The sequence below is a fragment of the Enterococcus olivae genome, from assembly GCF_053760925.1.
Genome location: NZ_JBSMVT010000001.1, coordinates 285783 through 378144 on the forward strand (window position 1 = coordinate 285783; position 92362 = coordinate 378144).

At 39.3% G+C, this 92362-nt stretch carries 107 protein-coding genes, 2 pseudogenes, 1 CRISPR repeat array and 2 other annotated features (1 of these 112 running past the window's edge); of the genes and pseudogenes, 11 read left to right on the forward strand and 98 right to left on the reverse strand.

Features of this window, described 5'->3' with window-relative positions; all coding sequences use genetic code 11:
- From ACWODM_RS01570 to ACWODM_RS01610, 9 genes are all read right to left on the reverse strand, one after another.
- Positions 1 to 1079, reverse strand: the 5' portion of a protein-coding gene (locus tag ACWODM_RS01570; RefSeq protein WP_455319600.1) for a YfcC family protein. It extends 373 nt beyond the left edge of the window; only the first 1079 of its 1452 coding nucleotides appear in the window; the start codon lies at positions 1077 to 1079; the stop codon falls past the left edge of the window.
- Between the two features lie 30 nt (positions 1080 to 1109).
- The gene (locus ACWODM_RS01575) at positions 1110 to 1565 is read right to left on the reverse strand and encodes a Crp/Fnr family transcriptional regulator (protein ID WP_455319601.1); all 456 of its coding nucleotides are present in this window, start codon (positions 1563 to 1565) and stop codon (positions 1110 to 1112) included.
- A 110-nt stretch (positions 1566 to 1675) separates the two neighbouring features.
- Positions 1676 to 3367, reverse strand: coding sequence for an arginine--tRNA ligase (gene argS / locus ACWODM_RS01580; protein ID WP_455319602.1), 1692 nt, complete (start codon positions 3365 to 3367; stop codon positions 1676 to 1678).
- 68 nt (positions 3368 to 3435) lie between these two features.
- Positions 3436 to 3631 (reverse strand) — a binding site (T-box leader).
- Positions 3632 to 3687: 56 nt separating this feature from the next.
- Positions 3688 to 4695: an ornithine carbamoyltransferase gene (gene argF, locus ACWODM_RS01585; protein WP_455319603.1), complete on the reverse strand. Its 1008-nt coding sequence runs from the start codon at positions 4693 to 4695 to the stop codon at positions 3688 to 3690.
- A 16-nt stretch (positions 4696 to 4711) separates the two neighbouring features.
- A complete protein-coding gene (gene argB, locus ACWODM_RS01590) occupies positions 4712 to 5452 on the reverse strand; it encodes an acetylglutamate kinase (RefSeq protein ID WP_455319604.1) in 741 nt (246 codons plus the stop codon).
- A 12-nt stretch (positions 5453 to 5464) separates the two neighbouring features.
- Positions 5465 to 6661 carry a bifunctional ornithine acetyltransferase/N-acetylglutamate synthase gene (gene argJ / locus ACWODM_RS01595; protein WP_455319605.1) on the reverse strand — a complete coding sequence of 399 codons (1197 nt, stop codon included), beginning with the start codon at positions 6659 to 6661 and terminating at the stop codon, positions 5465 to 5467.
- Positions 6662 to 6673: 12 nt separating this feature from the next.
- The gene (argC, locus tag ACWODM_RS01600; RefSeq protein ID WP_455319606.1) at positions 6674 to 7699 is read right to left on the reverse strand and encodes an N-acetyl-gamma-glutamyl-phosphate reductase; all 1026 of its coding nucleotides are present in this window, start codon (positions 7697 to 7699) and stop codon (positions 6674 to 6676) included.
- Between the two features lie 149 nt (positions 7700 to 7848).
- Complete coding sequence (locus tag ACWODM_RS01605; protein WP_455319607.1) at positions 7849 to 8994, reverse strand: acetylornithine transaminase; 1146 nt, start codon at positions 8992 to 8994, stop codon at positions 7849 to 7851.
- A 51-nt stretch (positions 8995 to 9045) separates the two neighbouring features.
- Entirely contained in the window at positions 9046 to 9966 is a 921-nt protein-coding gene (locus tag ACWODM_RS01610; RefSeq protein ID WP_455319608.1) for a LysR family transcriptional regulator, read from the reverse strand.
- A 133-nt stretch (positions 9967 to 10099) separates the two neighbouring features.
- On the opposite strand from ACWODM_RS01610, the gene metE reads away from it, so the two are divergent.
- Positions 10100 to 12337: a 5-methyltetrahydropteroyltriglutamate--homocysteine S-methyltransferase gene (metE, locus tag ACWODM_RS01615; RefSeq protein ID WP_455319609.1), complete on the forward strand. Its 2238-nt coding sequence runs from the start codon at positions 10100 to 10102 to the stop codon at positions 12335 to 12337.
- A gap of 13 nt (positions 12338 to 12350) precedes the next feature.
- On the forward strand, positions 12351 to 13214 hold the full coding sequence (metF, locus tag ACWODM_RS01620; protein WP_455319711.1) for a methylenetetrahydrofolate reductase [NAD(P)H]: 864 nt from the start codon (positions 12351 to 12353) through the stop codon (positions 13212 to 13214).
- Positions 13215 to 13258: 44 nt separating this feature from the next.
- On the opposite strand, the gene tsaD is transcribed toward metF, so the two are convergent.
- The 8 genes from tsaD to ACWODM_RS01660 form a co-directional block, all read right to left on the reverse strand.
- Positions 13259 to 14275 (reverse strand): tRNA (adenosine(37)-N6)-threonylcarbamoyltransferase complex transferase subunit TsaD, encoded by a 1017-nt coding sequence (gene tsaD, locus ACWODM_RS01625; protein WP_455319610.1) that lies wholly within the window; start codon positions 14273 to 14275, stop codon positions 13259 to 13261.
- Positions 14272 to 14742 (reverse strand): ribosomal protein S18-alanine N-acetyltransferase, encoded by a 471-nt coding sequence (rimI, locus tag ACWODM_RS01630; protein ID WP_455319611.1) that lies wholly within the window; start codon positions 14740 to 14742, stop codon positions 14272 to 14274. The genes tsaD and rimI (ACWODM_RS01630) overlap by 4 nt, the downstream gene beginning before the upstream one ends.
- The gene (gene rimI / locus ACWODM_RS01635) at positions 14739 to 15275 is read right to left on the reverse strand and encodes a ribosomal protein S18-alanine N-acetyltransferase (protein WP_455319612.1); all 537 of its coding nucleotides are present in this window, start codon (positions 15273 to 15275) and stop codon (positions 14739 to 14741) included. Before rimI (ACWODM_RS01635) ends, rimI (ACWODM_RS01630) begins: the two co-directional genes overlap by 4 nt.
- Positions 15259 to 15975, reverse strand: coding sequence for a tRNA (adenosine(37)-N6)-threonylcarbamoyltransferase complex dimerization subunit type 1 TsaB (gene tsaB, locus ACWODM_RS01640; protein ID WP_455319613.1), 717 nt, complete (start codon positions 15973 to 15975; stop codon positions 15259 to 15261). The genes rimI (ACWODM_RS01635) and tsaB overlap by 17 nt, the downstream gene beginning before the upstream one ends.
- 77 nt (positions 15976 to 16052) lie before the next feature.
- Positions 16053 to 17048: a LacI family DNA-binding transcriptional regulator gene (locus tag ACWODM_RS01645; RefSeq protein WP_455319614.1), complete on the reverse strand. Its 996-nt coding sequence runs from the start codon at positions 17046 to 17048 to the stop codon at positions 16053 to 16055.
- A 15-nt stretch (positions 17049 to 17063) separates the two neighbouring features.
- Positions 17064 to 18542, reverse strand: a complete 1479-nt coding sequence (gene galT, locus ACWODM_RS01650; RefSeq protein WP_455319615.1) for a UDP-glucose--hexose-1-phosphate uridylyltransferase — start codon at positions 18540 to 18542, stop codon at positions 17064 to 17066.
- Between the two features lie 11 nt (positions 18543 to 18553).
- Positions 18554 to 19543, reverse strand: coding sequence for a UDP-glucose 4-epimerase GalE (gene galE / locus ACWODM_RS01655; protein WP_455319616.1), 990 nt, complete (start codon positions 19541 to 19543; stop codon positions 18554 to 18556).
- A gap of 38 nt (positions 19544 to 19581) precedes the next feature.
- Positions 19582 to 20739 (reverse strand): galactokinase, encoded by a 1158-nt coding sequence (locus tag ACWODM_RS01660; RefSeq protein ID WP_455319617.1) that lies wholly within the window; start codon positions 20737 to 20739, stop codon positions 19582 to 19584.
- 161 nt (positions 20740 to 20900) lie between these two features.
- On the opposite strand from ACWODM_RS01660, the gene ACWODM_RS01665 reads away from it, so the two are divergent.
- Complete coding sequence (locus ACWODM_RS01665) at positions 20901 to 21068, forward strand: DUF3042 family protein (RefSeq protein WP_455319618.1); 168 nt, start codon at positions 20901 to 20903, stop codon at positions 21066 to 21068.
- Between the two features lie 44 nt (positions 21069 to 21112).
- Here ACWODM_RS01665 and ACWODM_RS01670 read toward each other — a convergent pair whose 3' ends face one another.
- The 5 genes from ACWODM_RS01670 to ACWODM_RS01690 all read right to left on the reverse strand — a co-directional run bounded on the left by ACWODM_RS01670 (position 21113) and on the right by ACWODM_RS01690 (position 24224).
- On the reverse strand, positions 21113 to 21508 hold the full coding sequence (locus tag ACWODM_RS01670; RefSeq protein ID WP_455319619.1) for a rhodanese-like domain-containing protein: 396 nt from the start codon (positions 21506 to 21508) through the stop codon (positions 21113 to 21115).
- Between the two features lie 16 nt (positions 21509 to 21524).
- Entirely contained in the window at positions 21525 to 22493 is a 969-nt protein-coding gene (locus ACWODM_RS01675) for an ROK family glucokinase (RefSeq protein ID WP_455319620.1), read from the reverse strand.
- Positions 22494 to 22495: 2 nt separating this feature from the next.
- Positions 22496 to 22702 (reverse strand): YqgQ family protein, encoded by a 207-nt coding sequence (locus ACWODM_RS01680; protein WP_455319621.1) that lies wholly within the window; start codon positions 22700 to 22702, stop codon positions 22496 to 22498.
- A 276-nt stretch (positions 22703 to 22978) separates the two neighbouring features.
- The gene (locus ACWODM_RS01685) at positions 22979 to 23665 is read right to left on the reverse strand and encodes a rhomboid family intramembrane serine protease (RefSeq protein ID WP_455319622.1); all 687 of its coding nucleotides are present in this window, start codon (positions 23663 to 23665) and stop codon (positions 22979 to 22981) included.
- A complete protein-coding gene (locus tag ACWODM_RS01690; RefSeq protein WP_455319623.1) occupies positions 23658 to 24224 on the reverse strand; it encodes a 5-formyltetrahydrofolate cyclo-ligase in 567 nt (188 codons plus the stop codon). Before ACWODM_RS01690 ends, ACWODM_RS01685 begins: the two co-directional genes overlap by 8 nt.
- A gap of 239 nt (positions 24225 to 24463) precedes the next feature.
- Between ACWODM_RS01690 and rpmG the strand changes: the two genes are divergently transcribed.
- Positions 24464 to 24613 (forward strand): 50S ribosomal protein L33, encoded by a 150-nt coding sequence (gene rpmG, locus ACWODM_RS01695; protein ID WP_455319624.1) that lies wholly within the window; start codon positions 24464 to 24466, stop codon positions 24611 to 24613.
- A gap of 232 nt (positions 24614 to 24845) precedes the next feature.
- Here rpmG and ACWODM_RS01700 read toward each other — a convergent pair whose 3' ends face one another.
- From ACWODM_RS01700 to ACWODM_RS01915, 44 genes are all read right to left on the reverse strand, one after another.
- Positions 24846 to 25826: an N-acetylmuramoyl-L-alanine amidase gene (locus tag ACWODM_RS01700; protein ID WP_455319625.1), complete on the reverse strand. Its 981-nt coding sequence runs from the start codon at positions 25824 to 25826 to the stop codon at positions 24846 to 24848.
- 40 nt (positions 25827 to 25866) lie between these two features.
- Positions 25867 to 26271, reverse strand: coding sequence for a phage holin family protein (locus ACWODM_RS01705; RefSeq protein ID WP_455319626.1), 405 nt, complete (start codon positions 26269 to 26271; stop codon positions 25867 to 25869).
- Positions 26272 to 26363: 92 nt separating this feature from the next.
- Positions 26364 to 26633 (reverse strand): hypothetical protein, encoded by a 270-nt coding sequence (locus ACWODM_RS01710; RefSeq protein ID WP_455319627.1) that lies wholly within the window; start codon positions 26631 to 26633, stop codon positions 26364 to 26366.
- On the reverse strand, positions 26618 to 26893 hold the full coding sequence (locus tag ACWODM_RS01715; RefSeq protein WP_455319628.1) for a hypothetical protein: 276 nt from the start codon (positions 26891 to 26893) through the stop codon (positions 26618 to 26620). Before ACWODM_RS01715 ends, ACWODM_RS01710 begins: the two co-directional genes overlap by 16 nt.
- Entirely contained in the window at positions 26893 to 28836 is a 1944-nt protein-coding gene (locus ACWODM_RS01720) for a phage tail protein (RefSeq protein WP_455319629.1), read from the reverse strand. Before ACWODM_RS01720 ends, ACWODM_RS01715 begins: the two co-directional genes overlap by 1 nt.
- 135 nt (positions 28837 to 28971) lie before the next feature.
- Positions 28972 to 30996, reverse strand: coding sequence for a metallophosphoesterase family protein (locus tag ACWODM_RS01725; protein ID WP_455319630.1), 2025 nt, complete (start codon positions 30994 to 30996; stop codon positions 28972 to 28974).
- A 12-nt stretch (positions 30997 to 31008) separates the two neighbouring features.
- Positions 31009 to 31827, reverse strand: coding sequence for a phage distal tail protein (locus ACWODM_RS01730; RefSeq protein ID WP_455319631.1), 819 nt, complete (start codon positions 31825 to 31827; stop codon positions 31009 to 31011).
- A gap of 12 nt (positions 31828 to 31839) precedes the next feature.
- The gene (locus tag ACWODM_RS01735) at positions 31840 to 33639 is read right to left on the reverse strand and encodes a phage tail protein (protein WP_455319632.1); all 1800 of its coding nucleotides are present in this window, start codon (positions 33637 to 33639) and stop codon (positions 31840 to 31842) included.
- An 89-nt stretch (positions 33640 to 33728) separates the two neighbouring features.
- The gene (locus ACWODM_RS01740; protein WP_455319633.1) at positions 33729 to 34298 is read right to left on the reverse strand and encodes an NUMOD4 domain-containing protein; all 570 of its coding nucleotides are present in this window, start codon (positions 34296 to 34298) and stop codon (positions 33729 to 33731) included.
- Positions 34299 to 34557: 259 nt separating this feature from the next.
- Complete coding sequence (locus tag ACWODM_RS01745; RefSeq protein WP_455319634.1) at positions 34558 to 35001, reverse strand: hypothetical protein; 444 nt, start codon at positions 34999 to 35001, stop codon at positions 34558 to 34560.
- The gene (locus tag ACWODM_RS01750) at positions 34991 to 35200 is read right to left on the reverse strand and encodes a hypothetical protein (RefSeq protein WP_455319635.1); all 210 of its coding nucleotides are present in this window, start codon (positions 35198 to 35200) and stop codon (positions 34991 to 34993) included. Before ACWODM_RS01750 ends, ACWODM_RS01745 begins: the two co-directional genes overlap by 11 nt.
- Before the next feature lie 38 nt (positions 35201 to 35238).
- The gene (locus ACWODM_RS01755; RefSeq protein WP_455319636.1) at positions 35239 to 35793 is read right to left on the reverse strand and encodes a hypothetical protein; all 555 of its coding nucleotides are present in this window, start codon (positions 35791 to 35793) and stop codon (positions 35239 to 35241) included.
- Entirely contained in the window at positions 35793 to 36497 is a 705-nt protein-coding gene (locus tag ACWODM_RS01760; RefSeq protein ID WP_455319637.1) for a hypothetical protein, read from the reverse strand. Before ACWODM_RS01760 ends, ACWODM_RS01755 begins: the two co-directional genes overlap by 1 nt.
- A 1-nt stretch (position 36498) precedes the next feature.
- A complete protein-coding gene (locus tag ACWODM_RS01765) occupies positions 36499 to 36882 on the reverse strand; it encodes a hypothetical protein (RefSeq protein ID WP_455319638.1) in 384 nt (127 codons plus the stop codon).
- Between the two features lie 3 nt (positions 36883 to 36885).
- Complete coding sequence (locus ACWODM_RS01770) at positions 36886 to 37284, reverse strand: HK97-gp10 family putative phage morphogenesis protein (RefSeq protein WP_455319639.1); 399 nt, start codon at positions 37282 to 37284, stop codon at positions 36886 to 36888.
- Complete coding sequence (locus ACWODM_RS01775; RefSeq protein ID WP_455319640.1) at positions 37284 to 37601, reverse strand: phage head-tail adapter protein; 318 nt, start codon at positions 37599 to 37601, stop codon at positions 37284 to 37286. Before ACWODM_RS01775 ends, ACWODM_RS01770 begins: the two co-directional genes overlap by 1 nt.
- A 1-nt stretch (position 37602) precedes the next feature.
- Positions 37603 to 38136 carry a hypothetical protein gene (locus tag ACWODM_RS01780; protein ID WP_455319641.1) on the reverse strand — a complete coding sequence of 178 codons (534 nt, stop codon included), beginning with the start codon at positions 38134 to 38136 and terminating at the stop codon, positions 37603 to 37605.
- Between the two features lie 50 nt (positions 38137 to 38186).
- Entirely contained in the window at positions 38187 to 39059 is an 873-nt protein-coding gene (locus ACWODM_RS01785; protein ID WP_455319642.1) for a phage major capsid protein, read from the reverse strand.
- Entirely contained in the window at positions 39059 to 39673 is a 615-nt protein-coding gene (locus ACWODM_RS01790) for a phage scaffolding protein (RefSeq protein WP_455319643.1), read from the reverse strand. Before ACWODM_RS01790 ends, ACWODM_RS01785 begins: the two co-directional genes overlap by 1 nt.
- A gap of 171 nt (positions 39674 to 39844) precedes the next feature.
- The gene (locus ACWODM_RS01795) at positions 39845 to 40162 is read right to left on the reverse strand and encodes a hypothetical protein (RefSeq protein ID WP_455319644.1); all 318 of its coding nucleotides are present in this window, start codon (positions 40160 to 40162) and stop codon (positions 39845 to 39847) included.
- Between the two features lie 37 nt (positions 40163 to 40199).
- The gene (locus ACWODM_RS01800; protein ID WP_455319645.1) at positions 40200 to 40412 is read right to left on the reverse strand and encodes a hypothetical protein; all 213 of its coding nucleotides are present in this window, start codon (positions 40410 to 40412) and stop codon (positions 40200 to 40202) included.
- Positions 40413 to 40424: 12 nt separating this feature from the next.
- Positions 40425 to 40628 (reverse strand): hypothetical protein, encoded by a 204-nt coding sequence (locus tag ACWODM_RS01805; RefSeq protein WP_455319646.1) that lies wholly within the window; start codon positions 40626 to 40628, stop codon positions 40425 to 40427.
- Between the two features lie 55 nt (positions 40629 to 40683).
- Positions 40684 to 40908, reverse strand: a complete 225-nt coding sequence (locus ACWODM_RS01810) for a hypothetical protein (protein ID WP_455319647.1) — start codon at positions 40906 to 40908, stop codon at positions 40684 to 40686.
- On the reverse strand, positions 40905 to 42539 hold the full coding sequence (locus ACWODM_RS01815) for a phage minor head protein (protein WP_455319648.1): 1635 nt from the start codon (positions 42537 to 42539) through the stop codon (positions 40905 to 40907). The genes ACWODM_RS01810 and ACWODM_RS01815 overlap by 4 nt, the downstream gene beginning before the upstream one ends.
- Positions 42539 to 44002, reverse strand: a complete 1464-nt coding sequence (locus ACWODM_RS01820; RefSeq protein WP_455319649.1) for a phage portal protein — start codon at positions 44000 to 44002, stop codon at positions 42539 to 42541. The genes ACWODM_RS01815 and ACWODM_RS01820 overlap by 1 nt, the downstream gene beginning before the upstream one ends.
- A gap of 20 nt (positions 44003 to 44022) precedes the next feature.
- Positions 44023 to 45447: a phage terminase large subunit gene (terL, locus tag ACWODM_RS01825; protein WP_455319712.1), complete on the reverse strand. Its 1425-nt coding sequence runs from the start codon at positions 45445 to 45447 to the stop codon at positions 44023 to 44025.
- Positions 45434 to 45892 (reverse strand): terminase small subunit, encoded by a 459-nt coding sequence (locus ACWODM_RS01830; RefSeq protein WP_455319650.1) that lies wholly within the window; start codon positions 45890 to 45892, stop codon positions 45434 to 45436. Before ACWODM_RS01830 ends, terL begins: the two co-directional genes overlap by 14 nt.
- 210 nt (positions 45893 to 46102) lie before the next feature.
- Positions 46103 to 46549, reverse strand: coding sequence for a hypothetical protein (locus ACWODM_RS01835; RefSeq protein WP_455319651.1), 447 nt, complete (start codon positions 46547 to 46549; stop codon positions 46103 to 46105).
- 341 nt (positions 46550 to 46890) lie between these two features.
- The gene (locus ACWODM_RS01840) at positions 46891 to 47076 is read right to left on the reverse strand and encodes a hypothetical protein (RefSeq protein ID WP_455319652.1); all 186 of its coding nucleotides are present in this window, start codon (positions 47074 to 47076) and stop codon (positions 46891 to 46893) included.
- A complete protein-coding gene (locus ACWODM_RS01845; RefSeq protein WP_455319653.1) occupies positions 47069 to 48079 on the reverse strand; it encodes an N-6 DNA methylase in 1011 nt (336 codons plus the stop codon). The genes ACWODM_RS01840 and ACWODM_RS01845 overlap by 8 nt, the downstream gene beginning before the upstream one ends.
- Positions 48063 to 48584: an N-6 DNA methylase gene (locus ACWODM_RS01850; protein ID WP_455319654.1), complete on the reverse strand. Its 522-nt coding sequence runs from the start codon at positions 48582 to 48584 to the stop codon at positions 48063 to 48065. Before ACWODM_RS01850 ends, ACWODM_RS01845 begins: the two co-directional genes overlap by 17 nt.
- Before the next feature lie 8 nt (positions 48585 to 48592).
- Positions 48593 to 48796, reverse strand: a complete 204-nt coding sequence (locus tag ACWODM_RS01855) for a hypothetical protein (RefSeq protein ID WP_455319655.1) — start codon at positions 48794 to 48796, stop codon at positions 48593 to 48595.
- A complete protein-coding gene (locus tag ACWODM_RS01860) occupies positions 48775 to 48990 on the reverse strand; it encodes a hypothetical protein (RefSeq protein WP_455319656.1) in 216 nt (71 codons plus the stop codon). The genes ACWODM_RS01855 and ACWODM_RS01860 overlap by 22 nt, the downstream gene beginning before the upstream one ends.
- Positions 48991 to 48992: 2 nt before the next feature.
- The gene (locus ACWODM_RS01865; protein WP_455319657.1) at positions 48993 to 49271 is read right to left on the reverse strand and encodes a hypothetical protein; all 279 of its coding nucleotides are present in this window, start codon (positions 49269 to 49271) and stop codon (positions 48993 to 48995) included.
- 32 nt (positions 49272 to 49303) lie between these two features.
- A complete protein-coding gene (locus ACWODM_RS01870) occupies positions 49304 to 49993 on the reverse strand; it encodes a hypothetical protein (protein ID WP_455319658.1) in 690 nt (229 codons plus the stop codon).
- A gap of 12 nt (positions 49994 to 50005) precedes the next feature.
- Positions 50006 to 50476: a DUF1064 domain-containing protein gene (locus tag ACWODM_RS01875; protein WP_455319659.1), complete on the reverse strand. Its 471-nt coding sequence runs from the start codon at positions 50474 to 50476 to the stop codon at positions 50006 to 50008.
- Positions 50469 to 51359 carry a hypothetical protein gene (locus ACWODM_RS01880; protein ID WP_455319660.1) on the reverse strand — a complete coding sequence of 297 codons (891 nt, stop codon included), beginning with the start codon at positions 51357 to 51359 and terminating at the stop codon, positions 50469 to 50471. Before ACWODM_RS01880 ends, ACWODM_RS01875 begins: the two co-directional genes overlap by 8 nt.
- A 13-nt stretch (positions 51360 to 51372) precedes the next feature.
- Complete coding sequence (locus ACWODM_RS01885; RefSeq protein WP_455319661.1) at positions 51373 to 52104, reverse strand: MBL fold metallo-hydrolase; 732 nt, start codon at positions 52102 to 52104, stop codon at positions 51373 to 51375.
- A complete protein-coding gene (locus ACWODM_RS01890) occupies positions 52101 to 53183 on the reverse strand; it encodes a hypothetical protein (RefSeq protein WP_455319662.1) in 1083 nt (360 codons plus the stop codon). Before ACWODM_RS01890 ends, ACWODM_RS01885 begins: the two co-directional genes overlap by 4 nt.
- On the reverse strand, positions 53183 to 53374 hold the full coding sequence (locus tag ACWODM_RS01895) for a hypothetical protein (protein WP_455319663.1): 192 nt from the start codon (positions 53372 to 53374) through the stop codon (positions 53183 to 53185). The genes ACWODM_RS01890 and ACWODM_RS01895 overlap by 1 nt, the downstream gene beginning before the upstream one ends.
- A 3-nt stretch (positions 53375 to 53377) precedes the next feature.
- Complete coding sequence (locus ACWODM_RS01900) at positions 53378 to 55324, reverse strand: AAA family ATPase (RefSeq protein ID WP_455319664.1); 1947 nt, start codon at positions 55322 to 55324, stop codon at positions 53378 to 53380.
- A 33-nt stretch (positions 55325 to 55357) separates the two neighbouring features.
- On the reverse strand, positions 55358 to 55846 hold the full coding sequence (locus ACWODM_RS01905; protein WP_455319665.1) for a class I SAM-dependent methyltransferase: 489 nt from the start codon (positions 55844 to 55846) through the stop codon (positions 55358 to 55360).
- On the reverse strand, positions 55843 to 56076 hold the full coding sequence (locus ACWODM_RS01910) for a hypothetical protein (RefSeq protein WP_455319666.1): 234 nt from the start codon (positions 56074 to 56076) through the stop codon (positions 55843 to 55845). Before ACWODM_RS01910 ends, ACWODM_RS01905 begins: the two co-directional genes overlap by 4 nt.
- Positions 56069 to 56305, reverse strand: a complete 237-nt coding sequence (locus tag ACWODM_RS01915) for a helix-turn-helix domain-containing protein (RefSeq protein ID WP_455319667.1) — start codon at positions 56303 to 56305, stop codon at positions 56069 to 56071. The genes ACWODM_RS01910 and ACWODM_RS01915 overlap by 8 nt, the downstream gene beginning before the upstream one ends.
- Before the next feature lie 92 nt (positions 56306 to 56397).
- Between ACWODM_RS01915 and ACWODM_RS01920 the strand changes: the two genes are divergently transcribed.
- On the forward strand, positions 56398 to 56565 hold the full coding sequence (locus ACWODM_RS01920) for a hypothetical protein (RefSeq protein ID WP_455319668.1): 168 nt from the start codon (positions 56398 to 56400) through the stop codon (positions 56563 to 56565).
- Between the two features lie 154 nt (positions 56566 to 56719).
- Here ACWODM_RS01920 and ACWODM_RS01925 read toward each other — a convergent pair whose 3' ends face one another.
- The 6 genes from ACWODM_RS01925 to ACWODM_RS01950 all read right to left on the reverse strand — a co-directional run bounded on the left by ACWODM_RS01925 (position 56720) and on the right by ACWODM_RS01950 (position 58851).
- Positions 56720 to 56899 (reverse strand): hypothetical protein, encoded by a 180-nt coding sequence (locus ACWODM_RS01925; RefSeq protein ID WP_455319669.1) that lies wholly within the window; start codon positions 56897 to 56899, stop codon positions 56720 to 56722.
- Positions 56900 to 56903: 4 nt separating this feature from the next.
- Positions 56904 to 57053 (reverse strand): hypothetical protein, encoded by a 150-nt coding sequence (locus ACWODM_RS01930; RefSeq protein WP_455319670.1) that lies wholly within the window; start codon positions 57051 to 57053, stop codon positions 56904 to 56906.
- A gap of 10 nt (positions 57054 to 57063) precedes the next feature.
- A complete protein-coding gene (locus ACWODM_RS01935; RefSeq protein WP_455319671.1) occupies positions 57064 to 57333 on the reverse strand; it encodes a MerR family transcriptional regulator in 270 nt (89 codons plus the stop codon).
- A gap of 19 nt (positions 57334 to 57352) precedes the next feature.
- Positions 57353 to 58117: a Rha family transcriptional regulator gene (locus tag ACWODM_RS01940; RefSeq protein ID WP_455319672.1), complete on the reverse strand. Its 765-nt coding sequence runs from the start codon at positions 58115 to 58117 to the stop codon at positions 57353 to 57355.
- A 260-nt stretch (positions 58118 to 58377) separates the two neighbouring features.
- On the reverse strand, positions 58378 to 58656 hold the full coding sequence (locus ACWODM_RS01945; protein WP_455319673.1) for a hypothetical protein: 279 nt from the start codon (positions 58654 to 58656) through the stop codon (positions 58378 to 58380).
- Between the two features lie 12 nt (positions 58657 to 58668).
- On the reverse strand, positions 58669 to 58851 hold the full coding sequence (locus ACWODM_RS01950) for a helix-turn-helix domain-containing protein (protein ID WP_455319674.1): 183 nt from the start codon (positions 58849 to 58851) through the stop codon (positions 58669 to 58671).
- A 296-nt stretch (positions 58852 to 59147) separates the two neighbouring features.
- Here ACWODM_RS01950 and ACWODM_RS01955 point away from each other — a divergent pair, with 296 nt between their 5' ends.
- The 4 genes from ACWODM_RS01955 (at position 59148) to ACWODM_RS01970 (ending at position 61447) form a co-directional block, all read left to right on the forward strand.
- A complete protein-coding gene (locus ACWODM_RS01955; RefSeq protein ID WP_455319675.1) occupies positions 59148 to 59471 on the forward strand; it encodes a helix-turn-helix domain-containing protein in 324 nt (107 codons plus the stop codon).
- A gap of 11 nt (positions 59472 to 59482) precedes the next feature.
- Positions 59483 to 59830, forward strand: coding sequence for an ImmA/IrrE family metallo-endopeptidase (locus ACWODM_RS01960; RefSeq protein WP_455319676.1), 348 nt, complete (start codon positions 59483 to 59485; stop codon positions 59828 to 59830).
- 112 nt (positions 59831 to 59942) lie between these two features.
- Positions 59943 to 60149 (forward strand): DUF4177 domain-containing protein, encoded by a 207-nt coding sequence (locus ACWODM_RS01965; RefSeq protein ID WP_455319713.1) that lies wholly within the window; start codon positions 59943 to 59945, stop codon positions 60147 to 60149.
- A 116-nt stretch (positions 60150 to 60265) separates the two neighbouring features.
- Positions 60266 to 61447, forward strand: a complete 1182-nt coding sequence (locus tag ACWODM_RS01970; protein WP_455319677.1) for a tyrosine-type recombinase/integrase — start codon at positions 60266 to 60268, stop codon at positions 61445 to 61447.
- A 507-nt stretch (positions 61448 to 61954) separates the two neighbouring features.
- Here ACWODM_RS01970 and ACWODM_RS01975 read toward each other — a convergent pair.
- The 4 genes from ACWODM_RS01975 to ACWODM_RS01990 form a co-directional block, all read right to left on the reverse strand.
- Entirely contained in the window at positions 61955 to 62713 is a 759-nt protein-coding gene (locus tag ACWODM_RS01975; RefSeq protein ID WP_455319678.1) for a DNA/RNA non-specific endonuclease, read from the reverse strand.
- A gap of 65 nt (positions 62714 to 62778) precedes the next feature.
- The gene (locus tag ACWODM_RS01980; RefSeq protein ID WP_455319679.1) at positions 62779 to 63234 is read right to left on the reverse strand and encodes a hypothetical protein; all 456 of its coding nucleotides are present in this window, start codon (positions 63232 to 63234) and stop codon (positions 62779 to 62781) included.
- A 127-nt stretch (positions 63235 to 63361) separates the two neighbouring features.
- The gene (locus tag ACWODM_RS01985; RefSeq protein WP_455319680.1) at positions 63362 to 64573 is read right to left on the reverse strand and encodes a CCA tRNA nucleotidyltransferase; all 1212 of its coding nucleotides are present in this window, start codon (positions 64571 to 64573) and stop codon (positions 63362 to 63364) included.
- Between the two features lie 12 nt (positions 64574 to 64585).
- Positions 64586 to 64939 (reverse strand): nucleotide pyrophosphohydrolase, encoded by a 354-nt coding sequence (locus tag ACWODM_RS01990; protein WP_455319681.1) that lies wholly within the window; start codon positions 64937 to 64939, stop codon positions 64586 to 64588.
- Positions 64940 to 65073: 134 nt separating this feature from the next.
- Here ACWODM_RS01990 and ACWODM_RS01995 point away from each other — a divergent pair, with 134 nt between their 5' ends.
- Complete coding sequence (locus ACWODM_RS01995) at positions 65074 to 65970, forward strand: YitT family protein (protein ID WP_455319682.1); 897 nt, start codon at positions 65074 to 65076, stop codon at positions 65968 to 65970.
- A gap of 190 nt (positions 65971 to 66160) precedes the next feature.
- A CRISPR array of direct repeats spans positions 66161 to 67254; the repeat unit is 32 nt; unit sequence ATTTCAATCCATGCAGTCACGAGGACTGCAAC.
- 292 nt (positions 67255 to 67546) lie between these two features.
- Here ACWODM_RS01995 and ACWODM_RS02000 read toward each other — a convergent pair.
- From ACWODM_RS02000 to xerA, 19 genes and pseudogenes are all read right to left on the reverse strand, one after another.
- Entirely contained in the window at positions 67547 to 68104 is a 558-nt protein-coding gene (locus ACWODM_RS02000) for a YpiB family protein (protein WP_455319714.1), read from the reverse strand.
- Positions 68105 to 68109: 5 nt separating this feature from the next.
- Positions 68110 to 69369 carry a tetratricopeptide repeat protein gene (locus tag ACWODM_RS02005; protein ID WP_455319683.1) on the reverse strand — a complete coding sequence of 420 codons (1260 nt, stop codon included), beginning with the start codon at positions 69367 to 69369 and terminating at the stop codon, positions 68110 to 68112.
- Between the two features lie 8 nt (positions 69370 to 69377).
- Positions 69378 to 70409, reverse strand: coding sequence for a hypothetical protein (locus ACWODM_RS02010; RefSeq protein WP_455319684.1), 1032 nt, complete (start codon positions 70407 to 70409; stop codon positions 69378 to 69380).
- 89 nt (positions 70410 to 70498) lie between these two features.
- A complete protein-coding gene (gene ilvA / locus ACWODM_RS02015) occupies positions 70499 to 71755 on the reverse strand; it encodes a threonine ammonia-lyase IlvA (protein ID WP_455319685.1) in 1257 nt (418 codons plus the stop codon).
- 25 nt (positions 71756 to 71780) lie between these two features.
- Positions 71781 to 72776, reverse strand: coding sequence for a ketol-acid reductoisomerase (gene ilvC, locus ACWODM_RS02020; RefSeq protein ID WP_455319686.1), 996 nt, complete (start codon positions 72774 to 72776; stop codon positions 71781 to 71783).
- A gap of 59 nt (positions 72777 to 72835) precedes the next feature.
- Complete coding sequence (gene ilvN, locus ACWODM_RS02025; RefSeq protein ID WP_455319687.1) at positions 72836 to 73309, reverse strand: acetolactate synthase small subunit; 474 nt, start codon at positions 73307 to 73309, stop codon at positions 72836 to 72838.
- Between the two features lies 1 nt (position 73310).
- Positions 73311 to 75020, reverse strand: coding sequence for a biosynthetic-type acetolactate synthase large subunit (gene ilvB, locus ACWODM_RS02030; protein ID WP_455319688.1), 1710 nt, complete (start codon positions 75018 to 75020; stop codon positions 73311 to 73313).
- 94 nt (positions 75021 to 75114) lie between these two features.
- A complete protein-coding gene (ilvD, locus tag ACWODM_RS02035; protein ID WP_455319689.1) occupies positions 75115 to 76797 on the reverse strand; it encodes a dihydroxy-acid dehydratase in 1683 nt (560 codons plus the stop codon).
- 447 nt (positions 76798 to 77244) lie between these two features.
- Positions 77245 to 78009, reverse strand: a complete 765-nt coding sequence (trpA, locus tag ACWODM_RS02040) for a tryptophan synthase subunit alpha (protein ID WP_455319690.1) — start codon at positions 78007 to 78009, stop codon at positions 77245 to 77247.
- Entirely contained in the window at positions 78006 to 79193 is a 1188-nt protein-coding gene (gene trpB / locus ACWODM_RS02045; protein WP_455319691.1) for a tryptophan synthase subunit beta, read from the reverse strand. The genes trpA and trpB overlap by 4 nt, the downstream gene beginning before the upstream one ends.
- The gene (locus ACWODM_RS02050) at positions 79174 to 79782 is read right to left on the reverse strand and encodes a phosphoribosylanthranilate isomerase (protein ID WP_455319692.1); all 609 of its coding nucleotides are present in this window, start codon (positions 79780 to 79782) and stop codon (positions 79174 to 79176) included. Before ACWODM_RS02050 ends, trpB begins: the two co-directional genes overlap by 20 nt.
- The gene (gene trpC, locus ACWODM_RS02055; RefSeq protein WP_455319693.1) at positions 79775 to 80536 is read right to left on the reverse strand and encodes an indole-3-glycerol phosphate synthase TrpC; all 762 of its coding nucleotides are present in this window, start codon (positions 80534 to 80536) and stop codon (positions 79775 to 79777) included. The genes ACWODM_RS02050 and trpC overlap by 8 nt, the downstream gene beginning before the upstream one ends.
- Positions 80536 to 81549, reverse strand: coding sequence for an anthranilate phosphoribosyltransferase (gene trpD, locus ACWODM_RS02060; RefSeq protein ID WP_455319694.1), 1014 nt, complete (start codon positions 81547 to 81549; stop codon positions 80536 to 80538). Before trpD ends, trpC begins: the two co-directional genes overlap by 1 nt.
- Positions 81550 to 82110 (reverse strand): aminodeoxychorismate/anthranilate synthase component II, encoded by a 561-nt coding sequence (locus ACWODM_RS02065; RefSeq protein WP_455319695.1) that lies wholly within the window; start codon positions 82108 to 82110, stop codon positions 81550 to 81552.
- Positions 82107 to 83474 carry an anthranilate synthase component I gene (gene trpE, locus ACWODM_RS02070; protein WP_455319696.1) on the reverse strand — a complete coding sequence of 456 codons (1368 nt, stop codon included), beginning with the start codon at positions 83472 to 83474 and terminating at the stop codon, positions 82107 to 82109. The genes ACWODM_RS02065 and trpE overlap by 4 nt, the downstream gene beginning before the upstream one ends.
- A 72-nt stretch (positions 83475 to 83546) precedes the next feature.
- Positions 83547 to 83789 (reverse strand) — a binding site (T-box leader).
- Between the two features lie 62 nt (positions 83790 to 83851).
- A complete protein-coding gene (locus ACWODM_RS02075) occupies positions 83852 to 86947 on the reverse strand; it encodes a type I restriction endonuclease subunit R (RefSeq protein WP_455319697.1) in 3096 nt (1031 codons plus the stop codon).
- 133 nt (positions 86948 to 87080) lie between these two features.
- Complete coding sequence (locus ACWODM_RS02080; protein WP_455319715.1) at positions 87081 to 87698, reverse strand: restriction endonuclease subunit S; 618 nt, start codon at positions 87696 to 87698, stop codon at positions 87081 to 87083.
- Between the two features lie 18 nt (positions 87699 to 87716).
- Positions 87717 to 88244: pseudogene (locus ACWODM_RS02085) on the reverse strand (restriction endonuclease subunit S); the annotation flags it as partial.
- Positions 88245 to 88255: 11 nt separating this feature from the next.
- Positions 88256 to 89242 carry a site-specific tyrosine recombinase/integron integrase gene (gene xerA, locus ACWODM_RS02090; RefSeq protein ID WP_455319698.1) on the reverse strand — a complete coding sequence of 329 codons (987 nt, stop codon included), beginning with the start codon at positions 89240 to 89242 and terminating at the stop codon, positions 88256 to 88258.
- Positions 89243 to 89331: 89 nt separating this feature from the next.
- On the opposite strand from xerA, the gene ACWODM_RS02095 reads away from it, so the two are divergent.
- Positions 89332 to 89955 carry a restriction endonuclease subunit S gene (locus ACWODM_RS02095; RefSeq protein ID WP_455319699.1) on the forward strand — a complete coding sequence of 208 codons (624 nt, stop codon included), beginning with the start codon at positions 89332 to 89334 and terminating at the stop codon, positions 89953 to 89955.
- On the opposite strand, the gene ACWODM_RS02100 is transcribed toward ACWODM_RS02095, so the two are convergent.
- The 3 genes and pseudogenes from ACWODM_RS02100 to ACWODM_RS02110 all read right to left on the reverse strand — a co-directional run.
- Complete coding sequence (locus ACWODM_RS02100) at positions 89952 to 90458, reverse strand: restriction endonuclease subunit S (RefSeq protein ID WP_455319700.1); 507 nt, start codon at positions 90456 to 90458, stop codon at positions 89952 to 89954. The genes ACWODM_RS02095 and ACWODM_RS02100 overlap by 4 nt on opposite strands.
- Positions 90448 to 91953 carry an N-6 DNA methylase gene (locus ACWODM_RS02105; protein ID WP_455319701.1) on the reverse strand — a complete coding sequence of 502 codons (1506 nt, stop codon included), beginning with the start codon at positions 91951 to 91953 and terminating at the stop codon, positions 90448 to 90450. The genes ACWODM_RS02100 and ACWODM_RS02105 overlap by 11 nt, the downstream gene beginning before the upstream one ends.
- 207 nt (positions 91954 to 92160) lie before the next feature.
- A pseudogene (locus ACWODM_RS02110) lies at positions 92161 to 92362 on the reverse strand (IS4 family transposase); the annotation flags it as partial.

Below are 92362 nucleotides of genomic sequence, written 5' to 3' on the forward strand. Positions count from 1 at the left end.
AGGTCTAAATGAGTGACATTCATCAAGACTGATACACCGCGAGCAACGACAATAATCAAGACTACGGAAAGCATGTCTTTACAACCTTCAATAAAGGCATCAACGATTTGATTTTCAGCAAAGCGATTCACGATCCCTACGATCACTCCAACCATAAAGAACCACATCGCCAAATCACCAAAATACCAGTCTCCAAAGTTGTTCCCCGTCAAGAAGGAAGTCCAACCATCAAACACGTGAATGCCAAACTCGCCCCATGGAATCAACGATGTGATCATGATCACAAAACAGAAAGCAAACAAGATCAAAATAAATTTATGCTTTTGTGTGAATTCTAGTGTTTTTGAGCTGTCAGAAGAAAAATGTTTTTCCATATCTTCCTGTTCCTGCAGGGACAAAATCGTTGAACCTTTGTCTGCTTTGACTTTTTTTGCATACCGCATAACAACAAAAATCGAATACGCTGTACTTAGGAACCAAATGATAAAACCTATCAATAGGATTGTAGCGGTATTGGGTTGAATACCCACACTGCGCAAAGCATCCATGGCCACCCCTGTCGAAAATGGATTGACTGTTGAACCGATCACCCCAGCACCAGAACCCAATAAGACGGTCCCAACTGCTACCAGTGTGTCAAATCCGGCAGCCACCAGTGTTGCTGTCAATAAACTGTAAAAAGGAATCGTTTCTTCAGCCATACCATAAGTAGATCCACCGATCGAAAACAAAATCATCATAATCGGTATGATTACTAATTCATTCCCTTTTAACTTTCTTACTAAATGTTGAATTCCTGATTCTAAAGCGCCTGTTTGTGTAACAATATTCAAAAAACCGCCCAGAATCAGGATAAAGAAACTAATCTCAATTGCTTCACGGAAACCATTGAAGGGAGACATTACAATATCAGCTAGACTGGCCCCAGTGACATGACTGATCATCTCTCCGTCAATCTCTTGGGGAGTAAATGCTTGACCATCCAAAAACTTAGTAACGATTCCCAAAACAATCAAAATAATAAACAAAATACTAAATGAGGAGAGCTCTTTTCTTTTTTTCTTTTCTTTCTTCGCCATTTTACTTTTCCCTTCTTCGTAAATGGAGAATTAATCATTTAGGACACTATTGAAAAAATCAGTGTCTAAAAATGTTAAGTGCTTGTGCAGATAAGAAATCTTTTTTTGTTTGATCAATCTTTTGAGAATACTGCTCGTTGTTTCTCTTGTAGTCCCACTTGCTTTCGAGAGATCATTGATTGTAAGAGGATAGCTAATCGTAGATATCCCTTTCAATTCCTGATATTCCCCTAAACCTTTGTGTAATATCGCCAACGTCGTAATTACTCGCTGATTGGCATTATTTACCGAACCTTTTTGGATTTTTATGATATTCATTTCCATGATATCTGATTGAATTTCAATCCACTTCATCAATTGTTTAGGCGTTCGACTAATGATCTCTTCGAAAACTTTGACAGGAATAGAGACAATTTCTATATTGGTATAAGCAATTGCCGTAAAAGGATACACTGTATCTTTAAACAAACCATTACGAGGAAACAAGCACTTTTCTTTTATACATTCATAAATTAAGTGTCTGGCAAGCCTTTGGAGGCAAAAAAAAAAAGAAACCGTTTCGTCTGACGGTTTCTTTTTTATGAATCTATTCTTTCTTACATTTTATCTGGCGCATGTAAGCCTAGCAAACGCAAGTCTTCTTTTAAAAGAACTGTGACTGCATAAACCAAAGCTAAACGAGCTTCTTTTTGCTCATTGTCTTCTAAAATCTTAGTGTGAGCATAAAATTTATTAAAACCTTGGGCCAGCTTGATCGCATGTTTTGCGATGATCGAAGGTTCGTATTGGTCGGCTGCTTGCTGAACGATCTCCGGATAAGACTGAATCAGTTTGACTACTTCCCAGCTGCTTTCATCGGTTAGTGCGTATTTCTGATCGGCACTTGGAACAAATTCAGCTTTCTCTAGCAAACTAACGGCCCGAGCATGGGCATATTGGACATATGGTCCGGTCTCTCCTTCAAAACGAACTACTTCTTCCAAAGTGAAATCAAAGGTATTCAAACGATCATTTTTCAGATCATGGAAAATAACGGCTCCGACACCGACCTGTTTGGCCACTTCTTCTTTATTCTGTAACTCAGGATTTTTTTCAGCGATCTGTTCTTTGGCAGACTGAATCGCTTGATTTAGTACTTCTTCTAGTAACACGATTTTTCCTTTACGAGTGGAAAGTTTTTTCCCACCTTGAGTGATCAAACCAAAAGGAATATGATACATATCGTCCGACCAGTCATAGTCCATTTCTTTCAAGGTCGCTTTCAATTGCTTAAAGTGATAGCTTTGCTCATTCCCAACTACATACAATGATTTTGCAAAATCGTAGGTTCTCTTACGATAGATAGCTGCCGCCATATCACGAGTAATGTATAAGGTTGCCCCATCAGATTTGCGGATCAAGGCTGGGTTTAGGTCATATTTTGACAAATCTACAATCGATGCGCCACGATCTTCTTTGAGTAAGCCTTTTTCTTCCAATAGATCGATAACTTCATCCATTTTGTCATTATAGAAGGCTTCTCCATTCAATGAGTCGAAGGAAACTTCCAACATACCATAGATTTTGTTGAATTCTTTCAATGATTCATCACGGAACCATTGCCATAATTCTAGGGCTTCTTCATCGCCATCTTCTAGTTTTTTGAACCAGGCACGCGCTTCATCTTCCAGTGCAGAATCATTTTCAGCCTCTTCATGGAATTGCACATAAATACGCAGTAGCTCTTGAATTGGTTCATTTCTAACGGCTTCTTCTGAACCCCATTTTTTATAGGCAACGATCAACTTACCAAATTGTGTGCCCCAGTCCCCCAAGTGATTGATCCGAATCGGATGGTAACCAATTTTTTCCAAAATGAAGCCAATCGAATTTCCGATAACTGTTGAACGTAGATGCCCCATAGAGATTGGTTTTGCGATATTTGGTGAGGACATGTCGATTGGAACATTCGCATGATTCCCTACCGTGCTGTCACCATAATGATTTTTTTCTTTAACAACGGTTGCCAAAACATTTTCACTAACAACGGCTTTATTCATAAAGAAATTCAAATACGGGCCAACAACTTCGATTTTTTCAAAAGAGCCACCATCGATTTTTTCTGCTAGATCAGCAGCAATTTGCTGCGGCGCTTTCCGATAGATCTTAGCTAAAGAAAAAGCTGGGAAAGCTACATCTCCATGCTCTGTTGATTTAGGATTTTCCAATAGCTTGGTTACTTGTTCTAAAGTCAGTTCTTCATTTACAACGGCGAATATTTCTTTTGCAACGATGTCTTTGTTTTTCATTCATTCTCCTCCTAAAAAATAGTCCGATTTGCTATCAAGAGCACAAAAAAACTCCAGTGTTAGCTAACACTAGAGACGAGATTTCCCGCGGTACCACTCTGGTTGTCCAATTCTTTTGAACCCACTTTTATCTGATAACGGCAGAGACCGTTTGCTAAGCAAATTTTCACAAGTGCGCTTCACTTTTCTTTTTCATCCGGCTTCCACCTGCCCGAACTCGCTATAAAAAAACAAAAAGCTACTCTTCTTGATCGTCAAATCCATATATAACTAAATCAGATTATAGCAAATCATTTCTTAATAAGCTAGTCTAAAGTTCATTAAACTTTGGTAATGAATAAATTCCCGGACGTCGCTGCCATGATCGCCTTGATGGAATGCAGACGATTTTCAGCTTGTTCGAACTGCTGTGCATATTTGCCGTTGAATACTTCATCGGTGACTTCCATTTCTTGCAAACCGAATTTTTCAAGAATGTCTTTGGCATATTTGGTGTTCGTGTCATGAAATGCTGGCAAGCAGTGCATAAAGATCACATCTTCATTTTGTGCTAGCTCAATCATTTTCTGATTGACTTGGTACGGTAGAAGCAATTCGATCCGCTCTGCAAATTTTTCTTCTTCACCCATCGATACCCAAACATCGGTATACAAGACATCCGCATTGCTGACGCCCTCCTCCACACTGTCTGTCACTACAAGCTTTGCTCCAGAATCAGCTGCAAATTTTTGAGCAAAGGCAACAACTTTTTCTTCAGGCTGTAATTCCTTTGGTGAAACGATCCGAACATTAGTCCCTAAGATCGCTCCTGTGACTAGCAAGGAATTGGCTACATTGTTTCTGCCATCTCCACAGTACACGAGATTGATTCCCTCAAGATATCCAAAATTCTCCTGAATCGTCAAAAAGTCGGCAATCATTTGTGTAGGATGCCAGTCATCGGTCAAGCCGTTCCAGACGGGAACTCCTGCATGTTCCGCCAAAGATTCTACGACATCTTGACTTGATCCACGATATTCGATCCCATCAAACATACTTCCCAAAACCTTCGCAGTATCTGACACAGACTCTTTGCTACCAAGCTGAATGTCATTGGCTCCCAAAAATTCTGGGTGTGCACCTAAATCGTTGGCCGCAACCGTAAAGGCCGCTCTCGTTCTTGTGGAGTTTTTTTCAAACAGTAAGGCAATGTTTTGTCCTTCTAAATAGCGATGCGGAATCCCTCTTTTTTTCAGGTTCTTTAAATGTTTAGAAAAATCAATCAAATATTGTAGTTCATCTTTTGTAAAATCTTTTTCTGCCAAAAAACTTTTTCCTTGAAAAATCATTTTATCCCTCCACTTTTCAAACGGCTACTTTTATCTCTGTGCCACAGGAATGAATCGTATTGCTGATACAAACTGTTTTTACACCAGAACGCAATGCTTTACAGGCACTGTCCAGCTTAGGTAGCATACCACCTGTAACTACCTGCTCAGACTTCAACTGTGGAACATCATCAATAGAGATTTCTTTTAGCCATTCAGATTCTTTTTTGATCCCCGGAACATCCGTCAATAAAAATAGTTTTTCTGCCTGAATACTGGCAGCGACTTTGCAAGCTACTTCATCAGCGTTGATATTTAGCCACTGTCCCGAGCTGGTGATACCCAGTGGAGCGATGACTGGCACGTGATTTTTTTGCAGAAGCATATCCAAAAGCTGCTTGTTGACTTGCGTCACTTCTCCTACAAAGCCTAGTGCATTTTCATTGATCACCTGTCCCTGAATCAACTGATCACAGCCTGCGTTCAAACCGAGTGCCTGAAAGCCGGCTTTTTGAAAGTAGGTAGTGATCATCGGCTGGACCTGTCCCAAGAGAACCATCCGTGTGATCTCCAATGTTTCTTTTGATGTGACACGCAAGCCTTGTTTGACCTCTACTTCCAAACCTAAAGTATTCATCATTTTAGATATATAATGTCCGCCGCCATGAACGATGATCACATGATAGCCTTGATCCTGCCATGAAGAAATTTTATCAAAAAAAGCGCTATTTAGATTATCTGAAGCGACACCACCCATTTTTACGACAATTGTTTTCATTTTCTCGGCCTCCTAAGTATGATACAGTGCATTTATTTTCACATATTCGTACGTCAAATCGCAGCCCCACGCCTGACCAAATGCTTTGCCGGCTTGTAAAGTCACTTCGATTTTTATTTCTTCTTCATTCAAATTTTCTGCCATTTTTTCTGAGTCGAACAGAACGGGGTTCCCTTTGGAAAAAACAACTTGATCTGCCAATTTGATCGTCACTGTTTCTGGATCAAAGTCCACGCCGCTATAACCGATCGCGCAAAGAATTCTGCCCCAGTTGGGATCTTTCCCAAAAATAGCTGATTTTACCAGCATGGAACCAACGATCGATTTAGCGATCATTCGTGCTTCACTGGCTGTCTTGGCACCTTTGACATCCGCTTCGATCAATTTAGTTGCCCCTTCGCCATCTTTGGCGATCATCTTAGCCAACTCCGTTAAAACCAAAGCCAAACTTTCTTTAAAAGTATGATAGTTCTGATTTTTGTCTTGAATCTCGCTATTTTCTGCCATTCCATTTGCCATCACCAAAACCATGTCATTGGTGGAGGTATCTCCATCTACCGTGATTTGATTGAAGGTTACTTCTGTCAGGTCTTTTAAAAGCTGCTGCAGTAAGTCAGAAGAAATGGCTACGTCGGTCGTTACAAAGCCTAGCATCGTCGCCATATTTGGATGGATCATACCAGACCCCTTACCACATGCGGAAATAGTCACCGTCTTTCCATCGATCACCGTTTGAACAGTGATTGTTTTTTCAGAAGTGTCTGTTGTTAATATCGCTTGTTGAAAGTCTTCGGCTTGTTTTACCTCCGACTGATGCAGATCCTCGATTCCTTTGGCGATTTTGTCCATTGGGAGCTGATGTCCGATCACTCCCGTTGAAGCAACTGCTACTAGTGAAGGCGAGATTCCCCACTTTTCACCAGCCAGCTTTTGCATTTCTTGTGCATTTGCTGATCCTGTTGCTCCAGTACAAGCGTTAGCGTTACCGGAATTCACGATGATTCCTTGAATCTTGCCACTTTTAACGACTTTTTTACTTTCTGCAACAGGGGCCGCTTGTACCTGATTGGTTGTAAAGACACCTGCAACACTTGCTGGAACTTCGGAAAAGATCCAACCTAGATCTAATTTTTTCTTCTTTAATCCACAATGAATGCCGTCCGCATAAAAACCGATGGGACTCGCTATCGTACCTTTGATTATTTCCATCTATTTCGCTCCTCACGGGAAAAGTGGTACTTGCAGCAATCCGCAAGTTTCCTCTATCCCTGCCCACAAATTAAAGTTTTGAATCGCCTGACCAGCCGCGCCCTTCATCAAATTGTCAATGACTGAAACAACTGTCAGTATCTTGTTTTGCTCATTTAAACCAAATCCGATGTCACAAAAATTCGTCCCATGGACCTGGCGTAGTTCAGGCAAATGACCTTCTGGCTGCAATCGGACAAAAGGCTTGCCAGCATATTCTTTTTCAAATGATTGCTGAATCTCTACAAAAGAAACATTCTCTTTTACCTTCACATAGGATGTCATAAAAATTCCTCGTTTGACTGGAATCAAACTGGTTGTAAATTGGATCGTTTCCAATTGTTCATCAAATCCTTGCAAAAATTGAACGATCTCCGGGATATGCTGATGCTGATTTAATTTATACAGCGACATGTTTTCATCCACTGATACATAATGACTGGCCTCCGTTAGCTTCTTTCCTGCTCCCGACAAACCTGATTTCCCATCTAAAATAATCGAATCCAGTTCAATCAACTGATTTTTTACTAATGGGACCAGAGATAAGATAGCGGCTGTTGCATAGCAACCAGGATTAGATAAAAGATTGCTCTTCGTTGATGTAAATTCCGGAAAGGCATAAAGTGCCTGATCGAGCATCGCTTTGGGTGCCGGCTCTTTTTTATACCATTCAAGATAGTCGGCTGCCTCTAAACGCAAATCTCCAGACAAATCAATCACTGGAAAATTTTTAGAGACAAAATCTTCTACCAATTCTTTGCTGATCCCTGAGGGTGTCGCGAAAAAGACCAAATCATTTTTTTCGATTATTTTTTCTGCATCATAGACCTCGACCTCCTGCTCACAAAGCTGTTGCAGATGCGGGTAAAATTCAGAAATTGATTTTTTATGCATTGAATGGCTATGCAGTGTTCCGATTGACAGTAGCGGGTGTTGTTGGATCAAGCGCACTAGTTCGATCCCTGTATATCCTGTTACACCAACGATTGCTGCTTTCATCCACTTCACTCCTTCTTTAAATTAATACAAATTATAGAGTTATCTACTAAAAAGGTCAATGGTTTTTTATGAAAAAATATGTATTTTTTTGAAATTATATGTATTTTAAATCGATTTTGATGAATTTTTATTAAAAAACCAGTGAATCCTCATTCACTGGTTTCCAAAACTTCTTTGATTTTTTTGACGCCAACTTGAATTTCTTCTTTGGAGATTGTTAAAGGTGGCAGCAGACGCAGAGTATTTTTCCCGGCACGCAAGGCCAAGACGCCCTTGTCTTCTAGTTCAGTCAACACAGCTGCCGCTGAATATTCTTCTTTGAGTTCGATCCCGATCATCAAGCCGAGTCCTCGAATCTCTATGATTTTTTCTGAATCAATCGTTTGAAGCCCTGCTATCAATAATTCACTTTTCTCTGAGACAGTTGGTAAAACCTCTTCTATTAGATCGAGTACCTTACTAGCTGCAGCCATACCTAACTTATTGCCACCAAAGGTTGATCCGTGACTGCCTGGTCCAAAACTTTCGTTCAATTGCTTTTTCCCAAGCATTGCTCCTACTGGAAAACCATTCCCCAGTCCTTTAGCCAAGGTGAAAATATCTGGTTCGATCGCAAACTGCTCAAAGGCAAACAACGAACCTGTCCGTCCGATCCCTGTTTGGACTTCATCCACGATCAGCAAGGCTTGATTTTCTTGACACAAATCTACAACTTCCTCTAGCCAAGATTTCTCAGCTACGATAACTCCACCCTCGCCTTGGATCAGCTCGATCATTACAGCCGCTGTTTGTGTGGATATTTTCTCTTTCAATGCCTTGCTATCATTGAAGGGAACATAGTCAAACCCTGGTACTAACGGCTCAAAGCCCTCATGGATCGATTCCTGTCCGGTTGCCGACATCGAACCATACGTCCGACCATGAAAAGAATTGATACAACTGATGATCTGGGTTTTGCCAGTTGCTTTCCGAGCAAGTTTGATCGCTGCTTCATTGGCTTCTGCACCACTATTGCAAAAGAAAGACAGATAATCGAGATCCTTAGTCAGTTTTTGGGCGACTTCTTCCTGCAGATGATTTTCGTATAGATTGGGCGTATGCCAAATCTTTTGTGATTGCTCCAATAATATTTGATTTAGCTGAGGTTGATTATAACCAAGGTTGACGACCCCAATACCACTTGTAAAATCTAAATAGCTTTTTCCACTATCGTCTGTCAGCGTCGTCCCTTCTCCTGAGACAAGTTCAAAAGGCTTTCTCGCATAATTTGAAAATAAATAGTTTGCCACTCTCATCACTCCTTTTGAATAAATATACACTTATTCATCTTAGTTAGCAACTACTGTTTATAAAATATCAAAACCATAGCCACGAATATGATCCCCCAGCAATTGCAAATACTGTTGAGCGACTGGCGACAGTTCTTTTTGTCTATGCTTGAGATAACCTATCGTCATCTGGTCAGAGACATTCAAAGGAACGGCAATGATCTTGTCATCGTTCAGTTTTTTACTTAGTACCCCAGAACTGATCGTGTAGCCATTGACCCCTACCATTAAATTAAAAATCGTTGCTCTATCACTGACTTTGATCTCTTTTCGATGTTCTACAGTACTCAATATTTCTTCAGCAAAGTAAAAGGAATTTCGTTCACCTTGTTCATAGGAAAGGTAGGGATATTCTTTCAGATCCTCTAATTCGACAATATCTTTTTGTCCTAAAGGTGAGGTGTTGCTGACAAATACATGAGGCTTTGCTTGAAACAAGGGATGAAAAATCAGTTCTCTTTCTTTGAAGAGCTTCATCATCACTTTTTCATTGAATGAATTTAAATACAAAATACCTAGTTCACTTTTAAAGCGACTAAGATCCTCCAAAATATTTTCTGTCTCGGTTTCTCTTAATTTGAACTGGTACTCTTCCACATCCAGATCATTAATCAACTCGACAAAGGCATGAACGACAAAAGCATAATGCTGCGCTGAAACCGAAAAAGTTTGTTTTCTGGGTTGTGTGTGTTTATACTTTTCCTCCAATAACTGCACTTGATCCATGACCTGCTGGGCATAAGACATAAATTCTCTGCCCTCCTCCGTTAGTCGCACTCCTGCTTTGCTTCGGACCAAAATCTGGATCGACATCTCATTTTCCAGCTCTTTGATCGCACTGGATAAACTAGGCTGTGTCATATACAAAGCTTTGGCTGCTTCATTCATCGAACCTAAGGCAACGATTTTTTCCAAATATTCCAATTGTTGAATTCGCATTCAATCGACTCCTTTTTATATAAACTACTCTGTTATAAATTATAACTATAACCCATCATAAAAAACAACACTTATCCAAGAATTTTTTCTCATGATACAGTATTTCCAACACAAAAAAAGGAGTGTTCATTCAATGACAACAACAATTATCGGCTTTCCTCGCTTAGGCGAATTGAGAGAATTAAAATTTGAAACAGAAAAATACTTTAGAAAGGAAATCAGCACAGACGAGTTACAAGCTTTCGCAAAAGAATTGCGTAAAAAACATTGGCAAGTCGTGAAGGATGCCGGCATCGATCAAATCCCTAGCAATGATTTTTCTTTCTATGACAATACCTTAGATACCTCAGTCTTGTTCAATATCATTCCGAAAAAAGTCAAAGACCTTGGTTTCGATTCCTTAGAAGAATACTTCGCTTTGGCTCGAGGATATCAAGGAGAAAAAGGCGATGTCCACGCACTGCCTATGAAAAAGTGGTTTAACACCAATTATCATTACTTAGTTCCGCAATTTGAAAAAACAACTAAGATCCAGATTAATAGTACAAAAATCGTTGATGAGTTTTTGGAGGCCAAGGAACTAGGCATTGTAACACGACCAGTTATTTTGGGTCCCTTCACCTTGCTACAGCTAGGTCAATATCATGATGGCACGACAAGCGCTGATTTTGCAGCTGATCTACTAACTGCTTATCAAGAGATTTTTGAAAAACTAGCCACTGCTGGTGCTGAATGGATCCAAATCGATGAACCTGGCTTAGTTGTCGACTTGACTGCCGAAGACATCACTCGCTTCAAAGAATTTTATACCACGTTATTAGCGAATAAAAAGGGCTTAAAGGTCTTACTCCAAACTTATTTTGGAGATATCCGTGATATCTATCAAACGGTCACTGCTTTGGACTTCGACGGGATCGGACTAGACTTTGTAGAAGGAAAAGAAACACTGAACTTAGTTAGCAATCAAGGCTTTCCACAAGACAAGACTTTATTCGCTGGTGTGATCAACGGAAAAAATATTTGGACGAACAACTATGCAGATACATTGGATTTAGTGTCTAAATTGCCACAAAACAAGGTACTGACTACTTCTTGTTCCTTGCTACATGTTCCTTATTCTGTTGGAAATGAAGAATTTTCGAAGGAGATCAAACAATATTTTGCCTTTGCAAAAGAAAAACTAACAGAGTTGGTTGCTTTAGACAGTACAGATCAGACTGCAATCGAACAAAACAAACAAATTTTCCAACAGGATCGGATCACTGCCAATCAAGCACTGCAAAATAAAATCGCTCAACTTTCGGACGCAGATTTTGTTCGTTTGCCTGCCTTTTCTGAGCGTGAAGCCTTGCAAGCAGAATTGTTGAAGCTGCCTAAATTGCCAACAACAACGATTGGCTCTTTCCCGCAAACCAAAGAAGTCAAGGTGACCCGAGGCAAATTCAAACGTGGTGAGATCGATCAAGCAAGCTATGACTCGTTCATCGCACAAAAGATCGATGACTGTCTCGCTTTTCAAGAAGAAATTGGATTGGATGTCCTTGTTCATGGTGAATTTGAACGAAACGACATGGTGGAATTTTTTGGTGAAGCCTTAGATGGCTATTTGTTCTCCAAAAATGGCTGGGTACAGTCTTACGGAACACGAGGCGTGAAGCCACCGATCATCTGGGGAGACATCTCTCGTTCAAAACCAATCACTGTTCAATGGTCTAAATATGCTCAAAGCAAAACCGAACAAATCGTCAAAGGAATGCTGACAGGACCTGTAACTATTTTGAATTGGTCTTTCCCTCGTGAGGATATTTCGATCAAAGAAAGTACCTATCAACTAGCATTGGCGATCCAAGAAGAAGTATTGGATCTGGAAGCAAACGGCATTCGGATCATTCAGATCGACGAAGCAGCATTGCGTGAGAAATTACCTTTGCGTCAGACAGATTGGTACAGTGAGTATTTGGATTGGGCAATTCCTGCTTTCCGACTGGTTCACAGCAAAGTCCAAGCAGAAACACAGATCCATACCCATATGTGCTACAGCGAATTTGAAGATATTATTCAAGCAATCGACCAAATGGATGCCGATGTGATCAGCTTTGAAGCTTCCCGATCAAATCTAGCATTATTGGACGCCTTGAATCAAAACAATTTCCAAACACAAGTTGGTCCTGGAGTTTATGATATTCACTCGCCAAGGATTCCTTCTGTCGATGAAATCAAGACAACGATCAAAAAAATTCTAGAAAAGATTCCGACAGACAAGGTTTGGATAAATCCAGACTGTGGTCTAAAAACACGGGGAGAAAAAGAAACCTATGCGAGCTTGAAAAACCTTGTGATCGCAGCCAAAGATATCCGGGAGGTGCTTTGATATGACAGATCTTTTGGAAAGGCAGCGCCCTTCCCTTTCTTTTGAAATATTTCCTCCGAATACCAAAACATCGAATGAATTGCTTTTGGACACACTAGATGAATTGCACGACTTAGGTCCTCATTTCATCAGTGTGACCTGCAGCAATAAAAATGCTGATTTGAAAACAACTACCTTAAAATTAGCAGGATATATTCAAAAAAATCTGGAAGTTCCTAGTATTGCTCATTTGACTGCTGCTTATTCTTCCAAAGAAGACATTCGTGAAGCGATCCAAATACTCAAAAGATTCAAGACCAATCGTATTTTGGCTTTGCGGGGAGATATATACGAAGACAAGCAACCCGTCGGAGATTTTGAACATGCCAGCGATTTGATCCATTTTATCAAAGAAGAAGAACCTAGCTTTCAAATCAGCGGTGCCTGTCATCCTGAGATTCATCCAGAAGCTAAAAATCGTGTCGAGGATCTGCAGAATCTGAAGAAGAAAGTCGATAGCGGTTGTGACGACTTAATCACACAACTTTTCTTTGACAACGAGATTTTCTATCGCTTTCGTGAAAACTGTGATATCTTAGGCATCGATGTCCCTATTTATGCAGGGATCATGCCGATCATCAATCGAAATCAAGCGCTACGCCTGATCAAAACCACACAAACAGCACTACCTAAAAAATTTATTGCTATCCTAGAAAAATATGAACATGATCCTGAATCTTTGCGGGCAGCAGGTCTAGCCTATGCAATCGATCAAATCGTCGATCTAGTCACTCAAGATACAGCTGGGATTCATCTTTATACAATGAATCATTCACAAACAGCTTTAAATATCTACCGAGCGACCAAAACATTATTCAAAGAAGAAGTAGCAATATAAAAAGAAGTTTGCGATATTTGACGTAAATATCGCAAACTTCTTTTTTATTTTCTTGAGAAAGCCAAACTTGGGACAGCATTCAAAGTCATGTTTGCCAAATGTCCTTTTGCCAATTCTACATGTGCAGCAGCACCGATCATTGCTGCATTATCACCACAGAGGCGTAAAGGTGGAATCAACAGATCTACTTCTGGTAACTCCTCAGAGACCACTTTTTCCAGAGCTTCACGTAAGCCCTGATTTGCTGCGACTCCACCAGCAACAATCAACTGCTTGACTGGATATTTTTGACAGGCACGCACGGTTTTCGCTACAAGTACATCGACAACGCTTGCTTGAAAACTAGCAGCCAGGTCCTCCGTCGATAGGGTCTCTTCCCGTTGTTCTGCATTGTGGACCAGATTGATAAAGGCACTTTTCAGTCCACTAAAGCTAAAGTCAAAATTGTCTTCATGGATCATCGCTCTTGGAAAAGCATAGCTATCTTTTCCGATATGTGCCAAACGATCGATCTCTTTACCACTTGGATAAGGCAGTCCTAAGACACGCCCTACCTTGTCATAAGCTTCTCCTGCAGCATCGTCTCTCGTTTCACCAATGATCTTAAAGGACCCGTCTTCTTCCATCAAAACCAACTCAGTATGTCCACCACTAACTAGCAAAGCGAGCAATGGAAAAACCAATGGCTGAACGAAACGAGCCGCATAAATATGCCCTGCCATGTGATTGACAGGGATCAGTGGAAGACCATGAGCCCAAGCAAAGGCCTTGGCTGCTGAGATCCCAATCAGTAAGGAACCTACTAATCCAGGTCCTTGGGTTACCGCAACAGCAGAAAGTTCAGCTATTTCTACTCCAGCTTCCTCTAGTGCTTCATTGATACACAGGGTAATCTGTTCCACATGATGACGACTGGCTACTTCTGGTACGACTCCGCCAAATCTCTGATGGCTTTTGATTTGAGAGGCTACGATATTGCTCAAAATTTGAGAACCATCTTCAATCACCGCCACACTCGTCTCATCACAGCTACTTTCAATTGCTAAAATCAATTCTCTCATTTGATCAAATCCGGCCTCACTTTCTTTATCATGATCAAGGCATCCTCAACAGGTGCTTGATAGTAATTTTTTCTACGAGCCACAACCTCGAAGCCGTGGCTTAAGTACAACTTTTGGGCTGAAAGATTAGACACTCGAACTTCTAAAAGAATCTGTGTTGCCTGTTCTTCCTTTGCCACCCGAAAAAGTTCTTTCAACAAATAACGCCCGTAACCTTGATTCTTTTCCTTTGCACTCACCACTATATTGAAAATCTCTATCTCATCAAAAATTTGATGATAGCCTAAAAACCCAGCGATTCCGTCCTTTTCCAGTAGTAGATACTCACTTTGAGGATTATGCAGATCTTCAATGAACTGCTCCAGCGACCATGGAGAACCGTGGGTATAGCTCGTAGCTGCACACGCATATAAGGCAGCAGCTAAATCATGTGTTTGATAAAAATGTTTGCTTTTGATCATTGTCATTTTAAAAACTTCACCATATCCAAGGCATCTTCATTGCCCTCATTGTAGTATGCTGTTAAGATTCTTCGCGATTCAAAGCCGTGCTTTCTATAAATACGCTGTGCATCACGATTGCTCAATCGAACCTCCAAAGACATGGTTTGGCAACGATTTTTGCGTGCAAATTGTTCAGCTTCATTCATTAGCAGCGAACCAAGCCCTTTGTTTTGATGCTCTGGAAGGATCGCAATGTTTGTCAAATGACCATCATCAAATACCACACGAACGCCAACAAAACCAATGATTTGATCTTCTATCAACAGACACAAATACTGATGCACATGTCTTGAATACAATTCAGACAAGAAGGCACTCTTTGTCCATGGAATGTGTCCATCATACACAAGGCGCTCCAGCTGGATAAGTTCTTTGATGTCTCCGGGTGTCATTTCTCTGATTGTGTAAGAATCGGCCTCGATTATTTGTGTCTTCTCTAGATAACTACTTCCGCTTCTTAGGAAAAAGGGTAAAAATGATTTAAATTTTTTCAACATAGCTTTCTTCTTTCAGATCATGAGTTTCCAGCCATTTTTCTTCGGCTTCGACTCGTTTTAAATATCGAGGAAGAAATGGGTGGATCGATACACCATTTTTTTCTTTAGACCCCAGCTCTGCCAGAATCACTCCATTTGGATAGTCCCAGCTTAATTCTGTATTACAAATAGCCGTTGGCAATGCTTGCTGGATTTCTTCTTGAAATTTATGCACGTCTTCTCCAACAAAATAGACATCTCTTTCTTTCAACTGCTCCAGCAGGTCATTCAAAGAGATATGCTGATCTGGAATGACATTGACCAATTCCTGGGACTGCCATTCATATGCACCCGCATAAACATTTTGCCGTCTAGCATCAAACAAGGGTACAATCCATTCTTTTCTGCCGGTACAATTAGCAGCTACTGTCTTTAAGCTAGAAACACCGACTAACTCGATGTTTAGCGTATCGGCCAACGTTTTTGCCGTCGTTACACCAATACGCAAACCTGTATAAGATCCCGGACCTTGAGCCACCACGATGCGCTCCAATTCCTTGGGGGTTATTCCAATAGAGGCCATCAGTGTCTCGATCGCCGGCATCAATGTCTGACTGTGATTTTTATTGACAGTCGTTTGGATTTGTCCCAGTACTTTCTGCTGGTCGATCACTGCAACAGCCATTGTTTGATTTGATGTATCGATTGCCAGTACGTTCATTCTTTTTTACCTGCCTTTTCAAGTTCCACCATATTCTAACACAAAACCGTCATAGAATTCCAAAGTTTCTTTTCAAATCAATCGGTTGTTTTCGTTAAGGTAGACTCTCGCAAAACCAGCTCTGTGCCAATGACAATTCGTTTGGAGATCGGTGCCGGCTCCTTGATCAAATCCACCAATGTAGTGACAGCCAATTCTCCCATCCATTCGGTATACACACGAATCGTGGAAAGTGCTGGACTGACATACTTCGCCACACTCACATCGTTGAAGCCAATCACCGAAATGTCTTCGGGAATCTTTAACCCTGATTCTTTGATTGCCCGAATCGCTCCGATCGCTAGAGCATCACTGGCAGCAAACAAAGCCGTTGGGCGTTTTTCAGCAGATTCCAAGAAAGTCTGCATCGCTCGAAAGCCTCCATCAACTGTGAAATCCCCTTCCAAATGATATTCCTCTTGATAGAGCTTCAAACGGGTCAATCGTTCTTTAAAGGCTTGCAAACGAGGATCTGCGATTTGATAGTTGCTTTCTTTAGTGTATTCGATTCCGGAAAGGATCGCGATCTCCTGATGCTGCTCTTTGATAAATTGATCGATGACCAATTCCACTCCTTGATCAAAATCAACAACAACCGCGTCATGATGAAAGTTGGACTGATTCGAATCCACGAATAATAATTTACCTTCTAGCTTCTCTAAACGACGAATTTGTCTTGGATCGAATTTTCCTAAAGCGATCGTACCCGATACGATGGTCTCTGACAATTGATTCAAAGATTCTTTCAACAAGCGGATATTCAGCGCTTCTGCCTGCTTTTCGATGCCCAGACGGATCGCCAGATAATACAAATCTGCCAACTCCTCTTCATCGTCATACCATTGAACCAAACGCAAGGTCATTTGTTCTCTTTTTTTATTTTTATGTTTCGTATAGTTGAGTGATTCTGCGATCTCAAAAATTCGTTGTTTGGTTTCCTGACCTACAGAAAGTTCAGCATCGTAATTCAATACACGAGAAACTGTTGCAGGAGAAACCCCTGCTTGTTCAGCAATATCTCTGATTGTTGCCATTGTCTCTCCTCCTCTTTAAAGTAGCTCTATGAATGTATCGAATGCTGCCTGACCTGTCGGTGTCCGTTTGAAGACCCCTGCATCTTCAAGAACACGGGCAAAAATCATCCCAACTTCCTTTTCCAAGACTTCTTGTACATTTTCTTCTGATAGCTCGTAGCTTTCTTTGACTTTATCAGCCCATGGACGATGGTATGCTGCTATCGCCTTCGTCTGATCCAATAAATAGCCTTGGACTTCCTGCAATTCTGTTTTAAGCCGTGGTGGCAACACCGCCAAACCCATGACTTCGATTAAGCCAATATTTTCCTTCTTGATATGATGGACATCCTGATGTGGATGAAAAATCCCATCTGGATGCTCATCTGAAACATTGTTGTCTCGAAGAACAAGATCCAACTCAAAGTTGTCGGCTTTTTTTCTGGCGATCGGTGTCACTGTATGATGAGGTGTCCCATCTTCAGAATAGGCAACGATGTCCAGCTCTGGCGCAGAGAATTCATTCCATTTTAAACGAATATGTTCCGCTGCTTCGATCAGTGATTGCTTGTCTTTGGCAGCTAGACGAATGACAGACATTGGCCATTTGACCACTCCTGCCTGAATATCGGAAAAATCTGAAATTGCGAAGGACCGTTCGACCGGTGCTTTCGCCATGGCAAACTCATGGTTTCCTCCTTGATAATGATCGTGAGACAGGATCGATCCACCAACGATTGGCAAATCGGCGTTTGAACCAACAAAGTAGTGTGGCAAAACCTCCACGATCTGTAGTAGGCGTTCAAACGTTTGTTGATTGATTTTCATTGGGCGATGTTCTTCCGACAAAACGATACAATGTTCGTTGTAGTAAGCATAGGGAGAATACTGGAAGCCCCATGCTTCACCATCGAGATTCATTCGAATGATGCGGTGGTTCGTTCGTGCCGGATGATTGACCCGTCCTTTGTAACCCTCGTTTTCCATACATAACATACATTTAGGATAGTTTGCCGAACCAGCATGACGCTCAGCAGCAATTTGCTTTGGATCTTTCTCCGGCTTCGACAGATTGATGGTAATTTCTAGCTCACCATATTCAGTTTTAGCCAAAAAGTAATCATTTTTAGCAATGGCCCTTGTCTTGATATAGTCATTGTTTTTACACAACTCAAAAAAGTAGCGCGTCGCTTCTTGTGGATCCTTTGCATAGTGCTGGGCAAAAAAAGCATTGACAACTGAAGGTGGTGGTGTCAGCAGGTCCATTAATTCAGCCTCTAAAATCTCCGTGGCAGAAAGGGTCTCTTCAATGATTTGATTCTTTCTAGCCATTGCCACCAGCTCATCCAAAAGTTCGGTTGAAGATCGTTGAACTTTACGAATCTCTGTCTGCTCCAGCTGGTCTTCGCCGATCATTCCCAACACACGATTTTGTAAGTAAAGACGATCCATTTCCATCCAACCACCTGCTGCAATAGCTAATGTTGTAAAATCAGTAATCGTTTGACTCAGCATCTCTTCACCTTCTATTCTTCATAGCCATTGGGACGACTGACATGCCAGTTCCACGCGGTCTCAATGATTTTTTGGACATCTGTGTATTCCGGTTCCCAGCCTAAAACAGTTTTTGCTTTCTCACTTGATGCTACCAGCGTACTTGGATCTCCCGCACGTCTCGGAGCGATCATTGCTGGGATCTCTTTTTGTGTGACTTTACGTGCTGCTTCTAGCATTTCCTTCACAGAATATCCATTATTGCTTCCTAAGTTAAAGACATTGCTTTCATTGCCAGCCTTTAAATACTCTAAGGCTAAGATATGCGCTGCGATCAAATCTTCTACATGGACATAATCACGAATACATGTACCATCTGGTGTATCGTAGTCATCCCCAAAAATATTCAATTCTTTGCGTTGACCTAAAGCCACCTGCAAGATGATCGGTACTAGATGTGTTTCTGGATCATGATCTTCTCCGATTGAAGCATCTGCTTTTGCTCCTGCTACGTTGAAATAACGCAAGGCAACAAATTTCATATCATAGGCATTGTCACACCATTTCATCATTTTTTCCATCATCAGCTTGCTTTCACCATATGGATTTTTAGGATTGGTTGGTGTTGTTTCAGAGATCGGACTAACTTCTGGTTCGCCATAAGTAGCAGCAGTTGAAGAGAAGACAATGTTTTTGACCTTGTATTCCTGCATTACTTCTAGCAGGATCTGCATGCCATACACATTGTTATTAAAATATTTCAACGGCTTTTCCACTGATTCACCCACAAGAGAGCTGGCTGCAAAATGGATCACGCCTTCAATTTCCTCTTTATCAAAGACCTCTTTGACAAAGTCTTTGTCTCGAATATCGCCTTCATAAAAACGAGCAGCTTCGTGGATCGCTTGACGATGGCCCGTTAACAAATTGTCGATCACGACAACCTCATATCCTTTATTGACTAACTGATCGACTGCATGGGAACCAATGTACCCTGCGCCTCCTAATACTAAAATTGACATGTTTCATCCTCTTTTCATTTCATTTTCTCTTTACTATTCTATAGCTTTCTGGCGCCATCATCAATGCTTGCTTGATAAATATCTGTAGCATAGCCGATTTCACTTAGATATTCCTCAGAAATTGCTGCAACAAATGCTTCCCAATCAGCCTGTTTGACAAGTGCGATCGCACAACCTCCGAAGCCAGCTCCAGTCATTCTCGCCCCAAGTACACTTGGGTGTTTTTGAGCAGCCGCTACCAGCGTATCTAATTCGATACCGGTGACTTCATAATCTTCCTTCAAAGAAGCATGGGAAGCATTTAACAGAAGGCCGAACGTTTCAAGATCACCTTTTTCTAAAGCTGCTTTCGCTTTGAGTGTCCGTTGATTCTCCGTCACCGCATGCTTGGCGCGTTTGACCAACGTCTCATCTTCAATAATTGTCGCATGTTCAGAAAATGTTTGCTCATCCAATTCTCCCAAAGACTGAATAGAGAGTTTTGTTTGCAGTCTGCGTAACGCTTCCTCGCACTCACTTCTTCTTTCATTGTACTTGGAGTCTGCCAACTCACGACGCTTATTCGTATTCATGATGGCTACGACGTAATCACCAAAAGCTGCTGGAACTACTTCATAAGCCAAAGTATTCGTGTCTAATAAAAGAGCGTGATCTTTTTGTCCCATACCGATCGCAAACTGATCCATAATTCCTGAATTGACACCAATAAACTCATTTTCCACTTTTTTACCGATTTTTACTAAATCTAGACGGTCAATCTTCAGATCGAATAAATCTTGCAATAAAACACCTGTCAATAGTTCGATCGATGCAGAGGAAGACAAGCCTGCGCCGTTAGGAATATTCCCATAAAAAACAACGTTAAAGCCTTGCTCGATCGTATAACCTGTTTCCTTCAAATAACGAATGACTCCCTTGGGATAATTTCCCCAATCATGTGCCTTATCATAAGACAAATCTTCCAAAGAAAAGCTGATAACTGCCTTTTCTTGAAAATTCTCAGAATAAAGATGGACTTCTTTGTCCTCTCTTTTTCCTGCCAGACCGTATGTTCCTAATGTGATTGCCGCTGGAAACACATTTCCACCGTTGTAATCGGTATGTTCTCCGATTAGGTTGATTCGACCTGGAGCAAAATATTCGCCTGTTGCTTTTCGCCCAAATTTTTCCTCAAAAATCACTTGCAATTGTTTCATTCACTTGCCCTCCACTTTCTATTAGTAAATCCATTATAAAATATTTACTAAATTTTATCTACTTTTTTACTGATTATTTTTTTGAATAGAGATATTACTTTTCAAAATACGATTGTTCCGTCATAATGGAGGTAAGATGTATGAAGTGAGGTGAAGGAACAATGAAAAAATTTATGACAGGATTTGTTGTAGGTTCTCTTGCAACAACTGCCGCAACAATTGGTTTGCTTGCAACGATCAAAAAGCAGGTCATTGATCCGATCGATGAGAGAGACGCGGCTATCGAACAAAATCGCCGCAAAGCAAATCGTAAAAGTTTTGCCAGATAAACATAGAAAAGACGAGTGACTTTTGACAGTCACTCGTCTTTTGTTTAATTTTTCTTTTTTGTTTTTCCATCCCAGCCATCATAGCCTTCTTTTAGGACATAAATCTCTTTGTATCCTTCTTTACGTAGTTTGTTCGCTGCACGAACACTCAATGTTTTCGTGCTATCGTACAAATAAACAGGCTGATCTTTACGGATCGCAGTTATCGACTGCTTCAATACAGTGAAGGGGATATTGCGTGCTCCCATGATATGTCCAGCATCAAATTCATTTTTTTCACGAACATCAATGACTTGCGCCTTACGCATGCCTTCGCGAAATTCTTCCTGTGAAACGATCTTTGCAGAGCGTTTTCCCATGATTTCATAATAAAGCCAGTTCAAACCAATAACAACAAAAACTACAACTAATGCTACCGTGATTGTTCTAAATAAAGTCATTCTTTTCTCTACCTCTCTACTGTACAAACTGCAAGGCTAAGGATGCTGCGCCGATAACACCGGCATCATTACCTAATTCTGCTAATTTGATTTTTGTACTCTCACGTACTTGTGGGAATGTGTATTCGTTGAAATATTTTTCAACACGACTACGTAAAAACTCTCCAGCCGCAGAAACTCCACCACCTAGCACGATACTTGATGGATTCAATGTATTTCCTAGATTACCACAAGCAAATCCTAGATAGAAACAGACTTTGTCAACGACCATCAAAGCAAAAGAATCCTCTTGTTCTGCTAAAACAAAGACGTCTTTACTTGTGATGGCTTGCCCATCATCCAAACGACGCTTCAATTCAGAATCTCCAGCGTACTCTTCAGACAACTGACGCGCCACTCGGACAACTCCAGTTGCGCTGGCAACAGTTTCCAGACAGCCGACTTTCCCACATGTACATTCAAACCCATGGGGCTCAACCGTGACGTGCCCGATTTCTCCAGCACAGCCACCATGTCCATGAAGCAACTGACCTTCCATGATGATTCCGCCACCAACACCTGTGCCTAGGGTCATAAAAATAACATTGGGATCATTCTCACCGGCACCTTTCCAGCGTTCACCCAACGCAGCAACATTGGCATCATTGTCCAGTTTGAAACGGATACCTGTTCCCTCTTCGATTTGTTCACGAACCGGCTGCAATGTACGCCAATTTAAATTGTACGCACCAATCACGGTTCCTGCTTCAATATCTACACTTCCCGGTGTTCCCATGCCAATACCGATGAAGTCTTCTGCCTTCATATCGTATAAATTCAAACGGTGGTTGATCGACTCGATGATTTCAGGGATGATGTACGAGCCTTCATCCAAAATATTTGTTTCAATGCTCCATTTTTGCTGGATCTCACCATCGATCGCTAAGATCGCAAATTTAACTGTTGTACCACCTAAGTCGATTCCAATAATTTTCTTTTCATCCATTGTCAGACTTCCTCTCTATTTTCTTCAATACGGTGTTCTCGAATCAAGATATTCCGTGCTTTGATATAGGTCTCCTGATCAATCAGATGTGACTCAAATAGTTTTTTTAACTCGATCGCCATCAATTCAATGTCATAGATCCGTTTCCCTACATAAATATACATACCAAATCGTTTGAATAATTGCTGCACATCATATAAAGTTTCCATAAACACACTTCCTAAACATTATACAAGTATTTGACACTTTTTTAAACTCTAATCTTGTGACTCAACAGCGTGTTCTAAAAGAGCGTCACGCATCCTTTAAGGCTTGTTCTTTTTGTTTGGTTCCCACTAAATGATTATACCATATTTGACAAATCTTATTTTGAAAAATCAGTGAATTTTTTTAGGAGCATTCAATAAAAAATAAGAATACCGATAAGACAGGCAAACGAATTCCTGTCAGTATCAGCATCCTTATCCTTGATCCTCGTTGTCTTACTACATCACTCCATACTTTCCGAAAGCAAACAGCAAACAAAACAGAAGCATTGAAAATAAGAGAATGCCGGAAATAATGCGGACATGGATAGAATATACCCGCAGATTTTTTGGAAGTCCGACAATGTTTGCCATAAGAATCCCACCAAGGAAGCCACCCAAATGTCCCCAAATATCAATAGATGAACCAAACATCCCAAATAAGAAGCTCATTCCGACAAACAAAGCGAATTGCCGGACCATCCCTTGAATGGCTGGATTCTCTCTAAAATGGACGCCTAAAATAACAAAGGCACCAAATAAGCCAAACAATGCCGTACTTGAACCCGCTGATTGGACACCAATCGAATTAAAGGCAAAACTCAACGCATTCCCTGAGATACCACTAATCAAATAAATGAGCAGAAAGCGACCATGCCCATAAATGGCTTCCACCTGCTGTCCCATAAAATAAAGAACAACTGAGTTGACTGCAAAATGCATCAGTCCATAGTGAATAAATACAGGTGTGATAAATCGCCAATACTCTTGATTAAAAACAACCAACTGCCCGATCATTGACCCTCGAAACTCAATATATAGCCCTGGAAATAGCGTAGCTAAAAGGAAGACTGTTGTTTGGATTGCCAAGAAACTATTAGTTATATAGGGAGTGTTTAAGAAACGTTTGAATGATAATTTATTCATAAGCAGCCACATCCTTTACCTGATCTGTATAGATTCTAGCTACTGGCTGATCAAAGGTAAAAGGCTCCCAATCATCATTCAATTGCTCTGAAAAAACCAAACTGCAGGTCTTTCCTTCAAAATCACTTAGATAGCGATCGTAAAAGCCACCACCAAAGCCAATGCGATAGCCTTTGGATGAAAAGACGATCCCTGGCACAAGGAGTAAGTCGATCTCATCTTTAGTTACATAAGAATTACTGATCGGCTCTTCTACTCCGAAGTTTGTCGTTCTGTAAGAAGTTTGTTCATCCACTTCATAAAATGCCAATTGTTTAGCTGGTAAAGACTTTGGTATAACGACAACTTTCTTCTCTTTCAGCGCTCGTGCAACGATTGGAGCTGTGTCGAACTCAAAAGAAGTTGAGCGAACGAGACCAATCACTCTCGCTTCTTTCCACAATCTAGATGAAAAAAAGAGTTCCCGGATCACTTCCTCTTTTTGTTGTTTCTTTTTCTTATGTTCCGCCAGTTTTTTCAATCGTTCGATTCCCAGCTGACGAAGTTGTGTTTTTTCCATGTTGTCACTCTCCTCAAGGAATAGTAAGCTAAATTAGCCACTTTGCTAGCTGCATCTTCTTATTTTAACACGTATCCGCTGATCCGCCTATCCTCACTTAATATTTCCAAAAAGAATCGTCAAGTAAAATTACTTAACAATTTTTGTCTAAAAGGCTAGATTTCTGATTATAAACATGATATTATAGTTTGGTCTGAGAGATGTCTTAGAGGATTCTAGTTATATGGGAGGGAAAATACATGCGCGTAAACATTACATTAGAGTGTACTTCTTGTAAAGAACGTAACTACTTAACAAGCAAGAGCAAACGTAACTCACCAGATCGTTTGGAAAAACAAAAATATTGCCCACGTGAAAGAAAAGTTACTTTGCACCGTGAAACAAAATAATAAAAATAAAAAAGTGTTAGACCCGTTGATATAACAGCGTTCTAACACTTTTATTTTTTGTAAATTTACTTTTGACTCCGGAATTGACTCCGACAACAATTTTTTAGTATTTATTTTTTTCTACTATTATATAACGACAAAACGTAGCCATTTGATTTTTTCTATGTATACCCACGCCTTTATCATCAGCGTGGGTTGAATCACATCTTAAACAGATTTTTTTAATCTAATATTAAGTCACTGCAACATAACGACGGTAACCACTATGGCCAATATAACTCAACCATACATAACCGTTTGCAACTACTTTGCGATCGTAATGCACAGTCTTACCTCTTCTGTACAGTCCGACGATACCATGGTTTGTACCTGCACCTGAACGGATATTGGTGTTAGAAGTAAACTTGTAAGATCCTTTGCTTGGTAGATCCTCGCCTTTTAATTTTTTAGTCGCTTTAGCCACTTTGACAGGTGTTGTATAAGCCATGCTCACCCAACCCTCGGGATGTTTGCACCAAGTTGTGTAGTCATTGACCTTCTCGCCATTACGAACGATCAACGAAGGCGTAAATTTGGTACCAGGTTTGAGCGTTCTTACTACTCGACTACTTGTATTTGGCTCGGTTCGAATATTTAAAGAGACATCAGTCACTTGCTGAACAGTAAATTTTTCTTCTTTGTATTTCGGTTTAGTCTTGGTTTCAGTCTTGACCTCTGTTTTAGGTGGCTTAACGGTCGCTACATTGCCTAGCACATCGGACTTAAAGCGTAACCAGTTCGCCCAATTGTTCGGCGACCAAGCTCGAGGGCAAATCTTGCGACTGGCATCATAATGGCGAACAACTCGACTTGCAGGGATATTGTATTTCGCCATCAAATGCTTAGTCAACTCTAGGGTGTGTTTGCGAGTAGCCTCCGAAATCGTTTTGTTAGGCTGCAGACATTGTTCGATACCGATCGAGTTGCTATTGTGAATCCCGTAGCGTCCTCCCCCGTCACCTACGTGCCAAGCTCCGTTATACTCTTCCACCACCTGCACTGTTTCTTTATCGTCTACAAAGTAGTGAGCAGACGCTCGACGATTGCCTCCACCAAAATAGAGAGCATTGTTCCGAGCGCTAGACACAGCACCCACATCGTGGATCACGATGTATTGTGGGCTATTGCCACTGTGGTGATTATACTTACTGATCATTTTAATGATTTCTCGCATGATAGCACCTCCTATTTTTTTGTATTAAAAAAGGACCAGTCTATGACTGATCCCCATCGTTAGATTTTCCTTGTGTCAACTTTTCAACAAATTCCTTGAGTGTCCCTGTTTCTAGTCCCATTTTTTCGTAATTCTCGAAAATAGATTTGATCTCCATCACCAGATATCCAAGGTATAGCGTATAGAGTAGAGCTAACCCCATACCGCCCGGAATCAGCGGAGCGATCAAGATAAAGAACATTAATAGCACCACGCTGGCCACCTTGCGAATAATGCCGTTGATACCGATCTTACTACGAAATTCGATGTCCGGATTCATCCTTGCAGCTGCCGTTCCAGATAAAAAGTCGATGATCATTGCCACGCAAATTGCGGTCAATACATACATCACTCTGCCCTCTGCTGTTTCGATCAACTTTAATAAATACCCATAAAATACTGTCATTTCCATCTTCCTCACCTTTTCTTTATTTTAAATACAACCAAGCCACCACTGACCAAAAAGCGACCAATCCGATAGTGATTAGTCGCCATACGTTATACCTCTTCATCTTCTTGATCCTGATCTGTCAGTTCATCTTCAATCTCCTCAACGCTGATATCAATCACATCAGCAAACCTAACATAATAGTTCGAACCGATCATTGCACCATTAACAGAGTTTCCGTGCGGACCTGTTTTTACACCGTTCATGTAGTCGTAGTAGTCCTCGCGCAAGTCGAAATCATCCGTGACAATTTCTTTCGCTACATTAGTTGAACGCCCATCGACTACGCCTTGTGTGGTTACAATTACTTTCTTAGCCATTTCAGCCAACCTCCTTTTTTCGTTTCGGTTTCTTCTTTTTCGTCAATACCTGCAGTTTTGTCCAGTGGGAAATACTCAATCAAGCTGATGTCCTCTTTCCGAATCGTGCAGGTGTCAATAATCGTCACAAATTCCTTCGTACTCTTCAGCAACGAATCCTTTTTCATTTTGAATTCCGATTCGCCGTGCACGCCAATTTGCACATTGACGCCATTTTTTAGCAAAATCTGCATAACGCCATCTTTTACTTGTTCTGTCATTAAAATTCTCCTCCTAAGTTTGATCGAATAAATACACGAAGAATCAACGTCACTTGGACACGTGCCAAGTCATTCGGTCGGATCTCGATCGTGTGATTCCCTCTTGCGACATTTTCTTCTGGCGTTTGATCCAGATACGGAATGATGTTGAACCGTTCGAAATTCGTGCTTGTCTCAGTGATTTTCTTGCCGTCGACACGAATGTCGAGATTAGACGGCAGATTTGAATACTCAAAGATCCCGTAAATGATATCGTGCGTATGACCAGGAATTGTGATACTGACATCGTGTGTATGTGCCGGAATATTGATTGACACGTTGTGAGTGTGATCAGGAATATTGATTGACACGTTGTGAGTGTGTGCAGGTGTAGTCACTGAGTGAGTATGGTTGTCTGCAGCTTGCTCGGTGTACAAATCATTAAAGCTCGACACGTTAAGCTGAACAGCTGCTTGTTGATATGCTGCATAAGGTCTAGGTTCATACCCGATCGGTCCTGTGATGTCGTTTCTGACAAACATTCTGTGTCGATGGCTTCCGTTAGCAGAAGACGTCTGCGTGCTTTGTCCAGCTGCTTGACTGGTTGCGGATTGCACGCTTGCACCACCTGCGCTAGATGTGGCACTCGAAACATAAGCCCCACCTGCAGAACTGGTTGAGCTAGAAACGTGTTGTGGAATACTTTCATTCGCTTTGGACGTTGCCCGGAATTTAGTCGTTTTGATAGACAACTCGGCTGTGTTGATATGCACGAAATCATCGTCAAAAAATGGATCGAAAACAATTGGATTGTCTTGATCCGCTTCTGCGATAAAAATATACGGAATCACATTAGTTGCGCCTTGACTCCAAAGCTCGTTAATCTGCTGCCGTCGTTCGACGTCCGTTGCAGTCGTGCCTAAATCCTCTTGAACGTCGCCAAGTTCCAATTCAATGTCTCCCGGATTTTCTCCGATATTTTGACGCTTTTCGCGAACAATCCGTAAATCAACAGTGCCAAATTGTTCTGTGTACACTCGGACAATTTCGCCTTCTCGGAATTTATCAATAGATTCTCCTGTCAGCTGATACAAGTAAGCTGCTGTACATTCCCACGAAACAAGCGGACGACTAAACTTATTAAGCATCGTCTTCATTGTTTCTAACAGATTATTTTTGACCGTAAAACGTTTGTCGGCAAAGATATATTCCTGCAATCCGTATCGATCAATCGACTGCTGATTTTCCACGTAAGGCTTGCCATCATTGATTTTGGTTACATCCAATTGATTGACACCCTCACCACTACCCAAGCCATATATTCGGTTGAATAGATCATTGGGATTTTCTTCGATTTTAAACCCTACTAAGTTATGTCCCTCTGTCAAACGACAAACAGGTTCTGCTGGAACTTTTACAAGGTTCAGCACCCAAGGAAATACTCTTGTATTCCAAGTCCAACGATATTGCTCATCGAATGGACGAGGAATGGAAAGGATAGCGTTTAGCAAATTCTCGTTTTCGAACGCATAAGAAAAATACCTGGTAAACTCACATTGCCCAAGAGTCCAATACGTTTCGTCATAATCCTGTTTTGATAGCAACCATTCAAGGTTTTCTTTTGTGGTATGACCATCGCTTTGATGCAATTTAAAAAGAGATTTCCCCATGAGTGTGCGTAATACATGCCTGCACTCGTAGGAAATCTCTTCGTTTTGCGTATTGACATTGGTTTCTTTCGGCATGATTTGAAACAAACCGATATAATCCTCATCTCGTTCGTCTTCCGTCTCCCATAATTCAACGAAACGGAAATGCTGGACCTGTTCATTTTTTTCATCATCTAATGGAAGTTTGAAATTGGCAGACCAGATGGAATTCGTTTTTTTGTCATAGCCTATATTATAGGCATTTTCTAGAACTGCGACATATTCACGTTCTAGGGATAAAACTTTGATTATCATTTAGTTGATCACCTCAATTCTAAATTAAAAGAAGCAGACCAGGTAGAGTTGGTTTGCTTCTCGTAGGAGACATTATAGGCGTTTTCTAGTATTGCGGTTTTGGTTCGGTTTTGGTTTAGGATTGAAATCATTTAATCACGTCCCTTCAAATATTCTGTCTTCTCCAGCTCCTATTCGTACTGTTTCAATAGAATTATTCTTGTCGATAATAACCACATCGAACAACTGCTCACTATCCGTTTCTCTAATTCTATCCCACGAATCATCGTCGTATCTAGCGTCGCATCCAGTGGACAAATATAGCATAGTGTCGGACTCGTGGAATTGATCTCTATGATTGTGACCACATTGATATAAAATAATTTCACCGTGCCTATCTGAAAAATCATGGTTAACAGTCTTATCTGCATAAGAAGCATTAAGGCTTAATCTGCTATTATAAGCCTCAAATATATCTTTAAGAATATCGAATGCGCTTTGATATGAACGCATCTCAGGGACTACAGGAACGTGACCTATAACAACAATTTTCCAATCTTCTTCAACATTCAATGCTTTATTAATCAACCAATCAATTTGCTCTTGGGAAACATAAAATTCCAAACTCCAGTACGCTTCAGTATCAGTAACTCTTTCGTGTTGATTAATAAAGACGTATCGTATCTTTTTATTTCTGTTATCTGTAAAGTAATACAACTTTTCTGATGGAAAATCGATATAGTTGTCCGTTGGCTGCGAAAAGTAGTTGTGCTGTTCTCTTATGCTTAATGTGCTTCCGTTGGGAGAACCACTTTCTTCCCTTATTGTAAAGTCATGGTTTCCTGTAACAGGGAAGAATTGATGTTGATTATTTAGATGAGAAAATGATTTAAAAAAATCGTTCGCTTCATCAATCATTTGTTCATGAGTTCCAAAGGCTGGAATAATATCTCCGCCAAAAAACACTTTCCTCACACGAGTATGTTTAATTAAATAGTCAATTAATCGTGGAGATATCTTGTCGTTATGTCGCCAATGTGTATCCGTTAGAAAAATATACGCATCACCATTAATCGTTCGCATTTTTTCGTTAATTTCAGCCACTTTTAAATCCATGTGTTCTTGCCAATAATCAGGTATACTGTCAATATCTACTTCTTTCAAAGCATTTTGCACAAACTTTTTGCTCGCAATCCCTCCGTACATAGGTCTGGCTAGTTTAGGGTCAACATTATTAGACACTCGTATTTTTAAACTTTTTGTCTGATTCATTGGCGCAATAAGAAATCGCTCCGATGCATCTGAGGTAAACAAAATGGTGTTTATGACAGTATTATCTTCACCGATTTCGTAGATCTCTTTAGTATTACTTGCCTGTCTACATTTCAAAACAATAGATTGACCCTGTTCGATTTCTGGAATTATATATTCTGTCCGCAAGTAATTGGCAGTGGCGTACGTACCGTTATCTGCGTTTCCGTTGGCTAACCACCCTCCAACCACCCAAGTGGACGACATTTCTTCTGTATCATAAATATCCTCTTGTATTTCTTTGGTCAGATTGTACAACCCAACGGATTTGTTTGGCAACTCACCGCTAATTTTAAAATCATTCTGATATTCTTGAATATTTTCGACAATTTCTTTTTTTGTCGCAATAGGTAAATAGCTTAACACATAATAATGCGGTATTTTAGCAGCATCTTTCCTATAATCAATTCTAACTTTTGCTGATTTATCAGGAATATTTATAGTTGTTCCCCACGTAGTATGATTTTGATTAGATACTACATTATTATCTCCGTCCAGAAATACAAAGTGTTTATTCAAATTTACGTCATATTGCAATCGGATTATAGACCCCGAAATAACCGGAATTTCTGTACGCAAGTAGTCAGCTAGTGCAGCTTCGGAGTTTAATTCAGTTCCATCATTGTTCCACCGACCGGGATTAGTCGTAAAAACCACCTCTTGCCATTCTCCGATATCGGATTGGATATCGGAATTGAATTTCCCCATGTCGACAGTCTGACCGCCAACATATGGTATGGCTCCTCCAGTCATCGCTTCTTTCAAGCTTTCGCCTGCCTGACTAATTTCAATTTTTTTGCTGTCTAAATAACTTAAATTGTCATTAATAACTTGTGATTGTATTTCTCCACTTACTGGTTTAATTGGCATTTAATCATCTCCTTACATAAATTTATGCAACCACCTAGAAGAAACCTTCCCCTTCACAGTATCTCCTTTAAAAGCAAAGCCATTATCTCCTGGATACAACGAGAAAAATTTCATATTGGATCCAGAAACAACGCTTTGACCATTCACTTTGATGGTTTTCTTTCCTGTATCAATCTCAACGGTTGCACTGGTAAAATCTGGCAAAGTCAATTCTCTTCCGGATTCTAAATGCAAAATCCGTGGATTTTTGGCAGTACCGTTTGCAATCGTGAAAATAATATCGGTTTCCAAGCTACCGTAGTTATGACAGCCATAGTAATGGATATTGTACATCCATTCGAAGGATTCCGGATTTGTGTAATAATCGCCGGGTGTCACTTCGCCATAACGAACAGGCTCTTTAGGGTCGAATGCGGTCTGCGTTGCTCGTTTAAACGGGTCATTGTACGCAGTGAACTGCAGTTCAAAGTCCACATGTCCCCCTCGATAGTATTTCCCGTTCGGTTGAGCCGACACACGACATTCTACCCATAATTCTGGATCGTAATTCGTTCTGATTTGAAATGTCTTAGGTTGAGCCCTGCGATCGAATAAGCGACCAACAAAATCACGAACAAGCAATTCTCGTTCATATGGATTGACAGCCATACACACGATTGGAAAAGTTTCTGTTCGTGCACCAATATCCACACCGAAGTCCCAAGCGCCAGGGCGCCCAGGAACATTCTTGGTTTTATTGGACAAAGAGGAGAAAAGTGGTCGTTCATAATCTTTTAAAATAGCCATCTTAAAATCAGACAAGCTGAATTCATCATTAAATGTAACTTCCATCATCTATCCCCCTTACATTGGTTTAGGCTGCAAGCCACTGTCTCTGACTGCATCCTTGTTCATTCTTGCGAGTGTTTTGCTAATTCGTTCTTTCAATTTTTCAACCACAGAATCACCATCTAAAATAATATCTGGATCTTTCTCAAGAAGCTGATAAAGGATCTCTATGATCATTTCGAGTAGCGCATTCGTTTGACTTCCTGAGTTATTTCCGGTTTGAACATAACCACCACTTGAAGCAGTAACCACACCAGTTAAATTATTTGGATCAAATAAACTTGTGTCAAAATCAGTATCAAACGTTAAAGCACTCGCAGCATCAGTCAAAGCGTCTTGCATAGTATAGGCATCATCTTCGATACCTACTGCAATACCTCTTGGAATCATCTTACCGACAAAATCACGACCCCAACGAGACGGTGAGTGGATTCCAAAGAAACCCAATACTTTGTCCTTAAATCCGCCTAGGACACCTTTTGCAGCATCCCATAAAGCACCTGCCGCATTACCTATTCCTGAAGCTATCCCAGCAATAATATCGCCACCGATTGATAACCAATCTTGAGATTTAATAACGCTCCAGAACCCACTAAAAATTTGAGGTACTGTTGCTAAAATCTTTGGAATTGCTTGTATGACACCTGAAGCTAAAGTTCCTAACAGTTCAATACCTGCAGATAAAATCTGAGGCAAGTTTGCCAGTATCGCTCCTAAAATCTGAGCAAAAATTTGTGCAACCATCGGAATGAGCATCGGGATTATTTGAACAACTCCATTAATCAAAGCGTTCAAAATCTTAATCCCACCTTGAATGATTTGTGGTAAGTTCGAATAAATAGCGTTAGCGATAACACCGATTAATTGAATCACAATCGGAATCAACTGCGGAATCATTTGAACAATCCCATCGATTAAAGAAAGCAGCAACTCGATTCCTTTTTCAATAATAATTGGTAGGTTAGTTGTAAGTGATTCACTTAGTGACGTAACCAATTGCAATGCTGTATCAATAAACAATGGTAAGTTTTGTACGATACCATCGATTAAGGCTTGTAACAAATCTAAGCCGGCAATAATCAATAGAGGTAGATTCTCGATGATTCCCTGTGCGATTGCACCTAAAGCCATAATTGCAGCCGGGATCAACATTGGTAAAGCTTGTGTGATACCTGTGACTAGTGACATGATGATTTGTATCGCTGCATCAATTAACAACGGTAAGTTATCAATAATCGTTTGAACGATTGTCATAATCGCTTCAATCGCTACTGGAATCACTTGAGGTAGTAATGTCAATAACGTTGATAGCACTTGAGAAAATAACGACGTGACCGCTGTCAGTAATGTTGGCAACATACTGCCTAAAGCCCCCAATAGACCATTGATGGCCGTTGGTAAGGCACTAACGATATTTTCCAGTACTGGCGTAATATTTTTGACGACGTGCCCGAATTGGGTCATTAAATCATTAACCAATTTACCGATATCAGCATTAGAATTTCCGAGACCAGCCAATAAGTTTTGCCAAGCTGAACCCATCCCAGCAAGCGATCCTTGAATAGTTTCTGTAGCTTCCAATGCAGTAGTACCTGTGATCCCCATTTCAGTTTGCATTACATGAATCGCTTCAGTGACATCGGCAAAACTTGAAATGTCGTATTCTATCCCGGATATCTTTTCTGCATCTTCAAGCAATCGAGCCATTTCTTCTTTCGTTCCACCGTAGCCTAGCTTCAAGTTATCTAGCATCGTATAGTTTTGTTTTGCGAATCCTTGATAAGCATTTTGGATACTGCCTATGTCTGAACCCATTTTATTAGCATTCCTTTATACCCCCGATTTCTCGGTATTTAAAAAGACCTGCGATTTCTCACAAGTCTTAGGGAGTAGACTATATCATGTTATATAAATTCAAATTTGTGTCCTTTATGAATGCTTCCATGATTGCAACTTCTTGAAACTTCGGATTGCAAAAACCCATCTTTCACTGTTTCAATCAGTGCACCGTAGTTTTTTTGTTCTCCGGTAATAATATTCGTCGATTTCACTTTTTTGGCTTTTTTGCTTTTTGAACCAAACTTTCCATAATTTGGATGATTTTCTCCAGCAATATGATTAATTAAGCCGTTTTTATAAGCGTGAATTGTGTTTTCTTGAACAGTTACCCACTCTAAATTGTCCATAGAATTATTTAATTTATTGCCATCTTTGTGATTAACTTGTGGCAAATTATTTGGATTATCTATGAAATGAGTAGCTATCAATCTGTGTAAATAGACTTGTTTTTTCTTTCCTTCAACAGCTAAGGTCACTCTATAATATCCATTAGGTGCTATATCAGGACTTAAAACTTTCCCTTTCCACGTTCTTGTTCTGCCCAAAGAATCAGTTTGTGTTCTGTTCTTACTTTTCACAATACCATCGCTTGAAATCTCATAATATTTTTCATACCCAAAAACATTCTTAAGCATTATAATACCACCTTTCTTATAGGTGTATTATACCACAAATTTGTATCATAATACAACCGCACCGCTTCCCAATACGTATCAATAGTAATGGTACTTCCGTTAGGAATAGTCGTTACACTTTCCTCTGTTTTGAGGCTTAGCACGGGATTGTCATGCTACTTTTAAGTAGTTTAGAGTTCCCCCGTTAGCACATACTAATTTTTTATTTGCGTATGCACACCCTTGATAAGGTTCAATGCGTTTTAATCGGACTGGTTAGTTAATCCGACATATCGGTTACAGCTTGATTCGCCACGTCTGCTGCTTTTGAGGTGTCTCCACCTAGTGATTGTAGCAAACTAGCACTAAAGCCTGTGACGGTCTCCATGTACTCATTTGCTGATAGCCCTGCTGTTAGAAATGCATCGTCAGCGAATTGTTGCACCTTTTTAGATGCATCACCAAACAACGTATCTACCCCACCCACAAGTTGTTCATAATCGGCATATGCAGATATAACTTTTTGACTTAAACCGACTGCAGCCGCTCCTGCTACACCAGCTGCAACCGCCATGCCTGCACCGACAACTTTAAGACCACTGCCTAACTTGCTAAAAATGGAACTCGACTTTCCTGCCTTTTCAGTAGTTTCGTCAATGGCCTCGTTAGCGGGTTTATTATCGACGCCTAATGTTCCGAATAATTCAAATACGTTAATTGCCAATAAAATCCCCTCCTAACATAGCTAATGCACTGTTCATTCCTTCTAATGCTTTTGCTTCTTTTTCAGATTTAGATAACGAACGATCTTCCGTCTTGCGGTCGATCTCCGCTTTAAAATCATCGAAGCTATTTTCTCTAAATGGATTGCTAATCCACAATTCCCAGATGGTTTCTTCGCGCATTTCACGAAACATCACCATTAAAAAATCAGGGAACTCCTCGTAAGGAATTTCCCTGATTAAGTCATCGGCACTATTGTATCGTTTGTAGAATTTGTCCCGGAAGACGTTGACGCCGCCGATGGTTTCGATGGCGTTAATAATTTGAATACTTCTCGCAACTCCGGCTTTTCGAAAAAATCGCGTAATGCTCCGGCAAATTCTAGCAAGCTAATTTCAGCGAATTCCTCTTTTGTCATTCCAGATAATTCACCTAAAAATTTAAAGATTTCATCTTCGAAGCCATCAATGTTATCGATCACCATTTCAACGAGGTTCGTAATCAAATGAAAGCTTTCATCATTTAAAATGGTTTCAAGTTCAGATAACCGTTTTGCGGCTACTTCAAGATCTGATTGAGCTTTTTTCCCTTCGGTAGAATTGGGATTTTTTTCGAGGATAACTTGCCAACCAATCGACTTAGCAATTAAGGATTTTTGTTCGCTCATCAAGTCCTTTGCTTTTTCCTGTTGTTTTAACAAACCGACAATGGATGTGGTAATTCCCAATTTTTTCGCTAGACGAATCACTGTAAAAGTATCTTTTGCTTGTAATTCACGCATTTGAACTGTCATTATTTCGTGTCCTCCTCAGTCGGTTGCACTTCTGTAGGTGCACCATCAATCGTTTTACCTTTTGCAGCTAATCCACTTACACCATCAGCAATAGATGGGAATAGGATTGTCACTGGTAAAGAGGTGTCATTAACATCTGTAGCCGATGCCCGTGCTTCAAAGACGAGTTTATAGATTCCTTCTTGTTTATCTTGCGGTTCAAACTCTAATCCACCAGTTGGAAAAGCGTGATGCATGATGATAATAATTGGATCATCGCTACCAGTAATTGTTCCAACATAGGCCAAGTTTTCGATGTAATCAGACGTTTTAACTTCACGTCGAGTCGTAATGACATCAAATCCTTCTGGATATAACGTTCCGTCAGACGTTTTAACATCTGCTAACAAAGCACGTTTCAAGTTGTTAGCCGTCCACTCAATCATGTTGACCTCAAACTTACCTTCACTTGATTCGATACTGTCAGCACCGACAACGGCAGTAAAGACGCCATCAATTTCAGCTTGACGGAATGTATTTACGAGTGAAATAGAAGAACCACCTGAAGTAGCACCGATTAAATCACCGGACCATTTCCCACCTGCTTCTTCTGCACCTTTTACCCATGTTAAGTTTTCCAATAAAGCTCCAGCATTCAACTGGAATCGTTTCGGTGTATCTTGTGTATAGCCTGTTTTAGGCAATTTTTCATATTCTGTTGGCATTTTATTTCCTCCAATCAAATTTGGCGTATAGCCTTAAATTACGACGTTTTAGCATATCGGAACCTGTTGGAACAAAGTCATCCGAGTTATAGCTAATCTGAATTAAAAAGCTGTCAGTAAGTTGATTAAATGGTTCCTGACCATTAAAAAATTCAACCATCGCCGACAGTGTTTTTTCGATACCTACATCGCTTTTACTGTTATCAAACAAATCAACATCAATATAAAAACCTTGACCTTGGAAACGAATAGGCTCGCCTGTCAAAGTAAAGGTTTGATAAGGATATACGACTGTTTTGTTATTATTTCTTGTGTAATGTGTTTCAGGAACGATTGTTTTAAAAAGTCCCGTCAGATAGTTAATTACTTCTATTCGTTGACTCATTTGCTACAACCCTCCAAAAATTTCTTTTGCTAGTGCTTCGATTCGTCCTTTATTCTGTCTAAAAGCCGGTCTTAAATACGGGTGTGGTTCTTGTCCCCAGGTAAAGAACCATTCACCTGAAGGGTCTTGATATACCCAGCCACCTTTACGACCTTGACCATTTTCAGCAAATTCACCGGTCCCAAACTCTACATAAACGGCGTACTCAACATTACTTCCGACATATCCGATTAACTCCTCTTCATCAACTGTATGATCAATTGAGTTCCTTAATCGAGCCGTTTGTACCGTAGCGAGTGCCACGGCTTGCCCTTCGACTAAAATACAAGCCTGAAACAAAAACTGTATCGAAGCCTGCGTGATCGCGTCTTTTCCTTCTTGCGAATTGTCGACAAATGCCATCAAGCCCACCTCTTGCAATAAATCTCGTAGTGATCACCAAGTTCCATGACATCATCAACAAAAGTAATTTCATAAAGGATTCCTGTCCGAGGGTTAAAAATACGATCAGTTGATTCAATGACAAAGCTTGTATCTTCAGTGATAAAAACGTGGCTAGACGTCGCTAGTAAACTATTTTGATACTGCTGTTCATCCGAACCACTAAATAGGTCTAACCATCCGACACATTCATGAACGGTTTTCCAATCGTAAATCGGTTGATTTAACTCGTCTTTTTCATCCGTTTCAACTTCTCTTTTAATTTCAAAAGGGAACATCTTACCACCTCATCCGACGATATTTATCAATAAACGACATCATCGCTGCTGGATAACCGGCAATTGATTCCGTGCTATTTTGGTCATAGTAGGTTTCAGACATGCGAGAGACCGTCTTGGATTTCAGACCGATTTTATCTGCAGTCTTGGCATCATACTTCAGCAATCTTGTCACTCCGAACACAATATCCGGAGGGTATTCAACCTTAGTGATAAAGGCTGATTCATCGTTGCCGACAAACAAACGAGCGCCATCTCGCACCGTAATTGTATTGCCTTCTAAGGATTCAACAACGTATAGACCGTTATTCCACTTGCTACCCGACACTTGGATGGTATCGCCAGTTCGCAAGCCTTCCACTTCATCAAAAACGACAATAGAATTTTCTGAATCAAATCTTAAATTATGAAATCTTACTTTCAAATTTTGGAAAGGATTGTTTGTTTCAGCACGAATAGCCTGTTCAATTCCGCGCAAGTCGTCTTGCGTGACGCTTGGATAAAGTTCTTTTGCTTTATCAAGAGCAATAATCATTATGCAGACTCCTTTCAGACAAATTAAAAAGAGAATGGTTTCCCACTCTCTTATGCACCGCCACCTTCAACTTCAGCCGGTTTTTGTTTAACAATGAAGTCAACTAAGCAATCCGGTTGAACGACTTTACGACCCCAAACATTCAAACCTTTAACAGCATCGCTAAAGTTTTTCTCTGGACGGTACGCTTCAGTTTCCACAATTTGGTTCGCGAAGGTTGTCGCTTGGTCTGTTCCTGCTGGACAATGCACTACGCCACCGGTAGCTGTTTTTAAGTTGTTTGAAGCCAATAATTGGAATCGCCCAACCGTTGCTCCTTCTACCACGCCATTCGCTAAGATATTTAAATCTTTAGTAAAGCGTGCATCCTTAGCTAACATCCCTAAATACCAGTGTGGTAAAGCAATTTTACGCCCAACTTTAGGAACATTTTTCTCGTCTAAGAAGACGCCCAAGTCAACAAGTTTGTCGTAAGCGTTTGTTACATCAATTTCAACCGGTGTAGATACCGCCCCTTGTTTATTCGTTGCACCGGTCACCATTGTTTCAAAAATATCTTGGTCAACTACATCTGCCATTGCGTAAGCAGCACGACCCATTGAACCATCTAACAAATTGACATTCGCTTGGACCTTATCAACATCTTTTACAGCAAAGTTGAAGTATTTCGCTTGGTCAATTGCTAATGTTTGTTGCGTTGAATCTAATTCTTCAGGATCATCAATATCAGCACCTGTGTAGTCTTTGATAGTGATATCGCCTAATTGATTGATTTTAACCGTATCACCGTATGCAGTGATTTCCCCTTCATAATCACGGTTTACAAATTGTAAGGCTACTAAATTCTTGTCTAAATTCGCAAGTAAACGCGCGCTCCAAATTGTAGGGATAAAGTTTTTAAAGTTGCTTGTTGGTAATGCCATTATTCATTTCCTCCTTGTAAGGTAACGCTCACTGCGTCCCAATGTTCATTAATTTCTTGTGCTGTCATTTTTTCAACCTGCGCCATTGTAAATGACGGTGTTTGTTTGCCATCTTTTGGATCAGGTGTAATGGTTTTAAATTTATCCATTGGATCCGATTGTTTGTTCTTGTCATCTGATGCAGCAAAATAATCAGGTAAATTACTTTGCAAATCCTTAACCTTATTTGCTAAATCTTTGACATTGCCTTCTTTATCAAGTTCTAAAGAACCTAATTTAAAAGTAGCGTATTCGATATCTTTGGCACCTGCATCACGTAAAGCATTTCCGACTTGTTGATTGATGACTAATTGCTTGTTGTCTGATTCAAGCTGTTCTGCTTTCGCCTTATAGCTTTCCAATTCTTTCTGAACTTCCGGATTGTCCTGTACCTTATTTTCTAAGGTTTTGATGGTGCTATTCGCTTCTTTCAAACTGTCAGCAATATTGTTGTACTGGTCTTTTGGTACAGCGTGCTTAGGGAATTCCTGTTTAATTTCCTTGTTCAACGCTTCTGTATCAACCGTTCCGTCGTCTTTTGTATGCTTTACTAAAATCTCTTTTAACCATTCCATTACAAATTCCTCCTATACCATTTGTATAGCGGTCGGTTCCGCTTAGGATTTTCGGATATACTGCCGAATACAGTAGCAAACCTTTTAACGTCATGTTTAGGACAAAATAAAAAGGCTTAGTAAATTCCTAAGTCCTCTGCTTCCCAATATTCTTCGTCTTCATCGTCCATATTAGTTTTTCCAACTCTTATAAACCACAGTAGCACCTTGTTTCTCATACCAACCAACCGTCTGCTTCAGATTCGGTAACGTGTGGCTGATAATGCCAATCCGTAAATTAGTATTAGGGAATGATTGGTCAATGTCCACATGAACATGATTGCCATTCCATACAGGCTTGATTTCTTCTTTGATAATTTCGCCTTTGCCGTTTTTCAGCTCATTTTTTACCCAGTAGCGACTGTTTTCATCTTCGATTGCTTTTTTATAAGCACCTGCTAGCGTAGTTGGTACTTCCAGCGTTAGCATTGCTTCGTAAAAGTCATTCATTGTCTTGCTCCTTTACTAGAAACTACTAGAAACTATTTCACGCATAGCTACGAGATTTTAGATCACCTTCACTTTCCGCTCTGTCAGCCTTTACACGTTCCCATTCTCTTTGTTGGGTTTCGTATAAGCGCCTGACAGTATCAGGTGGTTTCTTCTGTCGCTCCAATTGTTGAATCGCTCTAAGTTGCAATTCAACCGGCATATCTTTGAAGAATCTTTCTGCATCACTCGGTTTTCTTTGGTTTTCCATGATGTCCACTCCTTAATCTTCTAAAGCGAATCCAGCAATATTTTCAAGATTAAAAATTGCTTTACGAGCAACTTTTGTTGATACACCAAAATAATTAAATCCGATTACTTCAACGCCAACATCTTCTTTTGTTGTCATAAAATCAGTTACTTTTTCAAATTTCATGGTTTGACCATTTGTCAACCAGATGATTAATGTTTTTTCTTGTTTTTCCATGATGTTCACTCTCCTTTATTTTTTGGTACAAAAATAGCACTTGCCAACTTTTTAGTTAGTAAGTGCTATTTCTCTTAAATTCATCGATTAGTTTCTGTTTGTCTGTTTCAGTAATTCCTTTGAAAAATAATTCATCAAAACTACTAATCTCAACAAATCCATCTACTGTTTTTTGATTAAATTCCCACAAGAGTCTATCAAAATCATCAATAGATTCATCTGGATAATCATAATCACATACCGCATACAACTTTTCCAACACAATCAATGATATTCTCATTTCATCACACCCACTTTACTACGATTAAATATGACTTGAATTGCTCCAGCGTCAATACCATCATAACCTGAAAGGATAGCAAAAACCTCATCTTGTTTATCCATCAAGCTATTTTTCGAGGTTATAAACTCATAAAAGTCGGCGTCTTCGCCGAATTCATCTTTATGATTTTTGAAGTATTTTTTCTCCTCAAACAAAGCATCTCGATTTAACATTTTTGCGTCATTTAAAATATAGGCGGAGATCATCTCACTATCAGAACCACTTATCGCTTTTTCTGCACCTGATTTATCAGTAGCAAAATAGATACCACGACCATTAGCGGATCTCTTAGCACCAGAGACTTGTATTTTGCCTTCTAAGAAGCTTTTCACTTGATCTTTAGCTGTAACATTCCCATACCCGTTTACACCCCTGAAAATAGGTGTCAGTCCTTCTGTTTCAGTGATGATTTGAGGGACAGAATCACTATACCCACTTTCATCTAACAGCCACGTGACGAATTTTGATTTTTCATCATTATAAGGATTTTTCTTGTCAACAAACCCTTTTTCTCGCCAAAGTTGAACAGGATCAGCACCAGTCTGTTCTTGGTATGAATTTATCAGTTGCTTACTACGTTCAATCATCGTCGAGATACGCTCTCGATTACCTATCGTGTCATTAGTTAGTGGAGAAAAACCAAAAATATTAGGTTTAGACTTTTCAAGAGGTTTATCCTCTTCCGTGTCTTTTTTCCCTTCCAACCAATCCTCGTAATTCTGGTACTCAATCTCTTCGCCCGTCTCATTATCACGTCGCAATTTGGGCTCATACCCAACAACTACATTAATTGTCCGACATCTGCAGTTGCAATCCTCACTGGCAACTCCAAACATATGCGGTTGAAGTGCCTTGTGACCGTCGATCTCAAAGTATTCATCGATTCCAACTTCTTGACCATCAAGCTTGCGGTGATTGGTACGAGTATCGCCATCTAAGGTAGACACCCAACGCTTTTTCGTATCAATCCCTAACTCTTTGGCATGCTCCTGAGACTTTTGACGAGTAACACTGGTAACACGCCCTGATTCGGTTCTAGCAATGGTCATTCCTCGACGATAATCAGCGCCACCAATTTCAGCAATTTGAACCGCCATTTTTTGAGTTGACCAACCTTTAGCAAACCCTCTTGTTAGCACCCTGTTCATGTTCTGTTTCATTTTGGTGCTATTACCCTTTAATCGAGTTGAAAGCTTTCTACCTGCAACTGGCGTATTAATAATCACGTTTATCTGTTTGTCGGTCATCATCACAAAAGATAGTGGGATTTTCTCGGTCATTTCAAAATCGTAAAACAACTCATTAAAAGCCACGTGACCATCATGAGTGAGAAAATCATAGATGTTTTTCTTTTCTTCGCCTTTTAATTGGTCAACTTTTGCGTACATTTGACTACGAATCGCTTCAAGTCGTTCTTTCTGCAATTTCTTGCTGAATTTGTCGTCTTGTTCAATCTGTTCAGCCAATTCAATGATGTCTTGTGTGACTTCCTCAGCTAATTCCTTGTACAACTTTTGCAGACGTTTGTTAACGCCTGATTCTGATTTGTTTAGTAAGGATTCAATTTCTTTACGATGTTTTTCAGACATTAAATCACATCCGATTCATCTACTTCTTCATAGTCTTGCTCGCCAAGTCTAGCTTGGACTTCCTCATAATCTAGTTCTAATATTTCACAAATGTATTTCAATACTGACTCATCATCAAGACGAGTTGCAGCATTTAACACATTATCAATTTCAATCTGTCTGCGCTCCGCTTTGGTTTTTTCACGTGTTTCATTTTCGGTTTCGTCAATCATCGTGTCTCTCGTGATGTTGATGGTTAAATCTTCGGCATTATAAGCCTTACCAAAGCGCCGGTTGATGTCAGCAATGATAAGCTTCAGCATTTGTTTTAAAAGCTTACGCAAACGAATTTCAGCCTTATTACACTTCAAATCAAGCAAAGTATAACGGGATTGAATCACCACGTTCGTAATATTTCCATCTCCGACCTGAGAAGAATCAAATCCCATACCAAACTTGTAGATACCTTCCTTGTCGACTCGAAGTTTCTCCTTACGAGCCTCAACAGGAATGTTGACAGTATGAACCTCAATGCCCCCATTTTCACCTGTACCGACCGCGCCACGACTGCGAAGGTTATTAATTAATTGCTCATAGCCATCACCATCAAATCCTTTGACAGCGAAAAATGGTTGGTCAAAATCTTGTAGATTATTCGATAATGAACAGGCCATTAAATCATAATCATCAATTAGCGCTTTAATTGGTTCTAAATCCGTTGTTTGATACTTGTTGTTGTCGTAACGAAGAAAAGGAATAAAATCATCGATGTTTAATGCATCACCTAATGACTGACCAAACGCTTCTTTCGTTACATCATTTACTTTTGTATTGTAGTATAGCGGATTAATTTGATAGGACGTGTCTGATTGAAACTCTTTATTTTCAGTTGCAACAAAATAATATACTTTTTCATTATCCCAAAGTTCCGCTTTAGTGACCTTTACAGATTTATCATCTTTATAAATTTCTGAGTCATAATAGCGAACGATTGCGATCAATTGATTATTTTCGTCGAACACTTGAATAACTTTTAATGAATCCGCCGCACTAAACTGTAGTCGGTCACCATTAAGTTTTGTATAAACGAACTCAAAACCTTTTTGACTACCACCATCGACAACCTCTTGCAACATCAACTGGAATTCCTCATCAAGATACTCTTCAAGGTATTCTTGCAGTCCTTCCTGTTCCGTCAAGACCTCTACAGGGTTAGACAATAAATACTGCGTTTTTTGGTCCGATAACTCTGTAAAGTATGAATGAGAAATCTTGATATTTGATCGCGCCGTTTCTTCATGTACTTTACCCTCGTTATCCACGTAAAAGAATCGTAGGTCTTTGATATCGTGCTTGTGTTTGTAGTAATCAATGCCTTTGCGCATATTATCTTTATAGCTTGCAGCACGGTCGTTACTTACTGCCTGCTTAACTGCAGATGCTAGTTCTTTACTATTTTCTGACTTAAATTTATTTGGATTCAAGGCATTCACTCCTTTCGTTGTTAAAATAGCCAACCACTACCCATAGCCATAGTGTCAGCGATACCTGTAATTGAATCTGGTGCATCATCGTGTGCGTTTTTCCCCTCACGCTGATACGTCGTCATTGCCTCATAAAACTCTGGCCAACGAGTAGCCCAGTCATCCGGATAATAAACATTGTTTTCTACCCAAGCACTGTTGGATAGAATACGCGATTGTTTATTTGCTGATTGGTGGAAGTCTTCCCAGTAAGCAGAACGATAACCAAGCTCTTTTGCTCTACGCTCTGAGTTACGTTTGAACCCACGACCACCATTGTTTCCCTCCACTCGAACATGATTCACTTTGTTCCGAATAATCATATTGGCATGAGCGTTCTCGGTCACTTCCATCGGCTCTTTGGTATAGAGAACATCTATCAAATACGCCTTGTGATCAGAAGTTTCAACCCAAACAGGAGATGACAGATAATCGGCTCCTTTGTCTGCAGTATCGGTGTAATTCCAAGTCTTGATAATATCGCTAGGCAATGTATCGTAGGTTTGGAATTTCTGATACAAACGCCCTTTCTGGTCAATTGGTTCTTGCTGATAATTGGCATTGGCAATTGCAGAACCCATTGCAGCACGTTTCTTTTTATAATCTTCAAAGGATAAAATCTCCGGACAAAGCATTTCTTGCGTTTCTTCGTTGAGTAATGCTTTTTTAACAACTACACGTAGCTTGTAGCCCATTGCCGGCATTTCAGCAATAATACGTCCAGCCAAATCCTTAGAATGCCAACGCGTCATAATGACGATGATTTTACCGCCTTTTTCAACACGAGATAACATCTGCTTAGTAAACCAATCCCAATGTTTCTGCAACTCATTTTCGTTAGTGGCTTCCTGAATCCCTTTGATAACATCATCAACAATTAGCAGGTCAAAACCTTTACCAGTGGCAGAACCACCCGGAGAAGTAGCGAGGTAGGACAATTTGCTCCCTTGCAACGCCCATCGTTTAGCAGCTGCTGATCCATGCTTTAGTTTTGCATTGGGAAAAATATCAGAAAAAACAATTTGTTCATCGACAACTCGTTCTTCAGCAATATTTTCTCGGACGTCTTTCGAAAAATCCGTTGCCATGTCTTCGTTGTAGGAACCGGTAGCCACCCTTAATTTAGGGTTCTTCCCAAGCTCCCACTCGACAAAGCGCCCTGCAGTCGTTGACTTCGCATGACGCGGTGGTAAATTAAGCAACATGATGTCGTCATCTGACTGCATAAACTCCTCAAACTCACAACATAACTCCTTGAGATACCGCCTATCTGACTTGTAAAGGTCAGGGATTTTTAATTGGCAATAAGAAAAGAAGTCATCACGCGCTTTGCGTAATAACTTCTCTCGTTTTAATTGTTTTAATTCTTTCAGGTAACGATATTTTCGAATACTATCCATCATCATCACTTGCGACTTTAAGCTCTTGCTCAAGCTCTTTGATACGGTCCTCTAATTCGGCATCAGTCAGTCCATCCGCGTTGATGTTAACAGTCGATTGAATCTCATGAACATCGACTGCTTTATAACCAGCACGATCAAGTAAATCTTTCGCTGCATTGATTCGGTCAGCATCCTTTGATTCCGGATTATTGACGATATCAGACAGGATTTGACGTGCATCTAATGCATCAAAAAAGAATTCACGCTTCAACTCTTTTTCTAACTGCTTTTCTCGTTTCTCCAGATACTCTAAAACATTAGGATTCGTTAGGAGTTGAGACGACTGTGATTGCGCACTTTTAATACTGTAACCTGCATTGATGGCAGCTTGTTTCTGATTCTTTTTTCTAAGTTTTAAGTATTCATCCACAAAAAGTTTTTGTTGTGTGGTAGGACCTCTCACGGACATATTGACCAACTCCTTTTCAAATTTTATGTAAAAGAAAAAGACGCCCATCCGGACGCCTCCCAAGAAGAATCATAACGATGAAAGGATGCACTCCTTTCTTGTTATGGAATATTGTGAGTAGCCCATAACCGACGACTCTCTTTTGTTAAATGATTACGGTATTACTATAAAATACTTTTTACAACATTTCAGCATCATAGGGTACAGTACTTAAATAGTACCTTCAGATTGTCTTGATAACTTGTATTTAAATTTCACTTTGTTCTTGATGTATTCATCTGTAAAATCAAGGTACTTCTTTAAAGCTGCATGCCTAGTTTTAATGTAAGAGTAACTGTAAGATAGATCGCTAGCTATTTCTTCCAGAGTCTTTCCATGGATGTACTTCATCATAACTATCTCATTATCCAGTCCTTCGAATGAAGATACTAAGACTTCTGTTTCTTCTTTTTGGTTGTATAAAATATCCAACTCTTTCTCAATAGCTTCGATATTTTCTTCAAGTTTTGCTGACCTAGAATTTTTATCTAATCTGACGTTTGCTAAATCACCATTGACCCAACGATCTAATTCCAGCTTACTTTTATTTAGATTCCACCTAAGATACAGAATCTGTTGTTCAAGTTCTTGATAGTCTTTTAACCATTGGAATCTCACAAACGCCACCCCTTTATGCTATAATGATTTTGCTGGGTCATCTCTGAAGAGGTGGCTTTTGTTATTTCTTTTTGTTGTTAGTACCGTTAGCAATTGCTTTTTGCTGCAACCGACGTTTCTTTTTCTTGATTTTCGATTTCGTTTTCCCCATATGAGAATCCTCCTATAAACGCATACCGCGTTCTTGAATTGTATTTGCGACCTGTTCGATTTTGTCCTCTGCGGAACGTAGAAGAGCCATATTTTCATCTAATTTACCTTATCGTTTCCATTTTTTTGCTGAAACTATACTCCCAAGTTGTAAAAACTCATTTAACGCTAACCATTCAGCAGCAGTAATATTATTTTTCAAAATCTAACCTCTCCCTTAAAGCATTATTTTCTTGTTTCAAAACTGATATTTCTAAATTCTGGCGACTGATTGTCTCATCTAATTTTTCAGCTTGCTTCAGTGTTACAGCTAAACAAACGGTTAGCAAAGTGATTATGGCGAATACAGCAACAGTCGATATTTCGTCTTTAGTCATTGATTTCCTCCATTCTCAACTTACCTGACATCAAATCTGGCAATAAAGCATCTCGCAATTCAACCAGCAAACGATTTTCTTCGTTGTTCAAGGTTATTATTTGTTGACGCCACATATTAAAGAAAAGTTGAATGATTTCAGGCATTCGTTCAAAATTCTTAACTTCAAATTTCAATTCCTTATTGCGACTTAAAGTAACTACATCTTCTTTGGTAATTTTCAAATCTAAACCGCCAAGCCATACGTTCATTGCTTTATTTGTTTCTTGTCCTTGTTTAAAACTTTGGGCTAAATCATAGACACCTAAATTTTTAGCCATATTTTCATTGATAGTGATTTTGACACCGTTCTTATATTCAATGATTCGGTTCAAGTCAGTCACTATATCTTCATAATTTCGATGTTCAGACAATTCAAATTCAATTTCAATATATCTCTTGGGTACTAAATTATAGTCCTGACTTCTAATTGATTCCAAATCAACTAATTGACTGTATTCAGTTTTATCTATTTTATTATCGATAATCTCTAAGGCTTGTTGAATCAGTTCGTCTGTAAGCACATTTACTTCTTTCGTGTAAACACGGTTGGTTTTTGACTTACCGCCATATTGACCTCTTTGTTCTCTGATTTCTTTAGTTCCTTTATCGAATAAATCAATCATTTGAACTTTTCGTGTCTCTTTATTCTTATTTAAAAGTAAGATACACGTTGGAATGCTAGTTGATTCAAACATATTCCCTGGCAATGAAATAATAGCCTCTAAATAGTTTGCTTCACATAAATTCTTTTTAATTTCCAGTTCTTCTTTTTGAGTAGTCGACAGAACACCTTGAGGCAATAGAAAAACTTGTTGTTCTGTATGATAAATCGCTGTTTGAATAAAAGCGAAATTCGCATTACTTTCAGGTGGTACACCTAAATCAAATCTAGGTTGTGATTGAGCAAAGAACGGTAGTTCCCATTTCATATTGTAGGGCGGATTACTAATTGTTGTTGTCAATTCGTCTCACCTCGCTATATTCTTCTCGTGGCGTTACTTGATAAATTGCCATTACATCATTTTGCAAAACATCCGTATGTTTTACAGTAGCTTTGATATTTCGTACCGCTAAATTGAAAAGTAATAAAGGCAATACGTTTTCATCAAATTCTAAGCACTCAAATTCTGTTTCATGATTTAAATTCCACGTTTGGATAGTTAAAGCCCCACTACCAGCACACATATCAACTATTTTCGTTTCGCCTTTTCTAAGGGCTAAAGCTCCCATGAGTTGAGCTAGACTTTTTGGAGTGTAATCTTGCATTTTTTCTTTTCTATCCGCTAAGTGATATTGGAATATCCGTTGCAACCAATCTATGCTCAAATCTTGTACGGAATTTTTGAACGCTTGATACTTTTCTTTCTCGTTTCTCAAAACAGTAGTCATTATTTTTTTAGGTAATTCTTCCACTGATTCAGCATTAAAATTTCCCAGTATTTTTTTGGTTAGTTCACTCAGTTCCATATTGATCACTACCTTTCTATCTCTCCAAGAATTTCTTCGATAAGGACAACTGCAACGTCATTCATCAAATCGTTTATATGATCCGACAAACTATCGCAATCAATAACTATCCCGTTACCCCCGTACGAAGTTATTTCCGGATTACTTTCATCAAGAATTAATTCCACATCTTTTTTGATTTTTTTAGCAATCATTTTAGTTCGTTCATCCATGCTTGATTCCTCCTAGATGGCTTTCTCGGCTTGGGTTCTCTCTTGTGGACGTTGATCACATGACCGCCACAATTTGCCGCAGCTGCTTCTGCCTCTTGCTTGGTGTCGAACGTTTTGACATCTCGGACTGCGTCAACTTGCACGCCATCGGAACCTTGATACACATTTTTCTTGATTGCGAATCCTCTTAGCATAATTAATTGCTCCACTCTCCAATCATTTTATTCACCAAATCAAGGGCTGCTTGTGTATTTCCTTCTATTTCGCTACTGGATGATGGTTGATATAGTGCGCATTCTAGCAATTCTTTGATGTCGCTTAGGTTTTCCAAGTTGGTCTCAGTAGGTAGTTCAACTCCTCTGACTGTGTGAGTTCCTCCATAAGTTCGATATCCATCGATATGGACATCTCCTTTGATTTTCTTCAATTTTTCAAATTCTCCCCAAGCTTTACCTTGAATAATTAGTTTATTCACTCGCTCCACTCTCCTTAATAAATACCGTCCACTTAGTTTTCGCCCTCTGTTTTCTCCTCTGAGACGTTTTCGCCTTTTTGCGGGTAAATACTCAATTTATTTTCTAAATCGTCGTCACCGTCTTCATGTTCGGTTTCCGTGTCGTTTTCTTCGGCTTCGTCAGGGAACAAGATATCTTCTTTGTGTTTATCCCAGTAATCTGCGAACGGTGCGAAATGCTGACGAGATTTTTCCAACTCGTTAAGTAGCTTAGAATCTGACATTTCGTAATCGTCAGCAATTGATCCTAAGTCCTCGCCATCATTTAGACGAATAATGACATCACGCGGATTGATCGATACATCGTCTGGAAGAATCAGCGTGCTTGAAGCCATGATGTACTGATCAATCAGATCTTTATCTACTTTTTTCTCGACACGTTTGATATCGATATTGCCTTGACCATCAACGTCCAATTGAGTTTGCTCGGTTTTGCGAATTTCTGCCGTACCATCGGCATTAATAATCCATTCAGTAATTGGCTTTTTGGTGCTGGTGTCAAATTCTTGAATATAGGTGTAAGTTTCCGGAATGACTGCGATTAATACTGTTTTCCCTGATAGCTTGCGTAACTCGTCATATTTTCCGTTTAGTGAATCGTTTTTAACTTCAAGCGTAATTTTAGTTAAATCCTCGCTTGCAATATTGATTGATTTTATTGATGGTTTAAATTCTAATGACATATATTTCCCCTCCTAATAATTCGTCGCATCTTGCCAGTGATAGTCAAAATCACGGACAATCAACGGTTTTTTCTCATTCAACGGCTTAGTGACACCCTGCGTAATTACTTTAAAATCCCTAGTTCGTACAACGACCGCTTCGACTGGATGGCCATATTTGATGGCGAATAGTCGAAATCGTAATTTGTTGGACTGGTCAATGCCATACATACCAAAGCTATTTTTGACATCAATCACATGCAACCAACTGCCGTCGTGGTTTTTAATGATGAAGTCTGGAGAATAGGCGATTTGCGATATTTTTCCACCACCTCCAGGTAATTCGGTTAGCTCGGTTAGCTTGAATCGCGGATGAACCTCGAAAGGAAAACCGCAATTTTTTACGAATCGCTCATAAAATTGAGCTTCTTTGGCTGAGTCAAAGGTGAATCCATCGACGATCACCTTGTTTCCGCGTTTATTTAGTGCTGTTGGGCTACTCATTTCCTTCCTCCTTGCTCTTTTGATATTCCTGCATACTTTTCTGGATCTTCGCCATCATTTCTGGATCATCGACCTCTTCAGGTGGGTTGTCCACCCAGTCAGGTAGCTTTTCTTTCCGTACCGGTTTATTGCTAAAGCCGTTAGGCTGATAAGATGGTTTGTTTTTTTGTGCCGTCATTTTGTCAAAATTCCGTCTCAAACTTGATGGAGACAAGACCACTCCTGACCAAAACTCGTGATTGGTTGCCCAAACGATCATGTCCTGGACTTCTTTCCCGGATCGTTTATCTGATTCTATGGTCAAACGAATCGTATTCGCCCACTTATCAAAGTCAGGCTCCTTGATGTTTTGATTTTGGGAAAGGGACTTGAAAAGTAAAACAGCTAATTTCTTATTCGGGTCGTCGTCATCGTAGACGCGTTTCTTGCGGTTACGAGGATTATTATTATTCTTATCATTCTTATCATTCTTATCATTCTTGTTTGTGGACAAGCGCTGGACACTTGCTGGACAACCGCTGGACAACCGCTGGTCACTGGACTGATAGTCACTCCATTTTTTTATTGATATAACGCTATATTTTGGGGTTGAAGTGATGGACAACATTTCCTCACTTTCAAATTTTTTCATCCATCTCCATAACGTACGGCTGACAACGACCTGGTCACTCGTCGCTCCTTGGTTGTATTCTTTTCCCAGTGCGTCGCGCCCTGTGACGAATTGACCGCTGGACAATGACACTTCATTTCCATTAAACAAAAATCGCCTACCTTCGTGACTAGCTTTCATTAAACAAAGCAACCAAAGTTTCAACATATTAGGATTAGCCCAAACGAATGAACTAGTCACTTTTCTATACAGTTTGATATAGCCTATGTCCATTCGTCTTCACCACCTAAGCTATATAAACCGGAACGCCGGAGACTTTTTGAACTTCGCCTTTGAACTGTTTGGCGTGGCTGTTGCTATCAGACAAATGGATCAAGTGAATTTCCTGCAGGTAGGTCCCACGATTCGCTTTGACGAATTCGATCGTGTTCGCTAGGTCGAAGTGACTGCCTTTGATCCGCGTCTTCAGCTTTTTAGAGAACTTGTCGCTGTTTAGCTTTGATTCGATGATCTCGTCAGAATAGTTGGCTTCGATCATCATGTGTGTGACATTGGGGAATTTATATCGCACGTAATAGGAATCAGTGATGAAAACCAAGCGATCGCCTGCAGTATTATCAATCAGGAATCCGCAAGGCTCTGCCACATCGTGCTTGGTTTCGAATGGCGTGACTCTCCAGGTGCCGATTGCAATCGTTTCTTTGTAAGTAACTGCTCGGAATCGATAGCGATTAATGTGTTTTAGCTTGAGAACATCGTCTTTGAACATGGCATCGATCGTGCCTTTGGTGGCGTAAATATCTGCACCAACATGATCAACGAATGATTTAACATACTGGCAATGGTCCCGATGCTCGTGCGTGATCAGTACGCCTGCCACTTTTGACAAGTCATGTTTCATCATTTCTTGTATGCGCCGGAATGAAACACCAGCCTCCAGGATCAACTGGGAGTAGCCATCATCTATTAGATAACTATTCCCTTTGCTCCCACTGCCGAAAACTTTTACCTTAATCAATAGGGATCACCCTCTTCGTTATCGATGCCTAAGTCAGTTTGACCAGGCTCGGTGAAATCACCGTCAATAATTTCACCATCGTTTGTGACGTTTGACGGTCGATCATTGGTTCTAGTTGTTGCTGCTTTAGCTGGTTGAGGATCCAAAACTTCTGTATTGGCATTTTCGTTGATTTCTTCGACAATTTCCGCTTCTTTGCGGCGTAACTGTCTTGATTGGTAATCGTCATCTACTTCATCGACAACTGATTGGATATACGCGTTTGAAAAGTCTTTTGGAATTTTTTTAACGATACGATTACGCATTTTGCGAACAATCATCGTTTCACGGCTTTGCGGCTCTTTCCATGCTGGACTAATATTTCCCGTGTCTTGCATATCTTTGCTATCCAAAATTTCATCAAGGGTATGAGACTCTGCAAATTCTTTTATTTTTTCTTTTTTCTCCACTTTTTTGTTATCCCACATCAAATTGTTATACATGTGTGCCAATAAATTAGCTTTGACATCTTCACGCTCTGAAATGAAATATTCCACTTGGCCATCAATGTATTCAATTGGATAAACAACACGAATTACTTTTCCTTGGCCAGTTGGTGTCCAAGTTGGTGGTGTTACTTGTAGTCCGGCATAACCTGGGTAGGTAAATTGGTCTTTTTCACGAACTTCCCAATGGCGGTGAACCGTTTTGACATTACGACCAAAGCGAGAAAGAATCGCGTCGTTTCCATCCCCTTCTATGCCCATTTCGATAATTTGGATTGGATTGCCACCCTTGATTTTTTGATTACGTTTGATGAAATAGACTTCTCGTGGTGTGGCAGTTGCATTAAGTTGCAATGCTGCTACATGCATTAACGTTTGAGTTAAATTGCTTTGATCTACATCTTTAATTCCAATGCCTTCTTTTACGAGCATTTCGTTAATGGATGAAATCGAATTGATAACGCAGGTACGTTGGTACTCAGTCATACGGATTCCATTGCCATGAAGCTGTGTCTCAATTTGTGGCATATACGTATCATTGATTTTTGCTAATTGTGATTTATAAACTGGTGCTGGTGTATTTTGATTTGTCATTATTTCTCATCCTCCAAAAATAGTTTGTATTCTTCTCCGTTTAGTAAAAAGAAAGTTTTATTCGTTAAATTGGAACGATTAGATCTATCCAAAAAATCCATTACCTCGTCAGTCAAAGTGTCAATATCTTCAAAAGTTCCGATAAACTGTTTCGTTCCGCCAACTCTGGCATACACTAAAATGGTTTTCATACTCTAAGCCTCCACTACTAATTCATTATCTTCTGTTACCTGCAACTCAATCATCTGGCTATCGATGGCTACTAATTCATTGACTGACTCGGCATTATCCACAAAAACTGGCATAAATACGCCGAATTGATTGGATAGCGTATTGACAATATCTAGGTCACAATTGATTCTTGCACCATTATTTAAACCGCTGCTGTACTCCACACCGTTATAAGTCGCTTCGCACGTTTCGGCGATCGCGCCATTTTTCTGAACATCAAACAATTTCCATTTAACCAGCTGAAACTTCGTGTTGATCGACTCTTCGATGGATGACACTTTTACTCGAGTAAATTCATCGATTAGCCACAGTTTCCTCTCTACGTCTTGATTTTGAGCTTTTAGCTCAGAGTCCTTTTCTCTCAACGCCTGCACACGATCATTCAATTGATCCACCATTTTTTGCTCGCTTAACTTTGCTTGAATATCAACGATTTTAGAACGAAGTTCATTAACGTTGATCTGCGCTTCATGAGCGGCCGCCTCAGAATCTTCTTTTGATCTAGTTATTTTTTCTTCAACAACTTTGATTTGATTGCTGATTTTTTTGTATTGTTTTGAATCCTCAAACTTCCCTTGACGACCTTTTTCGTAATTGAGTTCCTGGTAGATGGCATCTACTTTTTTCGTGAACTTATCAACGTCTTTTTTTGCATTGGAAAGGTTGCGTTTCGTCACACCTAGCCTTGCATGATCTCCAGCCATGACTTCTTTTGTCGCACCTGCAGTTTTCACATTGTTGATGTTTTCTTCCAAGCGTTCCGATTTATCAACGTTAAATTTCTCCCGCAATTGATTTATCTGATCCGTTGGCAGAGCTTGGCCACAAGTAGGGCAATCAACCGCATGCTCGTCAAACGTGATTGATTGAATATGCTTGTATTCGGCGATCATTCGTTCGCGATAGTTTTCTTTTTCTTTGACTGTTCGCTCGACGTTGGAAAGTTCTAGCTGGAATTCGTTGACCTCTGCTCTAGCCTCACGCAATTTGCGATCTAATTCGTCTGCGTCTGCCTGCAGGCTTTGAGTAGCTAAATGCTCTGCAGATAGAAACTTGCGCTGTTCCTCCGCTAAGTCAAGCTTTAATTGAGCAAGTTCTTGTTGCGCATCTAACGAAGCATCACCATTTTTGATAGCTGCTAACTTATTTTCTGCTTTTTCCAGATCTGCTTTGTGAGTGCCAAGGTTAGCTTCCAGTGCGATCACATCACCGATACGATCTTGAATTGATTTGATAGTATCTGTGTTCTCCTGGATACGTGCAGGGATCCCATCGATCTGTTGCTTGATTTCCTTCTTTTGCCCAGCAAGGATTTTTTTGAGTTCATCGATCGAGTGATCGCCCAGGGCTTTTTGTAACTCCTGCAGGTCAGGGTTATTTTCGATGATGGATTCGTCAGTTACTCCAGACATTTCCATCAATATCTCCCGGCGCTTGGACCAGTTCAAAGTCATGAAGAAAGCTGAGTTAGAAAGCATTTGAAGGCGTTGTTCGCCTCCGAGATTAGAAATAAACTCTTTCCATTCCTTTTCCTTTGATGGCACGCCATCCACAAAATACTTGGTAGTATCAGAGGCGCGAGTTGCTTCTAGCTCACCACGTTTGGTAGACCATTTTTCCTCCTGGATCCGTGTAAGAGTTATCGTTTTTCCGTCAATGATCAGTTGTGCTTCGACAGTTGGAGCCAAACCTAGCTTTTCCTGGTTGTTTTGATCTAGCGGTTTCGGATTTAACTTGGATCCATGAGAATCTTTTCCAAACAGCAACCACTGGAAGCTATCGGCTAAAGAAGTTTTACCAGCACCATTTTGACCGCTAACAACAGCATTTCGGCCATTTAGAGTTAAAGTGAAGTCTTCAAACCCCTTGAAATTCTTAATGCTTATTTCGTCAATTTTAATTTTTGTCATTTTGTGTTATCCTTTCATTGTGATAAATTTTTGTTAGCTTACTTCGTTGGCGGACGAGGTAGGCTTTTTTTGTTTGTTGAACACTAGCCAATGGGTCTCACTTCGACGATTGCCAAAGAGTGGCCTGAATGGCTCAATTGCTTGTAATACCTCTTTGAGTTTTACCTGGTTCTCATTCCACTTAAAAATCAATACACCATTAGGTTTTAAAACCCTCATGCACTCAGTCATGCCTTGTAAAATATCAGCTGGCCAAGTATCTTTATCTAATTGTCCGTATTGAGCCTTCATAATCGAATTAGGACCTGCCCACTTTAAATGTGGTGGATCAAAAACGATTAAATCGTAGGTATTATCAGGAAAAGGCATGTCTCTAAAATCGGCAACCACATCCGGTTGGACGTTTATTTTTTTACCGTGAATTTCAAATGTTTCCCTACGCTTATCCATATAGGTGGTATATTCGTTGTCTTTATCAAACCAGAAAAGACGACTTCCACAACAGGCATCTAAAATTCTCATTCACTCACTCTCCTACGTAATTCCAATTCTCTTTCCTTCAGTTCTTCCCAAGTCAATCCTCTATTCGCAATCTGAATTTCTCTCAGCTCGTCCAACTCAGCCCGAATACCTTGTAGAGCTACAGTAGCGCTAGGACCAATCAAGCTAGTATCACTTAATGCCTGATCAATAATTTCCGCACGCTTAGTTGCTAGTACCAGTAAACGTTCTAAAATTTCGTGATCATTCATGTTTCTCACCTCTCAATTCATCCAATGAAATCTCTAATGCATCAGCAATCTTACAAACCAATTCAAAAGATGGTTTATCGATTTTCCCTAATTTCAAAGCAGAAATAACTGTATTATTTACATTTGCTCGTTTAGCTAGTTCCGATTGGTTAATTCCTTGTTCAACCATCTTATTTTTAATCAACAACCACAATATATTGTGTTTGTTCGTATTTCGTTCTCGCAACATGTTGCGATCACCTCCTTTTTATTGTATAATCTGTCTTATGAATACTGCGTCTGCCAACGTTTTATTCAAATAAGACGAAAGGGGTCGATCATATGGCTCGAATAAAAATAAAAGTACCAAGCAAAGCTAAAATTAGACGCGAAATGACTAAAGCTATTCGTAAAAATTTACTTTGCTTTAATTGTGGAAGAAAACTTCCTAGTGGTCTTGCCAGTACCGTAACTTGCCCAAATTGTGGAGCAAGAACTAAATTGAATTAATCGTAAAATTCAATTTTTACAACTCGTCCGATGACTACTCCAATAGTTATCAGGGCGAGTATTTTTATAGTTTTTCCCATTTACTTTCTACCTCCATAAAGTGCTTAAATTTTTGATCCCAACGATATCCAAACGAATGTCCCTTACTTGCCTATCAATCTTTGCAATTACTTACTTTCTCCAATTTCTCCAACCTTTTCTTGTAACGTTCCAAACGCCGCATCCTATTTACATGAAGACGGTCAAGCATTTCTGATTTCATCAACTCTTCGAGATACGAAATTTGCTCTTTTAACCATTTGATTTCCACCTGTTTGTCCACTTGTATATCCACTCATTCACTCCTTTGCAAAATAAATTTTGATCAGATTAGTTAGTGCAAAATAAGCAACAGCTGCTAAACCAATCTTGATATTGACTGACGATGCCCACACTAGCAGTACCAGCATGCCGATCGTGTCAATACTTACAAAAGCTTTTTTGTTCATATTTTTCCTCCTATCTGTGTACGGACATTAACCAAACACGACATTCTTCCTTATCGTAGAATTTCAAACGCTCGCCCATCATTGAAAAAGGCATCCCTTGGGTTTCCCATTCTCGAATGGTCGTAGTCGATACACCAAAGTATTGGGCAATTTCAGTTTGATTCAGTACCCTGCGTTCTACTCCAGCATCGGTTCTAGCACGCTGGACTTCTTCGGTGATAATTTGATAAATGAAACTTCTCAACTCATTGCTATTTTCTTCTGTTAACATGACTTGCATTGGATTCACCTCACTTTTTTTAAAATTCGTCATTCCAAACTTTGTATTTGATAGCAAACTCTTTAACGATAGCTAGGTAAATTTCAAGCAACCGTTTATCGCTTTCGATAACATCCAACTTATTTGTTTTATCTCGTCTCGATTTGGAAACTCCTTCTCCAGCCATTCGATCTCGTAAATTGGACAATCGTCTTCCTAAGTCAGCTTTCGCACGTCTATCTACTTCCAAATAAATCGCATTTTGAATTTCACGATAAGCTTCTGGGTCTCCACCAACTTTATTCGCCATTCTACGAATAAGTTTCTTGGAATCATTTCTCCAGTCAGTCGTGTTCAAAGCCACGATGTCGGAAATGCTATCAACTTTAGATTCAATACGTTTACTAGACAATTCTTGATTAGCGATTGCTTGAAATAATCCCTGGAACATTTGAAGTTCTGGACTTAAATTTGACGTGTCTAATTGCTGTTTGATGTGTTCTTCCATTTGGTTGAATGCTTCAATGTATTTGAGTTTGAATTCATCTGCTTTCCGTCCAGTGAATCCCATTGCGATAAAAGTGAATCCGTCTCGGTTCATGTAGTACATTTTGTTATTCTTACCACTTTTATCTTGGTAAGTTCCTTCTGCGAACATGTTTTGGTACTGAGCGTAATTTTGCGCTGAGCTAAACTTGTTTTCGATAGCCCTCATTACATCCTTGTGTTGCTTCTCAAATCCTTCTGCTACTTGCAAACTTGTTGTTACTGCTTGTTGGTCTTTCATGATAACTAAATTTGTCATCTTACCCTTCCTTTCTTTGGTATAATTCACTTATCAGCAAGTGGTCTGCTGAAATAACTAATAAGGTGGTGAAATTATGTCTGAAAATTTACTAGAATCTCTTGTTCAATCTTCTGTAAAATCCGTTTTATCAAAAGACAGATACTCTGAAAAAGAAATAATGAAAATGTATACCTCTAGCAAAGATATAGGTGATATATTAGCAAATTTGACTAAATTCAATATGCAATACACAAATGAAGTCATTTTCCAAGTACTTACTAACCTATCTGATGCCGGGTATCTTCAATTGCCTGATGAATCTGAGTAGCTATTTTGCTTAGTTCATCTTCACTAAGTAAAAATGATTGTTCTTCTCTATTCTCAGTAGAAGAGAACAACTTAATCTCAACACCATCAATGAGAGCGTAGGCAAAAAGCTTATGCTCTTTAAATCTGTCCATTTCAAATATTTTCAAACTCCCTTCCAAGCTGTTTCCGAAGATTGGCAGTAGTTGGTTTACACCATCTTTTTTTGAATAGATGATTATGTCTTTCATTTATTTCGCCTCCTATCTAATTTTGTAATACGAAATGATATCTGTTAGTTGTTTCAAGTGTTTTTCTGGATTAGCCAGTATTCTACGTAAATATTGCTCTGTAACCCCCAGCGCACTAGCTACATCGGGAATTTCCCACCCATTCTTTTCAAAATGGTCTAAAATTTTTTGACGCGTTTCCTGTACTTTCGCCATTAGTTCAACCTCCTTTCAAATTAAGTAAACAAATTTAACAACTTTTTTCTAAATTAAATTGACTTATTCGGAATCATACTCTATACTTAAAGCGTGATTAAATAAGACTTAAAAACACTAATATTATTAGCTTTCTTGGCGGTCAGCGTAAAATAATTAAGGGTATTTTTGTTGTCTTTTTAGTTGTTAAACTTGTTTACAAAAACTAGTATAGACTATAATTCTGAATATATCAAGTAATTTCAGCGTATTTTTCTAAACTTTTTTTGTGAGCGTTCAGAAAGGTTGATAAATCAATGAATACTTACGAAATTATCAAAGAGCTTGCGAAAATGAAGAAGATTTCAATTAGACAATTGGAAATAGATTTTGGATATTCTAACGGCTATCTGTCAAAATGGAAAAATAATACTCCTAACGCAGATGAATTATCGCGCCTTGCCGACTACTTTAATGTATCGGTAGACTATCTCCTAGGAAGGACGGACACATCTGGCGAACATACAGAAACAGAACTACGCAAAGCCTTAGAAAATGTAATGTCTTTTGATGGTGAAGAGATGACAGAAAATGATAAAGAAGCGATTATTGCCTATATGATGGGTCGCAAAGGTAAATGAGGTGTTGTTGATTGCAAAGGTTGAAAAACAAATTAAAGGAATTAGGTATCGAATTAGAATTTTTATCGATGGAACATTCTGGATACTATGTTCCTGATTTAAAAAAAGTATTTGTTAATGAATCACTAGATGAGGAATATATGAAGTTTGTTAGTTTGCATGAATTAAAACATGTGTTAGATCATGCAGACTACATAGCTTTGTACGACACGTTTATTCACCACTCTAAAATGGAAACTGAAGCTGAATTTTACGTTATTGATACAATTATCGAAGAAAACAACGGACAGTATAACTATAGTCAACTGATTGAGGAATTTGATATAGGAATAGGTTATGATGTTAGATTTTCACAATAAAAACACCCTCACCAGTGCTACCAACACTGGAAAGGGCTACCTCTTTCGAGATATGTAAAGAACTAAATATATTATATCAAAGAAAAGAGGAAAAGAAATGCTTAAAAATGAAATACCTAAATACGTTGTTTTACAAACTGTTTTGAAAGAAAAATTTCTTGGAACTGGATCAGGAAATCTATCAGAACTAGAAGGTGTTATTAACAAACAATGCTCTAAAGGATTCCGATTACACACTATTTCTACAACCACTAGTGGAAGTAAAGGTTTTGGTGGTGGCGATAGAATCCAAGCAACTATGGTTTTTGAAAGTCTGTAATAAAAAAACACGCCCCTCTTTCCTGGCAGTCAGAAGGCGTGCTAACCATAAATAAAACCTAACAATAGGCTTATTTAACTATGCCTATTGTACCAAATCTAAGGAGCTGATACAACATGGCAACATTTACCCAATACGAAAAAAAGAACGGTAAAAAGGCCTGGATGTTTAAAGGATACCTCGGAACAAATTACATCACGGGTGAAGAAATCCGAACGACTAGACGTGGCTTTTCTACTCGAAGAGCTGCGCAACAAAAATTTAATGAATTAAAGAATGATTTTAACAATGGTGATTACTCACCAAATAAAAACAAAGATATGAAGTTTAGCGAGCTATATGATCTATGGTTCGATGTGTACAAAACAACCGTTAAAGAAAATACCTGGATACAAACAGACAGACGAATTAAAAAGTATATCCTTCCCAAATTTGGGAATATGTATATCCAACGCATCGACTTAAAAACTGCTCAAAAGACAGTCAACAGCTGGGCGAAACAGTTCGGCATGTACACGAAATTATTGTCTTATGTAAAACGCGTGATGGATCATGGTGTGATGCTCGAACTGATTACTGACAATCCCTTTCGTAAAATTATGATTCCCACTGCACTAGATGTTTCCAACCAAGATAAAAAATTAAAATTCTACACCAGGGAACAACTTGGCGCGTTTCTCACCTATTTGGAAAACAGACACAACGAAATTCCAGATAGTCAACCGGTGCGCCAATACTATTCCGAGTTAGATATGATTCTCTTTCGTGTTCTCGCCTTCTCTGGACTGCGTATTGGCGAGTTACTAGCTCTCACATGGAAAGATGTTGATTTAGTAAACAACACTATCACAGTGAATAAAACCGTGTCTGACACGAAAAAGGGTTTCACCATCACTACACCAAAAACGAAAAATTCTTATCGAACAGTGGATATAGACAATGTGACAATTCAGAAGTTAAAATCTTGGAAATTGTATCAAAAAAAATTCTTTTTCAAAACAAATGTACAAAAGAATAATCTAGTGATTACTAATTACGAAGGTGGATACATGAGAAGAAACAATGTCTACAATCGTTCAAAACGTGCAGCAGATGGTGCAGGGTTGTCAAGAATGGGGAATCACGGATTTAGGCACACTTATGCAAGTCTCATGTTTTCAGCAGGAATCAACATTAAAGATGTGCAAGAACGTTTGGGTCATGCATCTATATCCATGACACTAGACATCTACACTCACATGACAAAAGAGAATCATAAAATAACAACGGAACTATTCGAAAAGTATGTTGGTTTTTAACCCAAATTTGACTCCGGAAACGGTTCGCTTTATGTTTTTCGTTGTTTTTCTTATTTATGTAAGTAGTTGATTTAACGCTATTTCTCGTCTATTTACTTCTATTTAATAACAAAAAACATAACACCGTGAAACTAAATAATCACTAATAATAAACGCTGGAAGTTGGTTAAAACCATATTCAGCGTTTTTGTTTTGCTTATATTCTTTGATAAACTCTTGATTTTCAATCGTTCAGGAATAAATATGCCACGTTTGAGCAATTTTTGGTTATTACAGATAAATTTGTGATATAAATAGATTAGCAAGAATCTTCCCCGTTGAATAGTTGTTATTCTTGTTTGGTCACAAAATTTCGATTGCGTGGTGAAGTTTTTTTGTCAGGAAGACCTTAGCTGAGCTAAGGTCTTTTTTGATGTCTGAAGAATCTCCTATCATAATAGCTTTGCTCTATACAACAGCTTTTATCTTATAGGCAAAAAAACAAGATGCACTGAACATCTTGTTTTTTCATATCTTCTTAGAACCACCTGTTTCATAATTGATCTGATACCCCTCCTGAACATTGTACAAGAAAACATTAAAACTTAAATGATTATCTTCAATGCTCTGGGCCTCTATCTGTACCCCTCTTGCCACCAATTCCTCTTCCTTAAAAAATGGGGTCACTCGATACCGAACATGATGTCCTGTTTCTCGTAAGTAGCTTACTACCATTTCCTCGTACTCAGTCATTGCTCGTTGATTCAACTGCTGAGTCCCGGTAAAAAGATTGCGCCAATTTTCATTTTCTCCACTAAAGCGAAAAGCGATCAAATGGGATCGATTATACAACCATTTGCCATCAGGTAATTTCTTTTGTTTCCAACCGCTTGGATAGACGTTGGAAATATCTCCTCGCTCTTCCGTGGGCATCATACTTTTATGAAGTAGAGCATCCGCTGGTCCGACTCGATTCAAACGATCCAGCAGAGAAAAATTCTGCCAAGTTCCCCCACTTAAAGAAAGGCTTTCTTCTGTAAAATCTGGGTGATTATTATTCAGTGTAACAATCGAGTGTTCACCGTCGTATGTCGGTAGATCTTCAAGCTGTCCGTAATCAAGTAGTGGCGACTGGTCAAAATTAAAGGCTGTAATAATAGTAGACGGATCCGTCCAATCAACCTTTGACAGATCCACTTGTCCTGCTGTTGCTGTAAAAACAAACAATACCAGCAAGGAATACAGCAAAGCTTTGCTTTTATTTACTGGTTGTTTCCTTTTTGTCATCTATTCTCACCCTATATTTTTTCAGAAAGAAACGAGAATCCTAAAGAGAATTCTCGTTTATCTTTTTATTCAAAGTGTTCGCCGTAGATATCATCCACAGTATTGTTTTCATCGATCACGATGTAAAGACTCTTTGTTTTTTCACTTACTTTTGTTGACTGGTAAAGATTGTCTAAGCCATCTGTTGATTTATCTTTGTATGGGAAGTAAACCAAATCAGGTTCACCTGTTTGATATAAGATCTCCATGCGTTCGATATCTTCATATTTTAACGCACGAGCGAACATTCCCAACTCTAAGCCACCTAGATTGATATCATGTGTTGCCACATGGTCTCCTTCTTGGAAAACTTCAATTTTGAAGCCTTCACATGGATGAATCTCTACAAATTCACTACCTTTGATACGTCCAAAACTAGTTGAGATTTGCTTGATCCATAAATCACCAATGTAACGACGATCGATCGTCCAAGTTTCTCCATTACGGAAAAGTAATTTTAACGCTTTCATATGTCTAGCCATGTTGAACTCTCCTCACCTTGTTGGTTATTAAATTCTACATCCTCAGTGTAACATAACAATTGTCCAACGTAAATAAAATACACGTTGGACAATTCAAGATTTTCTCTTAAAAGATGGCTTATTCGATTCAATATTCAGCTAAGAAAACTCGCCCAAATTCAAGCAGTTTTTCTTTTTTATTTTCAATTTTTCCATCGATTACTGCCTCTTCACAGGCAGATAAAACATCTTTTAACCATTTTCCAGGTTTTTGATTAAAAGCTGTCATCAAATCATGTCCTGTGATCGCTAAATCACGCAAAGAAAATATTGGTAATTCTTGATACATTTGCTGTACCTTTTCCAATTGAGGTGTCCGATCAAAATAAGGCAACAACTCTTCAGCCAAAAGAGCCTGTTCTTCTCCCAAGGTATACAATAACTGTTTTGTAAAGAATGCTTTTTTTCTAAACTGTAAGCCGGCAAAAACTGCCTGTGTTTTTTTGATCAGATCATTGGAGCATTTCCAGCTTTTCAAAAATGGACGAATCTCTCCCTCACTCAATCCAAGTTGATCGGCTAATAACACCCAAGCATGAACTTCTTTGTGAATTTGTTTGTCTGTTAAATTAGCAAAACGAAGCAGTGCTTCTTTGGCATTTTGCAATTCTGGACAATATAAATAGCATTGCGTTTGGACAAACATCTCCAATCCCTGCTGACGGTGTTTTCCCAAAAGCAATTTTACAAATTCGATAGTGATTCGTTCAACAGAGATTTTTGCCAGCAATTCATGATTTTCCAAAATAGAGTCAAAGGTCTCTTCGTCTAATTCAAAACCAAGCTGACTAACAAAGCGCAAACCACGCATCATTCGTAGTGCGTCTTCGTGGAATCGCTCATGTGGATCTCCTACGGCCCGTAAAACTTTATTCTCCAGATCTACCAAACCAGAAAATAAATCAATGACTTCCCCGTCTTCTTTCAAAGCAAAGGCATTGATCGTGAAATCCCGCCGCTTTAAATCTTCTTCCAGAGAACGAACAAATTCTACGTGATCGGGTCGGCGAAAATCCTGATAGGTTGATTCCGTTCGAAAAGTAGTGATCTCGTATTTATCATCATTTTCCAAAACTAGAACGGTTCCGTGTTCGATCCCTACATCGACTGTTCGCGGAAAAATCTCTTTGATTTCTGCCGGGAAAGCACTGGTCGCAATATCAACATCATGAATCGGCTGCTGAAGCAAAACATCCCGGACACTTCCTCCTACAAAATAGGCTTCAAAGCCAGCATGTTCGATTTTTTTTAAAATCGGCAATGCCCGCTGATACTCAGGAGGAATATTCTGTAATCTCATTTCTTCACTTCCTTACTGATCAACTTCTGATTTTTTACCATCTTTTCGCTCAAAACGATAGCGATCCCGATGATTGAATTTTTCCATGTTTCGTTCAAAAACCTCTGTCAGATCAATATCCAGCGAATTCGCCATGATCATTGTGACAAATAAGACATCTCCCAATTCCTCGGCAACAGTCTTGACTGCCTCCGTCGATTTTTTTGGTTTTTCTCCATAATAATGATTGACCTCTCTGGCCAGTTCGCCGACTTCTTCTGTCAGTCGAGCCATCTGAGACAACGGACCAAAATACCCAGCTTTAAACTGTTGAATATAAGCATCGACTTCTTCTTGCATCGATACTAAAGAACGTTGATTTTCCACGTTGTTTCACCTCTCTAGAATTCTACTTATCTATCTTAACAAATTGATGAGAGAATTCATAGAAAAGAAGTGTTGTCTAAGAAAGATTTACATGCTACATTAAGACGGTGATTTTCCAAACAACGGAGGTAAACATGAAAGAACTATTTTCCTTAAAAACATTTAGAGATATTGTCGTAATCGTTCTAGGAACAGCCATTTACGGATTCGGAATCGTCTTTTTCAACATTCCAAATGAACTGGCAGAAGGTGGAATCACAGGGATCACTTTGATTCTACGAGCCCTTCTATCGATTGATCCAGCCATCAGTACACTCTTTTTAAACATCCCATTAATTTTGATTGGTGGAAAAATATTAGGTCGTCGCTCTCTTTACTACACCATTCTCGGGACATTGGGCTTGTCTTTTTGGCTATGGTTCTGGCAGAGAATTTCTTTAGTGATCGATCTTCAGCATGATTTACTGATTGTAGCTTTACTAGCAGGTTTGATTACTGGTGTCGGAAGTGGGATCATTTACAAAGTTGGTGGCACCACTGGAGGAAGTGACGTTGTTGCCCGTATCATTGAGAAAAATTTTGGAATTTCTATCGGACGTTCCTTATTGATCTTCGACGTAGTCGTTCTTATCCTGTCACTTTCTTATATCAATTTGAACAAGATGATGTATACCTTGATTTTTGCCTATGTTTTTTCTAGAGTCATCGATTCTATTTTGGATGGCGGATATTCCGCCAAAGGAATTTTGATCTTTTCGGATCGCAATGCTGAAATTGCTCCCTTGCTGATGAATGAACTAGAGCGGGGTTTGACCTTCTTTAATGGTCAAGGGGGGTATTCCAATGATGATAAAGCCATTATTTATATCGTCGTGAGCCCCAGAGAAATTTCTGAGGTCAAACGTATCGTAAACGAAGCTGATCCAAGATCCTTTGTCTCAGTCATTAACGTTCATGAGGTTCAAGGAGAAGGTTTTAGTTATCTCAAACCTAAAAATCGAATTTTTTCTAGAAATAGAAAACAAATATAAATTTTTCGACAAACTAAAAAATCACTTTTTATTCTAGAAGCTCTCTCTAAGTTTAAAAGTGATTTTTTATTGTCTATTCCTGTGTGATAGTGCTCAATTTCAAAAATAATTTGAGGTGATACTCTTTGAGGAAACTATAGGCACGAGGACTGCAACAGTCACTCTCAAGTAATTCCGTCTGTGCTTTTAGATTTCAATCCATGCAGTCACGAGGACTGCAACACTTACAAGGCGAGATGGAAAAGGTTAATAAAACATTTCAATCCATGCAGTCACGAGGACTGCAACTTGGAGAACTATGGTCGAAGTAATAATCATATAAGATTTCAATCCATGCAGTCACGAGGACTGCAACGTTCGGGAACTGGATGGACATTAATTAAAGTATATATTTCAATCCATGCAGTCACGAGGACTGCAACTCAAACTCATCACTAAAGTTGACTGGTAGCGATCATTTCAATCCATGCAGTCACGAGGACTGCAACCTGTTGATCGTAAGTTTGACATTACCGCCTGTAGATTTCAATCCATGCAGTCACGAGGACTGCAACAGTAATGCTGGCAAGGTTCTCATTGCCGTTGTTCATTTCAATCCATGCAGTCACGAGGACTGCAACTTCGTTGACATTAAATTCTTTACACAACATATTGCATTTCAATCCATGCAGTCACGAGGACTGCAACTAACTTGGTCATAATCATCATCTATAGCAAATCTATTTCAATCCATGCAGTCACGAGGACTGCAACTAAGATGTAGCATTAGGCGCTTCGTCATAACCCATTATTTCAATCCATGCAGTCACGAGGACTGCAACGGGGGTGTATTCCCCACTTTTGCCTCGTATATGAATTTCAATCCATGCAGTCACGAGGACTGCAACTCCTGACTCTGACTCAGTAGCAGACTCCGAATCAATTTCAATCCATGCAGTCACGAGGACTGCAACACCTAAGTTTGTTGGTCTGTCGCTTCGGCATTTTATTTCAATCCATGCAGTCACGAGGACTGCAACGTGGAATTGAAGGACACATCATCAAATTTACCGAAATTTCAATCCATGCAGTCACGAGGACTGCAACGATAAGAGATAACCAATTAGGAGGAAAACAAAATATTTCAATCCATGCAGTCACGAGGACTGCAACAACAGTAGTCGGATTGTCGTTAATCACAAGTTTAATTTCAATCCATGCAGTCACGAGGACTGCAACGGTTAAAGTAGATTTCGATGGAAACATTTTGGATATTTCAATCCATGCAGTCACGAGGACTGCAACGGCGATTTTTTGAAAAAATACAGTCTTATTAGACTCTTTTTGATGAGAATCGCCCAAATATATCTTCTTTTATTGTTAAAATAAATATATTCGTATTTATTTCCTCATCATTTTATCATTTAACACTGAATCTTTAGTGCGAATCTCCTAGAAAATTTATGGGAACATCCGATTCGCACTATATCATTCTATTGATTCTATCTGTCATACAATTCATTTTATCATGGATACGTTCAGCAGAATACTGAAAAACGCAAGAATCAAATACATTCATTGATTCTTGCGTCTTTCATCATTTGGTAACCATCGATTTCTTAGCTAATAACTGATTGACCTCTGCAGAAAGGTTCAAGAAACGTTCTTGTTCTCCCTTTCCCAGAGCTTCATCAATTTGCTTATACAAAACGGAGATTTGTCCGTCGATATCTGCCTGAGAAAAGTATGCGTCCACTTTTGTAGCCATTTCTGCATCTAAGGTTTCATTCCAGCGATAATGTGGATTGTCTTCCAATACAGCTAGAAAAAATTCATTCGACCAACAGTTTGGAAAAAGACATTCCAAATATAATGGTTCTTTCCAATTCAAACGAATCTCATGAAATATTTGATCACTATCAACAAATATTTTTCCTTTCAAAAACAAGGAAATCGGTTCTCCCTCAGCTTGAATCCCCTGCACTCGAATCCCTCTTGGTGTTTTTTCTGCATGTTCAACAAAGCAAACATTTTTTAAAATCGTTTCATGAGTAGCCAGATAGTTCAAGATCCAGGAAACTTCTCGTCTCGAAAAAGAGACATGAGAAACAAACCAATTCAAAAAACGTTTTTTATCTGCAACATTAATGGTCATCATATTCACCTATCTTCTGATAAATCATCCAAAATCGACTGTACTTCTAAATCACCTGGTTCATGTGCCAGATAATGTCCCAACAAATGACGAGCTTCTTCTAAACGTCCTTCTTCTCTTAAGAAAATACCATACTCCTTCATAAACTCTGGTTCATGATGCAACGCAACATTGGCTTCTTCATAGTATTTTGCTGCGGAATCAAACTCTTCAAGCCCATTGTAGGCATTAGCCAGATTCCATAATGCATAAGGATTGTCCTCTTCTTCCATTTGCTTGATCGTTTCAATGACTTCTTCAAACATTTCTTCATTCAAATATAAATTACTCAACGTCAGCAAGGTCTCGTCTTCTTTTTCCCCAGTCTCCAAAGCTCGGAGTAAGAATTCCTCTGCTTTTTTGACATCATGAAGACGATAACTATTTTCAGAAGCGAAATGATATAAATCAACTTGGAAAGGATTCTCCTGGATACCTTCTTCGATTACTATTTGAGCTTCTTCCAACTGCTCCTCTTCCTGCAAAGCCTCAGCTAAATACAAATACAAGGCCTGATACTGCGGATTCATCGCACGTAGCTGCTGCAAGTAATAGATTGCCTTTTCATTCTCCTTCAATTGTAGATAAACAAATGCGGTCTGGAATAAACGGTCGTCCGTCTGCTCTTCTTCCAAAGCCTCTTCAAGAAAAAGGACAGCTTCTTCAAATTCTCCTCGCATGCTCAAGACTGAGCCGATTCTTTCTGTGATAGAAATACCAGCCACCTCTAAATCGTCATCCGACAAAAGCATCCGATAAATTCTTTCAGCTTCCTCAAATTTATCTGTAGAAAAATACAATTCTGCAAGTGCTAATTGAATGATATTCTCCTCAGGTAACAGTTTTTCTGCCTCTTTCAGTTTCGCTTCACTGACTTCTGGAATCCCTAAGATCTGATAAAGATCAGCCATGACCAGTAGTGACTGTACATACACATTTCCTTCTTTGGAAACAGCTTCCAGAAGCTCAAAGGCCTCCTCGATCTCATTGTTTTCAATCGCGATCTCAGCTAATGGTAAGTTATACAATTCTTCTGCTGGTTCTCGTTGTTTCAATGTTTCAAATACTTCTTTGGCTTCTGCCAAAAAACCGATCGCAAAAAGCTCTTCTCCTAATTCAGCCAGTACCTCTTGATCGTCTTTTTTTAAAGCTTCTGTCAAAGACAGCTGCGCTTCTGCTAAATCTTCATTTCTCAATGCTTCAAGCATTTTTTCACTATATGTCATTTTTCCCCTCATATCTCTGCAATCAGTTGTTGATACTGTTCAACCGTCTGCAATAATTGTCGTTCATCGATTGGGTGCTGTTCTCCAATTTTACCAACCTCTGATAAAACCACCAAACTCGGGTTCTTTTCTTGTAAATGTATCACATTCTGCAAGTATTCAGCAACAGAAAGCCGCTCAGGAAATGTGACAGGATATCCTAAATGATTAAGCCAGATCAAAAAATTTTTTAATTTAAAAGTAGCTCCGACTACTTCAAGATTCCAACACAAATGTAATAAGATACCCAAAAAAAGTTTCATATTCTCTGAAAGCAGATGACCATTATCTGTCAGATAAAAGGCCTCTTCAAAAATTTTTCCAAATGCTTCAATTGCCGGAGTCGATTCTTGGTACAGCTCTGTCAAATGCTCAATAAAGGCCGTGAAGGCAGAGGCATTAAGCTGTTTAGGTGTGGAAAAATTTTGGAACAGAGTCTGTAAAAAAGAATAATCACAGACAAGCCCTGCTCGAATAAAAACCAATAAATCTACCAGCTTCCCTTGCCCCTGTCCAGCAACGATCGTCTGATCCAAAAAAATTCGTGTTGGCAGATTTTTTGCTGTCAATAGCATCTCTGTTGATTTACGACAAATAAATCGATCTGGCACCAAGGCTGATGCGTAGGCTCGTAAGGAAACCGGCAATACCCAAAATTCCCCCTTCAAGATCGTCGTTCGTTGCAGAAAGCCCGTCAATTGAACGACCCCCTCATTTCCGAAAGCCACAAAAAGGTATTCTTTGGTCGGAGGGAATTTGCCTAAAAATTGCAGCACATCCATAAATTCTTGTAGATGATTTCCATAGACCAGATTACTGCAAACATACCAATCAATAGGTTCAGAAGAAAAAATACGCTGGATCTTCTCAAAAAAGCGATCATAATAACGCTGATTCGTCAAAACGATGACGTGTTTTCCTTCAAACATTGACGAGGAAATACTAGTTGACAGCACTTCTCCATAAACAATGGTCGTCTCTTTTTGATAAGTGATCTGCATGTCTTCTTCCTCCTTACCTTTTCCTTATTATACCACGTTCTTTCCTTTAAAAAAGAAAAAGCAAAACCCCGAAAGATTTTGCTTTTTTATTATACAAGTAAAGTAAATAACGATTGGTTTTCACTTAAATCAATGTATGTTGGATCAAACGCAGCGATTCGTTCAAAGAGACTTGGCACATCTTCTCGTGTTTTCGACAAGACCCCCAATACAACAGGCCCTGAACCACGATTGATTTTCTTTGTATACTCAAAACGAGTGATATCATCGCCCACGCCCAATACATCATTCACGAACTCTTTTAAAGCTCCTGGACGTTGTGGGAAATTGATCACGAAATAATTCATCAATCCTTGATAGATCAACGAACGTTCTTCGATCTCAGCCATCCGGTTGATATCATTGTTCCCGCCACTGATAATACAAATGACCGTCTTTCCCTTGATCTCCTCAGCCATTGATTCTAGCGCCGCTACACTCAATGCACCTGCAGGTTCTGCAACGATTGCCTGTTTGCTGTACAATTCCAAGATCGTAGAGCACACTAGCCCTTCGTCAACGGTCATCAGTTGATCAACATATTCTTTGGCATGCTGATAAGTGATTTGTCCGACTTCTTTGACTGCAGCCCCATCAACGAATTTATCCACTTGTGACAAGGCAACCGGTGATCCGTTCTCAAAGGCTTCCCTCATGGAAGGCGCTCCTTTAGGTTCAACCCCGATAATTTGAGTGATTGGACTGACTTCTTTCACATACGTACTTACACCACTGATCAAACCTCCGCCACCGATAGCAGCGAAGACATAGTCGGGCTGATAGCTTTCTTTACGAGCATCAGCCATCATTTCTACCGCCAAGGTTCCTTGCCCAGCAATAATGGCTGGATCATCAAATGGATCAATAAAAGCCATTCCGTGCTCTTGGGCAAATGCTTTAGCGGCAGCCGCGGAAGCATCAAAGGTATCCCCCACTAATTTGATCGTTACATTGTCACCTCCGAAGAAAGAGACCTGAGAAACTTTTTGCTGCGGCGTAGTGCTAGGCATGAAAATTACTGATTGCACTCCGATTTCTCGGCAAGTATACGCGACACCTTGTGCATGATTTCCAGCACTGGCACAGACAACTCCCTTCTCAAGTTCTTTTTGAGGTCGTTGCTTGATCGCATAGTAAGCCCCTCGTAATTTGAAGGATCGTACCTTTTGAAGATCCTCTCTCTTCAATAAAATCGTTGCCTGGTATTTTTCTGATAAATATCGATCGTATTGTAATGGTGTATGGTCAACAGCTGATTTGAGTAGCTGATAAGCTTGATCTACATCATTTCTTGTGACTAACCCCAAATTATTCACCTCTACTTCATGTGTCTTAGTCGATTGTTTTAACGAATGGCATCATTTTTCTTAGTTCTGCACCAACTGCTTCGATTTGATGTCCAGCACGTTCTTCGCGCATTTTTTTGAATTCTGGGAAGCCGTTTTCGTTGTCTTTTACGAAATTATTGGCAAACGTACCATTTTGGATGTCAGTCAAAACATCTTTCATGTTTGCTTTAGCAACTTCTGTGATAACGCGTGGTCCAGAAACATAGTCACCGTATTCTGCAGTATTTGAAATAGAATGACGCATTTTAGCGAATCCTCCTTCATAAATCAGGTCGATGATCAATTTCATCTCATGACATACTTCGAAGTAAGCTAATTCTGGTTGGTAACCAGCTTCTACTAGCGTTTCAAAACCAGCTTCGATCAGACTAGTCAACCCGCCACATAGAACAGCTTGTTCACCAAACAAATCTGTTTCAGTTTCTTCTTTAAATGTTGTTTCCAACACACCTACACGAGTTGCCCCGATTCCTTTTGCATAAGATAATGCTTTGGCTGTTGCTTCACCTGTAGCATCTTGATAAACAGCGAATAAAGCAGGCACCGCAAAACCATCCGTAAATGTACGACGAACCAAATGACCAGGGCCTTTTGGTGCTACTAAAAAGACATCCACATCTGCTGGAGGTGTGATAACATCAAAATGAATATTGAACCCATGGGCAAAAACTAAGGCATTGCCAGCTTCAAGATTTGGTGCGATTTCATTATCATAAAGAGCACCTTGAATTTCATCTGGTGCCAAAATCATGATCACTTCTGATTGTTTTGCAGCTTCACTTACTTCAAAAACATCAAAGCCGTCTTCACGAGCTGCTTCTGCAGATTTTCCTTCACGGATACCGATAATAACTTGGTGGCCATTATCTCTTAAGTTTTGTGCATGAGCATGACCTTGAGAACCATATCCCACGACTGCGATCGTTTTTCCTTCTAATGCATTTTCGACTACTGCGTCATCATAATAAACTTTTACCATAAACTTGTTCCCTCCAAAGTTATAATCTTTTCTATATTATTAAAAGCAACTAAATGCGATTAACCACGTTTTAATCCGGTAATACCGGTTCTTGCTAACTGTTTGATTCCGTAGGGGCGTAGAACATCAATGAACGCATTGATTTTTTCATGTGTCCCAACAACTTGAACGACAATCGTTCGTTGGGCAACATCCACGATATCTGCCCGGAATGGTGCGATCACTGCCTGAATCTCAGATCGAGTCGCTGCCGGAGCACTGACTTTGATTAACGCCAGTTCTCTTTCGATATGTGGATCAGTCGTGATGTCAGAAACCTTCACCACTTCGATTTGTTTGTTCAGTTGCTTGGTCACCTGCTCCACTTCTGACAATGTATCTACTTTTACAACGATCGTCATTCGAGAAATGTCCGATTCGACTTCTCCAACTGAGATACTTTCGATATTTACCTGTCGGCGGTTTAAGACACTGGTGATTCGGCTGAGTACACCGGATTTATTATAAACCATCGCCATCAAAATTCGTCTCATCTTATTCCACCCCTATCATTTGATCATTCGGTATTCCTGCAGGTACCATCGGCATGACTTGTTCTGAGTTAGACACGATCACTTCGATCAACATTGGTCCTTTATTCTCAAAGGCAGCTTCAAGTTCACTATCCAGTGTAGCAGGATCAGAAATACGAACGGCATCGATGCCATAAGCTTCCGCTAGTTTTATAAAATCAGGCTGTCCAGAAAAAACGGATGAAGAGCGACGCTCGTTGTGGAATCTCTCCTGCCATTGACGAACCATTCCCAGTGAACCATTATTGATCAGTACGAATTTAACATTCAGCTGATTTTCATTCAGAATCGCAAACTCCTGATTTGTCATTTGGAAACCACCATCTCCAACAAAGACCACTACAGGACGATCCCGATAGGCAAACTGTGCACCGATCCCTGCTGGAATCCCATACCCCATAGTTCCTAGTCCACCACTAGTGATCAACTGATTTGGAAAATTGAATGGATAATACTGAGCTACCCACATTTGATGCTGACCGACATCTGTAGAAACAAAGGCCTGGCCTTTGGTGATCTCGCCTACTTTTTCAATCACTCGCTGTGGTTTGATCTCTTCTTTATTTTCACGATCAAATGTGAAAGGATAGTTCTTTTTACGCTCTAAACACAAATCCTGCCATGCTTGACTATCTACTTCAAATTCTTCATAGTCTAGCATTTTATTCAATGCATTTTTTGCATCGCCAACGATTGGGATATCGGTTGAAATGATTTTGCCGATTTCAGCAGGATCGATGTCAATATGTGCGATCACTGCTCCCGTTGCAAATTGACTTGGACATGTTGCTAACCGGTCATCAAAACGGCTACCAATATTGATAAGAAGGTCACATTCAGCTAACGCCATATTGGAAGCAAAACTACCGTGCATGCCACCCATACCCAATGAGTACGGATGATCCGCTGGTAAAGTACCCAAACCAAGCAAGGTGTTAACCGTTGGCAATTTATAGCGTTCAACAAAAGTCTTCAATTCCTCAGATGCTTGAGCAGCTGTGACTCCAGCACCAGCAAGAACGATCGGCTTTTTCGCTTGTTTCAGTTGCTCCATTAAACGGCTAATTTGCATTTGTGATGGGACAGTTGTCGGTTGATAACTAACTAGATTCACAGGTTTTGTACTGGCCTCATATTTACCTTCAATGATCGAAATATCCTTAGGAAGATCGATTACAACCGGTCCTTTTCGACCAGTGGTAGCAATATGAAAAGCTTCATCAATCGTTCTTTCCAACTCATCCACATTACGAACCTGATAATTATGTTTGGTGATTGGTAAAGTGATTCCTAAAATATCTGCTTCTTGGAAAGCATCTTTCCCGATTCCCGGTGTAGCGACCTGACCGGTAAAGACAACTAACGGTACAGAATCACCCATCGCATCCGCGATTCCTGTCACGACATTCGTTGCTCCAGGTCCACTGGTCACGATAACAACTCCAGGTTTTCCTGTGGCTTTCGCATAGCCTTCAGCGGCATGGACAGCTCCTTGCTCATGTCTTGTCAAAATATTGGGAATCTCTGCATCATACAAAGCATCATACAACGGAAGAACTGCGCCACCAGGATAGCCGAAGACTAATTCGACACCATGTTTTTGTAAACATTCTAATAAGAGAGAAGCTCCTGACATTGTTTTTGATGTTTTTGCGTGTTCTTGAGTCTTCATCGATTTTCCTCCTAGTTCAGACTAATGTATTCATTTTTCACTACGTATATCATCCCACTAGTCTGTCAAACTTACGTTAAGTGGGACGGATATTCTAATCTTCTGGTATCTGCATGATTCCACCTGTATGAGCAGACGTCACTAACGCTGTATATCTTGCCAACCAGCCATGTTTTACTTTAAATTTAAATTTTGGACGTGTTTTTTCACGTTCATTTAATTCTTCTTCCGAGATTTCTACGTTCAATGTCCGATTTTTCAAATCGATCGTAATGATATCGCCGTCCTGAACTAAAGATAAAGGTCCACCTGCTGCAGCTTCCGGAGAAATATGCCCGACAGCGATTCCTCGCGTTGCGCCTGAAAAACGACCATCTGTGATCAAAGCAACGTCTCTTCCTAAACCACGTCCAACAATACTTGAGGTTGGTGCCAGCATCTCTGGCATTCCAGGTCCTCCTTTAGGTCCTTCATAACGAATGACGACGACATGTCCTTTACGAACCGTTCCATCATCAATTGCAGCAACTGCTTCATCATGGGTGCTGAAGCAAATCGCTTCGCCTCGGAACTCATGAATATCTGAATCGACCCCACCGACTTTGATTACACTGCCCTCTGGTGAGATATTTCCATATAACACAGATAAACCACCAACTGGACTGTATGGATTTTCTTTTGGATGGATAACTTCAGGATTTCTAATCAATGAATCTTGTACATTTTCACGAATCGTTTGGCCCGTCACCGTAATACGGTCTGGGTGGATCGCATCTGGAATCTCACATAATTCATGGATGATTGCTGAGACCCCACCAGCTTCATGCACATCATGCATAGAGTAAGCCGAAGATGGTGCAATTTTTGAAAGATACGGTACTCGCTTGGCGATCTCGTTGACATCTGCCAAATCGTAGTCGATCTCACCTTCATTGGCGATTGCCAATGTATGAAGAACGGTATTCGTCGATCCTCCCATCGCCATGTCTAATGCGAAGGCATCATCAATCGCTTCTTTTGTTACGATATCACGAGGTTTGATTTGTTTTTTGACTAAGTCCATCAAATGAGTAGCCGACTTACGAACAAGTTCCCGTCGATCTTCAGAAACTGCTAAGGTCGTCCCGTTGCCTGGTAAAGCCAGTCCCAAGATCTCCAACAGACAGTTCATTGAATTGGCTGTGAACATTCCTGCGCAAGAGCCACAAGTCGGACAAGCATTTTCTTCCATAAACTTAAATTCTTCTGCAGACATTTGACCTGATTTGTGAGCACCCACTGCCTCAAACATACTAGACAGCGTGATTTGATGTCCTCTTGGATCAACTCCAGCTTTCATGGGACCTCCTGAACAGAAGATAGCAGGTACGTTGGTACGCATAGCGGCCATGATCATGCCAGGAGTGATCTTGTCACAGTTCGGCATATAAAATACTCCGTCGAACCAGTGAGCATTGATCACTGTCTCAGCTGCATCACAAATCAATTCACGACTAGGTAACGAATAGCGCATTCCAATGTGTCCCATCGCGATTCCATCATCAACACCGATCGTATTGAATTCAAAAGGGATACCACCCGCTTCACGAATCGCCTCCTTTGCGACATCTGCCAATTCTCTTAAATGAACATGTCCTGGAACAATATCAATATAAGAATTACAAATCGCAATGAACGGTTTGCCCATGTCGTGAATATTTTTTACTTGCCCGGTTGCATACAGCAAACTTCTAGCGGGTGCTGCGTCGATCCCTTTTTTTATTTGATCGCTTCTCATAGTTTCACTCCTAAACACTATCCCTGATTTTTCTGCAAAAAAGAGCATCCTTCTAACAAGTAGAATGGGATGCTCTTTTGTAAGAATCCCATTCATTAACACAAATAGGACTCAAACAATCGGATTTTTTTCCGCGTTCTAAGTCCAGTTACCTAATAATGACTAATAAGTATTGTCTTTCTTTGTGCATATGAATCGTCTCCCTACAAACATGAAAAATCTTTTTTAATTTATTGATTTTTTACAATATAACGTTTCTAAAAATAAATGTCAACAAGTTTTCTGAATTTTTTTTATTTTCTGTACAAATGTTAAAATAAGTAAAAATGAGAAAAAAATGAAGAAATAAAGATGTTTTTATCATTGTACATGAAAAACAGATGAATGTTAAGTAAAAATATAAGAAAAAGAAGGCAACGACACTTGAAATGTCGTTGCTCTTCTAGTTTAAGAGAATAGGTTACTGATCAATTCCTGTGTCTCAGCTATACCATCTTTTTCCAAGCTTCGGACAAGACAGCTGCCGATAATGACTCCATCACAGGAACGATTGAAGGTTTTTACATGATCCGCAGTTGATACACCAAAACCTGCCAAGACAGGGATGGCGCTTTTTTCTGTGATTTTTTCCAGATGTTGATACAGCTTCTCTTCATACTGTTGATTCAAACCGGTCGTGCCTTTGATCGTCACGGCATAGATGAAACCCTCTGCTTCTTCGACCAACTCAGTGATGCGCGCTTCTGAGCTAGTCAATGTCACTAGCTGAATAAAGGCAATGTCACTTTTTTGAGCTGGTTCTAAAAACATCTCTCTGTGTTCATAGGGCAAATCTGGAATAATGATGCCTTTGACATCGGTAGAATTTAAATCCTCCAACAGTTTCTCTATCCCATAATGGAAAAAAGAATTCCCATAACCCATCAAAACAAGAGGAACAGGTGAGTGGATATTTTGTAAAAGATCCACGATTTTCTTCAATGTCGTGCCTCGTTTTCTTGACTGGATCGCTGCTTGCTGGATAACAGGCCCATCTGCAACAGGATCTGAAAAAGGCACACCTAGTTCAATAGCGCTAGCTCCGCTCTCAGCCAGCATCTCGATCTCAGCTTCCAATCGATCCAATCCATTGGCTCCTGCCATAATATAAGGAATGAATAATTTTTCCCCTTGATCTTTTTTCAACTGTAATACGCGTGTCAGTGATTTCATTTCATCTCCTCCCGATCTTTTATTTGTCGAACATCTTTGTCGCCACGACCGGACAGACAAATCAAGATACCTTCTTCTTCAGACATTTGAGGTGCTAGCTTCATCGCATAAGCAATCGCGTGAGAGCTCTCTAAAGCCGGAATGATTCCCTCTGTTCTGGAAAGCAGATGGAAGGCTTCTACGGCTTCATCATCAGTGATCGTTTGGTATTCTGCACGCCCAGAAGCATATAAGTAAGAATGCTCCGGACCAATACCAGGATAATCTAAACCAGCAGAAATCGAAAAGGCTTCGATCACTTGACCGTCTTCATCCTGTAAGAGATGCATGCGACTCCCATGGAGAATACCGACCTCTCCTTTAGTGATCGATGCTGCGTGTTCCTCAGTGTCCAACCCTCTCCCAGATGCTTCCACACCAATCAAACGAACCTCGTCATTGACAAAAGGATAGAATAGACCGATCGAGTTACTACCACCACCGACACACGCCAAAGCTACTTCCGGAAGTTTTCCTTCTGCTTCCTGATACTGCCGTCTGGCCTCTGTCCCGATCACACTTTGAAAATCACGAACGATCTCTGGAAACGGATGAGGTCCTAAAGCCGATCCTAAAACATAATGTGTGTCTTCCACAGTAGCTACCCAATATCTCAAAGCCTCGTTGACGGCGTCTTTTAATGTGCGACTGCCAGAAACGACACTTTCAACCTTCGCGCCTAAAAGCTCCATACGATAGACATTCAATTCCTGACGCTTCACATCGACCTCTCCCATGAAGATCACACATTCCATGCCAAACAATGCTGCTGCCGTTGCTGTTGCTACGCCATGCTGACCTGCTCCTGTTTCTGCAACGATCTTGTTTTTACCCATTCGTTTAGCCAATAAAACTTGGCCGATCGCATTGTTGATTTTGTGCGCACCGGTATGATTCAAATCTTCTCGCTTCAAATATATCTTGGCACCGCCTAGTTTTTTCGTTAAATTTTCTGCATAATAAAGCGGTGTTTCTCGACCAACATAATTTTTCAAATAGTCATCCAGAGTTTTCTGGAATTCCGGATCCGCTTTGGCTTCCTCATATACTTCCGTTAATTCTTTGACTGCATACATCAGTGTTTCAGGAACGAACTGTCCGCCAAACTCACCGTAGAAACCTTTTTCATCTGGTTGTTGATACATGGTCATGCTCCTTTACTTTTTTAATAAATTTCTGGATTTTTTGTAAATCTTTTTTGCCATTCGTTTCCACTCCGCTAGATACATCTACCGCCATTGGTTGAAAATAAGTGATTGCTTGCTGGACATTCTCCACTGTTAATCCACCTGCAATCAACAACTTTTCATTTGATAAATGCTTCGGATTGATCGATTCCCAAGAAAATGTCTCACCATTGCCTCCATAAAATTCCTTTGGTGGTGCATCCAACAATAGAAAATCTGCTTTGGTCTCAAAGCCTCCTGTTGACTCTCCACTTTTGGCTTGAATCAAAGGAACCGCACAGTGACTAACTAAAAAATCGCCATGGATCTGAACCAGATCAAGTCCTGCCTCTTGAACGGTTTGATTGACTTCCTCTTCAGTTGGAGAAACGAAAACCCCTACCTTTTTGATCGCTTTTGGTACATTTCTTGTTATTTCTCTAACGAAAGAAGGCGACACTCTACGCTTACTCTTGGCAAAGACGAAACCGATATAATCGGCTTCCAACCGGCAAACTTCCTCGACGGTCTCTTGATCCATCAATCCGCAAATCTTGACTTTAGTCATTTCGTTTCACTCGCAATTCTTTGATTTTTTCTGCAGGTTCTTCTGCTCGCATCAAGGTCTCACCCACTAAAATCACATGAAAATCTTTGGCTACTCTTTGGGCATCCGCAGCTGTTACAAAGCCTGATTCACTGATATAAACCGGACCATCATCCAGCTGGGCCAAATCTAGGCTATGTTGAATGTCTACCTGGAAGGTTTTTAAATTTCGATTGTTGACACCAATGATTTTGGCTCCGATAGCCTGCGCTTTTCTCATTTCTTCTAAATCGTGCGTCTCGACCAATACCTCCAAATCCAAAGCCAAGGCTTTTGCATGTAACTCTTTCAGCTCTTCAAAGGATAAGGCAGCCACGATCAATAAAACGATACTTGCTCCTGCGTTTTTGGCTCGTATTAGCTGTTTCTCACTGATGATAAAATCTTTACATAGCACGGGGATCGAAACTTCCTGTGCAACTGCTGCCAGATCCTCGATCGTTCCTTTGAAAAAAACAGCATCCGTAAGCACTGAGATCGCAGAGACGCCAGCCTTTTCGTATTGTCGAGCTTGTTTGAGTATATCGACGCCCACATTGATCTCTCCCTTTGAAGGAGAAGCTCGTTTGATCTCACCGATGACATGTAAGCGATCAGGTTGGTCCTTGACTCTTTGAAAAAAGGGATGAGCTTTTGCTTGATTTGTTCGTTCCATCATCACTAACTCCGCCACTTCTTGGCGTTTTTCGACAAGTATTTTTTCTAAAAAATCCATTACTGAACCTCCTTTTGTTTAGCAACTAGCTGATTCAGTTTTTCTTTCGCTGCACCAGAAGCAATCACTCGTCTGGCTTCTTCGATTCCTTCACTAACACTGGCCACCTTGCCATTGGCATAAAAACCTAGTCCCGCATTCAACAAAACAGTTTCCAAGAACGGCGAAGGTTCATTGTTCAGTACAGAAAGCAGGATCTCAGCATTACGTTTCGCATCTCCACCCACGATCGCTTGTAAGGGATATTCCTGTAAACCTAACTCTTGGGGAGTAAAGTTCATTTCTTTGACTTCTCCGTTCTCATACAGAGCGATACGAGTTTCTCCGGCCAGATTGGCTTCATCCATACCGTAAGCTCCTTGAACGACAATGGCACGCTTTCTGCCTAATTTGCCCAAAGTCTCGGCGGTTTCTTTCAATAAATGCCCGGCAAAGGTTCCCATCAGCTGTGTTTCCAACTGGACTGGATTTGTCAGTGGACCAATCAGATTCAAAATCGTTGGTGTTGCTAGTTCTTTACGGACGTTGCTAACGTATCGCATATTGGGATGCATCGCCTGTGCGAACAAAAAGGCGATGCCGATCTCATTCATCAACTCACTGATTTTTTCTGGGGAGGTCATCAATTCAACACCCAGTTCCTCCAATACATCGGCACTTCCTGAATTGCTCGAGATACTGCGATTCCCATGTTTAGCCATCGGGATCCCACCAGCTGCTAAAACAAAAGCTGCAGTCGTGCTGACATTGAAACTATTCGACTGGTCACCGCCAGTTCCACAATTGTCCATCGCATCGACTGGAGCACCTTCGATCGTCAACGCGTTTTTCTGCATGACTTGTGCGATCGAAGCCATCTCCGTTGAAGTGATGCCTTTCATTTTCAAAGCAATCAGTGCAGCACTGATCTGAGTTTCAGTCAATTGACCAGAAAAGATCGCTTCTGCTAACGTCAACATTTCTTCTTTAGTCAAATCATTTCCATCATATACACGCTCAAATATTTCTTTCATCTATTTTTCCTCCACTACTGCTAAAAATGTATCGATCATCTTTTGTCCTTCAATGGTACCAATGGATTCGGGATGGAACTGTAAACCATAGATAGGATAGTCTTTGTGTTTGATCGCCATAATCTCCTGATCAGCATATCCGTAAATCTCAAATACATCTGGCAATGTTCCTGGTTCAATGATCAGCGAATGATAACGCATGATCTCGGTATTCGGTGATACTTCTATGAACAGACCCTCCTGCTTGTGTTCCAGCTGCGAGATTTTTCCATGCATGATTTTTCCTGCTACCCGTACTTTTCCACCAAAGACTTCACCGATTGCCTGATGTCCTAAGCAAATGCCCAGCATCGGTTTTTCTTTGTAAAAACGGCGAATGATCTCTTCCATTAATCCTGCTTCATCAGGTTTTCCTGGTCCCGGAGAAAAAACGATCGCCGCAGCTTTCTCTGCTGTTTGCATTAATTGAGGATCGTCGTTTCGAAGGATCACGATCGAATCGTCGAATTGATGCGCAAGATTATGTGTGAATGAATCGTAATTGTCTACCAATAAAATCATCTTCCCACCTCCAGAAGTGCTTTAGCTTTTTGCAGTGTTTCATAATATTCCGATGTCGGATCAGAATCTGCCACGATGCCTGCCCCCGCTTGAATATACGCTGTTTGATCTTTGATCAGCATCGTTCGGATCGCAATCGCAAAATCAGCCTGATTGTCCATGGAATAGTAACCTACTGCACCTGCATACATGCCTCGTTTAACTGTTTCTAATTCGTAAATACGGGTCATTGCTCGAATCTTTGGTGCCCCACTGACCGTTCCAGCAGGCAAGGTTGCTCGTAACGCATCCATTGGTGTCAGACCTTCTTTCAAGTCCCCTGTAACGAGAGAAACGATGTGCATCACATAGCGGTATTTCTCGATCACCATTTGCAATGGCAGTTTGACAGTTCCTCGTTTGGCGATCTGTCCGATATCATTTCGTCCTAAATCGATCAGCATCATATGCTCGGCACGTTCTTTTTCGTCAGCCATCAATTCTTCCGCTAAGGCTACGTCTTCTTCCACTGTTTCTCCACGTCTTCTGGTTCCAGCGATCGGATTCGTTGAGACTTTCCCATTTTTTACACTAACTAAACTTTCTGGCGAACAACCGACGACTTGCAACTCTCCAAAATTCAAGTAATACATATAACTAGATGGATTCGACAAACGTAGATAACGATAATAATCAAAGGAATCTAAATCAAATTCAGCTTCCAGTCGTTGCGATAAAACGATTTGAAACAAATCGCCTTCTTCAATCAATCGTTTGGCTTTTCGTACACGATGTTCAAATTCTTCTTTTGTCACATTGCTTTCAAAAGGCAAATGGATCTGTTTTTTCTCGATCAATTCTTTTTTCGAAGCTTGATGCAATGACTCGATCACTTGCTGTATTTTGGCTTCCATTTCTTCAACTTTTTTATTGCTGTAAGCATTAGAATGAACGATCGTCACCATTTCTGTCCGATGATCATATATGACGAACAGTTCAAAAACGTAGAAAAAGATATCCGGTACATTCAAATCATCCAAAGGAATTGCTCCAATATCTTCGTAGCAGGCAGCGACATCGTAACCGACATAGCCGATCGCTCCTCCTTGGAAAGGAATCTCAGGAATTTTTTCTTCCTCATGAATAATGTGTTTTTCCAGTTCTTTTAGAGGATCTGTGCAAGTAAAAGAGTCTTCGTTCACAGAAAAAATTCCTTCTTGGTAACGCAGCTCCTTCACTGGATCGATCGCGATGATCGAGTAGCGAGCCCCTTCCTCTCCTTCACGAGAATGACTCTCTAATAAAAATTTTTTCTCTTCTTGGATTCTCAAATAGATTGAAACGGGTGTTAAATAATCCCCTTGAATTTGTCGAATGATCTTCATCTTTTTCATCCTTTCCTTACAGTCAACTCTTAAATAAATACAAAAAAGCCCCCAGACTCACTAAAAAGCAAGTCTGAGGGCGAATAGCTTACGCGGTGCCACCTCAATTGAACGGGTAAGTATGTACTTATCCAATCATCTCTATCAGTCGTCTATCAACGACTTTTCTCTGTAACGGGAGTTCCCGGAAATACCTACTGACATTCAGTATTCCAGCGCAAAAGCCCATTCACTAATTCTAACTTACTGACTTGCACCGACCGTCAGCTCCCTGGAAAGTGTCGAAAAAGCTACTCTTCTTTTGTTCGCTTAATATTTAATGAGAATATTATAGTATTTGAGTGAGAATGTCAAATGATTTTTGTTAGGAAATTTATTTATTGATCTAAATTCTCTGCCACTAAAGGTATTTTTTGTTCTGAAATAGTATTTTTATAGTTAGATGATGTATCAAAAGCTAAGTTATCCACCCACAGTTCACATTGACCAATAACTTTCGCCAAAGCTGACTCTAGCCCTTCCGGAGGATATTTATACTTCTTCAACAAACGTCTAACCATCCGACGCATTCTAGCTCGAGCAAACTCTTTTTTCTGCCAATCAATTGTTCTACTTTTTCTTAGTTGTTCTGTCAATTCTCTGGTTAATTCAACCAATTCCTGATTTTCATAGAAATCCTTAACTGCGTCAGAGTCAGTCAAAGCATCATAGAAAGCTAACTCTTCCCGACTTAATCCTAAAGAATTTCCCTCTTGATTTGCTTTAGATATTTCATTAGCGATTTTCATCAATTCAGCAATGACTTCTTCATTAGAAATCATTCCATTTAAATAGGCTCTCATTGCATTAGATAATCTTTCGGAAAATTTTTCAGACTTCACTAAGTTTGTTTTCTTGAAAACCGTAACCTGTTCAGCAAGTAATTTTCTTAAAAGTTCTACTGCAATATTTCTTTCTTTCATTTTGTTAATTTCATCTAAAAACTTCGGATCGAACAGAGAAAATCCAGTATCTACATCTGAGAAAAGGTTAATAACCCCTTCACTCTTAATACTCGCTTTTAACAATTCATTAATTCTTTCGTTAATCTCTTTCAATGAGAACTTCTTGCCACTACCTGTAATTCGAGTAATAAGTGTTCTAACAGCTTCAAAATAGGAAGCTTCGAATCTATATTCAGGTGTTAAAAGTGAACGACATAAAGATTGTGCTTGTCTAAGCAACATTGCTTCTTTAAGGAATAATTCTTTAGATTTTTCTCTAGACACCTCAGATAAAAAGTTGACACCTGCCGTAATAATTCTTGCACGAGAAAGGTCTGTAGCGGACTCTTTCATAAAGTCTCTGTAATCAAATCCATAAAATAAATCTCTACAAACTTGAAGTTTCTCTATAAATTTAGGATAGGCAGTTTTAGCAATATCTGTATCGCCATAATTTCCTTTGTCACGTTTAGTGTAGTCATTCATCGCTTGTTTTAACGCGCCAGCTATCCCAACATAGTCTACAACCAAACCACCCTCTTTATTCTTATAAACACGATTCACTCGGGCAATTGCTTGCATCAAATTATGACCCTTCATCGCTTTGTACATATACATTGTAGATAGGCTAGGCACATCAAATCCTGTTAACCACATGTCTACTACAATCGCTATTTTAAAGTCATCATTATCATCTTTAAATTTTCTAGCCATTTCTTCTTTATGACTCTTAGTTCCGATGATATCATGCCATTTCTCTGGATCACTATTTCCTGAAGTCATGACTACCCCGACTTTTTTACTCCAATGTGGTCGTTTTTCTAGAATTTTTTTATAAATTTTCATAGCAATTGGACGAGAATAAGCAACAATCATTGCTTTCCCAGTTAATTCTTGCGCTCTATTTTCCTCGTAATGAGTAATAATATCCTCACATAAAGCTTCAATTGTGGGTTCGGCTCCTAGAATACTATCTAATCGACTTAGTTCCTTTTTGCTCTTTTCGATTGCGTAGGACTCAGAATTTTCAGCCATTACATCATACTCTGCATCAATCATTCTTAAAAGGCTTTCATCTAATCTTAGATGGATAACACGGCTTTCATAATAAACAGGACGAGTTGCACCATCTTCGACAGCTTGAGTCATATCATAGATATCGATATAATTACCAAACACCTCTGTTGTTGACTTATCTCTACTCGATATAGGTGTCCCAGTAAAACCAATGTATGTAGCATTTGGTAGGCTATCACGAATAATTCTTGCTGTACCAATACTGATTCTTCCTGTCTGAGCATTCACTTTTTCTTGCAGGCCATACTGTCCTCGATGAGCCTCATCTGCCATTACGATAATATTTCTACGTTCAGATAATGCTTCTGCGGATTCTTCAAATTTTTGCATAGTTGTGAAAATAATTCCATTCGCTTCTCTACCGTCGAGCAACTCTTTTAAGTTGAGTCGACTTTTCGCTTGAACTGGTGATTGGCGTAAAAAATCAGCACACTTCGAAAATTGTCCAAACAACTGCTCATCCAAGTCATTACGGTCAGTCAAAATAACTACCGTAGGAGAATCTAACTGTTCTTGAAGTAAATGTGCATAAAAAACCATTGATAGTGACTTACCACTACCTTGAGTATGCCAAAAAACACCTCCACGACCATCACTTTTTGTTGCGGACAAAGTTGAGTCAACTGCCTTACAAACAGCAAAATATTGATGATAGGCAGCCATAATTTTTACATCATCAGAATAACAAATAAAATTTTTAATGATATAAAGCAGTCTTCTTTTTTCAAAAATTCCTTCGAAAAATGTGCTAAATTCCGCATACTGGGTGTTCTCATAGCTTCCATCCTTTGTTTTCCACTCCATAAAACGATCCTCACCAGCTGTAATCGTACCTGCTTTTGAAGTCGATAAGTCGCTCATCACACAAAAAGCATTGTAAGTAAATAAGTTAGGAATTTCTTTCATATACGTTTTTAATTGTAAATAAGCTTGAGATGCATCTGTTTCTTCTCGTGAAGGACTTTTCAACTCAAATACGACTATCGGAATACCATTTAAAAATAGAATAATATCTGGTCTCTTCTCTTTGTATTCAACAATTGTCCACTGATTTGCTATGGTAAACACGTTATTAGAATAGTTACTAAAATCCACAAGATACACTAAAGAAAAACGTTGTTCTCCTTTGGAATAGTAGGAAACCTCAACACCGTTCTGTAAATATTCCATAAAAATCTTATTTTTTTGAACTAATGTTCCATTTTGAATATTTCTCAATTTATTAATGGCTTCTGTAATTGCTTCAGCTGGTAATATTGGGTTTATTCTTTCCAAAGAAAAAAACAATTCATCCATAAAAAGTGCATCTGTATAGTCTCTATCAACTTCAGGACCATATCTATATGAATATCCTAACTCACTCTGAAATAATTCGATAATTGCATTTTCGTAGTTAGTTTCAGCAAATGACATAGAATAACCTCCTTCCTAAAAAAAATGCTTTATTATTAATAATTATAGGGGAAAAAATGGATTTTGACTTATAATAATCAGGTTTTTATCAGTTTATTTGGTGTTTTTAAGTGATAAATCATCATTTAGTGGCTTAATTGTTAATAAAGATTTCACCTGATAGAAGCTTAGGTAATAGTAATTCCCTTAATTTGTTTAGAATCTCAGTTTCATTATAAAGAAACTCTATCTTGTTGGTAAGAGGTAAAATTCTTGACTCAAACTCAATAATATCCCTCTCAGGAGGAATTTCAATTACGAGTTTCATAAATTGTGTAACTTTAATGCTTGGTTGGACTGAGCCTATATCATAGCTTTTAAGTTGTTGTTGAAGGCTCCTTAATACTTCAAACAAATAAAGTCCACTTCCAATTTTCGGTCTTAAAGCAACTACATTTTGAGCAATAGTACCTTTCTCTTTTAGAAACATCTTAATACTACCAACTGAACCAACCGTTGAAATAAGGGAATCATATTTTTGAGGATGTCCACTCCTAAACCACGTTAGATAAGTAGTCTCATCGACATATTTTTGAACATTATTATAGTTAATCAATCTGCTGTTATCAGCCAACGTTTTTACATCCAAAATGGGATATTCACTATAAGTAATTAACGGAGGAGTCTTCCCACGATTATCTATTATATCGGCAAGATCACATAGAGAGCCTTTTATTGAATTTGAGCTTGATTGAATAAATTGGAGAAACAATAAATGTGAAATCTTCTCTAAATGATGATTTATCTGCTTGTTATTTTTTATTTTGTCATCAATTACCTTCAGTACTTTTCCTATTTTTCTTTGTTCAGAAATCGGAGGACATAATATTTCATATTTTTTTAGAACATCCAGTTGAACACGCTGACGACCTGAACTACCAACCATAGATTTAATAGCCGTTTCACGAACTTTAGGTTCAAGCATCAAATAGTAAATAAAATTTTCATCGCTGATTCCATCAATTGCACGTGCAACAATAAATTCTGTCGAACCGAAACCAACTTCTTCATCATCCAACAATTGGATTTTAGCAGTCTTCCCATTCTCTAAACTGGGGGTAATTCGAGCCATTAAAGTATCTCCATTTCTAAATTTTGCTCCTCCTTTAAATTCCAATAATTCATACTCTTCAATATCACGTGTAAAAGGTTCTAACTTTTCCATTGCAATTTTTTTTGCAATTGTGCCCTTTGGAATCCGTTCAGTTGGATTAAAATCAATAATTTCATCGAGTCTAACTTTCTTCCACTCTTCCAATTTATTCTCTCCTATCCTATAAATTTCCTATGGGAATTTTTCACATTCATTTGGTTTACCATAGCATAATGCATTGTAGTATCTATCTTTACATGCCCAAGTAAATGTTGAACTTGCTCTATAGGCATCCCTTTATCTATTGCTCTTGTTGCTAGCGTTCGTCTAAATTTATGCGGATGAACTTTTTGTAAATCTGCTTTTTTTCCAATCTCTCTTAACCTAGTTTCAACTCCGCCAATCATTAATCTTTTATATGGTGAAGCTAATGACACAAATAGCGCAGAATCACCATCAGTTCTACTATCTAGGTAATTTAACAAATGGATTTTAGTTCTAGCATCGAAATAGACAACTCTCTCACTGTTTCCTTTGCCTAAAACCACACATTCACGTTCATAAAAGTTAATATCTTCCCTATTCAAGCCTACCAATTCTCCTACACGCATTCCAGTAGAAGCTAAGAGATCAATCATTGCTAGATCTCGGGTTTCATTACAAGCATCTCTGAGCATTTCCAAACTTTCATCGGTGAAAGTTTCTTTAATCGTTTTATCAGTCTTAATTTTATGAATTCTTCTAACAGGACTCTTTAAAATATAATCCTCATCTTCTAGCCAACTAAAAAAACTGCTAAATATTCTTCTCATATTATCAATTGTTACTTTACTTGAATTACGTTTCTGCTGATATTCTGAAAGATATACCCTTAAATCGCCAGTATCGATTTCACGTATTGGTTTTTGAACTTTAGAAAACATATTTACTATAGTTGAATCATAATACTTCAATGATTTTTCGCTACATCCCTCAATACGTTTTGCAGACAGAAACATATCAAGTAATTTTTCATTTGATTTTTGGTTGTTGGTTGAAGATACACTAACAATTTCAATAGTACTAAAAACAGCAGTTAAAACTTTTCTCAAATCTCCCAATTGCTTTGAATCCAGCATCGCTGACATACCATTTTGAATCTGTGTAATTAATTTATCTTTCATTTTAGTTCCCACCTTTCAATAATTGTTTCTATTGTACAGTAAGAACTAAAATTTATTGTATCTAAGAAATAAATCATCATTTAGCTGAAATGATATCAGCTTGTTACGAAAAGTTAATATCTGAAACTAACAATATAGGTTTTATTGAAGATCTCGGACAAATTGTGGGAGGAGGCACTCCTTCTAAAAAAATAGATGAATACTATGGCGACGAAATTCCATGGTTAACACCAAAAGATTTGTCAAACTGCAATCTTCTTTATACAAAATGCGGAGAAAACTCTATTACCCAACTTGGTTATGACAAGAGCAGTGCAAAGCTTATGCCAACCCATAGCATTTTATTCAGCTCCAGAGCACCAATCGGTTATTTGACAATTGCAGATAATGAAATATCAACAAATCAAGGTTTCAAATCAATCGTTCCTCATAAAGATATACCATACACTTTTGTATATGAAACATTAAAACATGAAACCGTAAATATTGAGCATTCTGCAGGTGGCTCTACATTTAAAGAAATTTCGGGAACACAATTAAAAAAACATAAAATTCCCTTACCAAATAAAGACGAGTTACAAGTATTTCATTTAACGGTTGAGCCTTTTTTTATTGAAACTCGAGAGTATGAACTACAAAACCAACAATTACAAATTTTACGTAATACATTGTTACCTAAGCTCATATCAGGTGAAATCTTTATTAACAATTAAGCCACTAAATGATGATTTATTTTGCTGTTAATTGAAATTTTGTTATCAATAGCAGAAAGAATATCTGCTATTTTAACTTGCTCCATGAAACTAAAATGAGGAACAGCATATTTCATAATCGCCAATTTATCTCCTCGCGGCATTTTAGTTCCTTTAGACGTTGATGTACTATAATTAAAAAATGAATCGTTTGATAGAACATAATATAAAAATCTTGGATTTACTTCTCTTCTTGCCCGAATAACTAATACATCATTTGAACATCCACCATCAAACTCAGCTTGCCATATTTTTTTAAAATATGGTCTAATATTTGAAATAAGTATATCCCCTTTTTCAAAAGAAGAAACTGTTTTTGCAGAAGGTAATTTAGTAGCTCTTATTATTCCACCTTTATTTGATACCATATTTTCAGTAGAAATATAGTTAGCTGCTGTTAAACTTTCGACAGATACTCTTTCTTTAGAAAAGTAACACACATCTGAAAGCAATTTATATTTCAAAGCCAATTGCCCCCAATCTTTCTCGAATTTCATCTTCAAGTTCATGGGAACGTACAAACATTTCTGATAATTCACTTATTAGTCGTGTCATTTTTTCTTCAAACGGTTCTCCATCATCTTCTTGATCTTCTATACCTACATATCTACCTGGCGTTAAGATATAGTCTTGTTTCGCAATATCAGAAGTTTCAACTACTGCACAGAATCCTTTAACATCTGCCAACTCTCCATTTTGGAAAGCTTCAAAAGTATCAGCAAGTTTCTTAATGTCATCATCATCAAAATCTCTATGTTTGCGATCTACCATTTCTCCCATTTTTCTTGCATCAATAAAAACAGTCTTTCCTTTTTGTTTTTTATTTTTGCTAATAAACCATAAGGAAGCTGGAATTGTCACACTATAAAAAAGCTGCGGTGGTAACGCAATAATTCCTTCAATTAAATCATCTTCAATAATTTTTTTACGAATTTCTCCTTCTCCACTTTGCATACTAGACAATGAACCATTTGCTAATACTAGCCCAATTTTTCCGTTTGTCGGGTCTAAATGATGGATCATGTGTTGAATCCAAGCATAGTTTGCATTACTATTTGGTGGTGTTCCATATTTCCAACGAACATCGTCTTGAAGTTTATCTGCTCCCCAATTTGAAATATTGAAGGGTGGATTCGCCATAATATAATTTGCTTTCAAAGTCGGATGTAAATCATTAAAGAAAGTATTATCTTGATGTTTACCAAAATCGGCTTCGATTCCTCGAATTGCCATATTCATCTTTGCCATTTTCCATGTATCAGCATTAGATTCTTGTCCATAAATTGACAGATTAGAAATGTTGCCACTATGACTTTGAACAAATTTTGCTGACTGAACAAACATTCCACCTGATCCACAGGCTGGATCGTAAACTCTTCCTCTATATGGTTTTAAGATTTCTACAATTGTTTTAACAATACTTGTAGGTGTGTAGAATTCTCCGCCATTTTTTCCTTCATGTGCAGCAAATTGTGCGATACAGTATTCATAGGTTCTTCCAAGAATATCTTTTTCATCACTTCCATCAAACATATTAATATTCGTAAAAATATCGACAACATCACCTAATACTCTCTTATCTAAATCTTGACTTGCATAGATTTGTGGTAAAACATTTTTTAATGACTTATTTTCTTTTTCAATAGCTCTCATTGCATCATCTAAGATAATACCAACTTCTGAAGAGTGAGCATTACTGGCAATCACATTCCATCGAGCATTTTCTGGAACATAAAAAATACCATCAGCCAAATATTCATCTCTCACTTCTTCAAAACCAGAATTTTCTTCCATTAATTCTTGATATTTTCGCTCAAAAGAATCTGATACATATTTTAAAAAGATTAGTCCAACAATTACTTTTCTATAGTCTGATGCAGAAATATGTCCTCTCAAAGAATCTGCAGCATCCCAAAGTTCTTTTTCAAAACCAATATTTGCATTCGTTTTCTCAGCCAATAAAATCTTCCTTTCTATTCCTTAAAATAAAAAATAATACTAATTTCACTAGTGTTGCATAAAAACATTTTAGAATATTCTGAAAAGTCGGTTTTCTGAAAATAGGTCAAAAGAAACTGTGCTGACGCAGAGGATGACTTTTTCCAGAAAATTTTTTACTTGTTATTCAACTGAAAACCAAAAGTAACGAACCATTTTTCCTCTTTCTCAGGTGGGAATTAACTTTTCAACCCAACATTCAAAGGGCCGAAATAGTAAATAACGAAAGAAACGTTTGATTTGGAACACCGATTTTTTCGTTTTCGTCTCCAATTTGACGAGAAACGTAAGGAGAGCGGAAATCATGGTTAAAATCAACTGACTCTGCACGCCTTTTTCACTTTGAGAAAAGAACGTTTTACTGGTCATG

What these genes read in the sequence shown, in the direction of transcription:
- ACWODM_RS01805 (WP_455319646.1), bottom strand. Translation starts at nt 40,628, where the DNA reads ATGGAAAAACAAGAAAAAACATTAATCATCTGGTTGACAAATGGTCAA.
- ACWODM_RS01725 (WP_455319630.1), bottom strand. Translation starts at nt 30,996, where the DNA reads ATGCCAATTAAACCAGTAAGTGGAGAAATACAATCACAAGTTATTAAT.
- trpB (WP_455319691.1), bottom strand. Translation starts at nt 79,193, where the DNA reads ATGTATCAACAACCAGATGAAAAAGGTTTCTACGGTGAGTTTGGCGGA.
- ACWODM_RS01780 (WP_455319641.1), bottom strand. Translation starts at nt 38,136, where the DNA reads ATGATTATTGCTCTTGATAAAGCAAAAGAACTTTATCCAAGCGTCACG.
- ACWODM_RS01860 (WP_455319656.1), bottom strand. Translation starts at nt 48,990, where the DNA reads ATGCTAAGAGGATTCGCAATCAAGAAAAATGTGTATCAAGGTTCCGAT.
- ACWODM_RS01940 (WP_455319672.1), bottom strand. Translation starts at nt 58,117, where the DNA reads ATGACAAATTTAGTTATCATGAAAGACCAACAAGCAGTAACAACAAGT.
- ACWODM_RS01645 (WP_455319614.1), bottom strand. Translation starts at nt 17,048, where the DNA reads ATGGCAACAATCAGAGATATTGCTGAACAAGCAGGGGTTTCTCCTGCA.
- ACWODM_RS01815 (WP_455319648.1), bottom strand. Translation starts at nt 42,539, where the DNA reads ATGTCTGAAAAACATCGTAAAGAAATTGAATCCTTACTAAACAAATCA.
- rpmG (WP_455319624.1), top strand. Translation starts at nt 24,464, where the DNA reads ATGCGCGTAAACATTACATTAGAGTGTACTTCTTGTAAAGAACGTAAC.
- ACWODM_RS01855 (WP_455319655.1), bottom strand. Translation starts at nt 48,796, where the DNA reads ATGGATGAACGAACTAAAATGATTGCTAAAAAAATCAAAAAAGATGTG.
- ACWODM_RS02050 (WP_455319692.1), bottom strand. Translation starts at nt 79,782, where the DNA reads ATGACTAAAGTCAAGATTTGCGGATTGATGGATCAAGAGACCGTCGAG.
- ACWODM_RS02075 (WP_455319697.1), bottom strand. Translation starts at nt 86,947, where the DNA reads ATGTCATTTGCTGAAACTAACTACGAAAATGCAATTATCGAATTATTT.
- trpA (WP_455319690.1), bottom strand. Translation starts at nt 78,009, where the DNA reads ATGAAATCACTGACACGCGTATTACAGTTGAAAAAAGATCAAGGGGAA.
- ACWODM_RS01760 (WP_455319637.1), bottom strand. Translation starts at nt 36,497, where the DNA reads ATGCCAACAGAATATGAAAAATTGCCTAAAACAGGCTATACACAAGAT.
- argS (WP_455319602.1), bottom strand. Translation starts at nt 3,367, where the DNA reads ATGAAAAACAAAGACATCGTTGCAAAAGAAATATTCGCCGTTGTAAAT.
- ACWODM_RS02065 (WP_455319695.1), bottom strand. Translation starts at nt 82,110, where the DNA reads ATGATTTTATTGGTAGACAATTACGATTCATTCACACATAATCTTGCG.
- ACWODM_RS01995 (WP_455319682.1), top strand. Translation starts at nt 65,074, where the DNA reads ATGAAAGAACTATTTTCCTTAAAAACATTTAGAGATATTGTCGTAATC.
- ilvD (WP_455319689.1), bottom strand. Translation starts at nt 76,797, where the DNA reads ATGAGAAGCGATCAAATAAAAAAAGGGATCGACGCAGCACCCGCTAGA.
- ACWODM_RS01755 (WP_455319636.1), bottom strand. Translation starts at nt 35,793, where the DNA reads ATGACAGTTCAAATGCGTGAATTACAAGCAAAAGATACTTTTACAGTG.
- ACWODM_RS01660 (WP_455319617.1), bottom strand. Translation starts at nt 20,739, where the DNA reads ATGAAACAATTGCAAGTGATTTTTGAGGAAAAATTTGGGCGAAAAGCA.
- ACWODM_RS01900 (WP_455319664.1), bottom strand. Translation starts at nt 55,324, where the DNA reads ATGACAAAAATTAAAATTGACGAAATAAGCATTAAGAATTTCAAGGGG.
- ACWODM_RS01870 (WP_455319658.1), bottom strand. Translation starts at nt 49,993, where the DNA reads ATGTCATTAGAATTTAAACCATCAATAAAATCAATCAATATTGCAAGC.
- argB (WP_455319604.1), bottom strand. Translation starts at nt 5,452, where the DNA reads ATGAAAACAATTGTCGTAAAAATGGGTGGTGTCGCTTCAGATAATCTA.
- ACWODM_RS01730 (WP_455319631.1), bottom strand. Translation starts at nt 31,827, where the DNA reads ATGGAAGTTACATTTAATGATGAATTCAGCTTGTCTGATTTTAAGATG.
- xerA (WP_455319698.1), bottom strand. Translation starts at nt 89,242, where the DNA reads ATGAAAGATAAATTAATTACACAGATTCAAAATGGTATGTCAGCGATG.
- ACWODM_RS01670 (WP_455319619.1), bottom strand. Translation starts at nt 21,508, where the DNA reads ATGACTTTATTTAGAACAATCACGGTAGCATTAGTTGTAGTTTTTGTT.
- ACWODM_RS01810 (WP_455319647.1), bottom strand. Translation starts at nt 40,908, where the DNA reads ATGAGAATATCATTGATTGTGTTGGAAAAGTTGTATGCGGTATGTGAT.
- ACWODM_RS01955 (WP_455319675.1), top strand. Translation starts at nt 59,148, where the DNA reads ATGAATACTTACGAAATTATCAAAGAGCTTGCGAAAATGAAGAAGATT.
- ACWODM_RS01770 (WP_455319639.1), bottom strand. Translation starts at nt 37,284, where the DNA reads ATGGCATTTGTCGACAATTCGCAAGAAGGAAAAGACGCGATCACGCAG.
- ACWODM_RS01800 (WP_455319645.1), bottom strand. Translation starts at nt 40,412, where the DNA reads ATGGAAAACCAAAGAAAACCGAGTGATGCAGAAAGATTCTTCAAAGAT.
- ACWODM_RS01915 (WP_455319667.1), bottom strand. Translation starts at nt 56,305, where the DNA reads ATGTTGCGAGAACGAAATACGAACAAACACAATATATTGTGGTTGTTG.
- ACWODM_RS01680 (WP_455319621.1), bottom strand. Translation starts at nt 22,702, where the DNA reads ATGGAAACTTTATATGATGTGCAGCAATTATTCAAACGATTTGGTATG.
- ACWODM_RS01675 (WP_455319620.1), bottom strand. Translation starts at nt 22,493, where the DNA reads ATGGATGAAAAGAAAATTATTGGAATCGACTTAGGTGGTACAACAGTT.
- ACWODM_RS01880 (WP_455319660.1), bottom strand. Translation starts at nt 51,359, where the DNA reads ATGGACATAGGCTATATCAAACTGTATAGAAAAGTGACTAGTTCATTC.
- ilvB (WP_455319688.1), bottom strand. Translation starts at nt 75,020, where the DNA reads ATGAAGACTCAAGAACACGCAAAAACATCAAAAACAATGTCAGGAGCT.
- ACWODM_RS01905 (WP_455319665.1), bottom strand. Translation starts at nt 55,846, where the DNA reads ATGAGAATTTTAGATGCCTGTTGTGGAAGTCGTCTTTTCTGGTTTGAT.
- ACWODM_RS01935 (WP_455319671.1), bottom strand. Translation starts at nt 57,333, where the DNA reads ATGCAAGTCATGTTAACAGAAGAAAATAGCAATGAGTTGAGAAGTTTC.
- ACWODM_RS01685 (WP_455319622.1), bottom strand. Translation starts at nt 23,665, where the DNA reads ATGAATAAATTATCATTCAAACGTTTCTTAAACACTCCCTATATAACT.
- argJ (WP_455319605.1), bottom strand. Translation starts at nt 6,661, where the DNA reads ATGGAAATAATCAAAGGTACGATAGCGAGTCCCATCGGTTTTTATGCG.
- ACWODM_RS01875 (WP_455319659.1), bottom strand. Translation starts at nt 50,476, where the DNA reads ATGAGTAGCCCAACAGCACTAAATAAACGCGGAAACAAGGTGATCGTC.
- ACWODM_RS01690 (WP_455319623.1), bottom strand. Translation starts at nt 24,224, where the DNA reads ATGGAAAAAACACAACTTCGTCAGCTGGGAATCGAACGATTGAAAAAA.
- argC (WP_455319606.1), bottom strand. Translation starts at nt 7,699, where the DNA reads ATGAAAGCAGCAATCGTTGGTGTAACAGGATATACAGGGATCGAACTA.
- ACWODM_RS01705 (WP_455319626.1), bottom strand. Translation starts at nt 26,271, where the DNA reads ATGACAGTATTTTATGGGTATTTATTAAAGTTGATCGAAACAGCAGAG.
- tsaB (WP_455319613.1), bottom strand. Translation starts at nt 15,975, where the DNA reads ATGAACGTACTGGCAATCGATACATCAAATCAAACAATGGCTGTTGCA.
- ACWODM_RS01790 (WP_455319643.1), bottom strand. Translation starts at nt 39,673, where the DNA reads ATGGAATGGTTAAAAGAGATTTTAGTAAAGCATACAAAAGACGACGGA.
- ACWODM_RS01795 (WP_455319644.1), bottom strand. Translation starts at nt 40,162, where the DNA reads ATGAATGACTTTTACGAAGCAATGCTAACGCTGGAAGTACCAACTACG.
- ACWODM_RS02095 (WP_455319699.1), top strand. Translation starts at nt 89,332, where the DNA reads ATGATATCAGCTTGTTACGAAAAGTTAATATCTGAAACTAACAATATA.
- ACWODM_RS02010 (WP_455319684.1), bottom strand. Translation starts at nt 70,409, where the DNA reads ATGCAGATCACTTATCAAAAAGAGACGACCATTGTTTATGGAGAAGTG.
- argF (WP_455319603.1), bottom strand. Translation starts at nt 4,695, where the DNA reads ATGATTTTTCAAGGAAAAAGTTTTTTGGCAGAAAAAGATTTTACAAAA.
- ACWODM_RS01720 (WP_455319629.1), bottom strand. Translation starts at nt 28,836, where the DNA reads ATGATAATCAAAGTTTTATCCCTAGAACGTGAATATGTCGCAGTTCTA.
- trpD (WP_455319694.1), bottom strand. Translation starts at nt 81,549, where the DNA reads ATGAAAGAAATATTTGAGCGTGTATATGATGGAAATGATTTGACTAAA.
- ACWODM_RS01975 (WP_455319678.1), bottom strand. Translation starts at nt 62,713, where the DNA reads ATGACAAAAAGGAAACAACCAGTAAATAAAAGCAAAGCTTTGCTGTAT.
- ACWODM_RS01765 (WP_455319638.1), bottom strand. Translation starts at nt 36,882, where the DNA reads ATGAGTCAACGAATAGAAGTAATTAACTATCTGACGGGACTTTTTAAA.
- ACWODM_RS01920 (WP_455319668.1), top strand. Translation starts at nt 56,398, where the DNA reads ATGGCTCGAATAAAAATAAAAGTACCAAGCAAAGCTAAAATTAGACGC.
- ACWODM_RS01740 (WP_455319633.1), bottom strand. Translation starts at nt 34,298, where the DNA reads ATGCTTAAGAATGTTTTTGGGTATGAAAAATATTATGAGATTTCAAGC.
- ilvC (WP_455319686.1), bottom strand. Translation starts at nt 72,776, where the DNA reads ATGGTAAAAGTTTATTATGATGACGCAGTAGTCGAAAATGCATTAGAA.
- ACWODM_RS01700 (WP_455319625.1), bottom strand. Translation starts at nt 25,826, where the DNA reads ATGCGAGAAATCATTAAAATGATCAGTAAGTATAATCACCACAGTGGC.
- ACWODM_RS01950 (WP_455319674.1), bottom strand. Translation starts at nt 58,851, where the DNA reads ATGGCGAAAGTACAGGAAACGCGTCAAAAAATTTTAGACCATTTTGAA.
- ACWODM_RS01985 (WP_455319680.1), bottom strand. Translation starts at nt 64,573, where the DNA reads ATGAGATTACAGAATATTCCTCCTGAGTATCAGCGGGCATTGCCGATT.
- ACWODM_RS01610 (WP_455319608.1), bottom strand. Translation starts at nt 9,966, where the DNA reads ATGCGAATTCAACAATTGGAATATTTGGAAAAAATCGTTGCCTTAGGT.
- ilvN (WP_455319687.1), bottom strand. Translation starts at nt 73,309, where the DNA reads ATGAGACGAATTTTGATGGCGATGGTTTATAATAAATCCGGTGTACTC.
- ACWODM_RS01775 (WP_455319640.1), bottom strand. Translation starts at nt 37,601, where the DNA reads ATGTTCCCTTTTGAAATTAAAAGAGAAGTTGAAACGGATGAAAAAGAC.
- ACWODM_RS01750 (WP_455319635.1), bottom strand. Translation starts at nt 35,200, where the DNA reads ATGGTGATGTTTCGTGAAATGCGCGAAGAAACCATCTGGGAATTGTGG.
- galT (WP_455319615.1), bottom strand. Translation starts at nt 18,542, where the DNA reads ATGCTGAGTCAAACGATTACTGATTTTACAACATTAGCTATTGCAGCA.
- ACWODM_RS01840 (WP_455319652.1), bottom strand. Translation starts at nt 47,076, where the DNA reads ATGACTAAAGACGAAATATCGACTGTTGCTGTATTCGCCATAATCACT.
- ACWODM_RS01735 (WP_455319632.1), bottom strand. Translation starts at nt 33,639, where the DNA reads ATGGGTTCAGACATAGGCAGTATCCAAAATGCTTATCAAGGATTCGCA.
- ACWODM_RS01945 (WP_455319673.1), bottom strand. Translation starts at nt 58,656, where the DNA reads ATGAAAGACATAATCATCTATTCAAAAAAAGATGGTGTAAACCAACTA.
- trpC (WP_455319693.1), bottom strand. Translation starts at nt 80,536, where the DNA reads ATGGATTTTTTAGAAAAAATACTTGTCGAAAAACGCCAAGAAGTGGCG.
- ACWODM_RS01910 (WP_455319666.1), bottom strand. Translation starts at nt 56,076, where the DNA reads ATGAATGATCACGAAATTTTAGAACGTTTACTGGTACTAGCAACTAAG.
- rimI (WP_455319611.1), bottom strand. Translation starts at nt 14,742, where the DNA reads ATGACAATGATCAAAAGCAAACATTTTTATCAAACACATGATTTAGCT.
- tsaD (WP_455319610.1), bottom strand. Translation starts at nt 14,275, where the DNA reads ATGAGAGAATTGATTTTAGCAATTGAAAGTAGCTGTGATGAGACGAGT.
- rimI (WP_455319612.1), bottom strand. Translation starts at nt 15,275, where the DNA reads ATGTTGAAAAAATTTAAATCATTTTTACCCTTTTTCCTAAGAAGCGGA.
- ACWODM_RS01710 (WP_455319627.1), bottom strand. Translation starts at nt 26,633, where the DNA reads ATGGCTAAGAAAGTAATTGTAACCACACAAGGCGTAGTCGATGGGCGT.
- ACWODM_RS02000 (WP_455319714.1), bottom strand. Translation starts at nt 68,104, where the DNA reads ATGACCATTAATGTTGCAGATAAAAAACGTTTTTTGAATTGGTTTGTT.
- galE (WP_455319616.1), bottom strand. Translation starts at nt 19,543, where the DNA reads ATGTCAATTTTAGTATTAGGAGGCGCAGGGTACATTGGTTCCCATGCA.
- metE (WP_455319609.1), top strand. Translation starts at nt 10,100, where the DNA reads ATGACAACAACAATTATCGGCTTTCCTCGCTTAGGCGAATTGAGAGAA.
- ACWODM_RS01715 (WP_455319628.1), bottom strand. Translation starts at nt 26,893, where the DNA reads ATGACAGAACAAGTAAAAGATGGCGTTATGCAGATTTTGCTAAAAAAT.
- ACWODM_RS01830 (WP_455319650.1), bottom strand. Translation starts at nt 45,892, where the DNA reads ATGTCCGTGAGAGGTCCTACCACACAACAAAAACTTTTTGTGGATGAA.
- ACWODM_RS01785 (WP_455319642.1), bottom strand. Translation starts at nt 39,059, where the DNA reads ATGGCATTACCAACAAGCAACTTTAAAAACTTTATCCCTACAATTTGG.
- ACWODM_RS01850 (WP_455319654.1), bottom strand. Translation starts at nt 48,584, where the DNA reads ATGGAACTGAGTGAACTAACCAAAAAAATACTGGGAAATTTTAATGCT.
- ACWODM_RS01605 (WP_455319607.1), bottom strand. Translation starts at nt 8,994, where the DNA reads ATGAGAGTGGCAAACTATTTATTTTCAAATTATGCGAGAAAGCCTTTT.
- terL (WP_455319712.1), bottom strand. Translation starts at nt 45,447, where the DNA reads ATGATGATGGATAGTATTCGAAAATATCGTTACCTGAAAGAATTAAAA.
- ACWODM_RS01980 (WP_455319679.1), bottom strand. Translation starts at nt 63,234, where the DNA reads ATGGCTAGACATATGAAAGCGTTAAAATTACTTTTCCGTAATGGAGAA.
- trpE (WP_455319696.1), bottom strand. Translation starts at nt 83,474, where the DNA reads ATGAAGATCATTCGACAAATTCAAGGGGATTATTTAACACCCGTTTCA.
- ACWODM_RS01895 (WP_455319663.1), bottom strand. Translation starts at nt 53,374, where the DNA reads ATGAAAACCATTTTAGTGTATGCCAGAGTTGGCGGAACGAAACAGTTT.
- ACWODM_RS01665 (WP_455319618.1), top strand. Translation starts at nt 20,901, where the DNA reads ATGAAAAAATTTATGACAGGATTTGTTGTAGGTTCTCTTGCAACAACT.
- ACWODM_RS01930 (WP_455319670.1), bottom strand. Translation starts at nt 57,053, where the DNA reads ATGAACAAAAAAGCTTTTGTAAGTATTGACACGATCGGCATGCTGGTA.
- ACWODM_RS02005 (WP_455319683.1), bottom strand. Translation starts at nt 69,369, where the DNA reads ATGACATATAGTGAAAAAATGCTTGAAGCATTGAGAAATGAAGATTTA.
- ACWODM_RS01890 (WP_455319662.1), bottom strand. Translation starts at nt 53,183, where the DNA reads ATGACAAATCAAAATACACCAGCACCAGTTTATAAATCACAATTAGCA.
- ACWODM_RS01970 (WP_455319677.1), top strand. Translation starts at nt 60,266, where the DNA reads ATGGCAACATTTACCCAATACGAAAAAAAGAACGGTAAAAAGGCCTGG.